Annotated in this window: 104 protein-coding genes and 1 pseudogene (2 of these 105 only partly in view); 62 read left to right on the top strand and 43 right to left on the bottom strand. The window is 69.2% G+C overall.

Annotated elements, in window-relative coordinates; translation table 11 throughout:
- Positions 1–390: the 5' portion of a FadR/GntR family transcriptional regulator gene (locus AC4FS1_RS10030; RefSeq protein ID WP_491154659.1), read on the bottom strand. It extends 264 nt beyond the left edge of the window; the window shows 390 of its 654 coding nt (coding positions 1–390); the start codon lies at positions 388–390; the stop codon falls past the left edge of the window.
- Between the two features lie 189 nt (positions 391–579).
- On the opposite strand from AC4FS1_RS10030, the gene treS reads away from it, so the two are divergent.
- Entirely contained in the window at positions 580–2,874 is a 2,295-nt protein-coding gene (treS, locus tag AC4FS1_RS10025; RefSeq protein WP_491154657.1) for a maltose alpha-D-glucosyltransferase, read from the top strand.
- A gap of 1 nt (position 2,875) precedes the next feature.
- Here the strand turns inward: treS and AC4FS1_RS10020 are convergent, their stop codons facing one another.
- Both AC4FS1_RS10020 and AC4FS1_RS10015 read right to left on the bottom strand, forming a co-directional pair.
- Positions 2,876–4,132, bottom strand: coding sequence for a phosphotransferase (locus tag AC4FS1_RS10020; protein WP_491154655.1), 1,257 nt, complete (start codon positions 4,130–4,132; stop codon positions 2,876–2,878).
- A gap of 71 nt (positions 4,133–4,203) precedes the next feature.
- Entirely contained in the window at positions 4,204–4,908 is a 705-nt protein-coding gene (locus AC4FS1_RS10015) for a spermidine synthase (protein ID WP_491154653.1), read from the bottom strand.
- 154 nt (positions 4,909–5,062) lie between these two features.
- On the opposite strand from AC4FS1_RS10015, the gene AC4FS1_RS10010 reads away from it, so the two are divergent.
- Positions 5,063–5,683: a histidine phosphatase family protein gene (locus tag AC4FS1_RS10010; protein WP_491154651.1), complete on the top strand. Its 621-nt coding sequence runs from the start codon at positions 5,063–5,065 to the stop codon at positions 5,681–5,683.
- Positions 5,684–5,809: 126 nt separating this feature from the next.
- On the top strand, positions 5,810–6,109 hold the full coding sequence (locus AC4FS1_RS10005; RefSeq protein WP_491154649.1) for a Dabb family protein: 300 nt from the start codon (positions 5,810–5,812) through the stop codon (positions 6,107–6,109).
- Positions 6,110–6,142: 33 nt separating this feature from the next.
- Here the strand turns inward: AC4FS1_RS10005 and AC4FS1_RS10000 are convergent, their stop codons facing one another.
- Positions 6,143–7,177 carry a DNA topoisomerase IB gene (locus tag AC4FS1_RS10000; RefSeq protein WP_491154647.1) on the bottom strand — a complete coding sequence of 345 codons (1,035 nt, stop codon included), beginning with the start codon at positions 7,175–7,177 and terminating at the stop codon, positions 6,143–6,145.
- 176 nt (positions 7,178–7,353) lie between these two features.
- On the opposite strand from AC4FS1_RS10000, the gene AC4FS1_RS09995 reads away from it, so the two are divergent.
- Positions 7,354–8,628 carry a glycosyltransferase gene (locus AC4FS1_RS09995; protein WP_491154645.1) on the top strand — a complete coding sequence of 425 codons (1,275 nt, stop codon included), beginning with the start codon at positions 7,354–7,356 and terminating at the stop codon, positions 8,626–8,628.
- A gap of 82 nt (positions 8,629–8,710) precedes the next feature.
- Here the strand turns inward: AC4FS1_RS09995 and AC4FS1_RS09990 are convergent, their stop codons facing one another.
- Together AC4FS1_RS09990 and AC4FS1_RS09985 are read right to left on the bottom strand one after the other, a co-directional pair.
- Entirely contained in the window at positions 8,711–9,244 is a 534-nt protein-coding gene (locus AC4FS1_RS09990; RefSeq protein WP_491154644.1) for a cupin domain-containing protein, read from the bottom strand.
- Between the two features lie 11 nt (positions 9,245–9,255).
- Positions 9,256–9,981: an alpha/beta fold hydrolase gene (locus tag AC4FS1_RS09985; RefSeq protein WP_491154642.1), complete on the bottom strand. Its 726-nt coding sequence runs from the start codon at positions 9,979–9,981 to the stop codon at positions 9,256–9,258.
- Positions 9,982–10,261: 280 nt separating this feature from the next.
- Between AC4FS1_RS09985 and AC4FS1_RS09980 the strand changes: the two genes are divergently transcribed.
- Together AC4FS1_RS09980 and AC4FS1_RS09975 are read left to right on the top strand one after the other, a co-directional pair.
- A complete protein-coding gene (locus AC4FS1_RS09980) occupies positions 10,262–10,570 on the top strand; it encodes a LysR substrate-binding domain-containing protein (protein WP_491154640.1) in 309 nt (102 codons plus the stop codon).
- 142 nt (positions 10,571–10,712) lie between these two features.
- The gene (locus AC4FS1_RS09975; RefSeq protein ID WP_491154638.1) at positions 10,713–11,462 is read left to right on the top strand and encodes an SDR family oxidoreductase; all 750 of its coding nucleotides are present in this window, start codon (positions 10,713–10,715) and stop codon (positions 11,460–11,462) included.
- A gap of 25 nt (positions 11,463–11,487) precedes the next feature.
- On the opposite strand, the gene AC4FS1_RS09970 is transcribed toward AC4FS1_RS09975, so the two are convergent.
- On the bottom strand, positions 11,488–12,399 hold the full coding sequence (locus tag AC4FS1_RS09970) for a helix-turn-helix domain-containing protein (RefSeq protein WP_491154636.1): 912 nt from the start codon (positions 12,397–12,399) through the stop codon (positions 11,488–11,490).
- Between the two features lie 163 nt (positions 12,400–12,562).
- Between AC4FS1_RS09970 and AC4FS1_RS09965 the strand changes: the two genes are divergently transcribed.
- From AC4FS1_RS09965 to AC4FS1_RS09930, 8 genes are all read left to right on the top strand, one after another.
- Positions 12,563–13,252 (top strand): TetR/AcrR family transcriptional regulator, encoded by a 690-nt coding sequence (locus AC4FS1_RS09965; protein WP_491154634.1) that lies wholly within the window; start codon positions 12,563–12,565, stop codon positions 13,250–13,252.
- A gap of 405 nt (positions 13,253–13,657) precedes the next feature.
- Positions 13,658–14,365: a GntR family transcriptional regulator gene (locus AC4FS1_RS09960; RefSeq protein ID WP_491154632.1), complete on the top strand. Its 708-nt coding sequence runs from the start codon at positions 13,658–13,660 to the stop codon at positions 14,363–14,365.
- A 76-nt stretch (positions 14,366–14,441) separates the two neighbouring features.
- Entirely contained in the window at positions 14,442–16,121 is a 1,680-nt protein-coding gene (locus AC4FS1_RS09955) for an amidohydrolase (protein ID WP_491154630.1), read from the top strand.
- A gap of 240 nt (positions 16,122–16,361) precedes the next feature.
- Positions 16,362–17,315 carry an ABC transporter substrate-binding protein gene (locus AC4FS1_RS09950; RefSeq protein ID WP_491154629.1) on the top strand — a complete coding sequence of 318 codons (954 nt, stop codon included), beginning with the start codon at positions 16,362–16,364 and terminating at the stop codon, positions 17,313–17,315.
- A 162-nt stretch (positions 17,316–17,477) separates the two neighbouring features.
- Positions 17,478–18,170, top strand: a complete 693-nt coding sequence (locus tag AC4FS1_RS09945) for an ABC transporter permease (protein WP_491154627.1) — start codon at positions 17,478–17,480, stop codon at positions 18,168–18,170.
- Between the two features lie 2 nt (positions 18,171–18,172).
- The gene (locus AC4FS1_RS09940) at positions 18,173–18,907 is read left to right on the top strand and encodes an ABC transporter ATP-binding protein (RefSeq protein WP_491155698.1); all 735 of its coding nucleotides are present in this window, start codon (positions 18,173–18,175) and stop codon (positions 18,905–18,907) included.
- A 143-nt stretch (positions 18,908–19,050) separates the two neighbouring features.
- The gene (locus tag AC4FS1_RS09935) at positions 19,051–20,826 is read left to right on the top strand and encodes a gamma-glutamyltransferase family protein (RefSeq protein WP_491154625.1); all 1,776 of its coding nucleotides are present in this window, start codon (positions 19,051–19,053) and stop codon (positions 20,824–20,826) included.
- Positions 20,827–20,962: 136 nt separating this feature from the next.
- The gene (locus AC4FS1_RS09930; RefSeq protein ID WP_491154623.1) at positions 20,963–22,165 is read left to right on the top strand and encodes an acyl-CoA dehydrogenase family protein; all 1,203 of its coding nucleotides are present in this window, start codon (positions 20,963–20,965) and stop codon (positions 22,163–22,165) included.
- Between the two features lie 112 nt (positions 22,166–22,277).
- On the opposite strand, the gene AC4FS1_RS09925 is transcribed toward AC4FS1_RS09930, so the two are convergent.
- Positions 22,278–22,730 (bottom strand): hypothetical protein, encoded by a 453-nt coding sequence (locus tag AC4FS1_RS09925; RefSeq protein ID WP_491154621.1) that lies wholly within the window; start codon positions 22,728–22,730, stop codon positions 22,278–22,280.
- Between the two features lie 144 nt (positions 22,731–22,874).
- Between AC4FS1_RS09925 and AC4FS1_RS09920 the strand changes: the two genes are divergently transcribed.
- Positions 22,875–23,279 (top strand): hypothetical protein, encoded by a 405-nt coding sequence (locus tag AC4FS1_RS09920; RefSeq protein WP_491154619.1) that lies wholly within the window; start codon positions 22,875–22,877, stop codon positions 23,277–23,279.
- Positions 23,280–23,299: 20 nt separating this feature from the next.
- On the opposite strand, the gene AC4FS1_RS09915 is transcribed toward AC4FS1_RS09920, so the two are convergent.
- Both AC4FS1_RS09915 and AC4FS1_RS09910 read right to left on the bottom strand, forming a co-directional pair.
- Positions 23,300–23,899, bottom strand: coding sequence for an alpha-amylase family glycosyl hydrolase (locus AC4FS1_RS09915; RefSeq protein ID WP_491155697.1), 600 nt, complete (start codon positions 23,897–23,899; stop codon positions 23,300–23,302).
- A 200-nt stretch (positions 23,900–24,099) separates the two neighbouring features.
- A pseudogene (locus AC4FS1_RS09910) lies at positions 24,100–24,594 on the bottom strand (alpha-amylase family glycosyl hydrolase); the annotation flags it as partial.
- Positions 24,595–24,870: 276 nt separating this feature from the next.
- Between AC4FS1_RS09910 and AC4FS1_RS09905 the strand changes: the two are divergent.
- Positions 24,871–25,821: a manganese catalase family protein gene (locus AC4FS1_RS09905; RefSeq protein ID WP_491154617.1), complete on the top strand. Its 951-nt coding sequence runs from the start codon at positions 24,871–24,873 to the stop codon at positions 25,819–25,821.
- Between the two features lie 45 nt (positions 25,822–25,866).
- Here the strand turns inward: AC4FS1_RS09905 and AC4FS1_RS09900 are convergent, their stop codons facing one another.
- Positions 25,867–26,424, bottom strand: coding sequence for a TetR/AcrR family transcriptional regulator (locus AC4FS1_RS09900; RefSeq protein WP_491154615.1), 558 nt, complete (start codon positions 26,422–26,424; stop codon positions 25,867–25,869).
- A gap of 48 nt (positions 26,425–26,472) precedes the next feature.
- Here AC4FS1_RS09900 and AC4FS1_RS09895 point away from each other — a divergent pair, with 48 nt between their 5' ends.
- Positions 26,473–27,405 carry an alpha/beta fold hydrolase gene (locus tag AC4FS1_RS09895; RefSeq protein ID WP_491154613.1) on the top strand — a complete coding sequence of 311 codons (933 nt, stop codon included), beginning with the start codon at positions 26,473–26,475 and terminating at the stop codon, positions 27,403–27,405.
- A gap of 101 nt (positions 27,406–27,506) precedes the next feature.
- On the opposite strand, the gene AC4FS1_RS09890 is transcribed toward AC4FS1_RS09895, so the two are convergent.
- The 13 genes from AC4FS1_RS09890 to AC4FS1_RS09830 all read right to left on the bottom strand — a co-directional run bounded on the left by AC4FS1_RS09890 (position 27,507) and on the right by AC4FS1_RS09830 (position 46,475).
- Positions 27,507–29,135, bottom strand: coding sequence for a PucR family transcriptional regulator (locus tag AC4FS1_RS09890; RefSeq protein WP_491154611.1), 1,629 nt, complete (start codon positions 29,133–29,135; stop codon positions 27,507–27,509).
- Between the two features lie 17 nt (positions 29,136–29,152).
- Positions 29,153–30,259, bottom strand: coding sequence for an o-succinylbenzoate synthase (gene menC, locus AC4FS1_RS09885; protein ID WP_491154609.1), 1,107 nt, complete (start codon positions 30,257–30,259; stop codon positions 29,153–29,155).
- Positions 30,256–31,086: a GNAT family N-acetyltransferase gene (locus AC4FS1_RS09880; RefSeq protein ID WP_491154607.1), complete on the bottom strand. Its 831-nt coding sequence runs from the start codon at positions 31,084–31,086 to the stop codon at positions 30,256–30,258. The genes menC and AC4FS1_RS09880 overlap by 4 nt, the downstream gene beginning before the upstream one ends.
- Positions 31,074–32,222 (bottom strand): M20/M25/M40 family metallo-hydrolase, encoded by a 1,149-nt coding sequence (locus AC4FS1_RS09875; protein ID WP_491154605.1) that lies wholly within the window; start codon positions 32,220–32,222, stop codon positions 31,074–31,076. The genes AC4FS1_RS09880 and AC4FS1_RS09875 overlap by 13 nt, the downstream gene beginning before the upstream one ends.
- Positions 32,222–35,581, bottom strand: a complete 3,360-nt coding sequence (locus tag AC4FS1_RS09870) for a serine hydrolase (protein ID WP_491154603.1) — start codon at positions 35,579–35,581, stop codon at positions 32,222–32,224. Before AC4FS1_RS09870 ends, AC4FS1_RS09875 begins: the two co-directional genes overlap by 1 nt.
- A 43-nt stretch (positions 35,582–35,624) precedes the next feature.
- Positions 35,625–36,374 carry an ABC transporter ATP-binding protein gene (locus AC4FS1_RS09865; RefSeq protein ID WP_491154601.1) on the bottom strand — a complete coding sequence of 250 codons (750 nt, stop codon included), beginning with the start codon at positions 36,372–36,374 and terminating at the stop codon, positions 35,625–35,627.
- Positions 36,371–38,185, bottom strand: coding sequence for a dipeptide/oligopeptide/nickel ABC transporter permease/ATP-binding protein (locus AC4FS1_RS09860; protein WP_491154600.1), 1,815 nt, complete (start codon positions 38,183–38,185; stop codon positions 36,371–36,373). Before AC4FS1_RS09860 ends, AC4FS1_RS09865 begins: the two co-directional genes overlap by 4 nt.
- Positions 38,185–39,180: an ABC transporter permease gene (locus AC4FS1_RS09855; RefSeq protein ID WP_491154598.1), complete on the bottom strand. Its 996-nt coding sequence runs from the start codon at positions 39,178–39,180 to the stop codon at positions 38,185–38,187. Before AC4FS1_RS09855 ends, AC4FS1_RS09860 begins: the two co-directional genes overlap by 1 nt.
- Positions 39,181–39,214: 34 nt before the next feature.
- Positions 39,215–40,801: an ABC transporter substrate-binding protein gene (locus AC4FS1_RS09850; protein ID WP_491154596.1), complete on the bottom strand. Its 1,587-nt coding sequence runs from the start codon at positions 40,799–40,801 to the stop codon at positions 39,215–39,217.
- Positions 40,798–42,237 (bottom strand): serine hydrolase domain-containing protein, encoded by a 1,440-nt coding sequence (locus tag AC4FS1_RS09845; protein WP_491154594.1) that lies wholly within the window; start codon positions 42,235–42,237, stop codon positions 40,798–40,800. The genes AC4FS1_RS09850 and AC4FS1_RS09845 overlap by 4 nt, the downstream gene beginning before the upstream one ends.
- Positions 42,238–42,643: 406 nt before the next feature.
- Positions 42,644–43,822, bottom strand: a complete 1,179-nt coding sequence (locus AC4FS1_RS09840; protein ID WP_491154592.1) for an ROK family transcriptional regulator — start codon at positions 43,820–43,822, stop codon at positions 42,644–42,646.
- 119 nt (positions 43,823–43,941) lie between these two features.
- The gene (locus tag AC4FS1_RS09835) at positions 43,942–45,003 is read right to left on the bottom strand and encodes an ABC transporter permease (protein WP_491154590.1); all 1,062 of its coding nucleotides are present in this window, start codon (positions 45,001–45,003) and stop codon (positions 43,942–43,944) included.
- Positions 45,000–46,475, bottom strand: a complete 1,476-nt coding sequence (locus AC4FS1_RS09830) for a sugar ABC transporter ATP-binding protein (protein WP_491154588.1) — start codon at positions 46,473–46,475, stop codon at positions 45,000–45,002. Before AC4FS1_RS09830 ends, AC4FS1_RS09835 begins: the two co-directional genes overlap by 4 nt.
- Before the next feature lie 322 nt (positions 46,476–46,797).
- On the opposite strand from AC4FS1_RS09830, the gene AC4FS1_RS09825 reads away from it, so the two are divergent.
- The 16 genes from AC4FS1_RS09825 (at position 46,798) to AC4FS1_RS09750 (ending at position 62,139) form a co-directional block, all read left to right on the top strand.
- Positions 46,798–47,844 carry a substrate-binding domain-containing protein gene (locus AC4FS1_RS09825; protein WP_491154587.1) on the top strand — a complete coding sequence of 349 codons (1,047 nt, stop codon included), beginning with the start codon at positions 46,798–46,800 and terminating at the stop codon, positions 47,842–47,844.
- A 96-nt stretch (positions 47,845–47,940) separates the two neighbouring features.
- On the top strand, positions 47,941–49,086 hold the full coding sequence (locus AC4FS1_RS09820) for a Gfo/Idh/MocA family protein (RefSeq protein WP_491155695.1): 1,146 nt from the start codon (positions 47,941–47,943) through the stop codon (positions 49,084–49,086).
- Between the two features lie 36 nt (positions 49,087–49,122).
- The gene (locus tag AC4FS1_RS09815; protein ID WP_491154586.1) at positions 49,123–50,124 is read left to right on the top strand and encodes a sugar phosphate isomerase/epimerase family protein; all 1,002 of its coding nucleotides are present in this window, start codon (positions 49,123–49,125) and stop codon (positions 50,122–50,124) included.
- Between the two features lie 388 nt (positions 50,125–50,512).
- A complete protein-coding gene (locus AC4FS1_RS09810) occupies positions 50,513–51,085 on the top strand; it encodes an alternate-type signal peptide domain-containing protein (protein WP_491154584.1) in 573 nt (190 codons plus the stop codon).
- A gap of 63 nt (positions 51,086–51,148) precedes the next feature.
- Positions 51,149–51,739 (top strand): hypothetical protein, encoded by a 591-nt coding sequence (locus AC4FS1_RS09805; protein WP_491154583.1) that lies wholly within the window; start codon positions 51,149–51,151, stop codon positions 51,737–51,739.
- Positions 51,736–52,665, top strand: a complete 930-nt coding sequence (locus tag AC4FS1_RS09800) for a hypothetical protein (RefSeq protein WP_491154581.1) — start codon at positions 51,736–51,738, stop codon at positions 52,663–52,665. Before AC4FS1_RS09805 ends, AC4FS1_RS09800 begins: the two co-directional genes overlap by 4 nt.
- Positions 52,662–53,279, top strand: a complete 618-nt coding sequence (locus AC4FS1_RS09795; RefSeq protein WP_491154580.1) for a signal peptidase I — start codon at positions 52,662–52,664, stop codon at positions 53,277–53,279. Before AC4FS1_RS09800 ends, AC4FS1_RS09795 begins: the two co-directional genes overlap by 4 nt.
- 46 nt (positions 53,280–53,325) lie before the next feature.
- Positions 53,326–54,330: a Gfo/Idh/MocA family protein gene (locus tag AC4FS1_RS09790; protein WP_491154578.1), complete on the top strand. Its 1,005-nt coding sequence runs from the start codon at positions 53,326–53,328 to the stop codon at positions 54,328–54,330.
- 144 nt (positions 54,331–54,474) lie between these two features.
- Positions 54,475–55,749, top strand: a complete 1,275-nt coding sequence (locus tag AC4FS1_RS09785; RefSeq protein WP_491154576.1) for an endo-1,4-beta-xylanase — start codon at positions 54,475–54,477, stop codon at positions 55,747–55,749.
- Positions 55,750–55,752: 3 nt separating this feature from the next.
- Positions 55,753–57,003, top strand: a complete 1,251-nt coding sequence (locus AC4FS1_RS09780; protein WP_491154574.1) for a D-arabinono-1,4-lactone oxidase — start codon at positions 55,753–55,755, stop codon at positions 57,001–57,003.
- A gap of 165 nt (positions 57,004–57,168) precedes the next feature.
- Entirely contained in the window at positions 57,169–57,381 is a 213-nt protein-coding gene (locus AC4FS1_RS09775; protein ID WP_491155694.1) for a DUF3072 domain-containing protein, read from the top strand.
- Entirely contained in the window at positions 57,378–58,265 is an 888-nt protein-coding gene (locus AC4FS1_RS09770) for an aminoglycoside phosphotransferase family protein (RefSeq protein ID WP_491154573.1), read from the top strand. The genes AC4FS1_RS09775 and AC4FS1_RS09770 overlap by 4 nt, the downstream gene beginning before the upstream one ends.
- 151 nt (positions 58,266–58,416) lie before the next feature.
- Positions 58,417–59,259, top strand: a complete 843-nt coding sequence (locus tag AC4FS1_RS09765; protein ID WP_491154571.1) for a MetQ/NlpA family ABC transporter substrate-binding protein — start codon at positions 58,417–58,419, stop codon at positions 59,257–59,259.
- Positions 59,247–60,287 carry a methionine ABC transporter ATP-binding protein gene (locus tag AC4FS1_RS09760; RefSeq protein WP_491154569.1) on the top strand — a complete coding sequence of 347 codons (1,041 nt, stop codon included), beginning with the start codon at positions 59,247–59,249 and terminating at the stop codon, positions 60,285–60,287. Before AC4FS1_RS09765 ends, AC4FS1_RS09760 begins: the two co-directional genes overlap by 13 nt.
- Positions 60,284–60,952: a methionine ABC transporter permease gene (locus AC4FS1_RS09755; protein WP_491154567.1), complete on the top strand. Its 669-nt coding sequence runs from the start codon at positions 60,284–60,286 to the stop codon at positions 60,950–60,952. The genes AC4FS1_RS09760 and AC4FS1_RS09755 overlap by 4 nt, the downstream gene beginning before the upstream one ends.
- 2 nt (positions 60,953–60,954) lie before the next feature.
- Positions 60,955–62,139, top strand: coding sequence for an aminotransferase class I/II-fold pyridoxal phosphate-dependent enzyme (locus tag AC4FS1_RS09750; protein WP_491154565.1), 1,185 nt, complete (start codon positions 60,955–60,957; stop codon positions 62,137–62,139).
- Between the two features lie 12 nt (positions 62,140–62,151).
- On the opposite strand, the gene AC4FS1_RS09745 is transcribed toward AC4FS1_RS09750, so the two are convergent.
- Positions 62,152–62,877: a DUF72 domain-containing protein gene (locus AC4FS1_RS09745; RefSeq protein WP_491154563.1), complete on the bottom strand. Its 726-nt coding sequence runs from the start codon at positions 62,875–62,877 to the stop codon at positions 62,152–62,154.
- A 100-nt stretch (positions 62,878–62,977) separates the two neighbouring features.
- Positions 62,978–63,472 carry a MarR family winged helix-turn-helix transcriptional regulator gene (locus AC4FS1_RS09740; protein WP_491154561.1) on the bottom strand — a complete coding sequence of 165 codons (495 nt, stop codon included), beginning with the start codon at positions 63,470–63,472 and terminating at the stop codon, positions 62,978–62,980.
- Positions 63,473–63,637: 165 nt separating this feature from the next.
- Here AC4FS1_RS09740 and AC4FS1_RS09735 point away from each other — a divergent pair, with 165 nt between their 5' ends.
- Together AC4FS1_RS09735 and AC4FS1_RS09730 are read left to right on the top strand one after the other, a co-directional pair.
- Positions 63,638–64,183: a MarR family winged helix-turn-helix transcriptional regulator gene (locus AC4FS1_RS09735; protein ID WP_491154560.1), complete on the top strand. Its 546-nt coding sequence runs from the start codon at positions 63,638–63,640 to the stop codon at positions 64,181–64,183.
- Between the two features lie 87 nt (positions 64,184–64,270).
- Positions 64,271–64,522: a hypothetical protein gene (locus AC4FS1_RS09730; protein WP_491154558.1), complete on the top strand. Its 252-nt coding sequence runs from the start codon at positions 64,271–64,273 to the stop codon at positions 64,520–64,522.
- Between the two features lies 1 nt (position 64,523).
- Here the strand turns inward: AC4FS1_RS09730 and AC4FS1_RS09725 are convergent, their stop codons facing one another.
- On the bottom strand, positions 64,524–64,838 hold the full coding sequence (locus AC4FS1_RS09725) for a DUF7882 family protein (RefSeq protein ID WP_491154556.1): 315 nt from the start codon (positions 64,836–64,838) through the stop codon (positions 64,524–64,526).
- Positions 64,839–64,955: 117 nt separating this feature from the next.
- Here AC4FS1_RS09725 and AC4FS1_RS09720 point away from each other — a divergent pair, with 117 nt between their 5' ends.
- A complete protein-coding gene (locus AC4FS1_RS09720) occupies positions 64,956–65,273 on the top strand; it encodes a DUF7882 family protein (RefSeq protein ID WP_491154554.1) in 318 nt (105 codons plus the stop codon).
- 6 nt (positions 65,274–65,279) lie between these two features.
- Here the strand turns inward: AC4FS1_RS09720 and AC4FS1_RS09715 are convergent, their stop codons facing one another.
- Positions 65,280–65,609 (bottom strand): DUF7882 family protein, encoded by a 330-nt coding sequence (locus AC4FS1_RS09715; protein ID WP_491154552.1) that lies wholly within the window; start codon positions 65,607–65,609, stop codon positions 65,280–65,282.
- A gap of 119 nt (positions 65,610–65,728) precedes the next feature.
- Between AC4FS1_RS09715 and AC4FS1_RS09710 the strand changes: the two genes are divergently transcribed.
- Complete coding sequence (locus AC4FS1_RS09710; protein WP_491154550.1) at positions 65,729–65,872, top strand: hypothetical protein; 144 nt, start codon at positions 65,729–65,731, stop codon at positions 65,870–65,872.
- A gap of 18 nt (positions 65,873–65,890) precedes the next feature.
- Here the strand turns inward: AC4FS1_RS09710 and AC4FS1_RS09705 are convergent, their stop codons facing one another.
- The 3 genes from AC4FS1_RS09705 to AC4FS1_RS09695 are packed head-to-tail and all read right to left on the bottom strand — an operon-like array spanning position 65,891 to position 68,779.
- Positions 65,891–67,291 carry an aspartate aminotransferase family protein gene (locus tag AC4FS1_RS09705; RefSeq protein WP_491154548.1) on the bottom strand — a complete coding sequence of 467 codons (1,401 nt, stop codon included), beginning with the start codon at positions 67,289–67,291 and terminating at the stop codon, positions 65,891–65,893.
- Positions 67,292–67,333: 42 nt separating this feature from the next.
- Positions 67,334–67,531, bottom strand: a complete 198-nt coding sequence (locus tag AC4FS1_RS09700) for a hypothetical protein (RefSeq protein ID WP_491154547.1) — start codon at positions 67,529–67,531, stop codon at positions 67,334–67,336.
- 48 nt (positions 67,532–67,579) lie between these two features.
- Complete coding sequence (locus AC4FS1_RS09695; protein ID WP_491154546.1) at positions 67,580–68,779, bottom strand: ROK family transcriptional regulator; 1,200 nt, start codon at positions 68,777–68,779, stop codon at positions 67,580–67,582.
- Between the two features lie 118 nt (positions 68,780–68,897).
- On the opposite strand from AC4FS1_RS09695, the gene xylA reads away from it, so the two are divergent.
- Genes xylA through AC4FS1_RS09675 form a run of 4 tightly spaced genes read left to right on the top strand, consistent with a single transcriptional unit; the run spans position 68,898 to position 73,310 of the window.
- Positions 68,898–70,088 (top strand): xylose isomerase, encoded by a 1,191-nt coding sequence (gene xylA, locus AC4FS1_RS09690; protein WP_491154544.1) that lies wholly within the window; start codon positions 68,898–68,900, stop codon positions 70,086–70,088.
- A complete protein-coding gene (xylB, locus tag AC4FS1_RS09685; RefSeq protein WP_491154542.1) occupies positions 70,088–71,485 on the top strand; it encodes a xylulokinase in 1,398 nt (465 codons plus the stop codon). The genes xylA and xylB overlap by 1 nt, the downstream gene beginning before the upstream one ends.
- Before the next feature lie 41 nt (positions 71,486–71,526).
- Positions 71,527–72,222: a ThuA domain-containing protein gene (locus tag AC4FS1_RS09680; protein ID WP_491154540.1), complete on the top strand. Its 696-nt coding sequence runs from the start codon at positions 71,527–71,529 to the stop codon at positions 72,220–72,222.
- Complete coding sequence (locus tag AC4FS1_RS09675; protein ID WP_491154539.1) at positions 72,201–73,310, top strand: Gfo/Idh/MocA family protein; 1,110 nt, start codon at positions 72,201–72,203, stop codon at positions 73,308–73,310. Before AC4FS1_RS09680 ends, AC4FS1_RS09675 begins: the two co-directional genes overlap by 22 nt.
- A gap of 12 nt (positions 73,311–73,322) precedes the next feature.
- Here AC4FS1_RS09675 and AC4FS1_RS09670 read toward each other — a convergent pair whose 3' ends face one another.
- Entirely contained in the window at positions 73,323–74,354 is a 1,032-nt protein-coding gene (locus AC4FS1_RS09670) for a LacI family DNA-binding transcriptional regulator (protein ID WP_491154538.1), read from the bottom strand.
- Positions 74,355–74,590: 236 nt separating this feature from the next.
- Between AC4FS1_RS09670 and AC4FS1_RS09665 the strand changes: the two genes are divergently transcribed.
- From AC4FS1_RS09665 to AC4FS1_RS09620, 10 genes are all read left to right on the top strand, one after another.
- On the top strand, positions 74,591–75,946 hold the full coding sequence (locus tag AC4FS1_RS09665) for an ABC transporter substrate-binding protein (RefSeq protein ID WP_491154537.1): 1,356 nt from the start codon (positions 74,591–74,593) through the stop codon (positions 75,944–75,946).
- 78 nt (positions 75,947–76,024) lie between these two features.
- Positions 76,025–76,966 carry a carbohydrate ABC transporter permease gene (locus AC4FS1_RS09660; protein WP_491154535.1) on the top strand — a complete coding sequence of 314 codons (942 nt, stop codon included), beginning with the start codon at positions 76,025–76,027 and terminating at the stop codon, positions 76,964–76,966.
- Entirely contained in the window at positions 76,963–77,847 is an 885-nt protein-coding gene (locus AC4FS1_RS09655; RefSeq protein ID WP_491154533.1) for a carbohydrate ABC transporter permease, read from the top strand. The genes AC4FS1_RS09660 and AC4FS1_RS09655 overlap by 4 nt, the downstream gene beginning before the upstream one ends.
- A 43-nt stretch (positions 77,848–77,890) precedes the next feature.
- Positions 77,891–79,402, top strand: coding sequence for an arabinosylfuranosidase ArfA (arfA, locus tag AC4FS1_RS09650; protein WP_491154531.1), 1,512 nt, complete (start codon positions 77,891–77,893; stop codon positions 79,400–79,402).
- A 16-nt stretch (positions 79,403–79,418) separates the two neighbouring features.
- The gene (locus AC4FS1_RS09645) at positions 79,419–81,767 is read left to right on the top strand and encodes a glycoside hydrolase family 3 N-terminal domain-containing protein (RefSeq protein ID WP_491154529.1); all 2,349 of its coding nucleotides are present in this window, start codon (positions 79,419–79,421) and stop codon (positions 81,765–81,767) included.
- Positions 81,764–82,729, top strand: coding sequence for a sugar phosphate isomerase/epimerase family protein (locus AC4FS1_RS09640; RefSeq protein WP_491154527.1), 966 nt, complete (start codon positions 81,764–81,766; stop codon positions 82,727–82,729). The genes AC4FS1_RS09645 and AC4FS1_RS09640 overlap by 4 nt, the downstream gene beginning before the upstream one ends.
- Before the next feature lie 40 nt (positions 82,730–82,769).
- Entirely contained in the window at positions 82,770–84,485 is a 1,716-nt protein-coding gene (locus AC4FS1_RS09635) for a dihydroxyacetone kinase family protein (protein WP_491154525.1), read from the top strand.
- The gene (locus AC4FS1_RS09630) at positions 84,482–84,970 is read left to right on the top strand and encodes a ribose-5-phosphate isomerase (protein ID WP_491154523.1); all 489 of its coding nucleotides are present in this window, start codon (positions 84,482–84,484) and stop codon (positions 84,968–84,970) included. Before AC4FS1_RS09635 ends, AC4FS1_RS09630 begins: the two co-directional genes overlap by 4 nt.
- On the top strand, positions 84,967–85,917 hold the full coding sequence (locus AC4FS1_RS09625; RefSeq protein ID WP_491154522.1) for a 3-hydroxyacyl-CoA dehydrogenase family protein: 951 nt from the start codon (positions 84,967–84,969) through the stop codon (positions 85,915–85,917). The genes AC4FS1_RS09630 and AC4FS1_RS09625 overlap by 4 nt, the downstream gene beginning before the upstream one ends.
- Before the next feature lie 385 nt (positions 85,918–86,302).
- The gene (locus AC4FS1_RS09620) at positions 86,303–89,059 is read left to right on the top strand and encodes an alpha/beta hydrolase (RefSeq protein ID WP_491154520.1); all 2,757 of its coding nucleotides are present in this window, start codon (positions 86,303–86,305) and stop codon (positions 89,057–89,059) included.
- A 58-nt stretch (positions 89,060–89,117) separates the two neighbouring features.
- Here AC4FS1_RS09620 and AC4FS1_RS09615 read toward each other — a convergent pair whose 3' ends face one another.
- The 4 genes from AC4FS1_RS09615 to AC4FS1_RS09600 are packed head-to-tail and all read right to left on the bottom strand — an operon-like array spanning position 89,118 to position 94,642.
- A complete protein-coding gene (locus tag AC4FS1_RS09615; RefSeq protein ID WP_491154518.1) occupies positions 89,118–91,454 on the bottom strand; it encodes a beta-xylosidase/alpha-l-arabinosidase in 2,337 nt (778 codons plus the stop codon).
- 1 nt (position 91,455) lies between these two features.
- Positions 91,456–92,322 carry a carbohydrate ABC transporter permease gene (locus AC4FS1_RS09610; RefSeq protein WP_491155692.1) on the bottom strand — a complete coding sequence of 289 codons (867 nt, stop codon included), beginning with the start codon at positions 92,320–92,322 and terminating at the stop codon, positions 91,456–91,458.
- Positions 92,323–92,327: 5 nt separating this feature from the next.
- Positions 92,328–93,347: a carbohydrate ABC transporter permease gene (locus AC4FS1_RS09605; RefSeq protein WP_491154516.1), complete on the bottom strand. Its 1,020-nt coding sequence runs from the start codon at positions 93,345–93,347 to the stop codon at positions 92,328–92,330.
- A gap of 2 nt (positions 93,348–93,349) precedes the next feature.
- Positions 93,350–94,642: an ABC transporter substrate-binding protein gene (locus AC4FS1_RS09600; protein ID WP_491154514.1), complete on the bottom strand. Its 1,293-nt coding sequence runs from the start codon at positions 94,640–94,642 to the stop codon at positions 93,350–93,352.
- 158 nt (positions 94,643–94,800) lie between these two features.
- Between AC4FS1_RS09600 and AC4FS1_RS09595 the strand changes: the two genes are divergently transcribed.
- On the top strand, positions 94,801–95,802 hold the full coding sequence (locus AC4FS1_RS09595) for a LacI family DNA-binding transcriptional regulator (protein WP_491154512.1): 1,002 nt from the start codon (positions 94,801–94,803) through the stop codon (positions 95,800–95,802).
- Between the two features lie 133 nt (positions 95,803–95,935).
- On the opposite strand, the gene AC4FS1_RS09590 is transcribed toward AC4FS1_RS09595, so the two are convergent.
- Complete coding sequence (locus tag AC4FS1_RS09590) at positions 95,936–96,508, bottom strand: TetR/AcrR family transcriptional regulator (protein WP_491154510.1); 573 nt, start codon at positions 96,506–96,508, stop codon at positions 95,936–95,938.
- Between the two features lie 104 nt (positions 96,509–96,612).
- Here AC4FS1_RS09590 and AC4FS1_RS09585 point away from each other — a divergent pair, with 104 nt between their 5' ends.
- From AC4FS1_RS09585 to treZ, 7 genes are all read left to right on the top strand, one after another.
- On the top strand, positions 96,613–99,186 hold the full coding sequence (locus tag AC4FS1_RS09585; RefSeq protein ID WP_491154508.1) for an MMPL family transporter: 2,574 nt from the start codon (positions 96,613–96,615) through the stop codon (positions 99,184–99,186).
- 57 nt (positions 99,187–99,243) lie between these two features.
- Positions 99,244–99,927, top strand: a complete 684-nt coding sequence (locus AC4FS1_RS09580; protein WP_491154507.1) for a GTP pyrophosphokinase — start codon at positions 99,244–99,246, stop codon at positions 99,925–99,927.
- Between the two features lie 163 nt (positions 99,928–100,090).
- Entirely contained in the window at positions 100,091–100,942 is an 852-nt protein-coding gene (locus tag AC4FS1_RS09575; RefSeq protein ID WP_491154506.1) for a transposase, read from the top strand.
- A gap of 100 nt (positions 100,943–101,042) precedes the next feature.
- Entirely contained in the window at positions 101,043–101,537 is a 495-nt protein-coding gene (locus AC4FS1_RS09570; protein ID WP_491154504.1) for a glutaminase, read from the top strand.
- 61 nt (positions 101,538–101,598) lie between these two features.
- Entirely contained in the window at positions 101,599–103,809 is a 2,211-nt protein-coding gene (gene glgX / locus AC4FS1_RS09565) for a glycogen debranching protein GlgX (RefSeq protein WP_491154503.1), read from the top strand.
- Positions 103,809–106,226, top strand: coding sequence for a malto-oligosyltrehalose synthase (treY, locus tag AC4FS1_RS09560; protein WP_491154501.1), 2,418 nt, complete (start codon positions 103,809–103,811; stop codon positions 106,224–106,226). The genes glgX and treY overlap by 1 nt, the downstream gene beginning before the upstream one ends.
- A 100-nt stretch (positions 106,227–106,326) precedes the next feature.
- The gene (treZ, locus tag AC4FS1_RS09555; protein WP_491154499.1) at positions 106,327–108,111 is read left to right on the top strand and encodes a malto-oligosyltrehalose trehalohydrolase; all 1,785 of its coding nucleotides are present in this window, start codon (positions 106,327–106,329) and stop codon (positions 108,109–108,111) included.
- Here treZ and AC4FS1_RS09550 read toward each other — a convergent pair.
- A complete protein-coding gene (locus tag AC4FS1_RS09550; RefSeq protein WP_491154497.1) occupies positions 108,108–108,317 on the bottom strand; it encodes a hypothetical protein in 210 nt (69 codons plus the stop codon). The two genes, treZ and AC4FS1_RS09550, sit on opposite strands and share 4 nt — an antisense overlap.
- Before the next feature lie 128 nt (positions 108,318–108,445).
- Here AC4FS1_RS09550 and AC4FS1_RS09545 point away from each other — a divergent pair, with 128 nt between their 5' ends.
- The gene (locus AC4FS1_RS09545; RefSeq protein ID WP_491154495.1) at positions 108,446–109,300 is read left to right on the top strand and encodes a TspO-related membrane protein; all 855 of its coding nucleotides are present in this window, start codon (positions 108,446–108,448) and stop codon (positions 109,298–109,300) included.
- An 8-nt stretch (positions 109,301–109,308) separates the two neighbouring features.
- Here the strand turns inward: AC4FS1_RS09545 and AC4FS1_RS09540 are convergent, their stop codons facing one another.
- Positions 109,309–110,046, bottom strand: a complete 738-nt coding sequence (locus tag AC4FS1_RS09540) for a glutamine amidotransferase-related protein (protein ID WP_491154493.1) — start codon at positions 110,044–110,046, stop codon at positions 109,309–109,311.
- A gap of 97 nt (positions 110,047–110,143) precedes the next feature.
- Here AC4FS1_RS09540 and AC4FS1_RS09535 point away from each other — a divergent pair, with 97 nt between their 5' ends.
- Positions 110,144–110,419 (top strand): hypothetical protein, encoded by a 276-nt coding sequence (locus AC4FS1_RS09535; RefSeq protein ID WP_491154491.1) that lies wholly within the window; start codon positions 110,144–110,146, stop codon positions 110,417–110,419.
- A gap of 1 nt (position 110,420) precedes the next feature.
- Here AC4FS1_RS09535 and AC4FS1_RS09530 read toward each other — a convergent pair whose 3' ends face one another.
- Complete coding sequence (locus AC4FS1_RS09530; protein ID WP_491154490.1) at positions 110,421–111,152, bottom strand: LysR family substrate-binding domain-containing protein; 732 nt, start codon at positions 111,150–111,152, stop codon at positions 110,421–110,423.
- Positions 111,153–111,186: 34 nt separating this feature from the next.
- On the opposite strand from AC4FS1_RS09530, the gene AC4FS1_RS09525 reads away from it, so the two are divergent.
- On the top strand, positions 111,187–111,585 hold the full coding sequence (locus AC4FS1_RS09525) for a DUF1304 domain-containing protein (RefSeq protein WP_491154488.1): 399 nt from the start codon (positions 111,187–111,189) through the stop codon (positions 111,583–111,585).
- A 1-nt stretch (position 111,586) separates the two neighbouring features.
- Here AC4FS1_RS09525 and AC4FS1_RS09520 read toward each other — a convergent pair whose 3' ends face one another.
- The 3 genes from AC4FS1_RS09520 to AC4FS1_RS09510 all read right to left on the bottom strand — a co-directional run.
- Positions 111,587–111,994 carry an LbetaH domain-containing protein gene (locus AC4FS1_RS09520; RefSeq protein WP_491154487.1) on the bottom strand — a complete coding sequence of 136 codons (408 nt, stop codon included), beginning with the start codon at positions 111,992–111,994 and terminating at the stop codon, positions 111,587–111,589.
- 182 nt (positions 111,995–112,176) lie between these two features.
- The gene (locus tag AC4FS1_RS09515) at positions 112,177–112,953 is read right to left on the bottom strand and encodes a DNA-formamidopyrimidine glycosylase family protein (RefSeq protein WP_491154485.1); all 777 of its coding nucleotides are present in this window, start codon (positions 112,951–112,953) and stop codon (positions 112,177–112,179) included.
- Positions 112,946–114,131, bottom strand: partial view of an ATP-dependent helicase gene (locus AC4FS1_RS09510; protein WP_491154484.1) — the 3' portion only. 3,524 nt of this gene lie beyond the right edge of the window; 1,186 of the gene's 4,710 nt are visible here — the last part of the coding sequence; its start codon lies beyond the right edge, outside the window — the gene reads right to left on this strand; its stop codon occupies positions 112,946–112,948. The genes AC4FS1_RS09515 and AC4FS1_RS09510 overlap by 8 nt, the downstream gene beginning before the upstream one ends.

Here is a 114,131-nt window from a genome sequence, read left to right as displayed (position 1 = left end):
GTCCCAGTTCTCGAACTCGTCGTAGGACTCAGCGGCGTTCCCACGTTTCATGAACGTCTCGATCCGTTCCAGATCACCCGGGGTCGCATTCTGGGCGGCGTGGAAGGCGATCTCCGGCTCCAGGATGATCCGGGTATCCATGATCTCGGCGGGGCTGGTCATGAGCGGCTGACCCGAGGACGGCAGTGAGTGGCCCGCGAGGAAGGTGCCGCGCCCGACGTGGCGGATGACGCGACCTTCCCGCTCGAGCTCGCCGAGTGAGCGTCGCACGGCGCTGCGCGGTAGGACGAGCGACTCCGCCAGTGCCCGCTCGGTGGGGAGTCGGTCGCCGGGGGAGAGCTGCCCGCCCGCTACCGCTCGCTCGATGTAGGCGATCACCGCGTCACTCATAGTTGCGCCCTCGCTTGACGACCAATTCGAACCAATCGTAGCAAATGGTCGACGCGCTCGTCCTTGGAGACGCGACGCGATGGTCGGCACCCGAGGCCGCGCGTCTCCGGTCGCGGAATTTCATAGTGCTTCGCGGAGAGACACGCCAGCCCTCGAGGCAGTGTTGTCGGATTCGAATAGCGTTGAGGGATGGCGCCCGACGAACACCGGCCGGAGGATCTCTACACCGGCCCCATCGACCTGCCCGGAACAGGCACGGTCGACGACGAAACCGATCCCGAGACGATCGAGATCACCTACGACGAGCAACGCTATCCGGCGCGGCCGCGGAGGCTGCGCCCGCGCGACCAGTTCCGCGGCGGAAGCGTACGTCGCATCAAGACCGACCCGCGCACGGCGAACGGTACGAACCCGTCGTACGTGGAATGGCTCGTGCGACAGTCGATGCTCAAGGATGCGGATGTCCTCGCCCGCCAACTCGCGGGACAGCCGGCGATGTGGCGCAATCCGTATGCGCGCCCCGACGCGCGGCGCGCCATCGCCACGAGCGACGTATGGTTCACGGCGTACCCGATCTCGTTCATCACCCGTCCGGGGCAGTCCTTCCTGGCGGCGCTCGGCGATGACGAGCTGTGGTCGACGTTCGAGCGTGTCGGGATCACCGCCATCCACACCGGCCCGGTGAAACGTGCGGGCGGCATCGCCGGATGGCGCGAGACCCCCAGCGTCGATGGGCACTTCGACCGCATCAGCACCGAGATCGACCCCGCGTTCGGCATGGAGGAGGAGTTCCGTGCCCTGTGCGACGTGGCGGAAAGCCACGGCGGCAGTGTCATCGACGACATCGTTCCGGGGCACACCGGCAAGGGCGCCGACTTCCGGCTCGCCGAGATGGGGTTCAAGGACTATCCGGGCATCTACCACATGGTCGAGATCCTGCCGGAGGATTGGGGCCTGCTCCCTGAGGTGCCCGATGGAGTCGACAGCGTCAATCTCGACCTCGCGACCGAGCAGGAGCTCCAAGGGCGCGGGTACATCATCGGCGCCCTCCAGCGCGTCATCTTCTACACCCCCGGCGTGAAAGAGACCAACTGGAGCGCGACGGCGCCCGTGATCGGCCCCGACGGCATCACGCGCCGATGGGTGTACCTCCACTATTTCAAGCAGGGTCAGCCCTCGATCAACTGGCTCGACCCGACCTTCGCGGGTATGCGTCTCGTCATCGGGGATGCTCTGCACTCACTCGGCGAGCTGGGCACGAGCGCTCTGCGCCTGGATGCCAACGGCTTCCTCGGCGTGGAGAAGAGCGCCGAGGGCCTTCCTGGGTGGTCGGAGGGACACCCGCTCTCCCACGCGGCGAACCACATCATCGCCGGAATGGTGCGGAAGGTCGGCGGCTTCACCTTCCAGGAGCTCAATCTCACGATCGAGGACATCCGCGACACGGGGGCCGTCGGAGCCGACCTCTCCTATGACTTCATCGGCCGTCCGGGCTACCACCACGCCCTCGCAACGGGTCAGACGGAGTTCCTCCGGCTCGCGCTGACGACGTCGCTCGAGCTCGGCGTCCAGCCGGTCCAGCTCGTGCACGGGATGCAGAACCACGACGAGCTCACCTACGAGCTCGTGCACTGGGCGACGCGGCGCGAGGATGAGCGTTTCCGCTTCCGAGGGGGCGAGATCTCCGGCAGTCAGCTCGCCGAGGTGGTGCGCGCCGAGCTCACCGAGAGCCTGACCGGCACAGCGGACTACAACCGCGTCTTCACCCAGAACGGCATCGCCTGCACGACGACCTCGCTCATCGCGGCGACGCGGGGGATCGCCCGGCTGGACGAGATCACCGATGCCGACGTCCCCGCCATCCGCGATGCGCACCTCCTCCTCTGTGCGTACAACGCCTGGCAGCCCGGCGTCTTCGCGCTTTCCGGTTGGGACCTGGTCGGCATGCTCACCGTGCCGTCCGACGAGGTCGCCGACCTGGTCGCGGCGGGCGACACCCGGTGGATCGAGCGCGGGGCGCACGACCTGCTCGACGTCGACCCGCAGGCGACGCGCTCCGCGGCAGGCATGCCCCGTGGGCGCGCGCTCTACGGCCCGTTGCCCGCACAGCTCGACGACCCGGACTCCTTCGCCTCACGTCTCGCCGGGATCCTCGACCTCCGGCGGGAGCACGGCATCGCAACGGCGACGCAGGTCGACATTCCCGAGGTCGCGCACCCCGGGATGCTCGTGCTCGTGCACCGCCTCGACAACGGAAACGCGGAGTCGAACGCCCCCATGCAGGTGACCGTGCTCAACTTCTCCGCCGAGGCGACCGAGGGCACCGTTCGGTCGGAGCAGCTCATTCCGCAGAGCGAAGTGGTGGACGCAGCCTCAGGCGACACGGTCGGACGCGTCGACGATCTCCAGAGCTTCCCCATCTCGTTGCCGGCGTACGGAGCGCTCTTCCTCGTGCTGAAGCCGGTGGAGCCCACCGCCGAGTGACTCAGCGGTGGGGCTCGGGGGTGAGAGCAGCGTCGATGCCGGCGAGCGGCACGGGCAGCCAGTCCGGGCGGTTGCGCGCCTCGTAGATCGACTCGTAGACCGCCTTGTCGAGCACGAGCGCCCGGAGCAGCATCGGGTCGAGAGCGACCGATCCGGCAGCACCGGCGTAGGCGTCGACGAACGCCGCGCGGCAGTCGGCGGCCCAGTCGCCCGCATCGGGACCGCCGGCCACCGCGCTGGCGTAGTCGAAGGATCGGAGCATCCCGGCGACGTCGCGGGGAGGAAGGTCGGGGATCGCGCGCTCCTCCATCGGGCGGAGGGGCTCTCCCTCGAAGTCGACGATCCGCCATCCGCCACCCGGCACCGCGAGCACCTGGCCGAGATGCAGGTCGCCGTGGATGCGCTGCAGCGGCGGCCACGGGCGGTCGAGCGCGGCCTGGTAGACGGCTTCGATTGCAGCCCGCCGGTCGGCGACGGCGGGCACCTCGGTCGCAGCGTCCGCGAGCCGCCGCCCCCACGCGGCCGCGGTGGCCGTCACGTCGTCCGGTTGGGCATCCACCGTCTCCAGCGCCGCGCCGAGAGCTCCGTGCACCCCGGCGACGGCGATACCCAGATCGCGCGCGGCCTCGGTGAAGTCCCGCCCCTCCCGCGCGGCCTCGAGCGCGACCGCCCAGCCGTCACGCACGTCACGGATGAAATCCTGCGCGAAACCCAGGGTGCCGCGCGCGATGCCGGACTCGCGCCCGACATCTGGCCACTCGGCCTCGAGGCTCCCCAGGAAGCGCGGCACGAACGGCGACCCCGCGTCGCTCAGCACGCGCTGGACGGTGACGTCAGGATTCTCGCCGTGGTGAAGGGTGCGGAAGAGCTTGAGGATGATCGTCGGCTGCCCGTCCTCTTCGAACACGATCGACGTGTTGGACTGCTCGCCCGTGAGCACCCGCGAGCCCGTCACTCGGGTGACATCGACCCCCATCTCTGCGAGCATCCCGGTGGCGAAGGCCGGATGCCGGGTCGCATCGACGAGATAGCCGTCGGCGTCGTGCCCGATGACGTCATCCGCTGCCGTGGGAGATGCCACGGCCGACAGGGGGACGTGGTAGAGCGCTGGCAGTGACCCGGCGTCATCCATGATCAGGTAGCGCGTGGCCGCAGGGGCAGGCTGGGCGTCGAGGATCCGGAACCGGGGTTCGTGGCTCTTGCCTGAGTACCATCGCTGCCGCGCCACCCAGGCGCCGAGGTCATCCGTGTATTGCACACTCCAGCATGATCCAGGACGCACCCAGGAGAAAGGGGTGGACGGGCGCGGCAGGCGCGTAGTACGTCGGCCTACGCCCGGGTCCCCACGTAGATCGTGTTCGACGACGTTCCGCCGGTGAGACGGTTGTCGAAGGCCACGACGTGGGCCTCGCAGTCATGGAGAACCGACGAGAGCGTCGCCATGAAGTCGGCGTCTGGGGGGTCGTCCGACCACAGGGCGAAGACGCCCCGGTCGGTGAGGTGCCGCGCGAGGGATTCGAGTCCTCCCGCGGTGTAGAGGTCGGCGTGACTCGGATCGAGGGTGTGCCGCGGAGAGTGATCGATATCGAGCAGGATGACGTCGTACCGGGCGTCTTCGGGCCCAGGCGTGCCGCGCACCACGGCGAAGAAATCGTCGTGGATCAGGGTCGCCCGGGGGTCTCTGACAAGCTGCGCAGACATCGGGAGCAGTTCGCGCTCGTGCCACCCGATCACCGCGGGGAGGGCCTCGATCACATCCAGCTTTCGTACGCGGCTGTCGTGCAGCGCGGTCACGGCCGTGTATCCGAGCCCCAGACCCCCCACGAGCACGTCGAGGTCAGTGCCTTCTGCGGCGGCGAGGCCCAGGGTCGCCAGCTCTTCCTCGGCGCGAGTGAACAGGCTCGACATGAGGTATTCGTCCTTCAACTTCACCTCGTAGATCAGTTCCCCGGTGGCCGGGTCTGCGCGGCGGCGGAGGCTGAGCTCGCCCATCCGCGTCTCCTGCCAGTCGAGTTCCTCAAATCGAGCGATCATGTGGGGCTCTCGTTCTGTAGCTGCGGGGCGAGGGGGGCGGACGAATGTCGTGTCGCCGCTTCATCCTCCCCGATCGGGCCGAATCTGCGAAGTGCGTCCCGGCACGAGCGGTCGTGTGGGCCGTTATCGGGTCGTCGCCCGGCAAGATGAGGGGATGATCGATACAGCGGGCGCCGAACCCGAGGGACGCATCGTGCTCGTGCGGCATGGCGAAACCGAGTGGAGCCGAAACGGGCGCCACACCGGGCTGACGGACATCCCCCTCACGGACACCGGCGCGTACAAGGCAGAGCTGGCGGGGACGCTTCTCGCTACGCGGCGCTTCGATCTGGTGCTCTCCAGCCCACTGCACAGAGCGGTCGAGACCGCCCGCCGCGCGGGGTACCCCGACGCGCACCAGGACGCGCGGCTCGTGGAGTGGGACTACGGGGCATACGAGGGCCTGACCACGCCCGAGATCGTGGAACAGCTCGGACGCCCCTGGACGGTCTGGGAGGCGGGGACACCGGCGGGCGACAGCCCGGGTGAGAACGTCGCACAGGTCACTGCTCGCGCCGAGTCGCTGCTGGAGTCCATCCGCCCTCGCCTTCTCCGTGGCGAGCAGGTGCTGCTGTTCTCGCATTCGCACTTCCTGCGCGCCCTGGCGGGCGTGTGGCTCGGCTTGACCGCGGCGGGTGGCCGCTACTTCGTCCTCGGCACGTCGGCGATCAGCGAGATCGGGTACGAACACGGCTCGGAGGTCATCGTGCAGTGGAACCACGTGCGCGGGCGGTGAGGGGCGCCTCCCATCGGGTCACCGCCGATGTGGGGCTGGCGCGACCGAGCCGTCGCGCCTTGTCGCGCAACACACGCACGACGCACAAACCGTTGCGTTACCCTGGGCCCACCTAGGGGGAGAGTGATGTTCAGGCACGTGGTGATGTGGCGGCTCGATTCGGACGACGTGGCGGAGCGAACGCGGATGCAGCAGCAGATCATCGACGCGATGGCGCCGCTGCCCGACGCCATCGCGGCCATCCGGAGCATGCGGCTGGACGCGAACGCGGTGCTGCACGACGAGAACGCCGATCTGGTGCTGACGATGGATTTCGACAGCCTCGAGGACTTCGAGGAGTACCGTCACCATGAGGCGCACGTGGCCGTCTCGCCCGTGATCGCCCGTCTGTACCGCACCCGGCTCGCGGTCGACTTCGAGGTCTAGCGGAATCCCCTTCCGCCCCCACGCTGATGCACGTCAGCCGACCCTGAACAGGCCGGCGAGGACCGCATGGTGGAGGTCCTCATCGTGGAGCAGATGCCGCACGTCGGTGGACTGCGAGCGGTCGGCTGCGGTGCGGACGGCGCGGCGCACCGCGGCGCTGCGACCGACACCCACCGCGGCGGGGTGTACGTACGAGGCGCGGGCGACGGCGGGGGTGTTGCCCAGCAGATAGGCCGCGCCGTGGAAGGGGCGCAGGTCGTCGCGGATGCGGAGGACGTCCAACGGGGGGAGCGCGGCTCCGGCCGTGAGCGCCGTCGCGGCCACGGTGGCCCCCCACGTGCGGAATGTCTTGGCCGAGGATCCGACCCCGGCATGCGTATGGATGTATGCGTTCACGGTCGCGCTGTCGACCCGGTGCACATGGGGCGGGTCGAATGTGGAGAAGATCCATTTCTGGGGGTCCGCATGGTCATCGAGGCGAGCCCGCAGCACCCTGGCCACCTGCGGATCACGGATGACCACGTGATGGCCGATGTGTTCCTTTCCGACGAAGTCGAACACCACCTCATCCCCCGTCACAGTCACGTGCGCGGTCGTCAGGGTGGTCAATCCGAAGGTGTGATTGTCCCGCGCGTACCGATCGTTCCCGACGCGGAACAGCCCGCGGTCCAGGAGGCGGACCGCAGCGGCGGTCACTGCCGTGACGCGGGGTGTGTCCGCGTCACGCAGGTCGGCGTCGACCCGCTGCCGCAGCGTCGGCAGAGCGCGAGCGAACTGCTGGAGGTGCGCGTACTTGTCCTCGCTCGCGCGGGCGATCGCGTCGGGGGAGTAGCGATACTGCGTTCTCCCGCGGGCGTCGATCCCCGTGGCCTGCAGCGGTGCCGACGCATCCGTTGTCACCCAGACGTGCGTCCAGGCGGGCGGGAGGTGCAGCCCCGTCAGTCGGGCGAGCGATTCGGGATCGGTGACCGGAACACCGTCATCGTCGACCCACCGCGACTCGCGGCCGCCGAGTCTGTGCAGGCCGGGCGGCCGAGGCACATGGCGCAGCGGAACCGTGTCGCTCATGCTCACACTCTGCCGCGTTCTTCCCGCGTTCACCCGACTGATTCGCGCGGACGGGATGACGCCTGCGCGGCGGCCCTGCGGGTACGCTCCGACGGGGTCGGCGCCGCACACGTCGCCGGCCGTCGCCCACCACCCCTGTGATCCAGCGGCCAAAGCGAGCACACTGTGGTCGGGGGGTGGCTGTGTCCCGATTCATGCTGACCGCCGTACCGTTCACCGGTCATGTCGCGCCGCTGTGCGCGGTGGCGACCGCGCTCGTCGCGCGCGGGCACGAGGTCCGCTTCTACAGCGGGTCGGCCTTTCGCGGACGGATCCAGGAGACCGGAGCGACATTCGTCCCGTGGAATACCCCGCCGGACTTCGACGAGAACGATCTGGCGTCGACCTTTCCTCGTCTCGTCGGCAAGAAGGGGGCGCGGCAGCTTCTCATCAACGTCGTCGATGTCTTCATCCGGACCGCCCCCGCCCAGGTCTCCGACTTGATGGCCGAGTGGGAACGTGCGCCCTGGGACGCGATCGTCGGCGACGAGGTGTCCGTCGGTGCCGTGTTCTTCGCGGAGAAGACGGGGTGCCCGTGGGGGACCTTCGCGGTGCTTCCCCTGAACATGGTGGGCCCGGGTGGCCCTCCCAGCGGTCTGGGCATCGCACCGGGCCGCAATGCCCTCACGAAGGCGCGGGATGCGGCGCTCCGTGCCGCTGTCCCTCTCCTCTCGCGACCCCTACGCAGGCCGCTCGCCGAGGCGCGGGCGGCGAGCGGACTTCCCCCGTCGCCCCTGACCTTCGACAGGGCGGTCTTCTCGCCGCGGCTCGTCGTCGCCAGCGGTTCGCCCCTGCTCGACTACGCGCGAGACGACCGGCCGGGCTCCGTCCACTTCGTGGGCGCCGCCCAGCAGCCGCCGGCCAGGCCGCCGTCGCTTCCCGACTGGTGGGGCGAGCTCGATGATCGCACGGTGGTGCATGTCACGCAGGGAACGCAGAACATCAACCCCGACGACCTCATCCGCCCCGCCCTCGAGGCGCTGAGCGGCAGGGACGTGCTCGTCGTGGTCGCTACGGGCATCCCCGACCGCGACGCGCTGCCGTTCACGGTCCCCTCGAACGCCCGCATCGCGGGGTTTCTCCCCTATGCCGAGCTTCTTCCCCACGTTGACGTCGTCGTGACCAACGGCGGGTGGGGAGGCGTGCTCGCGGCGCTGAGCCGCGGCATTCCTCTCGTGATCGGGGGTGGTGACCTGGACAAGCCCGAGATCGCAGCGCGCGTGGCGTGGTCGGGCGCCGGCGTCAACCTGCGGACCGGCACGCCCTCTGCAGCAGCCATCGGCCACGCCTTCGACCTGGTCATGGAGGACCCCACGTACCGGTACGCGGCGTCCCAGGTCGGTGCCGACCTGCGCAGCCGCGGCGGTGCGCCCCGCGCCGCCGAGCTGTTCGAGACGCTGCTCCCCGGCTGACGCGCTCGGAGGGAGCCGCTCGTCGAGGCCGCTCGCCGGCTCCTGGGTCAGCCCACGTCGTCGAACAGAGGACATTTCTCCTTCAGTCGCCTGTGCCGTCCGAGAGAATCTGCGTCCGAAAGCTGGCAGCCAGTTCGGCAGCTCGACGCCGGCCCTCGGAGATTTCGGCGTCAGACAGGTGCGGAGGTTGAGCGTCCGGACCGTCCAGCGCCACCCCGACTCGACGGAAGTACTCGTCTTGTCCAGCTGGCGCGCACACGCACAGCATCACGGCACCGGCGTCGGAGGTGTTCCGAAAGAAATGCGGGGCGTTCGCCGGGATGTTGACGCTCTGCCCGGCGCGTGCGGAGACCTCTTCGCCACGGAAGGTGAACGTGATCGTGCCTTCGAGGATCGTGAACAGCTCCTCGAAGTCGTGCCGGTGCGGCGGCGGGCCGCCCCCAGGGGGAACGCGCATTTCGATCAGGCAATACCCTCCGGCGGTCTGTTCACCCGTGATGATCAGACCGTAGACGTCGCCAGCGAGGAAGATCCAGTCCGTCTGCTCTTCGTTGGAGATGGTGAGCGCGCGACCTGGATCGTCGGGCGGGAGGGTCGGCGACGGCGGGTTCGGCATGGGACTCCTCGTCAGGCGGCGGCCTCGGAGCTGACTGCTCCCGCCGCGGTCTCGATGAGCTCTACGACTTCCGTCGGGTGGGTCAGCATCGCGAGATGCGGAGCCTCGACCTCGACGACCTGCGTCCCCGCGCGCTCGTACCCGAAACGCTCGACATCCGGGTTGATGGTCTTGTCGGCTGTCGCCAGGAGGCCCCAGCTCGGCTTCGTCTTCCACGCGGCGGCCGTGGCTTTCCCGGTGAGGGCGGCGTCGGCGAACGAGCGCTGGGATACGGCGAGCACCTCCGCCGTACGGGGGTCGAGTCCGGCGGCGAAAACCGGCAGGAACCATTCGGGATCGACGGAGAGGTCGACCCCGTCCTCTCGCCCGGGAACCGGGTTGGGGAGGGTGACGATGTGCTCCAGAAGCTCGGAATCGGGGTAGCGGGCACCCATGTCGGCGGCGCTCTCGCCCTCGTCCGGAGCGTAGCCGGCGATGTAGACGAGGCCGACGACGTTCTCGGCGGCTCCCGCAACCGTGATCACTGCGCCACCGTAGGAATGACCCACGAGGAGGACGGGGCCGTCAACGGCCTCCACGACCAGGCGGACGCTCGCGGCATCGCCGGCGAGCGTCCGCAGGTGGTTCGGGGGAACGACCACTCGGTAGCCGCGATCGAGGAGTTCCCGAGTGACGGGGGTCCAGCTCCCCGCGTCGGCGAAGGCTCCGTGGACCAGGACGATGGTGGGTCTGCTCATACGTTGTCTCCATATCGGTTGCGCGTTGCGGAGGATCGTCCGCGAATCCTCCGACTGTAGGAGTAGGTCTGCCGCGCACAAAGAGGCGGGTTCGCACAGCCGCTGTGCAGATCCGCACGGGGAATCGGGGGGTTCGCTGTGTTGCACAAGGTCGACGTCACGAGCGTTCGCGCGGATGATCTGCGCTACCTCGCGGCGGTGGCGCGCACCGGCCGGCTCGTTGCTGCAGGTCGGAGCCTCGCGGAGGAATGAAGAGGCGGTCGAGAGAGCCGCGCAATCTGTGGCCGGGGTCGCGGAGCGAGCCGTTACGGGCACTATTCGCATCACGGCTGCCGACGGCTTGGGGACGCGTTTCGTCACACCGGCTCTGACGAAGCTCCGGGCGAGGCATCCCGGTCTGAATGTCGAACTGGTCACAGGCGCTCAGCATCTGAATGTGCGTCAGGCGTACTTCGACCTCGCGGTCATCATCGGTGAACGGCCCAAGAGTCGGCTCTACGTAGAGACCTGTGCGCTTACGACTCGGCCTTCTATGCAACGGCCTCCTACCTGGAGGAGCAGGGCGACCCCGTCTCCGCCGAGGAGTTGAAGTGTCACCCGCTCATCTACTTGGTCGATTCCCTCGAGCGCGTGGGGCAGATCTAGCCCCAGGGCGACGGGAGCAATATTCCGACGGAATCCCCGCAAGAGCCGGGCGGTGTCGTGCGCGTCGTCTTTCGTATCGTTCCCCCATGAGCACACTTTCGGGCAAGACCGTCATCATCACCGGGGGCGCCAACAATCTGGGTGGCGCGATAGCCCGCCGGATCGGAGAGGAGGGAGCGAACGTCGTCGTCCACTACAACAGTGAGGCGACAGCCGGGGCCGCGGAAGAGACCGTGGCAGCCGTCGAAGCCTCGGGTGGTGCGGGGGTGGTCGCGCAAGCCGATCTAACGGATTCTGCGCAAGTCGATCGCGTCTTCGCCACCGCCCTTGATGCGTATGGAAGCCTCTACGGGGTGGTCAACACCGCCGGCCGTGCGGTGGGCACGAACATGACGTCGTTCGAGGAGAAGGACGCCGACGAGATGATCGCGGTCAACACCAAGGCCGCGTTTCTCGTGCTCCGAGCCGCGGCGCGGCAGGTCGAAGACGGCGGCAGGATCCTGAACACCGTGACTTCTCTCGTCGCCGGCTTCACGCCGCTCTACTCGGTGTACGCCGGAACCAAGGCATCCAACGAGCACTACGTCCGAGCGCTCGCGAAGGAATTGGCCGGCCGGAGGATCTCGGTCAACAACGTCGCGCCGGGGCCGATGGACACCTCCTTCTTCTGGAACGCCGCGCACGAGGGCGAAGCGGAACTGGTCAGCAGCATGGTGATGGAGGGCCGGCTCACACGCATCGAGGACATCGTTCCGTGGTTCTATTTCCTGTTGACCGATGGCCGGTGGGCCAGCGGCCAGACGTTCTTCGTGAACGGTGGTTTCACAACGCGGTGAGGGGCCCCACCGTCATCCTCGCCTCCTACCCGAGCGCGACGGGAAGCGGTGCGTCCGGATCGGCCGCAGGGGTTCTCCGGAACTCCCGTCGGAACGCGCTCGGCGTCACACCGTAGCGCCGGCGGAACGCGGCCGTGAAATGCGAGGGCGTGGCGAATCCTGCATCCACCGCGACGGCGGCGATGCTCTCGTCCGTCTGGTGCAACGCCGTGCGGGCAGCGGACAGGCGGCTGTCCAGCACGTACTGCCATGGCGTCTGCCCGACGGCACGACGGAACGCGCGGGAGAAGTGATAGACGCTGAGCCCGGCGATCTTCGCGAGGTCGCTGAGCGAGATCGGGGCGCCCGGTTCGGTCCTGATGTACTCGATCACAGCGCCGAAGTCGGAGGCGAGTGGTCCGGGCTCTTGCAGGCGCCGCGTGCTGTGGCGAGCGAGAATGTGGACAGCCATGAACCGGGCGGCCGACTCGGCGTACAAAGCGTCGGCCCCCTCTCGAGCGGCGCGTTCCAGTGCGCGGACACACGCCTCCAGGAGTGGGTCGTTCGTCGCGAGAAGATCGGGCAGCTCGTCAGCGGAGAACGCCGTGTCGCCTCCCAGCGGGTCCGCGAAAACGTCTTCCGGAAATTCGACGTGGATCGTACGGAGTCCGACGGGAACCGCCGACGTCCACCGCAGGTGGGGGGATCGGCCCGCGGGGGTCATGCCCAATCGTCCCGGGACGTAGAACGCGCGGCGAGGAAGTGGGGTCAGCGACTGGATGGACGCCTCTCCCTGGGTGACGAGGACGACCTTGAAGCGATCGGAAGCTTCGAGGTGCGCCTCCTCCACGTTCGGGGGATGAGCGAACTCCGCGACACGCACGTCGGGCCAAGAGGCGTGGCCGTCGCTCGTGAACAGCCGCGTCTCCCAATCGGCAGGGGTCTCGGGAGAGCGCAATGGGTGCCCTTCGCGTCGTCGCTGGGAGTGGACCTCGCGGACGTGTCGATGTCCGCATCTGATTCGTGACGTAACGCCGGTAGGATGGGGTAACGCCGATAACGATAAAGCGATACCGCCGGTACTGCAATCGTCGATAACAGTGAATCGTTAGCATTGGGTCATGCCGAAAGCCTCCGAGCACCGTCAGAACGTCATTGCGGCCGCTGCTCGCCTCCTCGCGGAGGGCGGTCTGGACGCGGTCACGACTCGGTCGGTGAGCGCGGCGGCGAACGTCCAGCCCCCGACCATCTATCGCCTCTTCGGCGACATGCGAGGCCTGCTGGATGACGTGGTCCGGGACGGGTTCGAGCGCTACTTCACTCAGAAGCGGGGCCTCGAGCGTACGGACGACCCCCTCGCCGACCTCGCCCACGGGTGGCAACTCCACGTCGGCTTCGGGCTCACGTACCCGGCTCACTACCGGCTGATGTACGGCATGGCGCCCTCCGCCAGGCTGGGCGATGTGCGAGCGGAGGCGGATGAGATCCTCCGAGGCCTCGTCGGTGCGGCGGCCAGGGCGGGACTGCTGATGATGGAGCCGGAGGAGGCAGCGCGGATGATCCACGCAGCGGGGGTCGGGGTGACCCTTCAGCTGATCGAGGATGGGGTGATCGACCCGTTGGCGCCGTTGTCCGTCCGCACCCGTGACGCGGCGTTCTCGGCGATCACAGCGCCGGAGCCGATCGCCGACTGCGACACCGCCCAGCTGGCGATCACCCTCCGTGCAACCCTGGGCGGCGACGGATCCGGGCTGTCGGCGGGGGAGGCGCTGCTACTCGACGAACTCCTCCTCCGGCTCTCGGGCGCCTGACGCCGCGGTCGCCGGTGCGTGCCGTCGCCCAGGTCTGGCGATGGCTTGCCTCAACCCCTTGGCAGCAGCTCCGGTCAGCTCGTGGCGGAGAACGCCCACGCCGGAGCTGTGAGCGACGACCCCGCCGTGTCGTCCTGACATTCGGCAATGACCCCTGACGACGAGGTGACATGCGATGTCCTGGATGCGCGCCGGCGCGCTGACGTGCGAGCGACCTTTGGCGCTCTTGTGCGGAGCGCGACTGTAACAAATTCGTATACACGCCACATCACTTGCGACGTGGATTGTTCCGCTGCGCTGGACACGAGCCTATTTCCGCCTGTGCGGCCAACCCGCTTCACCGGTCTCACAGGCAGGCCTACGGTGTCGTATACGATCGGGTCATCGCCAAGTGGAGGAAACATCGTGTCGGACACCCAGAAGTCAGAGTTGCGGGGTAGCGCGCTCGTCGATGCCATCCGCGATCAGATCATCACCGGTCGCCTGACGCCCGGGTCCCGGGTCACGGAGCCCGCCCTCGCTACGCAGTTCGGCGTTTCCCGCGTGCCAGTCCGTGAGGCGATACGTGCGCTTGCGGCGGAGGGCCTCATTGACCTGCGTCCCTACGGGTCCCCTACTGTGAAGGCGCTCACGGACCAGGTGGCGCGCGAGGTGCGTACCGCGCGCGCGATCCTCGAACCGCACACGGCCCGCTTCGCGGCGCTCCACCGCACCGATGCAGACTTGGCTCTCATCGAGGCCATCCTCGTTGCTGGAGAGGAAGCCATCGCGCGCGGCCAGATGGACAAGCTCCACCGCCTGAATACGCGCTTTCACGATGGTGTGGCCAGCGCTTGCGGCAATGAAGTCCTCGGCGGGTTTGTACATCAGCTCTCCTACCGCTCGGAATGGATCAATACCGCCACCATCCCCGCTGCCAACCGGTACTTCTGGCGAGATCACCGTGAGATCCACGACGCGATCGCTGCTGGGGACGCCGATCTGGCGGAGACGCTCATGGCGGCGCACGTTCACCGCGCCGCGGCGCAGCCGACGGCGATGGATGCCGTGGCCCGTGCGCGGAGCGAGGGGGGCTACGTTTCCCCGGTGCCTCCCAGCAACCTCTCGGCATGAGACGAGGCCGTACGTCAGCACGATCACGCTTCTCCCTGAGCGTGATTCGCAACCACTCCGTGAGAGGGTCCGCATCGTGATTCAGGACAGGTCAGCGCCCACGCCCGGCGCACCATCGACCCGCGCGCTCGTCGGGGGCCGTGTTCTCTCGTTCGACGACCGGTCTTCGGAGGCGACGGCGGTGGCGTGGCGGGGGGACACCATCATCGCGGTGGGCAGCGATCGAGCGGTCCTCGCGGAGGCCGGCCTCGATCAGGCAAGTGCCACGGAACTCGGCGGACGGGTAGTGATGCCTGGCCTCACCGATGGGCACGCACACCTCGATCGGTACAGCCTCGGTTCCGACCTGCCTGGCTTCGAAGACTGCAGGTCACGCGCCGACGTGCTTGCGGTTATTGCCGAAGCGGCTGCGTCCCGAGCCCCCGGTGAATGGATCGTTACCCGGCCGGTGGGAAGTCCGCCGTACTATGACGAGGCAACCCCCGGTGGTGACCGGCTCGTCCCTACCCGTACCGAACTCGATGCGGTAGCGCCGGACAACCCTGTGTATATCCGGCCGATCTGGGGCTACTGGAATCCCGACGCCCCGCTCGTCTCTGTTGCGAACACTGCCGCTCTCCGGGCAGCCGACCTCGATCCGGAGCGCATCGTGTCGCCTAGTTCGGCTGTGCAGCTCATGCGGGATGAGTCCGGCCGGTTCTCCGGGGTTTTCGTCGAGCACACGCGGAACCCGATCGTGGAGCACACCCTGCTCTCGCGAGCGCCCACATTCACCATCGAGCAGCGCGCCGCCGCAATTAGAGCAGGATGGTCGGCATACGCGTCATTCGGAACGACGGCCTATTTCGAGGGTCATGGACTGGCCGACGAGGTGCTGGATGCGTACGGGGAAAACGGGTCGGGCGAGCTGAGAGCAAGCCTGATCTGGAGCCCAGATTGGAACTGCCACGACCTGCGCGGTGTGGGGCGGCTCGTGGCGGAACGCCGAACGAAGCTCGGTGCTCTGCAGACAAGGCTCGAGCTGCAGGGCGTCTTCATCGAACTGGATGATGGCACTGGTGACGCCGCGCTGCGCGCCGGCCATCGGCCACATACGGGGTGGGCAGGCTTCAGCGCGGGAGCGGCGCTCTCACCCGACGCGGCGCGGAATCTGCTTCGATCCGCGGCGGAAGCAGGGATCCGCGTGGCGGGCATTGACGCTCGCCTCCTACCGCTCATCGACGAGATCGACCGCGACATCCCCGTGGCGCCACTCCGCTGGGTTCTCGGGCACGTCCCGATTCTGTCCGCCCCTCAGATCGAATTGATCGCGAAACTGGGACTGGTCGTCACCACCATCGCGCCCTACTTCCTTCACCGCACCGGCGACGCCCTCGCTCGGACCGCCGGAGCTCCGGGACAGATCCTGCCGCTGCCGCAACTCCGCGCGGCCGGTGTCACCGTTGCTTTCGGCAGCGACAACGTGCCGATTTCCCTGTGGGAGTCCGTATGGGCGGTCACAGAGCGTATGACCGCCGGCGGTGCAGCCATCGACCCTGACAACGCGCTCAGTCGGGAAGAGGCACTCCATGCCGCAGTGCGCGGTGGGGCCTTTCTGACTCGCGAGGAATCATGGCGGGGGGTGCTGCGGGCGGGGATGGCTGCCGATTTAGTGGTGCTCGGCGCCAATCCCCTCACATGCAGTGTGTCGGCTCTGCGATCCATGCAAGCCGAGGCCACCGTCGTTGCGGGCAAGGTCCTACACGGCCGCATCTAGCGGCCGATCCTTCTGTTGGTTGAGGAATCTCGCAACAACTGTATATAGTGGCCATAATCCCGGTTCGTATACGAACCACATCGCGAGACTTTCGGGTCGCCGTGGGTCCAGGGGAGGTGCAATGCCGAGAAGTCTGTTCGCCCTCGTTCGCCAGCGCTGGTCTGCGCACCTTCGACCAGCCGACCTATTGGAGGCCCCGTGCCCATCGATCGCCGACTCCGCCTCACCGCTCTCGCTGCCGTGGCTGCGGGCGCACTCGTTCTAACCGCGTGCGCTGGTCAGCCAGCATCCTCTGAGGGTGGGGACGCGGTGACTGCCCGGATCATCACCGTCGGGACGCCCGGGTCGAACGTTGGTTTCCTCTTCGATGACATTCCAACAGCGGTGGAGGCCGTCGGCGGAACCGCCGACGACGCCGGGTACTTCCCCTCGACAGAGCCTGCGCTGGAAGCCCTGAATAGCGGAGCAGCCGACTTCGCTACCGTTGTCACCTCTGGCGCTCTCACCGGACTGACGGGATCAGGCGACTACCTCTTCCTCGGTGTGAGCAAGCGTTCCGCGGGCTCGAGCTCATCGATCGTGGTCCCCGCCGACAGTGACATCGAGTCCATCGAGGACCTCGTGGGCCGCTCAGTCGCTGTCACTAAGGGCGCTGCGGGCGAGTACATCGTTGACCAAGCGATGCTCAATCGGGGCTTGCCGAGTGATTCGATTGAAAAGATCTACCTCGGTCCGGGCGACGCCGCTGGAGCATTCACTCAAGGATCCATCGACGCCTGGGCGGCCTTCGCGACCTTCATCCCGGCTGCGGTCAACAATATGAATGGCCGGATCCTGGTGATGGGCGACGACGAACTCACGGGCAAGCTCGACTACCCGGTGCTGGTCGTTCGCCGCGACTTCGCCGAGGCAAACCCTGAGGTGACGGCAGCGGTGCTGGAGGGGTACGCCGCAGGTGGCGCCCATGTTCTGGAGGATCCGGACGAGTATCTCGCGATCCAGAAGGCCGCGAACGACTTCAGCCCGGAACAGCTCGATTACCTGCTTGAAACGCTCTTCGTATACGAGGCGTACGACGAGGACACGCGCGCGGAGCTCCAGGAGAGCATCGACTCCTGGCACGAGACGGGTACTCTCACAAAGACATTCGAGGTCGAGGACATCATCTTCGACGGGTCGGCTGCGACGGACTAGTCGGTCGTCATGTCCTCTCCCAAACTGATTCCCGGAGCTGGCGCGGCTCCGACCGTCACTGCAACGCTCTCGGTACCGCGGCGCGCGACGTGGTGGTCGCGCATGCGGCCTCTCCGAACCGTCGGGCCGCTTGCGCTGCTCGTCATCTGGCAGATCGCGGCCATGACCGGGTTCATCCCCGTCACAGTCCTGCCCCCGCCCCTGGAGGTGGTGAGGACCGGATGGGAGTTGTGGTCCACCGGCGAGCTTCAAGTGCACTTGCTCGTCTCATTGCAGCGCATCGGTCTCGCGCTCATCCTTGGCGTCGGGGTAGGTCTTGTACTCGCGGTGCTGGCTGGCCTGTGGAAGGTCGGTGACGCGCTCATCGATCCGATCATGCAGATGATGCGTACGGTACCGGTGCTGGCTCTCGTGCCGTTGTTCATCCTCTGGTTCGGTATAGGCGAACCCTCGAAGGTGCTGATGATCGCCCTCGCGGTGGTATTCCCGGTCTATCTGAATACGTATGCCGGCATTCGCGGTGTCGACCGGAAACTGTTCGAAGTCGGGGTCATCGTTCGCTTGTCGCCCATGGCGCGCATCCGCCACATCGTCCTCCCCGGTGCGCTCCCTGGTTTCCTCACGGGACTCCGCATGTCGCTTGGTGTGGCGTGGCTCGTGCTGGTCATCAGCGAGCAGGTCAATGCCTCTGAGGGCGTCGGCTATCTCATGAACAACGCGCGCCTCTATCTGCGCACAGACGTGATCGTCTTGGGAATCCTCATCTATGCACTTGCGGGCTATCTGTCCGACCTGCTCGTCCGCGTAATCGAGAAGCGCGCCCTCGCCTGGCGCCAGGGATTGGAGTCGTCGTGACCATGCACGATGATCTGGCCACACCGTCGGCAAAGGGGTCCCGTGTCGTGTCCTTGCGCTCGGTGTCGCGCTCTTTCGGGGAGACCCAGGTGCTTTCCGACATCGACCTGGACATCGAGCGTGGCGAATTCGTTGCTCTCCTCGGGCGGTCCGGGACGGGTAAGAGCACCCTGCTGCGCATCGTCACCGGGCTCGATCAGGGCGCGACGGGCCAGGTCACCGTCACGGACCGCCTCGCCGTGGGGTTCCAAGAGCCGCGTCTACTGCCTTGGAAGAAGGTCTGGCGGAACGTCGCCCTCGGTCTGAAAGGGTCTCGTCTGCGCGATAGGGCAGAAGCGACGCTGCGCGAGGTGGGGCTCGACCACCGCAGCGATGCGTGGCCGCTGACTCTTTCCGGCGGTGAGGCCCAGCGCGCGTCTCTGGCGCGCGCACTTATCCGGGAGCCGCAACTGATGGTGCTCGACGAGCCCTTCGGGGCTCTCGATGCTCTGACGAAAATCCGAATGCACGCGCTGCTGCTGGAGCTTTATCGCGCCCATCGACCGGGCGTCCTGCTCGTCACCCACGACGTGGAAGAGGCGATCCTCCTCGCCGACCGCGTCCTCGTCATGGACGCGGGGCAGTTCATATCCGATACCGCGATCGATCTGCCGCATCCGCGCCAGAAGGCGGGGGATGAGTTCTTGCGTCTGCGGGCAGCGCTCCTCGCCGACCTTGGGGTTTGGGAAGTCGCTTGACTCGCGCCGGCGGGCCGCCGTTCGGCGCTCCGCCGGTCGGCCGCTCCATCTCGCCGTCAGCGGGCACACGCGCTGTGCACCTCTGAAGGCTCACCGCCGTCTAGGCGCCGGCCGCACATCCTCCCGTGAAAGGACACTCACCCATGCGTTTCACCACTCGTCCGGAACTTGCGGGAACCTTCGGCATGGTCGCCTCAACCCACTGGCTCGCATCGGCCGCAGGTATGGCCGTGCTGGAAGAAGGTGGCAACGCGTTCGACGCTGCCGCAGCCGCGGGTCTCGTGATGCACGTCGTGGAGCCGCACCTCAACGGCCTCGGAGGTGACGCCCCCATTCTGGGCTTCGATGTGGCGAGCGGAGAGCCGTGGGTCTTGTGCGGCCAAGGATCAGCGCCAGCCGCAGCTACCAGCTCGGCGTTCGAAGAACTCGGACTCGACGTCATCCCGGGCACCGGACACCTGGCCGCGGTCGTTCCAGGCGCCTTTGGCGCGTGGCTCAGCATGCTGGAGCGGCACGGCACTCTCCCGCTCGAACGAATCGCACGCTTCGCCATTGGTTACGCCCGGGACGGGTATCCGCTCCTGCCCGACGCGTCTATGGCGATCGGTTCTGTTGCCCAACTCTTCGCGTCGCACTGGGTGTCCTCCGCGGAGATATACGTGCCAGGCGGCAAGGTTCCCGCGGGTCGATCGCGCTTCAGCAACCCCGCACTAGCCGACACTCTCGAGCGAATCGTGCAGGCGGCACACGCGGGCGGCGGTACACGCGAGACGGTCATGGCCCGTGCACGGGACATCTTCTATCGGGGCTTCGTCGCGGATGCGGTCGACTCGTGGATGAGGCAGCCCGTCCGCGACACCACGGGTCAAGATCATGCCGGTCTGCTGACCGGCGCCGATCTGGCGGAATGGGAGCCCTCTTGGGAACGGCCCGCAACGGTCGAGTTCGCCGGCGTCACGGTCGCCAAGACCGACACTTGGGGACAGGGCCCCGTCCTCCTGCAACAACTCGCCATGCTGGCCCATCAGGACACCGGAGCGCCCGCCTCGGCGCAGATGGTGCACGCCGTTGCAGAGACTGCCAAGCTCGCTTTTGCAGACCGCGAGGCGTACTACGGCGATCCACGGTTCAGTGATGTGCCCCTCGAAATTCTCCTATCCGATGCCTACGCGCGCGAACGGGCCGCGCTCGTCGGGCCCGAGGCCTCGATGCAGCTGCGCCCGGGGGCACCGGGCGGGCGTACTCCCCGACTCTCTGAGGCGATCTTCACCCAGCGCGTCATCGACGGAGCGGCAGGAACAGGGGAGCCGACGCTCAGCGGTATGGGCGTGGTGCGCGGCGATACATGTCACCTCGATGTCGTTGACCGGTGGGGGAACATGGTCGCCGTCACCCCGAGTGGAGGGTGGCTACAGAGTTCTCCGGCGATCCCGGGCCTCGGGTTCTCGCTCCCGACGCGGGCACAGATGTTCTGGCTTGAGCAGGGTCTACCCAATTCGATCGCGCCTCGGAAGCGACCGCGGACGACACTGAGCCCCGGCATGCTGCTGCGCGACGGCGCGCCTTACCTTGCTTTCGGTACGCCGGGTGGAGACCAGCAGGATCAATGGACCGTGCCGTTCCTTCTTAACCTGCTCGTGCACGGAATGAACCTTCAGGAAGCCATCGATGCGGCGTCCTGGCACTCCACGCATCTGCCGTCTTCCTTCTTCCCACGAACCTTCGTCCCCGGAGGTCTGATTGTTGAAGATCGGGTGGGTGATGGGGTGATCGCCGAACTTCGCGCTCGTGGCCATGACGTTCAGGTCGCCGGGCCCTGGAGCCTCGGCCGGGTCAGCGCGGCCGGATTCAGGGACGACGGAATGCTTGTCGCTGCGGCCAACCCGCGTGGCATGCAGGGGTACGCGGCCGGTCGATGATCACCGCAACGAACCCGAGCGGTGAGGCCCGCCACCCCACGTCAGTCGACAGCGGGTCGTGACCAGATCCGTCGTGGCGGACCCGCCATCCATCATCCATTCACAAAACACCCATCATCCACATCAAGGAGTCCCCATGGCAGCCACCCCTCTTCGTCCTGAGATCGTTTCGATCGTGGAGCAGCTCGATGAGTTGCGTCCGACTTTGATCGCGAGTGGGCGGGAGGCGGATGCGGAGCGTCGTATCTCGCCGGAGGTGTTCGACGCGGTCGCCGCGACGGGTGCGTTCGGTATTTCCGCGCCGCCGGCTTTCGGGGGTCTGGGCGCGAACACGGCCGAGTGCCACGCGGTCGCGCGTGCGATCGGTCGGGGGGATGGCAGCATCGCGTGGGTGCACGGCATCCTGGATTCCGGTGCGTGGGTTGTCTCTCTGATGAGCGAGCAGGCGCAGCAGGACGTGTGGGGCACTGACAAGGGCGTGAACTCGTTCATCTCGATCGTGCTGGCCACGACCTCGGACACGCAGCGGGCCGACGGCGGCTACCGGGTCACGGGCAAGTGGGGCTACGGCACCGGCAGCATGAACGCGGACTGGTCGCTGCTGGGTGTGCCGTTGAAAAACGATGCCGGTGAGGTCGTGGATGCCGGTCTCGCCCTGATCCCCACCTCCGAACTCGGCGTCGAGGACAACTGGTATGTCGCGGGGATGAAATCCACCGCGAGTGTGATGCAGATCGCTGAGGACGTGTTCGTTCCCGAGCACCGCATCTTCCCCCTCACCGCCGCGGTCGAGGGTGGTTACCTCAGCAACTACGACGACCTCACGTACCAGACGGTGTTCGTGCCGTCGCTGTTCATGAAGCTCATCGGCCCGCACCTGGGAATGGGACGCGCCGCACTGGACTACGTCATCTCCAAAGCCGACAGCAAGGCGATCGCGTACACCGGGTACGCCAAGCAGTCCGACTCCGCGGTGTTCCAAAGCGCGATCGCGAAAGCATCCGTGCAGCTCAACGCCGCAGAACTCGTCGCCCGCGACGTCGCCGACACCATCTACCAGGGCGCCCAGGACGGCTACTACGCCCCGTACGCGGAACGCATCGAGATGCGCGCCAAAGCCGGCTGGGTCGTGGAGACCATCACCACGATGATCAACGACCTGATGACCGCGCACGGCTCCGCCGGGTTCGCCGAGTCCGCGTCCCTGCAGCGGGTCTGGCGCGACCAGGCCACCGCCAGCCGCCACGGCCACACCCTCGCCGCCAGCGGCTTCGAGGCCTACGGCAAGACGATCTTCGGCCGCGAAGACGAGGCCCGATTCGTCCTCCCCATCGTGTAACCCACCCAGCCGCGAGGGCCCGGGCGAAACCTGACGGCTGGGGCCGAATCTGCGGCTCGGCACCGGCGCTCACGCGGCGGGACCGCGGGATCCCGTGGAGCGCGGCACGCGGTCAGGACGACAGGAGGGCGATCAGCTCAGCCTTGGTGAAGCGGGAGAAGCCACTGTGGCCCGCGGCCCGGGCGCGGTCGCGCAGCTCCACGACCGTGAGTGACGCCAGGTCGGTCGTCGGCAGGGTGGCGCTCAGAGCTTCGTTCAGAAGGGCGGCAGGGGCCGCGGATTCGGTGGGAGCGGCTTCCGCGGCGCCCTTGGCTTCAGCCTTGTCCGCGGCCTTCTGGACGCGGGCAGTGGCCTCGGCCGCCTTCTTCTCGACCTTCCGGGGATGGCGCGCGATCTTCTTCTTCGATGCCTGCGAGGCCTTCTTCGCTTCGTCCGCCAGCGACCGCAGCTTCTTCGCGATTTTCTTCGGGAGGGTCTTGCTCAGGCGCTTGGCGTCCTTGGCGGCTGCGGCTGCGGCATCCAGCGCTGCGCCGGCCGCCTTCTCCGCTTTGCTGTTCTTGGCCATGGGGAACCTCTCTCAGTCCTCGGGATCGGGCCGCTCGCGAACGGCATGTCCTGGAGGGGTAACGCTACAGGCGGATCCGGCACTTCCGGCGGCGACGCTCGCTGCTGATCGACATCTCGAAGACCGCGAGGCTACGATCGCGGAATGAGACGCCTGACGACCTCACTGGTGGTGGTGGGGAGCCTGTTCCTCATCGGTGGGTGCAGTGCTCCTGGCGAGCTTCCGGAGTTCCAGCGGGATCGAACGACCGCGGATGAGATTCCTTTCGACGTCTCCGAAGCGCGCATGGACGCCGACAGCTCGCGGCTTGCCGGCGAAGATTCTGCCGGCACGATCTACTACCTCGTTCGGGCGAAGGACAGCAATGCTCCGTGCGTCGTCGTCGTCCCGGCCGATGAGCCCTCGTGGTCAGGCTGCGGCGGCGTCGGAATGAAGGCCAGGGGGCCGGACGGCAGCAGGGTGGAAATCGTCGACCCCGGTATGACCGCGAGCAACGACCCGGAAGCAGAGAAGATCAGCCAATCGCTCCTGGCATATCCGGCCGGCTGATCACACGGGGGCGTCCGCTGCTAGGCGAGGACTGCCCACCCGTGAGGCGGAAGGATGACCTGGCCGCCTCGGATCTCGCCTTGTCCCAGTTCCACGGTCATCGCGCCGGCGGCGCTGAAGCGGGCAGGTTCGTCGCCCAGGTTGAGTGCGGTGACGATCGCTTCGTCACCTGCGGCGGAACGTAGAACCAGGGTGGTGTTGGCGCGCTCGACGACGTCGGTGTGCGCGCGGTGGAGCCACGGGCGTCGGCGCCGTAGCGCGATGAGGGCTTCGGTCGTCTCCAGCACAGAGCGTTCCTGCGGCTCGAGATCCTCGCGTCGCGGAGGGTGGGCCGGGAACTGCGGGCGGATGGCGTCGTCCCCACCCGCGCGCTCCTCCTTGGTGCCGTGGTATCCGTATTCGTCCCCGGCGTACACCGACGGGGTCCCGGCAACGGTGAACAGCACGGCCAGCGCATGCGGGAGGTGCCGGTCGCCGACGGCCGTGGCGATCCTGGTGACGTCATGGTTGCCGACGAAGGTGCTCGGATGAAGGTCTTCAGGAGATCGTCGTGCCGTCCGATGGCGTGGGCGAGCTCGAACAGGTTGAGGTCGGCGATGCCGTGCCAGATGCCCTGCCACAGCTCGTACTGGGTCAGGGAGTCGATCGTTGACTCGGTGACGATCGCCACCTGGTCGCCGTGGATCACCTCGCCGGTGAACCACGCGTGCGGGAACCGTTCGCGCACGCGCGGGAGCACGCGACCCCAGAAGCGGGGTGCGACGGCGTACGCCGCATCCAGGCGCCACCCGTCGATGCCTCGTTCCAGCCAGTACTGCATCACCTCGACGACCAGATCCTCGACGGCCGGCGAGTTGTGGTCGAGCGCGACGAGATGCTCGTGACCTTCGAAAACATCCGCGTCCACCGGATCGCCGGGCGCCCAGCCGTCCCAGCGGACCGAGAACAGATTCGCGGTAGGGGCGTCCGGGCCATCCTGCTCGAGGAGGGCGAAGGCGGGATGCTCGCGGCCGACGTGATTGAACACACCGTCCAGCAGCACCCGAACGCCTTTCGCGTGCGCGGCGTCGATCAGCGCGACCAGGTCGGCTTCGTCGCCGAGCCGGGGATCCACCCGGAAGTAGTCGGTCGTGTCGTATCCGTGGGTGGTGGAGGCGAAGACCGGGCCGAGCTGCAGCCCGTTCAGACCCAGACCGATCAGATGATCCAGCCACGCCTCTATCCGGCTCAGGCGGTGTGAGAGCTCTCGATCGTCGTCGCCGCGGGGGTGTATGGATGCTCCGACGAATCCGAGTGGGTAGACGTGCCACCACATCACGTGCTCGACCCATTCCGCACGCGAAGACTGCATGACAGCAGGCTAGGCGACTGCGCTGCTTTCGCCGCTCACGTGCCTGGTTGATCCTGACGCAGCACCAGCAGCTTCGGGCGTCGCACGTCGGGGGATCGTCACAGCCGTCGAGGACACCGACAATCGAGACTCATCGCAGATGTAGGTCGGAGGGTACTCGGCACCCGGCGGAAAGGCGAGAGGGTCTCGGTTATGTGTCGATGCGACGAGGCTGAGAGGACCAACCGCTTCGGAGGCCTCATGTACTTTCACGTTCAGCAACTGATCAACGAAATCGAGCAGGACGAGCCGGATCCCGCGGCCGCAAACGCACTCCAGGAGGGCCTTGGCGGGCAGTTCGGTGAGATGCGCACGATGATGCAGTACCTCTTCCAGAGCATCAACTTCCGCGGCCCGTCCGCAAAGCCGTACAAGGACCTGATCCAGGGCATCGGCACCGAAGAGATCAGCCACGTCGAGCTCATCGGCACGACCATCTCGCGTCTGCTGGACGGGTCGCCGCGCTACAACGGCAAGCTCACCGACCCGCTCGACAAGCCGGGCGCGGGCGGCTCGATCCCGCTGGAGATCGCCAAGCACGAGAGCAACATCCACCACTACCTCGTGGGTGCTCAGGGTGCGCTGCCGGTGGATGCCGCCGGCAACCCATGGGTAGGCACCTATGTCTACAACTCGGGCAACCTGGTACTCGACCTGCTCTACAACCTGATGCTGGAGTCCACCGGGCGCCTGCAGAAGTGCCGCCTGTACGAGATGACCGACAACAAGACGGCCCGCAGCACGATCTCGTACCTCATCGTTCGCGATCAGGCGCACGAGAACGCGTACGCGAAGGCGCTGGAGACCCTCGGCGTCAACTGGCGTACGTCGCTTCCCATCCCCAAGACCAACGCGGAGAAGTTCCCCGAGGTGGCTCGCCTGCTGGAGATGGGACTGCAGAGCAAGCAGTTCTCCTTCGACCTGACGAACCTTTCCGAGGCGGGGAAGATCTTCCAGGGAATGTCGCCCTCGAACGACGGCACCAAGCTCGATGCGAGCGAGCAGGCGCCTGTCGGGGTGCCGATGACCATCGCCCCGGAGCGGTTCGAGGAGTTCTCTCCGGGAGCCGACACCGAGCTGCAGGAGCTCATCGAAGCCACCGCAGCCATGGAGATGGCGGACATCGACCGCACCTTCGGCGAAATGAGCTGAGCGCGTTCGGCAAGCGCCCGCCGCGCGAGCGGCGGGCGCTTCTGCTCAGCGGTGCAGGCCCGCCAGCAGCATGCGGGTGTACCGATCCGCGGCATCGAGCGGATCGCCGGGAGCGCCGGCGCGCACGGCGTGCGCGAGCCCACAGGCCAGGGGCACCACATCGCCGTAGGCGAGGTCATCCCGGATGTCCCCGGCGCGTTTGGCGCGGTCCAAAAGCTCAGCCCCCACCTCGCGCAGCCGTGCCTTGAGCTGCGTCGTCTCTTCGAGTTCGTCGTGCACAGCCGCATTCACGGGGGGCAACGACGCGTCGATGATCTGCGCGCGCACGATGGTGGACAAGAAACTCGAGAACGCCGACCCCGGCTCATCATCGTGAAGAGCTCGCTCGCCCGCTGCGATGAGTTCGGCGAGCCGGGGCTGCGCGACTGCTTCGAGCAGCGACGTGGGCGTGGGGAAGTTGCGGTAGGTCGTCCCGACTCCTACACCTGCCCGCTTGGCGACATCATTCAAGACCAGGGGTTGTCCGCCGTCGACCATCGCCCGCGCGGCGCGCAGGATCTGGTCGCGGTTGTGCGCCGCGTCGCGCCGAAGAGCCGTCACCATACCGAAAGCGTAACTGGACAAGTTATCCACTCGACCCATAAGTTCTATGTGGATAAAGATTCCACATACGGATCGGAGTACGACGTGACGTTCACGGTTGACCATGTGGGCAATCTGCCCGCCGGATTCGAGGAGACCTTCACCAGTCACACGCTGGACGTGGACGGCGTGAGCATCCACGCCGTTGTCGGCGGGCAGGGGCCCGCCCTGCTCCTTCTGCCGGCCTGGCCCCAGTTCTGGTACGGCTGGCGACTGATTATGCCCGCTCTCGCCGAGCACTACACCGTCGTGGCGGCAGACCTCCGCGGCGTCGGGGCCAGTGCCAAGCCGCGCGACGGTTACGACGGCGCCACGCTGGCGGAGGACATGGCGGGCCTCATGACGGCGCTCGGGCACGACACGTTCGCCGTCGCGGGCTACGACCTCGGCATGATCGTCGCGTATGTGCTGGCCGCTGCCCATCCGCATCGGGTGACGAAGCTGGTGCTGGCGGAGGCGATTCTGCCCGGGCTGAGTCCGTCGCCGCCGCTGTTCATGGACAAGCCCACCAACGAGTTCCTCTGGCACTTCGCCTTCAACCGCCTCGGCGACATCAACGAGCAGATGGTGCGGGGGCGGGAGGAGGTGTACTTCGGCCACCAGTTCGCGTCGAAGGCCGCCTCGCCCGATGCCATCGCCCCGCACGCGGTGGAGTTGTACGTGAACGCGCTGCGCGACCCGGCCGCTCTTCGGGCGAGCTTCGAGTTCTACCGATCGGACGCCACCTCGGAACAGATCATCGCGTGGCAGCAGCGCGGGCGACTCTCGATGCCGGTGCTCGCTGTGGGTGGGCAGTACGCGAGCGGAGCCTCGGTGGCGGAAGTGGCGAGCATCGTGGCGGCCGACGTCACGGAACTGGTCATCCCCGGGTCGGGTCACTTCGTGCCGGAGGAGGCGCCGGAGGCGTTCACCGCAGCGCTGCTCGGCTTCCTCGCGGCCTGATCGCGCTCGGCGCCGGGCGCTTCTGCTCCGGATCGATCACCGCACTCGACGACCCGACGATCACTCCAGCCGTCCCGGCGGTCCGAAGCGAGATCGCAGCATCAGTCGCGGCGGATGCGCAGCTGCAGCATCGCGGAGAACCGCACATCCGGATCGCTCAGGTCGATCTCGCCGACCTCCGCGACGCGGCGGAGCCGGTAGCGGAACGTGTTCGGGTGGATGAAGCTCGCCGCCGCCGCATCCGGAACATCCCCGAAGCTGTCGAGCCAGGCCGCCAGGGTGCTGACGAGCTGTGCACTGTTGCGCCGGTCGTACTCCGCGAGGCGCGCCAGGAATCCCGTTGTGGTGTCACCGCGTGCAGCCAGCAGGTCGCGTAGTTCGAGGACGAGCGACTCCGTCTCCACGTCCGCCATCCGAGCGACCCGCCCACCCCCGGGTCGCTCCGTCAGCACCCGGAGGACCCGGCGAGCCTGCGCCCGCGAGCGCGCGATCCCGGCGATGTCGTCGGCGGCGTGGCCGATCGCGATGACCGCCGGGATGCGGGTTCCCACGCGCTGCAGGAAGTCTTCCGCGAGTGCTGCCGACCGCTCCTCGGCGGCCGCATCGGTGACGGGAATGATGCCGTAGGCCGTGTCCGCGACGAAGGCCACCGCGGCACCCGGTTGCACCGCCGAGAGGTGCATGGCCAGAGCGTCGATGAGCCGCTCGCGGGACGCGATGAGCTCGCGGTCCGCCCGCACCGACCCGGTCTCGTTCTTGCCCGGCAGCGCGGCGGCTGCGATAACGCTCACCCGTTTTCCGGCGAGACCGAGTCGGCTGAGCGCGTCCCGCGCTGCGGGGCCGCCCTCGATCGCCCGGCTGACCAGTTCCGCTCGCAGCCGCCGTTCCGCATCCGCTCCCGCACGCACCCGCAGAAGGTGCAGGGCGACGAGCTTCTCCGCCTCACGGAGGGTCGCGGCGCGTTCGGGCGTCACCGGTCCGTCCATGGCTGCCCACACCGAGCCGAGCACCTCGTCACCGGCGCGGACGGCGATCGCGACGCGCTGCGTGGTGACCCCCTCGCCCAGACGCACGGGGTCGACCACGACGGGTTCGTGGCTGCGGTACAGGTCGCGGAACACCCCGAGATCGGCCAGTGCGTTGGCATAGCGATCGGGGACCTGTCGCCCGATGATCGTCTCGATGCGGGAGGCGTCTGCCTCGTCCTGCCGTCCCGAGAACGCCAGAACACGGGATGACCGGTCTTCGATCGTGATCGGCGCATCCAACAGCGCGGCTATCGCGTTGGCGACGGCGAAGAGGTCGCCGGCCGGTATCCCCTCGAGCGACTCCGACTGCGTGTGGCCGATGTCCTCCTCGGCGAGCACCGAGCGAAGCAGCGCGGCGAGCTGCGTCCAGGTGGCCCCGCGGGCGAGTCCGAGGATGGCGACCCCCGCCGTATCCGCCGCCGCGCGCACGTCGTCGTTCACCTCGACCGGCGACCGCACGATGAGCGCGATACCTCCCCGGAGTCCGACCGTCGTCAGCAACGGGGGCAGGTCCTCGGCGGTGTGCACGCCGATGCCCAGCACGATCGAGTTCTCCGGATAGACCGGCTCATCGACGGGGTCGTGGATGACGACGCCGCCCACGGGCCGGTCGGCCTCGATGCGCCCGTAGGCGACCTCCAAGAGCGTCACGCCCAGGTCGGTGAGGACGCGTCCCCAGGTGGATCGGGCTCCCGGACTCATATCCGGGAGCGTAGACCTCACACCGGCACCCATTCGACGGCGGTGGTCAGCTCGTCGAGGATTTCGGGGATCGGCGTGACGCCGAGCCCTGGTCCCTGCGGCACGGCGAGGTGCCCGTCGACCATGACGAAAGGCTCCGTGATGTCGGTGCGGTAGAACCGGTCGCTCGCCGATACGTCGCCGGGAAGGGCGAAGCCGGGGAGGGCGGCCAGCGCCACGTTCGCGGCGCGTCCGATGCCGGACTCGACCATGCCGCCGCACCAGACCGGCACGCCGTGCGCCGCGGCCAGGTCGTGGATGCGGCGTGCCTCCAGATAACCGCCGACGCGGCCCGGCTTGATGTTGATGATGCTCGTCGCCCCGAGTCGGATGGCGGCGGCCGCGGTCTGCGCCGAGGTGATCGACTCGTCCAGGCAAATGGGTGTCTTCACGACCCGGGCCAGCTCGGCATGGCCGAGCACGTCGTCCTCCTCGAGCGGCTGCTCGATGAGGAGAAGCCCGAACTCGTCCAGACGCGCCAGATGCTGCGCGTCGCGGAGGGTGTACGCCGTGTTGGCGTCGACCTGGAGCGGCACATCGTCTCCGAAGCGCTCGCGGACGGCGCGGACGACGTCGATGTCCCACCCCGGCTCGATCTTGAGCTTGATACGCACGTACCCCTCGTGGAGGTACTCGCCGACCGCATCCAGGAGCTGGGGGATCTCGTCCATGATCCCGACCGACACCCCGGACGGCACCCGATCGTGCACCGCGCCGAGCTCCCGCGCGAAGGAGCGTCCCTCGGCACGGAGCTCCGCATCCAGAACGGCCATCTCCAGTGCGGCCTTGGCCATCCGGTGTCCCTTGAAGGGGGCGAGGACCTCGTTCACCATGTGCGCGCCGGACAGCTCCGCCGCGCCCAGTGCCGGCAGGAAGAAGCGCTTCAGAACGTCGACGGCGGCTTCGGTGTACTCGGGGGAGTACACCGGCGTGGGGAGGGTGACGCACTCACCCCAGCCCTCCGCGGCATCCGTCACCGCCTTGATCAGCAGGATGTCGCGGGAGGTCTGAGTGCCGAACGACGTCCGGAACGGTGAAACGAGCGGCATGGCCACCCGCCGAAGCTCGAAGCCCTCGATCTTCACGATGTCTCTTTCTTTTCCTGGTCTCCGGCGTTCTTTTCCTGCAGGACGTACCCGAGGTTACGGTCGAACCCCGTCACCCGGGCGCCCGCATCCAGCAGCGCCGTCATCCGATCGCGCACGGTGGTCCGCCACCAGTGGGCGAGGGCGCGGTCCTCCCGCCGGATCTCCACGATGTCCGGTGGTACCGCCACCGACACGACCCCGGGCGCGGTGGGGTCGGGGCGACGCGGTGTGCCTGCCGCGGCGGCCGCCGTCTGCGCGCTGCGCAGCTGCCACCGCACGAGGAGCCGATCGGTCTCGTCGTCGGTATTCACCCCGTCGAGGATCTCGCCGTAGAAGTTGGGAAGGTACTCCACGGGGAGGGCGCCGAGCTTGACGATGTTGAAGTACGCGTTGCGGGCCACGAGCGGGTCGAATGTCCACTCGATGACCTCGATGCCGCGCTGCAGCGCCCACGCCCGTTGATGCAGCTTCAACGCGTAACCGACGGAACGCCCGGCGTGCGCCGGCGAGACTCCCGCGATGTGGCTGTGGAGCGCGTGCCGCTCCGGGGTTCCGTGGAACGCGATCGCGACCCCCACCAGCTCATCGTCGGCGTAGGCGCCGGCGATGTAGTTGCCGGCCTTACCCAAAGCGCGCAGCAGCTCGGTGGGGACCGGGGGGTTCTCCGCGCCGCGCCGCCAGATCTCCGACAGCAGCCGCACCGATGCGGCCTGGTCGGGGATGGAGGTGAGCTCCCGGACGGTGACGCCGGCTTCGTGCGCGGCGCGCTCGGCGTCGTGCACAGCGGAGGCGGCCAGGGCGTCGGCCTGGATCACCTGTTCCATGGTTCTTCCTTCCGTGAGATCCGCGCGATCAGCTCTCCGAGGAGCTGTGTGCGCGGAACGAGTTCGGCGACGAGGACATGCTCGTTCTCGGCGTGCGCGCCGCCGCCGACGGCGCCCAGACCGTCGAGGGTCGGCACGCCGATGCCGGCGGTGAAGTTGCCGTCGCTGGCGCCCCCGACCGCGATGCTTTCCCGCGGCGCGAAGCCGAGGCCGGCGGCGATCTCCGCGGCGGCGTCGAACAGTGCCGCCGACATCGCCGCTTCCAGCGGGGGGCGGTTGATCCCGCCGAGAATCCGGATGCTGGTGCCTGGGGTCACCGCGACGTATTCGCGGAGCGCCGTGTCGACTCGTTCCAGCTCGGCGGCTGTCCGAGCCCGGACGTCGATCGACAAGCGTGCGGCGGCGGGAACGGTGTTGCTCGTCGTGCCGGAGGCGGCCACGGTGGGGGTGACGGTCGTCCCTTTCGCGTCGTCCGCGAGGGCCGCCGCGGCGAGGGTCACGTGGGCGAGTTCGAGCGTCGCGTTCGCGCCGTTCTCGGGCTCCAGGCCGGCGTGCGCGGCGCGGCCGGCCAGAACCACGTCATACAGGGCGACGCCTTTGCGCTCGGTTTTCAATGCGCCGTCGGCGGAAGCCTCGAGCACGAGCGCGGCGCGCGCCCCGCGTGCTTCGGCCTCGATGAGCCCGCGAGAACTCGGTGAGCCGAGCTCCTCATCGCCGGTCACCAGGATCGCCACGCCATCCCGGTCTGTCAGGCCGGCCACCGCGTGCAGCGCCATCGCCAGGCCCGCCTTCATGTCGAAGGACCCGGGCCCGGTGAGCACGCCGTCGTGCACCGCGAACGGGAGCCGCTCCAGCGTCCCGATGGGCCACACGGTGTCGTGGTGGGCGAGGACGAGCACCGTCGTCTCACCTCCGAATCGCCAGAGGAGGTGCGATCGACCGTCTCGCAGAATCCGCTCCGGATGCGCGCCGAGGAGGTCGGAGCCGAGCCGCGCCACGAGGTCCGCGGACGCGGCGACGGCAGGAAGGTCGTTCGACGGCGACTCGCACTCCACGAGCTCACGGATGGTGGCGATGATCCCGTCCTCGGTGAGGACCGGAATGAGAGCCTCCGCGAGGGGCGACGAAGCGTCCATCAGGCGGGGCTCGGAACCTTCGGCGTCGCGCGGGCGCCGAAGTGCAGGTACTGTTCGCCGCTTTCCAGCGAGTAGAACGTCGCGGTCATCCAGGTCTGCGCGCCGGGCTCGCGGAGCGCGAAGACGCCTTCGCGAAGCGGGGTGAGCGGGTAGACGTCCACCGGGTCGGGCACCAGCTCCGCCAGCGGGCCGAGAACCGTGGTGCGAAGGATCGGGCCGTCGTCGCCGACGAACACCTCTTCACGCACGGATTCCCGCTCGTACACGCCGAGATAGGGGGTGATGTCGACATCCACCGGCTCGGCGGGCGGTTGGACGGGATGCTGCATCTCGATCCCGGCCAGTTCGGCGAAGATCTCTCGGTACAGGTCCTGGTAGAGGTCGCGCCCGTGCCCGCCGTTGGTCAGGAGCGTCACGGCGACGCCCGAATCCTGGTGGATGCGCAGGAAGGCCGCCTGCCCGATCGTGTTCCCGTCGTGGCCGTAGAGGCGTTCGCCGTTCCAATCGAACCGGATCCAGCCGAGACCCCACGAGTCCCCGAGCACCTGCTTGTCGGGAACTTCGACATGGAAGGCCCGCATGTCGGCGACGTCGTCCTCGCTCAGGAGGCGCTCGCCGTTCTCCGCGATCCCGCGGGCAAGGTGCAGACGCGCGAACGCCAGCACGTCGGCCGCGCGCGCCGTGATGAGCCCCGCAGGGCCGAGAGAGCGGGGGAGCGCCCAGGCGGGCGCCACCAGTTGAACACCGTCGTCATCGACGTGGCCGACGGCTGCGGCGTGGAGGATCGCCTCCTCAGGAAGGGTCACCGTGTGCGTGAGGCCCAGCGGAGCGAACAGGTGCTCCCGCATCGCGGCATCCCAGACGCTTCCCGTCACGACCTCGATGACGCGCCCCAGCAGAACGAATCCCGAGTTGCTGTACGACCACGTGGCACCGAGCGGGTGGTTCTGGGCCGCATCCGACAGCAGGGCGACGTACTTCTCCAGGCAGTCGTCCCCCCGACCGGTGTCGGTGAAGACGTCGCCGTCGATGCCACTCGTGTGCGTGAGCAGGTGGCGGATGGTGACGCCCTGGGTGAGCTCGTCGTTGACCAGCTGCAGGTCGGGGAGGATCTGCTTCACCGGTGTGTCCAGCGTGAAGTGACCCTGCTCGATGAGTCGCAGCGCGACGGTGGCGGTCCACACTTTCGAGATGGACCCGATTTGGAAGACCGAGTCCGCCGTCACACGGCCGGAACCCTCGGGAAGGTTCCGGTTGAGCGTGCCCGTGCCGAGGACCACGAGGTCATCCGCGCTATCGGGGCTGTGTCGCAGAATGCCCAGCTGGGCGCCGGGCACCCCGTGGCGCTCCGCGAGCACGTCCAGGCGCCGCTGCCAATGGCCGGCGTCGATGGCCGCGGGCCGCGGTCCGGAGGTCGAGCCGGCGTACCGCTCCACCCAGTCGACGACGCGGCGGGCATAGTCCACTCGGTGACTGGGCGTTCCCAGCAGCGGGAAGATGTGGCTGCCCCCGGGGTAGATCACGAGCTGTGTGGGCACCCCGCGCTCGCGCAGAGCGTAGTGCCATTGCTGCGCCTGCCCGACGGGGCAGCGGAGGTCCTTCTCGCCGTGGAGGACGAGGGTCGGCGTCGACACCTGATCGACCGCCGTGTACGGCGACATCTCGGCGAGCTGGTCGCGGTTGACGGAGTCCCAGGGCATCACGCCGATCTCGTGGAGATTGAGCAGGTGGGCGTCATCGCTCGAGCCGCCCATGCTCACCAGGTCGGAGACGATGCCGCCGGCGACGGCCGCCTTGAATCGCCCGTCGTGCCCCGTGAGGTACGCGGTCATGAAACCGCCGTAGCTGTATCCGGTGACCGCCAGCCGGTCGGCGTCGACGAGGCCCTCGGCGACGAGTTCGTCCACCGGTTCCAGGAAGTCCGTCGCGTCCGCGACGCCCCACCCGCGGTAGACGGCCTTCCAGAAGTCGGCCCCGTAGCCGTCGCTTCCGCGCGGGTTGATCATCAGGATCGTCCATCCGCGAGTCGCGAGCTCCTGATGGAACACGTGCATCTCGTCGACGGCGGCGTTCCACGCGTTGTGGGGGCCGCCGTGGATGTCCACGAGGAGGGGGGTGGGCCCGTCCACCGTGGGGTCGCGGACGATCCAGCCCTGGACGACGGTGCCGTCGCTGATGGTGAACTCCCGTGACTCGCGGACGAACAGCTCGGCCCCCTCGGGTGCGGAGCCGTGCGCGGTGAGGACCGTGGCATCCCCCGTCGTGAGGTCGAGGCGGACGATCTCGCCGAACGAGGTCGGTGTGCCGAGCGCGATCGCGGCGGTGTCGCCCGCCACGGACAGTCCGCTGACGACCTCACCCTCCGCGCCGTAGAGGTGGCGCGGCGACCCGCCCGACAGGGGAACGGCATAGAGGTGGGTGCATCCGCGGTCGCGGATCGCGAACAGCACGTCGCCGCCGGCGGTCACCTGGGGAACCGCACCGGGGTAGGCGGGGGCGCCGGGCATGACGTTGCGATCGAGGGATGCCGACAGCTCGGTCAGCTCGCCCGATGCCAGGTCGACGGCGAAGAGGCCGGCGAGGCCCTCCGGGTCGCCCGGCCAACCCACGACGAGCAGGCCTGTGCCGTCGGGCGTGAAGGACACCGTGCCGGCGTATCCGTCCGTGAACGCCAGGAGGCGCGGGGGAGCGGCAGGATCGGACGGGGTCAGCACATGCACGGCAGAGTGGTAGGTGAGGTCATCCAGCCCCTGCGGTCGCGTGGCATAGGCGACCGTGTCGCCGTCGGGCGACCAGGCCGGGCTCCCCGCATCCGCGTTCCCATCGGTGAGCTGGCTGACCTCGCCGGTGACGAGGTCGAGCAGGTGCAGCTGGGCACGGACACCGCGGACGAACCAGGCGCCGTCCACGAGGTAGTCGATGCCATCGGTGACGAGAGGGGAGCCGTTGCGCGCCGCACGGTCCTCGTCGCTTTCGTCCGTGCTCGCCGCCGGGTCGACAGGGGCCGTGAAGACGATCTGCGACCCGTCGGGGCGCCAGACCGCGGGTCCCGCCCCCAGGGGCAGGGAGGTGCGCTGCTGCGGTTCACCGCCGCTCAGCGGGAGGGTCCACAGTTGGCCGTCGCGGAGAAACGCCAGCGTCGAACCGTCCGGCGAGAAGGCCGGTGCCGCGTCGCTGCTGCCGCGCGTGAGGGGGCGAGTCGTTCCGCCCTCGGCGACCCACAGGGCGCTGGTCGCGTGATCCGCCGCAGCGTCGACGCCCCCGAGGACGTAGACCACGCGCTTCCCGTCGGGTGACAGGGCAGGCTGGCTCGGGATGGTGAGCGCGAGCGTGTCGTCGATGCGCATTCTGCGGGTCACAGGAGGCTCCTTTGGTCTCGATGAATTCGTGGGGCTCGATGAATCAGGGCGTAAACCGAATGGGACTGGGGATGGCCGCCAGAAGCTCGCGCGTGTACTCGTCGCGCGGATCGCCCAGCACCTCGGCCGTGGGGCCTTCCTCGACCAGGTGCCCGTCGTGCATGACGGCGACCCGGGATGCGACGTAGCGCACGACCGCCAGGTTGTGCGAGATGAACAGCATCGACAGGCCGAGTTCGGCCTGAAGCTCACGGATGAGGTTGAGGATCGCACCCTGGATGAGCACGTCCAGCGACGACGTGATCTCATCCGCGATGAGAACCCGGGGGCGTCCGGCCAGCGCTCGGGCGATCGCGACGCGCTGGCGCTGCCCGCCCGAGAGACGTGCGGGATAGGTGTCGGCGCGTTCGGGTTCGAGGTGCACGAGTCTCAGCAGACGCGCCGTCTCCGCCGCGCGCTCCTTGCGGCTCATCCCCGCCGGCATGATCTCGGCGATGCTGGCCCCGAGCGTCATGCGGGGGTCCAGCGAGGAGTACGGGTCCTGGAAGACCATCTGCAAGGGGCGCGGTCCGCGGGTGGGGACGGGCTGGCCGCCGACGGTGATGCTGCCCGCCTGCACCGGGACGAGGCCGACGGCGGCGCGGGCCAGGGTGGATTTCCCCGAGCCGGATTCGCCGACGACGCCCACGACGGAGCCTTCCGGCACGGTGAGGGAGACGTCCTCGACGGCGGTCGCGGCAGACCGTCCGATCCCGTAGCGCACGGTGACGTTGTCGAAACGGAGTTCGCTCATGTCGTGGTCACTCCCGCGTTCTCCCGAGTCGGGTCGTCGACCGCCGGGCGGGCGGGGGTCTCGATGGTGTCAGTGGTCGCCGCCTTGTCCGGGGTCGTGGCGAGGGGGCGATCCAGCGGAGTGCCCATGTGCGGCACCGCCGCGAGGAGCGCGCGCGTGTACGGGTGCGTCGCGCTCTCCAGGTCGGCGGCGGGAAGTTCCTCCACGATCTCGCCGTGGTACATCACGAGCACCCGGTCGCACAGTTCGGCGACGACCGAGATGTCATGGCTGATGAAGAGGATGGACGCGCCGTTCTCGTCGCGGATCAACCGCAGCAGATCCAGCACCTGGCGCTGCACGGTCACATCCAGCGCCGTGGTCGGCTCGTCTGCGACGATCAGTCGCGGAGTGACCATCAGGCCCATCCCGATCATGGCGCGCTGTCGCATGCCGCCGGAGAACTCGTACGGATACTGCCGGACGCGTCGTTCGGGGTCGGTGATGCGCACCGCGGCCATGCGATCGGCCGCGAGCCGGCGGGCGGCGCGCTTGCTCATTCCGGCGTGCTCCCGAGCGACCTCGGCGAGCTGATCGCCCATGCGCATCGTCGGGTTGAACGACGACATCGGGTCTTGGAAGACCATCGCGAGAGAGGTGCCCAGCAACCGTCGGAGTCGTCCCTTGGGTGTGGTGAGCAGGTCGGTGCCGAGGAAACGCAGGGTGGATGCCTCGACCCGGCACGGTTCGGGAACCAGCTGGGCGACCGCCAGGGCGGTCATCGTCTTGCCCGATCCCGACTCGCCGACGATGCCGACGATCTCGCCGGTGCCGATGGAGAAGGTCACGCCCCGCACAGCTTGCACCGGTTCGTTCGCGCCGGGCAGCGTCACCCGGAGGTCCTCCACCTCGAGCACCGCACCTTCGTGCTCGTCCGTGTGCCCGGTCGTCGGCGTCGTGGGGGAAGGGCGGAACTTCCGGCGCCGCCACGCATTCGGGCCGAGGAAGAGCTCGTCACCGACGCCGAGCGTGCGCGCGGCGGACTCGCCCGTGAGGTTGAACGCGAGCCCGGCGATCACGACCGCGGCCCCGGGCACGAGGGCGGCGAGCGGGTTGATGTAGATGCTGCGGACGCCGTCCATCATGAGCCGGCCCCAGTCGTACTCGGGAGGCTGGACGCCCAGGCCAAGGAACGACAGGCCCGCGAAGGCGAGGAGCGCGCCACCGGCGCCGATGGTCGCGTTGACGATGAGCGGTTCACCGATGTTGGGCAGGACGTGGCGGGTGAGCACCCGGAACCGGCCGATGCCGCCGACGCGGGCCGCAGCGACGAAGTCCCGCGCCTCGATGCCGGAGATGAGGTTCTGACAGAGCCGGGCGAAGGAGGGTGCGCCGGCCAGTCCGATCGCGAAGACGGCAGCGACGGAGTTGCTGCCGAAGATGGCGGCGAAGAAGAGCGCGAGCAGCAGGCCGGGGAAGGCAACGGCGATGCCGGTGAACCACGTGACCGGTCGACCGAGGACGCGACCGAGGAGCAGGGGAGCGACCCCGAGCACGAGCCCGGCGGTCACCGCGACGACGGTGGCGAGCAGGGCGAGAACGACCGAGAGCCGGGTGGCGACCAGCGTTCGCAACAGCAGATCGCGTCCGAGGTTGTCGGTTCCGACCCAGTGCTCGCCCGAAGGACCCGCCAGCAGATCGCCCGTGTCGGTGGTGTCGGCCTGGGCGCCCCAGACGAGGGGCGCGAAGACGGCGACGGCCAGCACGAGCGCGAGGAGCGCGAGCGCGGTCGCCCCGAGCGGGGTCCGCATCATCTTCCGGAGCGTGCGCATCAGCTCTCCGCCACTGTCGATTGCGGGTTCAGTACGGCCAGTGCCACATCGACCGCCGTGTTGACCAGCAGCACCCCGATGCCGTAAACGAGCACCGTGCCCTGCACGAGCGGGTAGTCCTTGGTCTGGATGGAACTGACGATCGTGGTGCCCAGCCCGGGCCACGCGAAGACGGTCTCCACCAGCACCGTCCCGGCCACGAGACCGCTCAGCAGCAGTCCGCCCAGCGTCAGTGTGGCGGTCACGGCGTTCGGGAGCACGTGCCGGAGGTTGACCCGCCAGGCGGGGAGACGTTTGGCGTGCGCGGTGCGGACGAAGTCCGTATCGAGCACGGCGAGGACTTCGACCCGCACGATCCGAGCCAGCACGGCGGCGGGCCCCAGCGCGAGGGCGAGCACCGGGAGGATGTAGGACGCCGGCCCCTCACGCCCCGCGACCGGCAGCCAGCCCAGTTGCACACCGAACACCGCCACGAGCGCCACGGCGAGAAGGAACTCCGGGATGCTGCCGAGGAAGACGCTCGTCGACGTGAAGCCCAGCTCCAGGCCACGCCCCCGGCCGCGCCGCGTCGCGATCGCGACGGCCACGCCGATCGGGATCGCGATCAGCATGGCAAGGACGAAGGCCAGGACAGCAAGCACAGCGGTGGCCGGCAACCGCTGCGCGATCGTCTGCGCGACCGGCAGCTGCGACCCGATCGACACCCCCAGATCGCCCCGGAACAACCCGCCGAGATAGTCGAGGTACTGCTGCCAGAGCGGGTTGTTCAGCCCGAGCGACTCCCGCCGTGCGGCCACGACCTCAGCGGAGGCGTTCGGGCCCATGGCCGCACGGATGGGGTCGCCGGGGACGAGGTGGATCATCAGGAACGCCGCGGTGATGAGGACCCACAGCGAGACCAGCAGGCGGCCCGTGCGCCGCACCGCGAACCGGACCCACCGGTGATCGGCGGTGTTGCGCGCAGATTCCGCCAGCCGGATCGTCGCCGTGGTCATCGCATCAGTCCTTCAGATCGCGGGCGCGCCCGGGTCAGCCGAGGAGTCGGATGGTCGTGGGCTGCGGCTCGCCGAACCACGTGAACTCGGCGCCGTTCCCGAACATCCGGATGGGGTTGTTGGCGAAGGGGACGACGTCGGCGGCCTGGAACAGCGCCGTCTCGGCCTCCTGCCACTTCGGGCAGCTGTCCGAACCCTGCAACTGGAGCGCCTCCGCGATCGCCGCCTGGTACTCGGCGTTGTCGATGCTCGCGAAGTTCGTTCCCTCGGGGGCGGGTGCTCCGGAGAGGAAGCCCATCAGCTGGTCGGGGTTGTTGACGTTGACCGAGACCCACGCCACGTCCCAGTCGCCGGTGCTGAAGAGGGCGTCGATCAGGACCGTGTCGTCCTGCTGCTTACCCTCGACCTCGACGCCGATCTCCTGCCAGGCGCTCATCACGAGCTCCGCCGCTGCCGCCGCCGAGGCGCCGAACGCGTTGTCGTAGAGGAACAGCAGACTCAGCCGCGTGCCGTCCTTGACGCGCACGCCGTCGGCCCCCGGCACCCAGCCCGCGGCGTCGAGTGCCGCTGCAGCGGCGTCCGCGTCGAAGGCCGGAAGAGATCCGCTCACGGAGTCGTAGGAGCATCCGCCCGGTTGCACCACGGCGAGGCTGGTGGCGGGGCTGCCGTTTCCGGCGGTCATGACCGAGGCCAGCTCCTCCAGGTCGATCGACTGGGTAAGAGCCATGCGCACCGCGGGGTCGCTCGTGGGGTGGCCTTCGGCCTGGTTGTACCACTGCTCGCCCGACAGCTCCACGGCGTCCTGTGAGAACAGGTCCTGAGCCAGGACGCGGTCGACGTCGGGTCCGACGATCTGGGCGGCGTTGACCTCGCCCGACAGCAGCAGGTTCGCGGCGGTGGTCTCGTCGGTGACGACGCGGACGTTCACCGTCGCGGGGATGCCCGGCTCATCGACGGTGGCGCCATCCGGGCCCCACGCGTACTCGTCGCGCACCTCGAAGGTGTAGTGGTCGTTGGGGACGGCCTCGGTCAGCTCGTAGGGGCCGGTGCCGAGGGTGGAATCGGCCAGCACGGTGCGGTCGGCGAGGCCCGCGTCGCACACCATCGGCAGACTCGCCAGACCCTGCAGGAGGAACGGGGCGGGATCGGTCAGGGTCATCGTGACGGTGTCACCGTCGGCGACCGAGGTGACGCCGAACGGGAGGAAGGCCCCGAGCAGGGCGCTCTGATTCTCCGGGTTGCCGATGAAGTTGAGGTTGTCGGCCGCGGTCTGTGCGGTGAAGTCGCTGCCGTCACTGCAGACGATCCCATCTTGGATCGTGAGGGTCGCGGTGAGCCCCTCGACGTTCCAGTCCGTGGCGAGCTGGCTGAGGATCTCGCCATCCGCGTCCACGCTCACGAGGGAGTCGTAGGCGAACTTGCTGAGCGCGAACAACGCGCTGCCGGCGGACATCTGCGGGTCGAGAGCGCCCGGGTCAGCCGGCAGGATCTGGGTGAACGTGCCGCCTTCCACGGGCGCGCCGTCGCCGGAGCCGCCACCTCCGCCGGTACATCCGGCGAGGGTGAGGCTGAGTATGCCCGCAGCGGCGACCGCTGCGATGGCAGTGCGAGTGGATGTCATTGCAATTCCTCCTGGGCGGCGATCGGGCGGGTGGTGCGCGGAACGTCGTTGTCGGTCGAGCGCGCAATGGCTCGGCCGTAATGCATGTACCTCGGGCGACCCTCGTCGTCGGGGTTGAGGAACGCGAACACCGGATGCATGCCGCTCATCTGCTCGCGCAGGATGAGGGAGTTCTCGCCGAAGGGCACCAGCTCGCTGCGGGATGCGGACTGCAGGGCGGCGAGCTCCCCCTTCGGGCGCTGCTCGAGCCACACGCGTCCGGCGTCGTCCTGCGAAACGACCATGTCGACGATGGTGTTGGAGTACACGCCGGCGAAGGGGCTCGCATCCACGTCCGCGCGGTCGGCCGGGGGCGTGGGGGAGTGCGGGAGTTCGACGCCGGCGAGGTCGCGCAGGAGCGGCTCGGCGAGGTCGTGGAACAGTCCCATGCCGTCTCCGCCGTTCGTCAACAGCGCGATCGCGACCCCGGCCTCCGGAACCAACCGCAGGAAGGACGCCTGTCCGATGGTGTTGCCGTCATGGCCGACCACTCGGGGGGCGCCCTCGGCGTAGATCTCCCAGCCGAGTCCCCACGCGACGCCCATTCCGGCGAGTGTGGGCAGCGTGACCTCGGTGCGCTGCATCGCCTGGACGGACTCGGGGGAGAGGACGGCGGCTCCGTCGCCCCCGACGGAGCCGCCGGTCAGGTGCATGAGCGCGAAACCGGCGAGGTCGCGCGCGGTCATGGCAAGCATTGATCCGGCCGGTCCGTTGGACCGGGCGAGCGCCCACATCGGCGCCGGGGTCTCCACGCCGTCCGCGTCGGGTCCCACGTGACCGACCGCGGCGCGGTGGAGGATCGCCTCATACGGACTGGGTGAGACGCGCTCGAGTCCGAGCGGCCCCGCGATGCGATCGAGGACCGCCTGTTCCCAGGTCGTCCCGCGCAGGTGCTCGACCAGGCGGCCCAACACGATGTAGCCCGCGTTGTTGTACGAGAAGAAGGCACCGGGAGGAAAGACCTGCGCCACGTCGACGAGCGTGGCGACATATGTCTGGATGGCGTCGTCTCCGCGGCCGGTGTCGGTGAGGATGTCGCCCTCGAACCCGGCACGGTGGCTCAGGAGCTGACGTACCGTGATGCCCGATGCGGCGGCGTCGTCGGAGAGGACGAACTCAGGCAGGTAGGTGCGCACGGGCTCGTCCAACTCGACAAGTCCCTCGTCGACGAGCTGCATCACCAGAGTGGCCGTCCACACCTTGGTGATCGACCCGATCTGGAAGACGGACTCGGGAGTCGCCTCCACCTGCGTCGCGGTGCTGAGCACCCCGGCGGCGGCATCGATGATCTGCCCATCGGCGACGACGGCGATCGCCGCGCCGGGGACCCCACGGTCCCGGGCGCGCGCGACAAGCTCGGTCTGCAGAAAGTCAGCGAGGCCTCCGAGGGTGGGCATGGCCTCACTCTAGGAAGGCTGCGACCCGGGCGTTCCGTCCAGCCCGACATAAATGGCGCACCCCGTTCGTCAGCCCGGACGAACGCAGTGCGATCCCCCGACGGCGGGGCTTGCACAGCGTCCGCGGGTGGCTCGCTGGGCTCGACGATCGCGGCGAAGTGGTCCCGAGGTGCCTTGCCGCCCCACGCCATTCGGGTTTGGGGCGAGATGCGTGCTTTGGGGCGCGCGGGGGCGCGCCCCAAAGCATGAAAAGCGCCCCAAACCCCGTCCTGCGCGCGCGCCGTGGTCGGCGCCGGCAGCTTCGGTACGGAGATCGGATTCCCCGAGCTCGACGCTGTCGAGGTGCTCATCGACGCCTGAGCGTCTGCGTCGCCGCGGGGCGGCAGTGAGGAGCGGGATGCTGTCGTCAGGCGCTGACCAGCGTTTCGAGTGTCTCCGGCGAGAGGACGTGCTCGATGGCCAGCATGCTCGCACCGAGGACGGCGGCGTTCTGCGCAGCCACCGACTGCACGATCGCCAGGTGCTCGGTGGCCAGCGGCGTCGAGCGGGTGTAGACGATCTCGCGGACACCGGCGATGAGGTGCTCTCCGACGCGCGCCATCGAGCCGCCGATCGCGATGACCGACGGGTTCATGAGGCTGACGCACGTGGTGAGGACCTCGCCGATGTCGCGTCCGGCCTGCCGCACGGCTTGGATGGCGTCGATATTGCCGCGCTTGACGAGAGCGATCACGTCGTTGCCGTTGTCGGCAGGAACCCCTTGCGCGGTCAGTGCGCGGGCGATGGCCGGTCCGGACGCCAGCGCTTCGAGGCATCCGCGGTTGCCGCAATGGCACGGCACGTCCGCGCCGCGCGCGACCTGTACGTGGCCGATGTCGCCCGCGATGCCCTGGGCGCCGCGCTGCAGGGTGCCGCCGGAGATCACGCCCGCGCCGATGCCGGTGGCGACCTTCACGAAGAGGAGGTGCTCGATCCCCGGCCAGGCCGCGGCGCACTCACCCAGGGCGGAGATGTTGACGTCGTTGTCCACGAGCACCGGCACGTCGAGATGCTGCCGCACCCAGCCGGGAACATCGAACCGATCCCATCCCGGCATGATCGGAGGATTGACCGGCTGCCCGGTGGAGTGCTCGACCGGGCCGGGGATGCCGACGCCGATGGCGGCGAGATCCTTCGTCGACCGCCCCAGCTGATCCAGGAGGGCCATGGCGTTCTCGACCAGCCAGGTGAGCACCGGGACCGGTCCCAGCGTCACGTCCAGGGGAGCGCTGTGCGCGGCGAGGGTGGAGCCGGCCAGGTCGGTGACTGCGACGGTCGCGTGCGAGGCTCCGATGTCGGCGGCAAGCACCAGGCGTGCGCTCGGGTTGAGCGCGAAGAGGGACGGAGGTCGACCACCCGTGGAGACGGTCTCCGCGATCGGCGTGACCAGGCCCATGCGCATCAGTTCGTCCACGCGGGCAGCGATGGTCGACCGGGCGAGTCCGGTGGACTTCGCCAGTTCCGCACGCGTGCGGGGCACGCCATCCCGCAGAAGTTGGAACAGTTGCGTGACGCCGGAGATCCCGCTGGAGGAATCGATGCTCATGCTCACCCTGCTTCGTTGGACTTCGGCGCTCGCCGGTACCGAAGTCACCGGCCTTTCAACGGGATGCCACGGCCCGGTGCCACTGATCGATCATAAGTCGGTGGCACCGAGCCGCCGGCTCACCCCCTCCCGGTGGGCCGGGCGAAGCGCTGCTGCAGCAGCACCGCGACGACGATGATGACGCCCTTGACGACGTTCTGCACCGACGATGACAGGTTGTTCTGGACGAAAACGTTGGTGAGAGTCTGGAAGATGAGGACACCGAAGACCGTACCGGTGATCGTGCCGCGCCCACCCGCGAGCAGCGTGCCGCCGACGACGACCGCCGCGATGACGTCGAGCTCGAGGAGCATGCCGTGCGTGGATGTGCCCGCGGTGGTGCGCCCCAGGATCATCACTCCGCCGATACCGGCGCACAGGCCGGAGATCGCGTACAGCCACATCGTGTGGCGCTTGACGGGGATGCCCGCGAGGCGCGCCGCCTCGCGGTTTCCGCCGATCGCGACCGTGCGACGGCCGAAGGTGGTGCGGTTGAGCACCACCCAGCCGAGCGCGGCGACGATCGCGAAGATCCAGATCAGCATGTCGACGCCGAGGATGTCGAGGTTCATGAAGGTGATGAAGTCGCGGTCTCCCACCTGCAGCGTGCGACGGTTGGCCAGGATCTCGGCCAAACCGCGTGCCGCGACGAGCATCGCGAGCGTCGCCATGAAGGCCACGACCTTGCCGTACGCGATGACGACCCCGTTGATCAGACCCGCCCCGAGGCCCACCGCCAGGGCGAGGAGCACCATGACGATCCAGTGGAGGCTTTCGGAGAGGTCCTGAATGACGGCGAGGGATGCCACGACCGAAGCCAGCCCGAGCACCGAGCCGACGGACAGATCGATGCCCCCCGCGATGATGACGAGGGTCATGCCGATCGCAACGACGCCGATGATCGAGGCTGCGCGCAGGATCGTGAGGATATTACTCACGCTCAGGAACGTGTCGGGCGCGGTGACGGCGCCGACGATCACGAGGACGAGCAGCGCCACGACGAGCCCGAGGTTGCGTCCGACCGAGCCGGAGAGGATGCGCCGCCAGGCGGGAACCGGCTCGGTCGCGGTGGTGCTCGTGGTGGGGGGCGGTTCGGTCGCCGTCTGCCCGGCTCCGGTCCCCGACGGGGTCTGCTCGCTCACGCGGCCGTTCCTTTCATGACGAGATCGAGCACACCGTGCTCATCGATCTGGGAGGCGGGAAGAGTGGTGAGGACGCGTCCATCCGCGATGACCAGGACGGTGTCGGCCAGCCCCAGCACCTCTTCGATCTCGCTGGAGACGATCACGAGCGCGTTGCCCTCCGCGGCGAGGCGGCGGATGAGCTGATAGATCTCCGAGCGCGCGCCGACGTCGACGCCCCGGGTGGGCTCGTCCAGCAGCAGCACGCGCGTTCCGTGCACGAGCCATCGGGCGAGGAGGATCTTCTGCTGATTGCCGCCCGACAGCGTGGAGGCGGGCCGGTCGGGGTCGGCGGGTCGCAGTTCGAGCGCCTCGATCTGCTCGCGCGCGACCTGACGCTCGGCGCGCTCGTCGAGGAAGCCGGCCTTCGCGAACCGGGACACCGACGACAGCGTCACGTTGACGAAGATGGGCTCATCGAGGACGAGGCCCTGACTCTTGCGCTCCTCGGGCGAGAGCCCGATGCCGGCGTTGACGGCCGCGACGACCGAGCCGCGCCGGAGCACTTCGCCGCCCACGCGGACGGAGCCGGCGGTGGACTTCCGGGCGCCGTAGACGGTCTCGAGGATCTCGGAGCGGCCCGAGCCGACCAGTCCGGCCAGCCCCACGATCTCGCCCCCGCGCACGGTGAAGGACACATCCGCGAAAACGCCCGCCAGGCCGAGGTCCGCGACGTCGAGGACGACAGGCGCATCGGCGGCGATGGGCGTCGCAGGCGGGAAGACGTTGGCCACCTCGCGGCCGGTCATGAGACGGATGAGTTCGGTTGTCGGGGTGTCCGCGACCGGGAGGCCCGTTGCTGTCGTCCGGCCGTCCTTGAGGACGGTGATCCGGTCGCCGATCTGGCGGATCTCCTCGAGGCGGTGGGTGATGTACACCACTGCGATGCCGGCCGCCGTCAGTTCCCGCACCACTCCGAACAGGTTCTTGACCTCTTCGGAGTCGAGCACGGCCGACGGCTCGTCCATGATCATGAGTTTGATGTCGTGCGACAGTGCCCGAGCCATGCTCACGATCTGCTTGTTGGCCGCACTGAGCGAGCCGACCTCGGTGTTCGGCGCGAGGTTGCTGTGACCGAGGCGCCCCAGCAGAGCGCGGCTCTGCTTCGCCGCCTCCGCCCGCCTTGTGAACCCGCCGCTGGCCACCTCGTGGCCGAGGAAGATGTTCTCCGCGATGGTCAGGCCGTCCACGACGTCCAGCTCCTGGTACATCGTGGCGATGCCCATTTCGATCGCCGACTCGGGAGTGGGGATGTCCACCGGCTCCCCGCGCCAGCGGATCTCTCCCTCATCCGGGCGGTGGACACCGGCGAGAGTCTTGATGAGCGTCGACTTCCCCGCGCCGTTCTGGCCCAGCACGCAGTGCACCTCGCCCGCGGCGACCTCGAGGTCTACCCCCCGGAGCGCGCGTACCCCGGCGAACGACTTCGTCACACCCCGAACGGAGAGTAATGCCGATGAATGGTCATCTTTGATCACGCAGTGAACATAACACGCCGGGGAGCGGGATGACGAGGGTCCGATCCGGCGCACTCAGCGGCGTGCACGGGACGTCTCTGCACCGGCACGCGTCGGTGCTCGCCCCGATACCGCGGTCATCGGCACTTCTGACGGCGGAAAAACAAAAGATGCCTCTTCGTGATCTCCTTCTGTTACGGTGAGTCGCGTCAGCGTGGACTCCATGAGTGCGGGCAGCTCCCCTCAGGTTCCGTTCCACCTGTCGCAAGAAGCTGCATCACATTCAAGGAGGAACAACATGCGCTCATATCTGAAGGCGCGCACGCGACTGGTGCTCACCGGCACCGCGATCGTCGCTGCCGCCGGACTTCTCGCAGGCTGTACCGGTGGAGGTGCGGACGAGGAATCCGTCGTCGACCAGGGCACCTCGTCCGAAGAGAACGCGGAGGCGGGCGACACCGTCGTCATCGGGTTCTCCGGACCCGCGGCCGACCATGGCTGGCTGGGCGCGATCAACTCCGGTGCCATCGCGGCGGGCGACAGCTTCGACGACGTCGATCTGCGGGTCGCCGAAGGCACCAACGACCCGATCGCCCAGATCGCGGCCGTCGAGACCTTCATCAACGAGGGTGTCGACGCCATCGTGCTGCTTCCGACCGACGGCGCCGCGCTGACCGAGATCGCCATCGAGGCGATGGAGGCCGGCATCCCGGTCATCAACGTCGACCGGGAGTTCTCGAGTCCGTTCGCCGCGCGCACGACGGTGCTCGGCGACAACTACGGCATGGGCGTCAGCGCCGGCACCTATGTCTGCGAGGAGCTGGGCGAGAATGCCGACGCCGTCGTCGCGGAGATCGCCGGCATCGACTCGCTGCCGCTGACACAGGATCGCTCCCAAGGGTTCGCAGATGCCCTGGAGGACTGCGGCCTCGAGGTGTCGGCCCGCGTGGCCGCCGACTTCACCGTCGCCGGCGGCGAGACCGCCGCCTCGCAGCTGCTCTCGGCCAACCCGCAGATCGACGCCATCTGGAACCACGATGACGACCAGGGGGTCGGCGTTCTCGCGGCCATCGACGCTGCCGGGCGTGACGAGTTCTTCATGATGGGCGGCGCCGGTAGCCGCAGTGCCATGGAGGCCATCGAAGCCGACGACTCCGTGCTGAAGGCGACGGTCATCTACCCGTCGACCCAGGCCGCCGACGGCGTGGCGCTGGCGCGTCTCATCGCCCAGGGCAAGACGATGGGTGACATCGTGACACCCAGCGTCGCGAACCGCATCGTGCTCGACGCCCCCGTCGTCACGAAGGAGAACGTCGCCGACTTCATCGACCTGTCGTTCGAGTAGACCGCACCTCGCGTGGGGCGTCCGTCGATCACTCGGCGGGCGCCCCATATCCACCTCCGGAAGGACTCTGCGTTGACCAACACGCTTCGCGTCGCCATGATCGGCCACGGCTTCATGGGTGCCGCGCACTCACAAGGGTGGCGCGTCGCTCCCCGGTTCTTCGACCTTCCGCTGGACCCCGAGATGTCGGTGGTCGTCGGCCGCAACACGTCAGCTGTCGAAGCATCCGCCCGGAAGTGGGGCTGGGCGGAAGCGGCGACCGACTGGCGGGAGGTCATCACGCGCGATGACATCGACCTCGTCGACATCGTCACGCCCGGCGACACGCACGCCGAGATCGCGATCGCCGCACTCGAGGCCGGCAAGCACGTGCTGTGCGAGAAGCCGCTCGCCAACTCGGTCGCCGAGGCCGAGCGCATGGCAGCCGCCGCCGAGCGCGCGGCCGCCACCGGGGTGCGCTCCATGGTCGGCTTCACCTACCGGCGGGTGCCGGCGACCACTTTCGCCCGCGACCTCGTGGCGGCGGGGCGGATCGGCGAGATCCGTCAGGTGCGCGCGGAGTATCTGCAGGACTGGCTGTTCGACGCCGAGGCGCCCCTCACCTGGCGGCTGGACAAGGATCTGGCCGGCTCCGGAGCGCTCGGCGACATCGGCGCGCACGCGATCGATCTGACCGAGTTCATCACCGGCCAGAAGGTGACGACCGTGTCGGGCATCCTCGAGACGCTCGTGACCGAGCGTCCGCTTCTGGGTGAAGGTGTGGGGCTGTCGGGCACCGCCTCCACCGAGCGCGGCGCCGTCACCGTGGACGACCTCGCCCTCTTCACCGGGCGGCTGGATTCAGGTGCGCTCGCCTCGTTCGAGGCGACCCGCTTTCGGACGGGCCGGAAGAACGCCCTGCGACTGGAGATCTCCGGCTCGCTCGGTGCGATCGCCTTCGACCTCGAACGCCTCAACGAGCTGGAGTTCTACGACGCGACGCTCCCCGCCACGGAGCAGGGGTTCCGGCGCATCCTCGTCACCGAGCCCGGCCACCCGTACGCCGCAGCCTGGTGGCCGACCGGTCACATGCTCGGCTACGAGCACGGCTTCACCCATCAGGTGTACGACCTCGTCACGTCGATCCACGACGGGGTGCAGCCGCATCCCTCGTTCGAGGACGGTCTGCATGTGCAGCGCGTCCTCGATGCCGTCGAACGGAGCTCCGACGCCGGCAGCGCCTGGACTCCCGTCGACCACTGACGCCCCATCCCTCGCTTCCCTGGAAGGAAAATCGCCATGACGCGACCCATCACTCTCTTCACCGGCCAGTGGGCCGACCTGCCGTTCGAGGAGGTCGCCCGCCTCGCATCCGAATGGGGCTACGACGGCCTTGAGATCGCCTGCTGGGGAGACCACCTCGATCCCTGGCGCTGGGATGACGCGGAGTATGTCCAGGGCAAGCTCGACCTTTTGCAGCGGTACGGACTGAAGGTGTGGGCGATCTCGAACCACCTGAAGGGCCAGGCGGTGTGCGACGACCCGATCGACCAGCGCCACCGCGACATCCTGAGCGACCGGGTCTGGGGCGACGGGAACCCGGAGGGTGTTCGCCAGCGGGCTGCCGAGGAGATGAAGAACACCGCGCGTCTCGCGGCCAAGCTCGGCGTGAAAACCGTCGTCGGCTTCACCGGGTCGTCGATCTGGAAGTACGTCGCCATGTTCCCGCCGGTCTCGCAGGAGGCCGTCGACGCCGGTTACCAGGACTTCGCCGACCGCTGGAACCCGATCCTCGACGTCTTCGACGAGGTGGGGGTGCGGTTTGCCCACGAGGTGCACCCCAGCGAGATCGCCTATGACTACTGGACCACGGTCCGCACACTGGAGGCCATCGGCCACCGTGAAGCGTTCGGCCTGAACTGGGATCCCTCCCACTTCGTCTGGCAGCAGCTGAATCCCGTCGATTTCATCCTCGAGTTCCGCGACCGGATCTATCACGTGGACTGCAAGGACGTGAAGATGAACATCGGCAACGGACGCAATGGTCGGCTCGGGTCGCACCTGGCGTGGGCGGACCTCCGGCGCGGGTGGGATTTCGTCTCGACCGGCCGCGGTGATGTGCCGTGGGAGGCCGCCTTCCGCGCACTGAACAGCATCGGGTACGACGGTCCGATCTCGGTCGAGTGGGAGGACGCCGGCATGGACCGGCTCGTCGGTGCCCCCGAGGCGCTGGCTTTCGTGAAGAGCAACGCGTTCGAGGCGCCCACCGCGGCGTTCGACGCGGCCTTCAGCACGCGCTGATCCCGCGGTCCTCCGCGACTGCACGGCTTCGTGCCGAGTGCACGGCCTGATGGCGCTGCAAGGCCGTGCGCTCGGCAGGAGGTCGTGCACTCGCGCGAGCACATTGCGCAGGGGTGGGAAGCGAGGACGTGCAATGCGCGACGATTCGGGCTCATGGGAGCGCTCCTATGCGGAACCTGCGGTCACGTTGCGCTTGCGTTGAGGTTGGCCCGTTTCGGCCGGGAAGGGCTTGCGGTAACGCTGTGCAGGCCCTGGTCCTTCGTGGGCCGGTACGTTGCGGCGGGGGGCGGAGACTGATGTTTGTCGCCAGGGAAACGGTCCGAACCGGATCGGGAAAGCCCACGACACTCACCCCGACCAGCGGCCGCTGCCGCGAAAGGACACTCTCATGAAGAACTTCCTCAAGGCCTCGATCGCCACCGCCGCCGGTGTGACCCTCCTCCTCGGTGGAGCCGGAACATTCGCCAGCTGGAACGCCTCCGCCACGACGCAGGGCGCGACCATCGCCGCCGGCAACATGGTCGTCGCAGACTCCGGTGTCGCCGGCACCTGGACCGCGAACGGCTCGACCATCGCCCTCGACGGCTACTCCATCGCCCCGGGCGACACCCTCACCTACACCAAGACGATGGATGTCAGCGCCGAGGGCGACAGCATCCAGGCCACGCTCGGTCTCACCGGCGGCTCGATCGTCGCCGCCGACGTCACGGACGCCGCCGACCAGGCGCTCGCCGGTTACCTGCTCTCCAACGCGACCCTCACCGCCAGCGGCACCGGCATCACCGGCACCGGCCCGACCTTCACCGTGGCCCCCGGAACCGGCGTCGTCGACGAGACCGTCACCGTGTCGGTCACGATCTCCTTCCCCGCCGGTGACACCGCCGGTGGAAACAACGACGCCATGAACGGCGCCGTCAACCTCAGCGACCTCACCGTCACGCTGACCCAGGCCACCGCGTAATCCACGACAGCCACCACCGCCGTCGGGTGGGCGACACGCCCACCCCGCCGAACGAGGATCACAATGAACTCCCACCCCACCCGCGCCTCGCGTCGCGCAGAGCAGAAGCGCCGGGCCTTCGCGCCCACGCGGATGCTGCTGGCAGCGCTCGGTACGGCAGGGGCGATCGTGATCGGCGTCCTGGCCGGCGGCGGCACCTTCGCGGTGTGGGCCACCAGCGCCTCTGCCGCTTCGACCTCCACGGTCACCGCCGGGTCGGCTGCGTTGTCGCTCACGCCGCTCTCCCTCACCGCCACCGATCTGTATCCGGGAAAGACGGTGTGGGGCACGACCACGGTGCGCAACGACGGAACGACGCCGCTCACGCTCTCGCTGCAGGGCATCAGCGGCTCCACCGTGGCCACCGCCTTCACCTCGGCCCTCGTCGTGTCGGCCGGCACCGGGTCGCCGGCGAACTGCACGGCGGGTAAAGTGGCGCCGACGGCGGCCGCCCCCCTCGGAGCCGCCGCGAACCTCGGCACGACGCTCGCTCCGGGAGCAACGGTCACCCTCTGCATCGGCGTGGGCCTGCCCGCCCAAGCTCCCGCAGGAGCGGCCGGCGCCGCATCCACCGCCCTCTCCCTTACCGTCACCGGAACCCAGGTCCACCCATGAGCCGCCGTCGCCTCCTGGCCCCCATCGCCGCCATCGCGACCTTCGTCGCGCTGGCCAGCGGCGGGGCTGCGGCCGCTGTGTGGATCGCCAACGCGTCGGTCTCGGCCAGCGCCTCCTCCGCCACCGTGGCCACGACGGTCACTCAGGCCGGGGCGCTCGCCACGAACTACCGGTATGCAGGAAACACCTCATCCACCGTGGGCGGCACCCTCACCATCGCGAACACGGGTCGCGTGCCCCTGACCTATGCGTTGGCCACCTCGGTGACCGGCAATGCCACCCTCGCGCAGAAGACGGCGCTCATGCTGTGGACCGGCACCTGTTCGGCAACGCCGCCGGCGACCGGCGTCATCACGACCACCCTCGCCGACCCTGCGCCGGCTCTTCCCGCCGCCGCGCGGACGATCGCGCCCGGAACCACCGTCGCCGTCTGCGTCGCCACCCGCATCACGGGCGACGCCACCGCGTCCAATGCCGCACTCCAAGGCCAGAGCGTGACGGCGGCCTTCACCGTCACGGGTCGGGTCGGAACGAACTGGACGGCGACGGCGACGGCCCCTCCGATCACTCAGAGCGTCTGGCGCGTCGCCGCACCGGGCGCCGTGAGCTGCAGCAGCAACTGGTGGAACCGCAGCGTCACCCTGAGCTGGCCGGCTCCCGCGAACCGGGTCGCCGGCTCTGCCGTGGCCTACCGCGTGTACGACTCCGCCACCGGCCTGGAGGTCGCCGCCGTGAGCGTCGACGGCACCTCGGCCTCGGTGAGCTTCGACGGCTACAAGTTCTCGCAGAACGGCACGTACGCGCTGCTGGTCGAGGCGAAGGACAAGTTCACCGGGACCTCCTCGGTCACGGCCGCGCCCATCTCCATCACCCGCACCACGCCCTGGAACCTCGGCGTGCTCTTCCCCACCCTGCAATGCCCATGACCGACGCAACCCCGACCTCCCGTCGTGCGCGACGCGCGGCCGAACGCACGGATGCGCGACAGCACAGTCTCGTGCACTATCTGGCCGTGTCGCTGAGCGCATCGGTTCTCGTGCTGCTGCTGGCGGTGGCGGCAGCCGTCATCGGCGTGCCCGCCCTCGTCGGCGGAACAGCCATGACCGTGCTCACCCAGTCCATGGAGCCCGGTCTGCCCCCCGGCACGCTCGTGGTGATCCGCCCGACGCCGGTCGACGACATCCGTGTCGGCGACGTCATCACGTACCAGATCCGCTCCGGAGACGCGGCCGTCGTCAGCCACCGCGTCGTGTCGAAGACCTACGTGGACGGCGAACTGACGTTCATCACGAAGGGCGACAACAACGACGCGAACGACCCGGAGCCGGTACGGACCGTGCAGATCCGCGGAGCCCTCTGGTACAGCATCCCGATGCTCGGCTGGGTCAACAACGTGTTGCACGGGCCGAACCGCGTGGTGGTGGTCGCCGTCGTGGCGGGCGGGCTGTTCGTCTATGCGATCGCCACGACCGTCGCGGCCGCCCGGGCGAAGCGTCGCCGCGCACGCACCTCAGCCTCTGTGGTCGCGCCGACCGCGTGACGGTGCCGCTCCGCGACCGGCCGGCCGGCCGGGTACCATCGGCCGGGTGACCAGCAAGACTCCGCAGCGCACGCGATGGGCCATCCTCGGACCGGGGGCGATCAGCCGCGACTTCTTGGCCGGGCTCCGAGCGTCCCGGCACGGGATGCTGGCAGCCGTGGGCAGCTCGGATCCCCAGCGCGCCGCGCGCTTCGCCGCCGAGGCGGGGGCTGAGTTCTCGGGAACATACGACGACGTGCTCGCCCGCCCCGACATCGACGCGGTGTACGTGGGCACGGTGCACACCACGCATGCCGACCTCGCGGTCCGGGCTCTGGAAGCCGGGAAAGCGGTGCTGTGCGAGAAGCCGGCGGCACCGACCGCCGCGGAGGTCGCGCGCATGCTCGCGGCCGCGGAACGGGCTGATCGCCCGTTCGTCGAGGCCTTCAAGAACCGGTTCGGGCCGTGGGCCGATGCCCTCCGCGGCGTCCTCGCCGACGGTGCGGTCGGCCGCCCCGTGGGCGTGGAGGCGGCGTTCGGCTTCGCTGCCGGAACGCGATCGGGGCGCCTGTTCGACCCTGCCCTCGCGGGCGGGGCGATCCTCGACGTCGGTTGCTATCCCGTGTCGCTGGCCGTCGAGGTGGCCTTCGCCACGGGCGCCGTCGCCGACGACGACATCGCGGTTCGCCAGGTCGAGGGGCGGATCGAGGCGGGCGTGGATGCGGACAGCGTCGCGCAGATCCGGTTCGGTCGCTGCGAGGGAACACTCGCGACCTCGATCGTCCGCGACCTGCCCTCCGGTGCGGTCATCCACTGCTCCGGGGGCGCCATCGAGCTCCCGGACGCGTGGGGAGGTCGGGCCGAGAGTGCGACCACGATCATCGTCCGCCCGGCCGAGGGGGAGCCCACGGTGATCGAGGTGCCCTCGATCCAGCCGATGGCCGCCGAGGCGGATGCTGTCAGCCTCGCCCTTGCCGAAGGCCGCCGGGAAGCGCCGGAGATGCCGTGGGCGCACACGCGTGCCGTTGCCACCGCGGTGACGGCCTGGCGGGCTGCCGTGATGGCGGGCTGAGCGGACGCTCCCTCCCGTCCGCGGTCACGCGCGAGATCGCGACCGACCCACGGCAGGAACGCCACGACGATCCCCTCCGGCGGCGCGGCTACGCTGAGAAAGCCGCTCCCCCGGGCGGCAGGGGCCGATCGAAGGAGACCGCGCATGTCCGACCTGCGATCGCGGACGGCCGACGCCCGGCTCCGGCTGACCGACGAGCGCGGTGCGCCCCTTTCCCGAGTGCCCGTCACGGTCGAGCAGACACGGCACGCCTTCGGATTCGGCAACATCGGGTTCGACCTCATCGAGTGGCTCGGCGGGCCGCCGCCGGGCGACGAGGTGGGGTCCGCGCAGGTGTTCGGCGGCGCATCCACGGTCGGTCCCGAACTCCTCGCGGAGGCCTATCTCGGCCTCTTCAACGCGGTGACGCTGCCGTTCTACTGGCGCGGATACGAGCCAAAGCGGGGGCATACCGACGTCGAGCGGCTGCGGCGCACCGCGCAGTGGTTCGCCGACCGCGGGGTGACCGTCAAGGGGCATCCGCTCGTGTGGCACACCCTCGCCCCGGCATGGCTGCTCGATCTCGACGATCGCCAGGTGGAGGACGCCATCCGCGAGCGGATCCGCACGGTCGTGACCGGGTTCGCGGGGACCATCGACCTGTGGGACGCGATCAACGAAGCGGTCATCCTCCCCGTCTTCACGGCAGAGGAGAACGCCGTCACCCGGCTCGCGCAGCGCAAAGGCCGCCTCGGCATGGTGCAGATGGCGTTCGATGAGGCGCGCGCGGCGAACCCGGATGCGCGACTCGTTCTGAACGACTTCGACTGGTCCGCCGATTACGAGCGCCTCATCTCGGAAAGCCTCGAAGCCGGTGTTTCCCTCGACGCGATCGGCGTGCAGACGCACATGCACCAGGGCTACCGCGGCGACGAGAAGATCAGCGAAGTGCTGCGGCGCTTCTCGCGGTTCGGACTTCCGGTGCAGGTGACCGAGACGACGCTCCTCTCCGGCGCGCTGATGCCGAAAGACATCGAGGACCTCAATGACTACGCCGTGGAGGACTGGCCGTCAACGCCCGAGGGCGAGGCGCGCCAGGCCGAGGAGATCGTCCGCCACTACCGCAACGTCCTTGCCCATCCCGCGGTCGAATCCCTCACCTACTGGGGTGTGACCGACGCCGGCGCGTGGCTCGGGGCGCCGGCGGGCCTCCTGCGGGCCGATGGCTCACGCAAGCCGTCGTATGACGCCTTGCACGCCCTCATCCGCGGAGAATGGTGGACCCCGCCCACGCCGACGCAATCCGACGACAATGGGATGGTCGCGGTGTCAGGGTTCGCCGGCTCGTATCGGGTGACGACGGATGCGGCGGAGGCCGAGGTCGAGCTGCCGGCCGGCGACTCGGTGGCCGACGTGGTTCTTCTGGGTGCAGGGAGGTAGACGATGGGCACCAACTGGGCAGGCAATCTGACCTATTCAGCCGCTGAGACGGCATCGCCGACCTCGATCGCCGGTGTTGTCTCCGCTGTGCGGGGGGCGGCGAAGCTCAAGCCGCTGGGAAGCCGGCACAGCTTCAACACGATCGCCGACACCGACGGGCTGGCGATCTCGGTGGCATCGCTTCCCCGCGAGGTGTCGATCGACAGCGATCGCCGAGTGGTGCGGGCGGCGGCGGGCCTGCGGTACGGCGACCTCGCCGGCGAGCTCGAACGGGCCGGCTGGGCGCTGGGCAATCTCGCGTCGCTGCCGCATATCTCCCTCGCCGGCGCGGTGGCGACCGGAACCCATGGGTCGGGCGACCAGGTCGGCTCGCTTGCGTCCGCGGTCGCGGCGGTGGACCTCGTCCTCGCCGACGGCGAGACGCGCACCTTCCGGCGCGGCGAGGCGGACTTCGCCGGCACCGTCGTCTCCCTCGGAGCCCTGGGCGTCGCCACCGCGGTGGAGCTGGACATCGTTCCGAGCTATGACATCGCGCAGACCGTGTACGAGCGCCTGCCGCTGGAGGCGGCGCTGGAACACTATGACGCGATCACGGCGCTCGGCTACAGCGTGTCCCTGTTCACGACCTGGCGCGACCCCGACACCGTCGACCAGATATGGCTGAAGCGGCGGGCGGATGCGGCGGCCCCGGCCCCCGACGAGATCTTCGGTGCCCGCCCCGCCCCGGGCAAACGGCATCCGCTCCCGGGCGTCGACCCCGAGCACTGCACGGAACAGCTCGGGGTCCCCGGTCCGTGGCTGGCGCGCCTGCCGCACTTCAAGCTCGAGTTCACGCCGTCCAACGGCGACGAGTTGCAGAGCGAGTATCTGGTGCCGCGGGCACACGCCGCTGGTGCGCTGCGCGCCATCCGGTCGCTCGCAGGAGCGATCGCGCCGCTCCTGCTGGTGTGCGAGGTGCGCACGGTCGCCGGGGATGACCTGTGGCTCTCACCCGCGGAGGGCGGCGACGTCGTCGGCCTGCACTTCACCTGGCTGTCGCGGCAGCCCGAGGTGGAAGCGCTGTTGCCGCGGATCGAGACGGCTCTCGAGCCCTTCGCCGCTCGCCCGCACTGGGGCAAGGTCTTCGACGTGGACGCCGCGCGCGAGCGCCTTCCGCGGCTGTATCCGCGCTGGGAGGACTTCCGGCAGCTGCGTGCCTCCCTCGATCCCGAGCGCCGCTTCGTCAATTCCTTCCTCGAACGCCTCGGGGCGTAGCCGGCCGTGCCGGGGGCCCGGTCGCATGCCGAGCCCCGGTGCGTTCGTCAACCCCCGCGGTCCCATCCGGGCGTGCCGCCTAGCATCGAACGCATGTCCGAATCGAACGACTCCGTCCCGAACGACTCCGTCCCGAACGACTCCGTCCCGAACGATGACCGGGAGATGCTCGGCGCCACCGGAAGCGCCGACACCTCAGCGGAGAAGGACCCCTCCGACTGGGTCACCGGCGATGAGCCGATGACCGCCCCGCAGCGCAGCTACCTCGACACTCTCGCGCGGGAGGCCGGCGAGGAGATCCCCGCCGACATCACCAAGGCCGAGGCGTCCGAGCACATCGACCGCCTCCAGCAGAAGACCGGTCGCGGCGCCGAGTGAGCCCCGGTTCGCGCGGCGTCGACGCCCGTCGTATCGACTCCGCTCTCGTCCGGGAGCTGCTCGTCGAGCAGTTCCCGGACTGGGCGGACCTCCCGGTGCGTCCGGTGGCGGTGGGCGGCAACGACCACCGCATGTTCCACCTGGGCGATGACCACAGCGTGCGCCTGCCCAGCGCTGCGGGCTATGTCCCGCAGGTGGAGAAGGAGCAGAAGTGGCTGCCCGTGCTGGCGGATGCGGCTCCGCTGCCCATCCCGGCGGTCCACGGGCGCGGGAAGCCCTCGGATCGCTTCCCCGCGCCGTGGTCGGTCTACGGGTGGCTGCCGGGTACCCCCGCATCCCAGGCGCAGGTCGATGATGAGGTTCGTTTCGCGCACGACCTCGCCGCGTTTCTCGTCGCGGTCCGATCTGCGGACACGACCGAGGCTCCGGGGCCGGGCGCGCACAGCGCGTATCGCGGCGGACCCGTGAGCCGCTGGGACGACGAGATGCACGACCTGGTTCTCCGCGTCGCCGGCCGCGAGCGCGACCTTGCTGCCGGGCTGTGGCGTGACGCGCTGGGCGCGGAGATGACCGGCGCCGCCGTCTGGGTGCATGGTGACGTCGCGGGCGGGAATCTCCTCGTCCGGGATGGCCGCCTCGCCGCCGTGCTGGATTTCGGATGCAGCGCCGTGGGCGACCCGGCCTGCGACGTCGTGCCGCTGTGGACGATGTTCGGTGATGACGCGCGCAGCGAGTTCCGCCGCACCCTCGACCTCGACGACGCCACCGAGGCGCGCGGCCGGGGCTGGGCGCTGTGGAAGGGGCTCCTCATGATCGCGAACGAGCCCCCGGGGCAAGCCGCGTTGGGCCGCCGCGTGCTGGATGTGCTCTTCTCGGGCGTGTGAAGCGCCCGCACCACGCACGGATTGTTGCACCGTATGACGACCCGAATCGGGGGATGAGGGCAAGCGTTCTAGCGTGGCGGAGCGGCAGTGGCGCGCGAACCCGACGCGCCGCGCAGCGGTCGCACCCCTTGCACGGCGAAAGAGGACTCCCATGCGCATTCCCCGCACCCTGTTGGCCGGAACTGCGGCTCTCGCTCTTGCGCTGACCGGATGCGCGGGCGCATCGGCGCCGGCCTCCGATGGTTCCGAGGCCGCCGACAAGACCACGATCAAGGTCGGGTTCAACCCCGGGCCGTACCTGGAGATGTTCCAGGACGGCATCGTGCCGATCCTCGAGGAGGACGGCTACGACGTCGAGACGGTCGACTTCACCGACGGCATCGTCGTGAACGTGGCGGTCGACTCCGGCGAGATCGACGCCAACATCATGCAGCACCCGGTGTTCCTGGAGTTCGTCAACGCCCAGGAGGGCATCGACAACGCCGCCCTGGTACAGATCCCCACCCCGCGGATGGGCCTGTTCGGCGGCAAGCAGACGTCGCTCGAGGACGTCCCCGACGGCGCGACCGTCACCGTGCCCAATGCGCCCTCGAACCTGTACCGCGGGCTGCTGATCCTCCGCGATGTGGGATGGATCGACTTCGAGGACGTCGAGGACCCGAACACCGCCGACCTGTCGATCATCACCGACAACCCGCACAACCTGAACATCACTCCGATCGAGAACGCCCAGCAGGTCCCCGCCCTGCAGGATGTGGACTACGCGGCCATCCAGGGCAACTTCATCATCTCCGGTGGTCTCGACTACGACGACGCCCTCGCCGTGGAAGACCAGCCGCTCGAGTTCTCCAACGTCGTGGCCGTGCGAGGAGCAGATGTGGACTCCGAGTGGGCCCAGGCGCTCAAGGCCGCCTACGAGTCCCCGGAGTTCATCGAGTACATCACCTCGTCTTCGCAGTACGACGGTTACAACCTCCCCGCATGGTTCGAATGAGCTCTGCGGGCTCGGGGACGATCGTCTTCGACGACGTCTCCAAGACGTTCCCGCGAAGGGCCGCCGACACGGCGGCCCTTCGCGGCGTCTCCCTCGAGGTGACCGAGGGAACCATCTTCGGCGTCATCGGTTACAGCGGCGCCGGCAAGTCCACCCTCATCCGCATGGTGAACGGGCTGGAGCGGCCCACCTCCGGCCGCGTCGCCGTGGACGGGGTGGACATGGGGGCGCTGCGCGGCCGCGACCTCCGGGACGCCCAGAAACACACGGGCATGATCTTCCAGCAGTTCAACCTGCTGGAAACCGTCCGGGTCCGTGACAACGTCGCCCTGCCGCTCCGCCTGGACGGGGCAGGCAAGGCCGACGCCCGCGCCCGCGCCGAGGAGGTGCTCGACTTCGTCGGCCTGAGCGGAAAGGCCGACAGCTTCGCAGGGGAACTCTCCGGCGGGCAGAAGCAGCGGGTCGGCATCGCTCGCGCGCTCGTGCGCAATCCGCGCATCCTGCTCTCGGATGAGGCCACCAGCGCGCTGGATCCGACCACCACGGTGCAGATCATCGACCTGCTGCGCGACATCAACCGGGAGTACGGCACCACCATCCTCGTCGTGACGCACGAGATGGACGTCATCAAGGATCTCGCGCACGAAGTCGCGGTGATGGCGGATGGCCGCGTCGTGGAGCAGGGGAGCGTGTTGGACACATTCCTCCGCCCGCGCGAAGAGATCACGCGGGACTTCGTCTCCACCGTCGTGCCGCAGGGGCTGCCCCGCCGGGTCGTGGACCACCTCGGGAACGCCGGACTGTGGCGCCTGCTGCTGCTGGACGAGGAGGTCACCCAGCCACTCGTGTCGGACCTCATTCGCAACCTGGACGTGTCGGTGAACATGCTGCATGCCGACATGACCGAGATCCAAGACCACACGGTCGGGCAGATGATCGTGCAGGTCACCGGCGCACCGGACCGCGTACGGGCGGCACGGGCCTACCTGGCCGAGCGCGTCGTCGACCTGAAGGACGTGATCGCGTGACCGGCGACCGCTGGACCCTCATCACTCCCGACATCTATCTGAAGGCGCTCGGCGAGACGCTGCAGATGCTCGGGGTGGCCCTCGCGCTGGGCTCGATCCTCGGAATCACCATCGGCACCGTGCTGGCGATCACCCGACCCGGCGGTGTGCTGCCCCACCGGCCGCTGAACCTCCTGCTGGGGATCGTGGTCAACATCGTCCGCTCGTTGCCGTTCATCATCCTGCTGGTCGCCATCCTCCCGTTCACCCGCTTCATCGTCGGCACGAGCATCGGGGTGTGGGCGGCCATCGTCCCGCTGACGGTGATGATCGCCCCCTACATCGGGCGGCTCGTGGAGAACTCGCTGCTGGAGGTTCCGAGCGGGGTGATCGAGGCCGCCCGGGCGATGGGTGCGTCACCGCTGCAGATCTTCTGGCGTTTCCTTCTCCCCGAAGCGCGCGGCTCGCTCATCCTCGCGGTGACCATCGCGACGGTCGGGCTGATCGATGCCACCGCGATGGCGGGCACGGTCGGCGCGGGCGGCATCGGTGATCTGGCGCTTTCGTACGGATACCAGCGTTATGACGGCTTCGCGATGGTGATCACCGTCATCACGCTGATCGTCCTGGTCCAGGGCATCCAGATGGTCGGCTCCTCGATCGCCCGGCGATTCCGGCGGAGGTGAGCGTGGTCTCCTTCCAGCCCGCGGCGCGGGTGAGGGCGCTTGCGCCGAACTTCTGGGGCGGCATGGACCGCGAGATCGCCCGGCTTTCCGCCCAGCCGGGGCCGGTGATGATCGACGTGTCCAAGGGCAACCCGGATGTCCCCACGCCCGAGCACATCGTCGCGGCGATGCAGCGGGAAGTGGCCGATCCGGTCAACCACCGTTATCCGTCGTACGCCGGCCGGCCGTCGCTGCGTCACGCGATCGCCCGCCGGTACCGGGAGGATCACGGTGTGGAGGTCGACCCCGACGCCGAGGTGGCGGTCTCCCACGGCTCGCACGAGGCGCTCCTGGCCGCCGTCATGGCGCTCGCCGATCCCGGGACGAACGTCGTCCTGCCCGACCCGGGTTACCCCCTCTACACGTCGGCGACCAGCCTGGCCGGTGCGCGGCTCGTGCCGCTCCCTCTCCCCGCGCCGGCCTACCAGCCCGACTTCGCCGCCTTGGCGGACCTCAGCGACGCGTCGCTGCTGCTGCTGAACTATCCGAACAATCCCACGGGCGCGCTGGCGGTTCCGCAGACCTTCGAGGGAGCCGTCGCCTTCGCCCACCGGACGGGCGCGGCCTTCGTGCACGATTTCGCGTACTCCTCCCTCGGGTTCGACGGTCACCAGCCGTTGTCGGCGCTGGCCATCGATCGTGCACACGAGGTGACGCTCGAGGTGCAGACCCTGTCGAAGAGCTACAGCATGGCCGGATGGCGCGTGGGGTACGCGGCGGGCAACGCGTCGATCATCGCGGCCATATCGCGCTACCAGGCGCACGCGTTCAGCACCCTCTTCGGCGCCGCACAGGAGGCTGCCGCCGCGGCGCTGGTCGGGGACCAATCGGCGGTCGCCGACCTGGTGGCGATGTACGAGCGTCGCCGGAACGTCGTCGTGGCGGGCCTGCGCCGCATCGGGTGGGAAGTCACCGCGCCTGACGGGAGCTTCTTCGTCTGGGTCCGCGTGCCCGGCGGCGGGGATGCGGTGGCCTTCGCCGGCCGCCTCCGCGAGGAGCAGCGGGTCGCCGTCGCCCCCGGAGACGGGTTCGGGCCGGGCGGACGCGGCTACATCCGCATCGGCCTCGTGCGAGACGAAGAAACGCTCGCCGAACTGATCGAGCGGCTTCATTCCTTCACCGCGCCCGACGGGACGACCATCCCGTGACAGCGACCCGTGTCACGCCAGCGCGTCGCGCAGCGCCCGGGCGTCGCGGACGGCGTTGCCGCCCAGATCGTTGTTGAAGTAGGCGTACACGTCGAGGCCCTGCGCCAGCCACTCGCGGATGCGGTCGGTCCACCACGCGATCGCGTCCGGGCTGTACGACCCGTTGTAGAGCGTGTCGTCGGGGCCGTGAAGGCGCAGGTAGACGAAGGATGCGGTGGCCCGCAGGACGCACGGCAGACCGGCACCGCTCATCACGCAGTACGCGGCCCCATGCCGTTCGAGCAGCTGGAAGACCTCTTCATCCACCCAGGACGGATGCCGGAGCTCGACCACCGGCCGGGAGTCCGCGGGGAGCCCCTCGAGGAAGGCTGCGAGGCGCGCGTCATCGCGCTCAGCCTTCGGGGGGAGCTGGGCCAGGAACGGACCGCGCCGATCGCCCACCGCCGCCAGGCCGACCGCGATCCTCTCCTGCCATTCCGGTGTCAGCGTGAGGCTGCGCGCGTGCGTGACCCCGCGGGGAGCCTTGACGGCCAACTGGAACCCCGCCGGAAGCCGGTCACGCCAGGCGGCCAGGCGCTCGGGGCGCGGCCAGCGGTAGAAGCTGGTGTTGAGCTCGACGGTGTCGAACTCTTGGACGTACCGGGCGAGCTGGTCGCGGGTGCCGGGCTCGTAGAGAACCCCCCGCCAGTGCGGGTAGCTCCACCCCGACGTCCCGATCCACGCGCGCGGTGTGTGCATGCAGGTCCTCCCGCATCGACCATTCCCGATCGACGCCGCGGATGCAGCGGGTTGACCCGGGGGCGTTTCCCGCGCTACCGCGTTCCGCTACTGCGTCACGCTACTGCGAGGGCTGCGCATCCGATCCGACGGTCGCGTTCACCGCGTCGAGGTAATGCTCCTCCGCGCGATGCAGGTCGTCGAGGAACTCCACGACCGTGCGCCGCTCCTGAGCGGCCAGCCGTGCGGCGGCGACGGACACGGCCACACGGCGGACGGCGAGCAGCCGGCGTGCGGGGGATCCGGCCGGGACGGTGGCCCGGACGATGATGCTTCGCCGATCCTGCGGGTGAGGTTCCCGCTCGACCCACTCGGCCTGAACGAGGCGATCGATCAGCGCCGTGGTCGCGGCGGAAGAGATGCCGAGCATCGCGGACAGGCTGCGCGGGGTCGCCTCCTCGCCGCTGGCCTCCAGCTCGATGAGGTGGCGGAGCACGCGAGCGTCGTTCGGGCCGATACCCAGTGCGGAAAGGGTCGCGCGATCGACGGACTTCTCCACGCTGGACAGGTCGTCCAGAGCTTTTACGACGTCATCCGCCGACGCGGTATGCCTCACAACACCTCCTCGGGGCACCACCTAGCAGAACGAGATACTTAAGAGCTAAGCAAGTAGCTTGATGATGCAAAACATCGTACTCGCTGGTCCGCGGCCTGCGCACCGCTGTCAGCAAAGTCGCCCGGACTGGACGGGCCCCACCGGCGCTGGCATAGGATGCCGCACGTGGAAGAAACGCCGGCCGAGCCGTCGCGCTATTGGTACGGCGCGACCGATGAGGACCGCAAGCGCCGAGCGGTCGAGGTGCTGCAAGCCTTCCGCGTGTACCGCGCAGCCGAGCTCGCCATGCGGCGTCGCACCCGCGAATCCATGTCGATGGGGGAGAACGAGCTGCTGGTTCTCCGCTACCTCTTGCGGGCGTCGGGGGAGGGTCGCTCGGTGTCGCCGAGCGAGCTCACGCGTTACCTGGGCGTGTCCACCGCCTCCACGACCGCCATCATCGACCGCCTCGAGAAGTCGGGGCACGTGACGCGCGTTCCACACCCCTCCGATCGCCGCAGCATCCTGGTCGTGGCCACGCAGAAGTCCGACGCCGAGGTGCGTGCGACTCTGGGGAAGATGCACGAGCGGATGATGTCGGCCGTGGTGGACATGACGCCGGAGGAGAGCGCCATCGTGGTGGCCACCCTTGCCCGTCTGCAGGATGCCGTCGACCAGGTCGACGCGCACGAGGATGACTCGCAGCATCCCGATGCAGAAGTCGCGAGCTGACGAGCACGCTGCACCGCCCGCCAGGCCGATAGTCCCGCGGGCAGCGGAGTATTCGCGTTTGCCTGACCGGCGTGGAACGATGTGGACATGGACGATAAGGGGAGGGACGGCAGTGCGGCCGGGAGCCCCGCGGACGGAGCCGTACTGGAGATCGAAGGGGTCGAAGTGACCTCGTTCAGCGCGGTCGTGAAACGCCTGTGCGTGGCCTATCCGGCTGTCCCCTCCACCCGCGTCGAGACGATCCTGCTCCGCGAGTGGGAGGCCTTCACGGCGGGTCGACCGCTCGTGGTCCCCACGGCCGTCGAGGAGGGCGTGCGCGAGATCCTCGATCAGCTCTGAATCAGGACGGGCGCCCCTCGGGCGGTTCGGCGATGAGCATCAGCCCGCCCGAAGAATTGGCCGAACCGGCCAGCGCCTCGATCCATGTCCGGCTGAGCATGGCCGGCTCCGGGTCGTCGAACACGAAGCGCATCGGAATGGACGGATGCAGCCACACGGTGCTGCGACCGGGTTCCTCGTCGTCCGAATGCGCCCACGAGAGGGTGAAACTCTCCCCCCGCCGCAGTTTCGTCGCGATGACCACTTTCAGGTGAGCCAGTGCCCGGTCCTCGATCTCGATCGGGGTGGCGGAGTCGCCGTAGAAGATCGTTCCCACGCCCCTACGGTACGTGTCGCCCCTGATGTCCTCGAAGGGCTTGCGCTCCGACCCGGCCGCCCGTATCCGGGCCCCATCCTTACGGGTGTGTTCGCTGCGGAGCGCTAGGCTCGGCGCATGGGCAGATTCATCTACGACACGATGCCGAACTCGGTCGACATCGACGATCGCACGCTGGCGCATCTTCGCATCGTCGTGATGAACAAGCTCCGACGCTCCGAGTCGTTCATGTTCGACGTCGAGGTCGGCGACGGCAGCGGTCGGCGGAGCTATTGGATGCACCCCGCCGTGCCGATCCAGTTCCACTTCTTCGGAAGCCGCACCCCTCGCATCAACCGCGCATGGGTGGAAGAGCTCATGCTCGTCGCGAGCGGCCCGAACGGTCTCACGATCGTGCCCGAGCCCTCCGAGGACTCGTTCGTCGAAGAGGGCTGACGCCCCTCAGGACTGTCCGCTGTGCTGGGCGGGAACGTCGAAATGCTCCGCCACGAGCATGATGCCACCTGACGAGTTCGCCGAGTCCGCCAGCTCCTCGATCCACTGACGACTCAACGTCGCCGGCTCCGGGTCGTCGAAGACGAATCGGAGCGGAATCGAGGGGTGGAGCCACAGCGTGCTGCGGCCGTGCGGTTGGTCTTCGGGATGGCGCCACGACACCGTGAAGCTCTCGCCACGACGCAGCTTCGTGGCGATGACGACCTTCAGGTGTGCGAGGGCGCGATCCTCGATGTGGACCGGCGTGCCCGACCCGCCGTAATAGATGGTGCCCATGGTGCCCACCCTAGCCCGCGCGCCGCATCGGGCGGATACGCCTCGCGGCGCGGGCCTGTCAAGGGGATGCGCGGGATGAGCGCCCTTGCGACGCTGGATGTGTCGGAAGGACGAGGACCGTGACCTCACGCCAGATTCCGGGGGCCCCCGGAGACGAAGAACCCGTCGAGGGCACCGCCACGGCCGACGACGCCTTCGCGGGTCTGACAGCGATCGACGTGGTCGAAGGGGAGCTCATTCCCCGCGGCCGCCGCCTCGGCTGAGCCGCACGTCGCCGGGCCTCAGAGCCGTGTCCAGGCCTCTGACAGCACACCCCGGAGGATCTGCTCGATCTCATCGAACTCGGCCGGACCGGTCGTGAGGGGCGGGGCCAGCTGGATGACCGGGTCGCCGCGGTCATCCGCCCGGCAGTACAGCCCCGCATCCAGCAGAGCGCCGGAGAGGAACCCGCGCAGGAGCCGCTCGGACTCGTCGGAGGTGAAGGTCTCACGCGTCTGCTTGTCCTTGACCAGCTCGATCCCGAAGAAGTACCCGTCCCCGCGCACATCGCCCACGATCGGCAGGTCGTTCAGCTTCTCCAGGGTCGCGCGGAAGAGGGGCGAGAACTCACGGACGCGTCCGTTGAGGTCTTCCTCCTCGAAGATGTCGAGGTTCTCCAGCGCGACGGCGGCCGAGACCGGGTGGCCGGCGAATGTGTAGCCGTGCGGAAAGCTCACCGTTCCGGTCGCGAACGGCTCGTGGATGCGGTCGCTGATGATCGTGGCTCCGATGGGCGAGTAGCCGCTCGTCATCGCCTTGGCGCACGTGATCATGTCGGGGACGTACCCGTACGCGTCGCACGCGAACCACTCGCCGATCCGCCCGAACGCGCAGATCACCTCGTCGCTGACGAGGAGTACGTCATGCCGGTCGCAGATCTCGCGTACCCGGGCGAAGTAACCGGGCGGAGGCGGGAAGCATCCGCCGGAATTCTGCACGGGTTCCAGGAACACCGCCGCGACCGTCTCGGGCCCCTCGAAGAGGATCATCTCCTCGATGCGGTCGGCCGCCCAGACGCCGAACTCCTCGAGCGATCCCGGGAAGCCCATGTCGCGGGCGCGGTAGTAGTTCGTGTTCGGCACCCGGAACCCGCCCGGGGTCACCGGCTCGAACATCTCCTTCATCGCCGGGAGGCCGGTGATGGCCAGCGCACCGTGGGGCGTGCCGTGGTAGGCGACGGCGCGCGAGATGACCTTGTGCTTGGTGGGGCGCCCGCGCAGCTTCCAGTACTGCTTGGCCAGCTTGAACGCCGTCTCCACGGCCTCGCCGCCGCCGGTGGAGAAGAAGACGCGATTGAGGTCGCCCGGGGCATAGTGCGCGAGACGCTCGGCGAGTTCGATCGCCGCGGGATGCGCGTACGACCAGATCGGGAAGAACGCCAGCTCCTCGGCCTGCCGGGCGGCGGCCTCGGCCAAACGGCGCCGCCCATGCCCGGCGTTCACGACGAACAGCCCCGACAGTCCGTCGATGAAGCGCCGGCCGGACACATCCCAGATGTGGTGGCCCTCGCCGCGGGCGATGATCGGGACGCCCGGGCCTTCGGTCATCACCGATTGCCGGGCGAAATGCATCCAGAGGTGGTCTCGGGCGGCTGCCTGGAGGTCGTGCTCCGTGCGCGGCTGGTTTCCGGTCGTCGTGGACATGCCTCCCCCTTCGGCGTTGTCGGCGACGTTACCGCGCCGCGGCTACGCGGCGATACGGTTCGGGCCGTCCGGGAGCGGGAGGGTGGGTTCCGCGGGCGAGGGAGCCAGGGGCTCGTCGGGGTAGGGGGCCAGGGGCTCGTCAGGGTACGGGGCGAGCGGCTCGGCCGGACCGTCGGGGGCGGGGATGCCTGGCGAGGCCGGAACGTCGGGCGGCAAGGAGGGAAGGCTCGGATCGCTCATTCCTCCAGCCTGGCGCGGGGCATGCCGCGGGCGAAGGGCTTGCCGGGCTCAGCCGCGGGGTGTAGCGGCGGCGACGCGCCACGCTGCGGCCGCGGGATCTTCCAGGAGCGGTTCGAACGCCGCCTCGGCCGCTCCGATGAGAAGGCGATCGGCCGCGAGGGAGGCGACGCGGATGTCGAGGCCCTCGGCGTTGGCGGGCATGGCCAGTGCCGCAGCCGCCCGGGTGAGGGCGGGGAAGTCCAGCTCGGCGATCGTTGCCAGGAACCCGCCCAGCACGATCACCGACGGGTTGAGGACATTGACGGCATTGGCGAGCGCAGTGGCGAGGATGCGGCGCTGGCGCGAGACCTCGTCCGCGACGGCCGGCACCGTGGATGCGGCGAGCACAGCGCCGAGCGTGGGCTCATCCGCGGCGGCCAGCCCCACCGCATCCAGGAGGCGGGCGCGACTCACCTCGTCCTCCAGCACGCCCGCAGGCGCCCGGCGGTCGGCGTCGGAGACGATGCCGGGGCGATTCTGCCCGAATTCGCCCGCGTATCCGCCTGCGCCGGACACGGCGATCCCCTGCACGATCAGACCGCCGCCGATGCCGCTGGCACCACCGTTGAGGTAGACGACGTCGGCGATCCCGTACGCCGCCCCGAACCGGTGCTCGGCGAGAACCCCCAGACTCGCGTCGTTGCCCACCACCGCGGGGAGACCGGTCGCCTCGGAGACCATGGAGCGCAGCGGCGCATCCGTCCACCCCAGGTGGGGGGCGGTGCGCACGACGCCGTCCGCCTCACGGACGAGCCCCGGTACGGCGACTCCCACCGCGCTCACCGTGGCGCCGGCCAGCGGACCGGACAGCCATCGCTCGATGTGCGCGCGCACCAGGCTCGCGGTCTCCTCGGGGGAGAGGAGGTGGTCCATCTCCACGCGCTCGCGCACCGGGATGGAGCGATCCAGCCGCACGGCGGCGATTTCCAGCGCGTCCACTTCCGGGTTCACCGCGACCGCGACGACATCGGGATGCGTCTCGACGACGGGGGACGGGCGTCCGACGCGGCGTTCGGGTGAGGGAGCGCCCTCGCGGACGAGGCCGAGTTCGACCAGTTCGCCCACGAGGTCGGCGATGGTCGAGCGGTTGAGGCCCAGTTCCGCGGTGAGGGTGGCCCGCGAAGCGGGGCCGCTCACGTGCACGCGCCGCAGGAGGCGACCGAGATTGCCGGCACGAACCTGCTCGATCCCGGTCCGCGGCGTGGTCATCGCACCAGAGTAGTTTGTTGCCGCGCCGGTAAAAGGGGGCGCGCGAGGTGTGTTGACGGGTCGAGGATGCGGCGATAGGTTGTGTACGGCAACATTTTTCGACGACGAAAGCGACACCATGGCCAGCCCCACCCCCGCGGACAAGTTCTCCTTCGGTCTCTGGACCGTCGGCTACAACGGCACCGATCCCTTCGGCGGCCCCACGCGCCCTCCCCTCGACGTCGTCCACGCCGTGGAGAAGCTCGCTGAGCTGGGCGCCTACGGATTGACCTTCCACGATGACGACCTCTTCGCTTTCGGCTCCACGGATGCGGAGCGTCAGACCGAGATCGATCGCCTCAAGGGTGCGCTGTCCGACACCGGACTGATCGTGCCGATGGTTACCACGAACCTCTTCAGTGCTCCGGTCTTCAAGGACGGCGGCTTCACCGCCAACGACCGGCAGGTCCGCCGGTTCGCCCTCCGCAAGGTGTTCCGCCAGCTCGATCTCGCTGCCGAGCTGGGTGCGAAGACGTTCGTCATGTGGGGCGGACGCGAGGGCGCTGAGTACGACTCGTCCAAGGACATCCGTCAGGCCCTCGAGCGCTACCGCGAAGCGGTCAACCTCCTCGGCGACTACGTCACCGACAAGGGCTACGACATCCGCTTCGCTATCGAGCCGAAGCCGAACGAGCCGCGCGGCGACATCCTGCTGCCGACGCTGGGCCACGCGATCGCCTTCATCGACTCGCTCGAGCGCCCGGAGCTGGTGGGCGTGAACCCCGAGGTCGGTCACGAGCAGATGGCAGGCCTGAACTTCGCCGCCGGCATCGCCCAGGCGCTGTACCACGGCAAGCTCTTCCACATCGACCTGAACGGGCAGCGCGGCATCAAGTACGACCAGGACCTGGTGTTCGGCCACGGCGATCTGCACAACGCGTTCGCGCTCGTGGACCTCCTCGAAAACGGCGGTCCCGGCGGCGTGCCCGCGTACGACGGACCCCGTCACTTCGACTACAAGCCCTCCCGCACCGAGGACGAGAAGGGCGTGTGGGAGTCGGCCTCGGCCAACATGCGCACCTACCTCCTCCTCAAGGAGCGTGCCGCCGCTTTCCGTGCCGATCCCGAGGTGCAGGAGGCGCTCGCCGCCGCCAAGGTCGACGAGCTGTCGACGCCGACCCTCAACGAGGGCGAGAGCTACGACGACTTCCTCGCCGACCGCTCCGCCTATGAGGACTTCGACGCGTCGGTGTACTTCGGTGGCAAGGGCGGCGGGTTCGTGCGCCTGCAGCAGCTCGCGACCGAGCACCTCCTCGGCGCTCGGGGCTGATGCCCCTCGTCGCGGGCGTCGACTCCTCGACGCAGTCGTGCAAGGTCGTCATCCTCGATGCCGACACGGGGGTGCTCGTCCGTGAAGGGCGAGCAGCACACCCCGACGGCACCGAAGTCGATCCGGAAGCGTGGTGGACCGCCCTCCAGACCGCGATCGCGGACGCGGGCGGATTCGACGACGTCGCGGCGGTGTCGGTCGCCGGGCAGCAGCACGGGATGGTGGCGCTCGACGCGGCGGGGCGCGTCATCCGGCCCGCTCTGCTGTGGAATGACACGCGCTCCGCGCAGGCCGCCGCCGACCTCGTGGCCGAGGTGGGTCCGGATGCCTATGCGGCGCGCACGGGCATCGTGCCCGTGGCATCCTTCACGGCGACGAAGCTCCGGTGGCTGCGGGATGCGGAGCCGGACAACGCCGCGCGTGTGGCCGCGGTCGCGTTGCCTCATGACTGGCTCACGTGGCGCCTGCGCGGGTTCGGGCCGGAGAATCCGCGGCTCGACGCCCTGACGACCGACCGCTCCGACGCCTCGGGCACGGCGTATTGGGGCGCGGACGGGTACGACCGTGAGCTGCTCGCCATCGCCCTCGGACACGATGCCGTCCTGCCGACGGTGCTCGAGCCCGGCGAGAACGCCGGAACGACGCCGGGCGGGGTGCTCGTCGGCCCCGGTGCCGGTGACAACGCCGGAGCGGCGCTCGGGCTGGATGCGGCGCCCGGCGACGTGGGCGTCTCGATCGGCACCTCCGGCACGGTCTTCGCCGTCACCGATCGCGCGGTGGCCGATCCGACCGGCACGGTCGCCGGCTTCGCGGACGCCGCCGGCGGATACCTGCCCCTGGTTGCGACGCTGAACGCCGCGCGCGTGCTCGACGTCACCGCTCGCCTCCTCGGTGTGTCGCACGAGGAGCTCGCCGCCCTCGCCCTGCAGGCCGAACCCGGTGCCGGCGGCGTCGTGCTCGTCCCCTGGTTCGAGGGGGAACGAACCCCGAACCTGCCGAATGCGCGCGCATCGCTGTCGGGTCTGTCGCTCGGCAACACCACACGCGAGAACCTGGCCCGTGCCGCTGTCGAGGGGATGCTGGCCGGCCTCGCGACCGGGCTGGACGCGATTCGCGGGCTCGGCGTCACCGCCGAGCGTGTGCTCCTCGTGGGGGGCGCGGCCCGCAGCGAAGCGGTCGCCCGTATCGCTGCGCAGGTCTTCGATGTTCCCGTCGCCGTACCGGCTCCCGGGGAGTATGTCGCCCTGGGAGCGGCGCGTCAGGCGGCGTGGACGTTGACGGGCACCCGGCCCTCGTGGCCGGTCGTCCTCGAGCGCGACGCCGCATCCGATCCTCGTCCCGAAGTCCGCGCGGCCTACGATGCGGTCGCCGCGGCACGCGCGGCCGACGCGCGCTGAAGGCGGCCGCACCGGGGACGGCCCCGCGGAGGAGGAATGACATGAGAAACGCCCTGGTCGTCCGAGGTGGATGGGACGGGCACCATCCCCGCGAGGCCACCGACCTCTTCCTCCCCTTCCTCGAGGAGTCGGGCTTCCAGGTGCGCGTGGAGGAGGGCAACGAGGTCTACGCCGATGCGGAGGCGATGGCCGACACCGATCTCGTCGTGCAGTGCGTGACGATGTCATCCATCTCCGATGAGGCCTTCCGGGGGCTCCGCGCCGCGGTCGAGAACGGGACAGGCCTCGCCGGCTGGCACGGCGGAATCGCCGACTCCTACCGGGCCACCACCGACTACCTCCACCTGATCGGCGGCCAGTTCGCCACCCATCCGGGGCGACGGCCGGACGAACGGCCGGGGGACGAGCGCGACAATTTCCTGCCGCACCGGGTGGAGATCACCCCGGCGGGTCGCGCGCACGAGATCACCGCAGGGCTCGACGATTTCGCGCTCGACACCGAGCAGTACTGGGTGCTGCACGATGATCTGATCGACGTGCTCGCGACCACGACGCATCCGGTGCGCCCCTATCACCCGTGGCATCGTCCCGTCGTGAGTCCCGCGGTCTGGACGCGCGAGTGGGGCGCCGGCCGCATCTTCGTCGCCACACCCGGTCACAGCCTCGATGTGCTCCGCGACCCGAACGTGCGCACCATCATCGAACGGGGGATGCTGTGGGCAGCCCGCACCGCGTAGGCATCGTCGGGCTCGGAGTGATCTCGCGGCAGTACCTCGAGACCCTCACCGGAAGCGGCGCCGTGCGGATCGCTGCCGTGGCGGACCTGGACCCCGCCCGCGCGCAGGAGGTCGCCGCGGCCGTCGCCGGCGCCGAGGCCCTCTCGGTCGGGGACCTCATGGCCGACGAGTCGGTGCAGACCGTGCTCAACCTCACGATCCCCGCCGCGCACGCCGACATCGCCCTCCAGGCGATCGCTGCCGGCAAGGACGTGTACGGGGAGAAGCCGCTCGCGGTGGATGTCGCGCAGGCCCGCACCATGGTGGATGCCGCCGCACGCGCGGGACGCCGGCTCGGCAGCGCCCCCGACACCGTTCTCGGCACGGGCGTGCAGACGGCCCGGGAGGCCGTCGACTCCGGGACGATCGGCCGCCCTGTGGCGGCCTCGGCCACCTGGGTGGCGCCCGGGCACGAGCACTGGCATCCGGCGCCCGACTTCTACTACGCGCCCGGCGGTGGCCCGCTCCTGGACATGGGTCCGTACTACCTCACGAGCCTGGTGCACCTGCTCGGGCCGGTGAGCACGGTCACGGGCGCCGCGAGCCGCACGCGCGCCGAGCGGACGATCCGCACCGGTTCCCGTGCCGGTGAGACCATCCCCGTCGCGGTGGACACACACGTGACCGGCATCCTCCAGCACACCGGCGGAGCGGTCTCCACGGTCGTGATGAGCTTCGACGGCGGCGGCACCGCGGCCCCGCCGATCGAGGTGCACGGCGAGCAGGGATCGATCCAGGTTCCCGACCCCAATCTGTTCGACGGCGTGGTCCGTCTGCGTCGCGTCGGCGACGCGGACTGGAGTGACGTGGCACCATCCGCCGGGTACGCCGAGGCCGGGCGTGGGGTCGGCCTCATCGACTTCGTCACGACGGAGACCCCCCGGGCAGACGGCGCCATGGCGATGCACGTCCTCGAGGTGATGGAGGGCCTTCTCCGCTCGGCGGCATCCGGCGAACGGATCGCCATCGCCTCCACCGTCCGTCGGCCGGCTCTCGTTCCGCTCACCCCGCGGGACCGATGGCGGGGCGTGTCGGCGGTTCCCGCCTAGGAGCGGCGCCGTTCAGGCGTCGACGCTCGGAAAGCCCGTCGACTCGCGCGCCACGACGGTGTACTCCGGCTGCACGGTGCGTGGCGATTGCCGCGGTCCCTTCTCGGCGATGCGTTCGAGCAGCAGATCCACGGCGATCTCCGCGATGCGTTCCTTCCCCGCATCCACGCTCGAGAGGGACGGCACCGAGAAGCGGGCTTCATCGATGTTGTCGAATCCCAAGACCGCCACGTCATCGGGGACGGACAGATTCTCGCCCGCGAGCGCGCGCAATGCACCGAGTCCGAGGGTGTCGTTGAGGGCGAAGACGGCGTCGAACGCCACGCCGTCGGCGATCATCTGGTGCACGGCTTCGGCACCGGCGGCCCGGGTCCAGTGCAGGACGGGCCGGATCAGTGCGGGATCCTCCGCGACTCCCGCGGAGCTGAGAGCCTCGCGGTATCCGCGGAGACGCAGGCTCGCCGAGCTGGGCTCCCCGTCCGCGTCCTCGCTGCCGCCCAGGAGGGCGATGCGACGCCGGCCGATCGACAGCAGGTGTTCCACGCCCGCCCGCGCGGCCTCCGTGTTGTGAATGGCGACGTGGTCGGTCGGACCTCCGAAGATGCGATCGCCGAGGAGCACGAGCGGGTAGCCGACGTCCAGCACGGCTGCATCGCCCTGGCCCAGGCGCACCGGGCTGAGCAGCAGGCCGTCGGTGAACCGGCGCCGCCCCCCGGACACCGCCAGCAGCTCCGCCTCGCGGTCGCCGTTCGTCTGCTCCACCACGACGCCGAGGCCTCGCGCTTCGGCGGCGCGGATGATGAAATCGGATAGCTCCGCGAAATAGTTCTCGCGGAGCGCTGGCACGGCGAGGCCGATGATCCCCGTCCGTCCGGAGCGCAGGCCCTGGGCGGAGGCGTTCGGCCGGTATGCCAACTGCTCGATGGCTGCCTCCACGCGGCTGCGGGTGGCGGGCCGGACGTGCGGGTAGTCGTTGATGACGTTCGACACCGTCTTGATGGACACCCCCGCGAGGCGGGCGACGTCATGCATCGTCGACCCCATCGATCCCCCTCACGCCCTGTAGATCCCCACTCTATGGGTTGCGGTGACGGCCCCCGATCACCGTCCGGCCGCCGGTGCGCGGCCGATGCGAGCGGGCTCTTGACACTGGCGAGCGGCGCGCCATAGTGTTCCTACAACGTTGCTTACAACGTTGTATATGTCCGGTATTCCGGACGCCGTTCGCGCACGAGCGTTCCTGCTTGACAAAGAGGTCTTAGCATCCGAAAGGAAATCCCGTGAAGACAAAGCCGGTCTTTGCTGCCAGCTTCACCGTCCTGCTCGCGGCCGCCCTCGTCTCCTGCACCGGTGGCGGAGACGGCGACACCGCCGGCGGCAACGACGCCACCAACTGCACCAACACGATCCCGAAAGAGGATCTGCCCGTCGTCACGATGTGGGCCTGGTACCCGAACATGGAGCTCGTCGTCGACAACTTCAACGAGCAGAACGACGAGGTGCAGGTCTGCTGGACCAACGTCGGTCAGGGCGGCGACGAGTACGACAAGTTCCAGACCGCGATCACGGCCGAGACGGGGGCCCCGGACGTCATCATGATCGAGGCGGATCGCATCCCGACCTTCCAGATCCAGGAAGCGATCGTCGACATCAGCGACTACGGCTACGAGGACGTCAAGGACGACTACAGCGAGGGGGCCTGGAAGGACGTCTCCGTCGGTGACGGGGTCTACGGCGTTCCCGTCGACGGCGGTCCGATGGGCATGATCTACCGCGCCGACGTCTTCGATCAGTACGGGATCACCCCGCCCACCACGTGGGCCGAGTACGAAGCCGCCGCGCAGACCCTCAAGGATGCCGGAGGACCGTTGTTCGGCGACCTGGGTGCCAACGTCCCGGCTTCGTTCATGGCGCTGCAGTACCAGGCCGGAGCCCAGCCCTTCACCTACGACTCGGATTCGCCCGAGACCATCGGCATCACCCTCAACGACGACGCGTCGAAGAAGGTGCTCGACTACTGGGCCGGGCTGGTGGAGAAGGGCCTCGTCGGCACGCAGGACCAGTTCACCCCCGAGTACATCTCCGGTGTCATCGGCGGCGACTACGCCACCTACATCTCGGCGGCCTGGGCGCCGGGATACCTCACCGGCGCGGGTGTCGGCGAGGGGCAGGACGCGGGGGTCTGGAAGACCGCCCCGCTGCCGCAGTGGGACACCAGCAATCCCGTGTCGGTCAACTGGGGTGGATCGGCCTTCTCGGTCACCAGCCAGGCCAGCAACCCCGAGCTGGCGGCGAAGGCCGCCTTCGGCCTCTACGCCGACGAGGCGTCCCTCACCGACGGATGGCAGAACCAGGTCATCTTCCCGCTGAACCTCAACGCGCTCAACTCCCCCGAGTTCGTGGACTACGAGGTGCCGTTCTTCGGGGGCCAGCAGGCGAACAGGGAGGTGTATGTGCCGGCGGCGAACGCCTACGAGGGCATGACCTACACGCCGTTCGGTCAGTACTACTTCGACGCCTTCACCGAGCAGTTGGCGGCCATCAACGAGGGCTCGGTGTCGGGTTCGGAGGCCGCCGACCAACTGCAGGAGGATGTCGTCGCCTACGCCGAGGAACAGGGCTTCACCGTCGAGTGAGTCGCTCCGCGTGGGCTGGTCCGCACACCGGGCCCGCCCACGCGGCGTCGCGTCCATCCGCTTCCCCGGAGGAACCCCATGACCGTTGATCTGGCGCAGAGCGCCACCAGTGCCGATCCCGCGCCCGCCCGGCGTCCCCGACGCCGAGGCCGGCAGTCGCTCGTCGGCTGGAGCTTCGTCGGACCGTTCGCGATCGTCTTCCTCGCGTTCCTCGTCGCGCCCCTGCTTTTCGCGCTGTACCTGAGCCTGTTCCAGAACCAGCTCATCGGGGGCACCCGGTTCGTGCTGTTCGGCAACTACGTCAAGGCGTTCACGGACGCCAGCTTCCTGGGCGGGATCTGGTTCGTCCTGCGCTTCTCGCTCGTGCTGATCCCCCTGCAGATGGCCATCTCGCTGGCCGTCGCGCTCATCCTCGACATCGTGACCGGACGGTTCGCGCGGTTCTCCCGGCTCATGGTGTTTCTCCCCTACGCGATCCCCGCCGTGATCGGTGCGCTGATGTGGGGCTTCCTCTATAGCAAGAGCTTCGGTCCCCTGGCGGAGCTGTTCGGGATGTTCGGGCTCCCTGGTCCCGATTTCCTCAGCCGCGACCTGATCTTCTTCGGGCTGCTGAACATCGTCATCTGGCAGTGGGCCGGTTATTACATGATCATCCTCTACGCCGCGCTCCAAGGGATCGACCCCACTCTGTACGAGGCGGCGCGCATCGACGGGGCCAGCCAGTGGCAGATCGTGCTGCGCATCAAGATCCCCCTCATCGCGCCGGCGCTGGTGCTCATCCTGGTGTTCGCGCTCATCGGAACGTTGCAGTTCTTCAATGAACCACAGATCCTCCGCTACCTGGCGGCGGGAGCCATCTCCGCCGACTTCACCCCCAACATGTACGCGTATCAGCAGGCTTTCGCCCTGGCGAACTACAACTACGGTTCGGCGATCTCGTTCGCGCTGGGCGCCGTGGTGTTCGTATGCGTGTACCTCTTCATGTTCATCACGCGTAAGCGGGGGAGCTTTCTCTCATGACCACGGCAGTCGACCGATCACGCCGCTCGGCCACGCGCCGGCAATTCCTTCCGCTGCAGATCCTGCTCGGCTTCCTCGTGGTCTACTTCCTCATCCCGTTCTGGTGGGTGATCGTCAACAGCTCCAAGACTGCGGCCGGCCTGTTCGGCGGGGGGAGCGCGCTGTGGTTCGACGACGTCATCGACTACGCCGGGAACATCTCCCAGCTGTTCACGTTCCAGGACGGCATCTACCTGCGGTGGCTCGCGAACTCGGCCCTCTACGCCTTCGCCGGCGGTCTCGGCGCCACCGTGCTGGCCGTGGCCGCCGGATACGGATTCGCGAAGTACCGCTTCGCCGGCCGGCGGGTGAGCTTCGCGATTCTCCTCGGGTCGGTGATGGTGCCCACGACCGCGCTGGTCATCCCGACCTTCATCATGTTCTCCGAGCTCGGGCTCACCAACACCATCTGGGCCGTCATCCTGCCCACCCTGCTGAACCCGTTCGGGGTATACCTCATGAACGTGTACGCCCGCGATGCCGTGCCGGATGAGCTGTTGGACGCCGGCCGGGTCGATGGGGCGAGCGAGTTCCGGATCTTCGTCCAGGTCGCTCTGCCGATGCTGCGCCCGGCGATGGTCACGGTGCTGCTGCTGTCGATCGTGGCCTCGTGGAACAACTACTTCCTGCCCCTGGCGATGCTCTCAGACAATCGGCTCTTCCCCGTCACGGTCGGAATCGGTCTGTGGCAGGGGATAGCTTCGGCCAACAACTCCGGGGGAACCTCGCTGTGGAGCATCATCATCCTCGGCTCGCTGGTCTCCGTCATCCCGCTGGTCATCGCCTTCCTCACCCTGCAGCGCTACTGGCAGGGAGGGTTGTCGATCGGCAGCCTCAAGTGACCCACACCGCGTCACCCGCCACCCCTCTTCCGGAAAGAAAAGCATGACCTCTGCACGCGTGACCATCGACCCGCACTTCGTCGTGGGAGCCGTCGACCGGCGGCTGTTCGGATCGTTCGTCGAGCATCTGGGCCGTTGTGTCTACGACGGGATCTTCGAACCCTCCCACCCCTCGGCGGACGCGGAGGGCTTCCGTTCGGATGTTCTCGCCCTGGTTCGCGAGCTCGGGGTGTCGACGGTCCGCTACCCCGGTGGGAACTTCGTGTCGGGATACCGGTGGGAGGACGGGGTGGGTCCTCGCGAGGAGCGACCGCGACGTCTGGACCTCGCGTGGCACTCGACCGAGACGAACGAGATCGGATTGGACGAATTCGCGCGGTGGTCAGCCAAAGCGGGCAGTGACGTCATGTACGCCGTGAACCTCGGCACCCGTGGCGTGCTGGAGGCCCTCGACGTGCTCGAGTACGCCAATCTCCGATCCGGGACGTTCTGGTCGGACAAGCGGGTCGAGAACGGAAATCCCGAGCCGCACGACATCCGCATGTGGTGCCTCGGCAACGAGATGGACGGTCCGTGGCAGCTCGGCCACAGCACCGCCGAGGAATACGCGAGCCTCGCCGCGAAGACCGCGAGTGCCATGCGCCAGGTGGATCCGAACCTGCAGCTGGTGGTCTGCGGCAGCTCTGGCGCGCAGATGCCCACGTTCGGTGAGTGGGAGCGCGTCGTGCTGGAGCGGACCTACGACGACGTCGACTTCATTTCCTGCCACGCGTACTACGAGCCGAAGAACGGCGACTATGCGAGCTTCCTCGCCTCGGCCATCGACATGGATCGTTTCATCGACACCGTCGTGGCCACGGCCGATCACGTCAAGGCGGTGCGCGGCAGCGAGAAGACGATCGATATCTCTTTCGACGAGTGGAACGTCTGGTATCAGTCCCGGTACAACGACGTGGAGAAGATCACCGACGTCGAACAGTGGCCGGTGGCCCCTCGGCTGCTCGAAGACGCCTATTCGGTGGCCGACGCCGTCGTGGTCGGCAGTCTCCTGATCTCCCTTCTCCGCCACGCCGACCGCGTGAAGTCCGCGAGCCTCGCCCAGCTCGTCAACGTCATCGCCCCGATCATGACCGAGCCCGGCGGCCCGGCCTGGCGCCAGACGACCTTCTTCCCCTTTGCGCACACAGCGAGGCTCGCGCGGGGGAACGCGTTGGAAGTGCGCCTGGAGGCGCCCGAGTACGACACGGCCCTGTACGGCACGGTCCCCGTCATCGACGCGGTGGCCACCCATGACCCCGACAGCGGAGAGACGACGCTCTTCGCGGTCAATCGCAGCCTCGAGGAGGAGATCACGCTGGATGTCGACGTGACGATGCTCGGCGCGGTCGAGGTGCGCAGCGCCGTCGGCATGCACGACACCGATATGCACGCGGCGAACACCCTCGAGGACCGTGAGCGCGTCGGCCTCCAGGACATCGCCACCCGGCGGGTCGACGACCGCACGGTGGCGCTCACGCTTCCGCCCGTGTCCTGGGTCGCCGTGACCCTGCGCTGACGGCGGGGGCGACACGATGGCGGATTCGCAGACCGACGACCGAACGACGGCGGTGCCTCGGTGGCGGGATGCCGCGGCCGACCCCGACGCCCGGGTGGAGGCCCTCTTGGCGTCGATGACCCGGGCGGAGAAGGTCGCACAACTCGGGAGCCACTGGGAGGACACGCGCGACGCCTCCCAGATCATCGCTCCGATGCAGGACGTCCTGGCCCGGGGCCGACAGCCGTTCGAGGTCGCCGCCGCCTCCGGAATCGGCCACCTGACGCGCGTCTTCGGCACGACCCCCGTGCCGCCGCGCGAAGGCATGCAGAAGGTCCGCGCGGCGCAGGACTTCCTCCGCAACCGGACGCGGCTGGGCATTCCCGCCATCGTTCACGAGGAGTGTCTCACCGGCTTCACGACCCTCGGGGCGACGGTGTATCCCACCCCCCTGGCGTGGGCGGCCACCTTCGACCGAGAGCTGGTGGCCGAGATGGCACGAGCGATCGGCGATGACCTCCACGCGGTCGGGGTGCATCAGGGGCTCTCTCCCGTGCTCGACGTCGTGACGGACTATCGCTGGGGCCGTGTGGAGGAGACACTGGGCGAAGACCCCTTCGTCGTGGCGACCCTCGCGACCGCCTACGTGCAGGGCCTCCAGGGAAGTGGGGTGGTCGCGACGCTCAAGCACTTCGCCGGTCACGCGTCTTCTCGCGGCGGGCGCAACCACGCGCCGGTCTCCATGGGCGAGCGCGAACTGCGCGACCTCGTGCTCCCGCCCTTCGAGATGGCGGTACGGACCGGCGCCGTCGGCAGTGTCATGAACTCCTACACCGAGACCGACCGCGTCCCTGCGGCGGCTGACCGCTGGCTCCTCACGGATGTCCTCCGGGGCGAGTGGGGATTCCGGGGAACCGTCGTGTCGGACTACTGGGCGATCGCCTTTCTCACGTCCAAGCATCGGGTGGCGGCATCGATGGCTGATGCCGGCCGGCTGGCCCTCCACGCCGGCATGGATGTCGAGCTGCCCGACACGTCGGCGTATACCCAGCTCGGCACCGACGACCCGGATCCCGGCCGGACCGAGACGGAGATAGACATCGCCGTACGGAGGGTCCTTCGGCAGAAGCTGGATCTGGGGCTCCTCGACGAGGGATGGGTGCCGGCTGAACCGCAGCCGCACGACCTCGACAGCCCCCGGAACCGGAGCGTGGCGCGACGCCTCGCGGAGGAATCGGTCATCCTTCTGGACAATCCCGAACGTGTCCTGCCACTGTCCCCGTCCACGGGCCGCGTGGCGGTCGTCGGACCCGGCGCGCGCGACCCCCGCGTTCTCCTCGGCGCGTACTCGTACCCGATCCATGTGCTGCCGCGCCATCCCGAGTTCGGGCTCGGCATCGCCGCGCAGACCATCGCGGAAGCGGTGGCCGACGCCCTCCCCGACGCGGAGGTGGTCGCCGAGGGCGGGACGCCGCTCGTCGACGCGCCGGGCGACGGAGACCTCGCACGGGCCGTGTCGGTCGCTCGCAATGCCGATGTCGCGCTGGTGGTGGTGGGAGACCGGGCCGGGATGTTCGGCCGGGGCACGTCGGGCGAGGGATCGGACGCGCCGGATCTTGAGCTTCCCGGTCACCAGACGCGCCTGGTCGAGGAGGTGCTCGCCACCGGTACGCCGGTCGTTCTCGTCGTGGTGTCCGGCCGGCCCTACGCCCTCGGGCGGTTCGTCGGACGCGCCGCAGCGATCGTGCAGGCGTTCTTCCCCGGGGTGGAGGGGGCGGGGGCCATCGCGCGCGTGCTCGCGGGACAGGTCAACCCGTCCGGGCACCTCCCGGTTCAGGTTCCGCACACCGCCGGGGCCATCCCGCACACCTACCTGGCCCCGCCGCTGGGACAGGACGGCGACCGCATCAGCAATCTGTCGATCGCCCCGGCCTTCCCGTTCGGTCATGGCCTCTCCTATACCGAGTTCAGCCTGGGCGACCTCGCGGTCGACGCCGCGGAGGTGGATGTGGCAGGCGCCGTGCACGCGATCGTCGATCTGGTCAACACCGGCGATCGCGACGGCGCCGTCGTGGTGCAGCTGTACGCGGGCGACCCCGTCGCCCAGGTCACGCGGCCGGTGGCGCAGCTGGTCGGCTACGCGCGTGTGGCGCTGGCCGCCGGCGAGCCCGCGAGGGTGACCTTCACCCTCTCCGCTGATCGCTTCTCGTTCACGGGGCTCGACCGGCGCCGCATCGTCGAGCACGGCGCGATCGACCTCTTCGCCGGGCTCTCGCTCGCGCGGACGACGGAGCCGGTGCGGATCACGCTGACCGGCGGCGTCCGCGTCGTCGGGGATCCGATCCTGGACACCCCTGTTCGCATCGAGAGGAAGACCGACGGATGACCGCATGGACGGCTGAGACGTGGCCTATCGCCGCAGCTGCGCTTCCTTTTCCTGGGACGCTGCGCGACGGCACGGCCGTGACGGATGCCGATGCCGAGGTCTGGGCGGCAGATCTGACCGAGATCGCCGATGCCGGGTTCGACATGCTCGATGTCACGGACTCGTGGGTGAGGCTGGCCGACCTCTCGCCGGGCCGGCTTTCGGAGTTCGTCGCCACCGCGACCGCGTGCGGCGTCGAACCCGTCTCGCTCTCCGCGATCCGGCGGAGCGTGATCGACCCGGCCCATGGCGTGGAGAACCTGGCGTACAGCCATCGGGTGATCGAGGCCGCCGCATCCGCGGGCATCCGCACGGTGTCCTTCGGGTTGCATCGCCCGCTGACGCCGGCGCAGTCGGCACAGCTGTGGTTCTGGACGGTGGAGGGACCGCACGACGACCCCGCGGATTGGAACCTCGCGGTGGCGCGACTGCGGGAGCTCGGCGCCCACGCCGAGGAAGCCGGCATCCTGATGTCCCTCGAAATGTACGAAGACACCTTCCTCGGCTCGGGAGATCTGGCCGTGCGCCTGGTCGAGGAGATCGGCCTGGACAACGTCGGGCTCAACCCCGACATCGGCAACCTCATTCGCCTCCATCGCCCGGTCGAGCGATGGGAGGAGCTGGTGGAGAAGACCCTGCCGTATGCGAACTTCTGGCACGTGAAGAACTACGTCCGCGACGAGGACGTCGCCGGCGACTTCTACTTCGCGGCCCCGTCCCCGCTGTCGTCGGGGGTCATCGACTATCGGTGGGCCTTCCGATATGCCCTCGAGCAGGGGTTCCAGGGCGTCATCTGCCTGGAGAACTACGGCGGTGACGGCCTCAGTGTCTGCGCCGAGAACCGCGATTACCTGCGCAGGTACGTGCTGCCCCGCCGCGAGGGCCATGCGCGCGGCACCAGTCGCGTCCGCCAACTGCAGTGACACCCAGGCGAGAGACAGGGCCAATGCGAGGGAGACACCCATGACGCGTATCGCCAACCACCCCGACGACTTCGTCTCGGAGGCGCTCGAAGGATTCGTGGCCGCGAACGCCGGCGTCGTCCGCGCCGTCGACGGCGGAGTCGTCCGCGCGGTGCCCCCCGAGGAGGGGTCGGTGGCCGTGGTCGTCGGCGGCGGCTCCGGGCACTACCCGGCGTTCGCCGGTGTCGTCGGGCCGGGGATGGCAGCGGGCGCGGTGTGCGGGAACATCTTCACGTCGCCCTCCGCCGGTCAGGCGTATCGCGTCGGCCGGGCAGCAGACGCCGGCGGGGGAGTGCTGTTCTCCTTCGGCAACTACGCCGGCGACGTCCTGAACTTCGGCGAGGCGCAGGATCGTCTGCGCAGCGAAGGGATCGACACCCGCACGGTGCTCGTCACCGACGACATCGCGAGCGCCCCGATCGAGGAATGGACGGCGCGTCGCGGTATCGCGGGCGACTTCGTGGTCTTCAAGGTCGCGGGAGCCGCGGCCGAACGCGGCGACGACCTCGACGAGGTCGAACGGCTCGCACAGCTCGCGAACTACCGCACGCGGTCGCTGGGTGTCGCATTCGGCGGCTGCACGTTCCCCGGCGCCGAGGCGCCGCTGTTCACCGTGCCCGACGGCATGATGTCGATCGGTCTGGGCATCCACGGCGAACCCGGCATCCGGGACGTCCCGCGGACAGGGTCGCGCGATCTCGCCCGGCAGTTGGTCGAGCAACTTCTCCCAGATGCTCCGGACAACCGCGGCGACCGTGTCGCGGTGCTCGTCAACGGGCTCGGCACGGTCAAGTACGAGGAACTCTTCGTCCTGTTCCGCGACGTCGCCGCGGTCCTCGAGGGCGCCGGCCTCACGATCGTTCAACCCGAAGTGGGCGAACTCGTCACGAGCCTGGACATGGCCGGCGCGTCGGTGACTCTGGTCTGGCTGGACCACGAGCTCGAGCCGCTGTGGGCGGCGCCGGCGGAATCCGCGGCCTACCGGAAAGGCGCGGTGGCCTCCGGGCGCGTGGTCGCCGGCGCCCCCGCCCGGGCAACCGCGGAGGATCCGGCCGAGGTCGTGGCCGAGGCATCCCCCGCTTCGCAGGCCGCGGCCGCGGTGGCGGCGCGTCTGCTGGGCGTCGCCCGCGACGTGGTCGCGGCTCACGCCGAGGAACTGGGTCGTCTGGATGCTTTCGCCGGCGACGGCGACCACGGCGTCGGGATGCGGACGGGGACCGAGGCTGCCTTCACGGCCGCCGACCCCCGTCGCGGTATCTCGCGGATGCTGTCGGACGCCGGCGACGCGTGGAGCGAGAAGGCCGGGGGTACCTCGGGGGCGCTGTGGGGCGCGATGCTCCGCGCGGTGGGAGCGGCCTTCGCGGCCGATGACGTCGACGCTCGCGACACGATCGCCACGGCGGCCACCGCAGCCCTGCGGGTGGTGCGAGCTCGGGGAGGCGCGCAGGTGGGAGACAAGACGATGGTCGACGCGATCGACCCGTACGTCCGGGTGCTCGGCGAGCGGCTCCGAGACGGCGCGGCGATCACCGATGCCCTGGCGGCCGCCGCCGAGGCGGCCACCTCCGCCGCGGAGGGGACGGCCCCGATGCGGCCGGCCCTCGGCCGGGCCAGACCCCTGGCGGAGAGGAGCGTCGGTCACCCGGACCCGGGTGCGACATCGTTCGCGCTGATCGTCACGGCGATCGCACATGACGGAAAGGACGGATCGCGATGAACGAACCTCTGCGCATCGTCGTCGGAAGCGACGATGCCGGATACGAGTACAAGACAGCGCTCAAGGCGCTCCTGGAACAGGACGACCGGGTGTCGGAGGTGATCGACGTCGGCGTCGGCAGCGACCAGGACACCGCGTACCCGCATGTCGCGGTGGCCGCGGCCCGGCGCGTCGCGGCGGGCGAGGCCGACCGGGCGGTCCTCGTCTGCGGCACGGGTCTCGGGGTCGCCATCTCGGCGAACAAGGTCCCCGGCATCCGGGCGGTCACGGCGCACGACTCGTACTCGGTGGAGCGCAGCGTGCTCAGCAACGATGCCCAGGTGCTCACGATGGGACAGCGGGTGATCGGCCTGGAGCTTGCCAAGCGCCTCGTCTCGGAATGGCTCGGATACCGCTTCGACCCGACGTCCGCGTCCGCGGCGAAGGTGGCCGCGATCGAGGAGTACGACTCCTCCGGCGGCGACGCGACCGGAGAAACCGCATGAGCCGCGTGGCGATCATCGGAAGCGGGTACATGGGCGGCGGCATCGCGCAGGTGTGCGCGATCGCCGGCCACACCGTCACGATCACGGACGCGACCGCCGAGATCGCCGAGGCGAACCTCGCCCGTCTCGTCGCCGAGGCCACCGACTTCGAGGGGCAGGGGCTCTTTCCCGCCGGCGCATCCGCCCTCGTGGCCGCGAACGTCACAGCTGCGCCCGACATCGAGTCCGCCGTGGCGGAGGCCGACTTCGTGGAGGAGGCGGTCCCCGAGCGCCTGGAACTCAAGCACGAGACCCTGGCGCGCATCTCCCGCGCGACGGCCACGGCCGTGATCGGCAGCAACACGTCGACGATCTCGATCAACCGTCTGGCGACGGCGGTGGAGCGGCCCGAACGCTTCGTCGGGGTGCATTTCTCGAACCCCGCGCCCTTCATCCCGGGGGTGGAGATCATTCCGCACGACACCACCGGCGACGAGGCGATCCGCCTTGCGATGGAGATCGTCCGCAGCACCGGCAAGACGCCGGCACGCGTGCGCGATGCCACGGGGTTCGTCCTCAATCGCCTGCAGTACGCCCTGTTCCACGAGGCGACGCAGCTGGTGGAGGAAGGAGTGGCCTCGGTGGAGGACATCGACGCGATCGTGCGGTCGACCTTCGGCTTCCGGATGCCGTTCTTCGGTCCTTTCGCGATCGCCGACATGGCGGGTCTCGATGTGTACGCGTTCTGCTACCGGTCGCTGCAGGAGGATTTCCCCGAGCGTTTCGCCACCCCGCAGATCCTCCAGGACAACGTCGATCACGGCCGCTTGGGTACGAAGAGCGGCGGCGGATTCCGCGAGCTCGACGCCGACCGCATCGCGGAGCTGATCGCCTATCGCAACCGTGCCTACGTGCGGATGTCGGAGCTCCTCGCCGAGCTCGGCCCCTCCCCGTTCGACCGGGACTGAGCCGCGCTCCGCCGCGTGTCCCGACCGGTTTGCGGGGATCCCCGCCCGGTCGGGTGTGCGGCGCAAAGAGCTTTGGGGCGCGCAAAGTGCTTTGGGGCGCGCCGCGACGCGCCCCAAAGCACGAAATCTGCCCCGAAACCGACGCGCCCTGCGCCCCATCCTGCGAAGGGCGGCCGGGTGCGCCCCCGCTGTCTTCACAACGTTGCAGATTGCCTCTTGACCGCGCCCGGCGGCCCTGCGAGAGTGTCGGCGTACGGCATTTACGACGTTGTAAATCCTCCCGTAGGACGCCGGCGTCGTCGATTCCGTTCCCCCCAACCGGCTCGCGCGAGCTCTCTTCGTGGTGCCCGCACCGGGCCGGGCACGTCACAGAGATGAGGAATCGATGGAGATCACATCCGAGAGCCGGGATTCGCGCCGGACCCCGAGAGCGCGGCGGGCGGTGGCGCTGCTCACGGCGGCGGTCGTCGCCCTGGCGGGCCTTGCCGCGTCGGCCCCCGCAGCCGCGGCCGAGCCGTGGATCGCCGTGCAGGATGACGGCTACCTTCGCATCGCCGTGCCCAATGCCGCGGTGGAGGAGGCCGTCGGCCCGGTGTCGCAGGTGGTCGTGGAGGGCAACTTCGGCCCCTCGCACAACTGGGCGCAGATCGGTCTGCAGCGCAGCGGCGCGAACTGGACGGCGACCTACGGCCCGTTCGAACCGGGCCTGTACTACTACCAGGTCACCGGCGACGACAGCAAAGTCCTGAAGGACACCAGCAACCCCACGTCCGTCGCATCCGAGCCGGAATGGAGCACGTTCTTCATTCCGGGCGAGTCAGCTGCGCTCCTCGCCGATGCGCCGGAGGAGGCCGGTACCATCCAGACCCTGAACTACGACAGCTCGGTGGCCGATGAGGAGCGCGAGGCTCTCGTCTGGGTGCCGCCGACGTACCAGCCCAAGGGGAAGAAGTTCCCGGTGCTCTACCTCCAGCACGGCGGCGGTCAGAGCTACCGCGATTGGGTGGAAGTCGGGCGTGCCGAGCAGATCCTCGACAACCTGTGGCTCTCCGGCCGGCTGGCGGACATGCTCGTCGTGATGGGGAACGGCAACGTTCCCGACTTCTCGGCGGAGCTCCTCGACAACATCGTTCCCGCGGTGGAGGACACGTACAACGTGGCCCCCGGAAAGAAGAAGCGGGCCCTCGCCGGCCTGTCGATGGGCGGCGGGCAGACCTTCGAGGTCTTCAGCGAGCACCCGGGTGAATTCGGCGCGATCGGCACCTTCGGCGCCGGCCGCTTCGGCGATCTGGACGACATCCCCGTCAAGAAGATGAACAACCGCACCGACCTGTTCCGCGTCTATGTGGGGAACAAGACCGACGTCGCCTACAACGACGTCTTCGACTCGTTCCAGAAGTTCGACGCGCTCGGTCTCGAGTACCAGTTCGACGGGGTGAACCCGGATGCCGGGCACAACTGGAACGCGTGGCAGGAGAACCTCATCGACTTCGCCCCGCGCCTGTTCACCGCGACCCCCGGCGATCCCGGCATGAGCGAGGGACACCTTCCGCTCACCGAGCGCTTCGAGCCCCCGGCCCCTGGCACCACGCCGACGCCGTGGGTCACCGATGACGGCTACGTCACGTTCGAGACGACGACCGAGTTCGCCGACGCCGAGTACGTCTCGGTCTGGGCGAACTGGGCACCGGGTGGGAGCTGGCTGCGCGTGGAGATGACCAAGGTCGGTGACCGCTGGCGCGCCACGGTCGGTCCGCTGGAGCAGAAGTTCTACCACTACCGTTTCATCGTCGACCGCCAGGCCGTCAAGGACACCTCGAACCCGACCTCCGTGACGTCGGAGCCCGCGTGGAGCACCTTCCTCGTCCCGGGTGAAGGGTCACGCCTCCTTTCGGACGTGCCGGCCGGTTCCGGCGGCGATCTCGACGTCATGTCGTACCAGAGCAGCGTCGCCGGCCAGGAGCGCAGCGCCTACGTCTGGACGCCTCCGGGCTACGACGCCGACCGCGCCGAGCCCTATCCGCTGTTCGTGCTCAACCACGGCGGCGGACAGAGCTGGACGGACTGGGTGGAGGTCGGGCGCGCGCGCCAGATCCTCGACAACCTGTCCCTCGACGGCAGCATCCAGCCCATGGTCGTCGTCATGCCCAATGGCAACGTCAACGACTATCCGAGGGAGTTGCTCGAGAACGTCCTACCGGTGACCGAGGAGCGCTACAACGTCAGCCAGAACCCCGTCAAGCGCGCCCTCGCCGGACTGTCAGCCGGTGGGGCGCGGACGGTGTCGGTGCTGAAGGCGCACCCGGGTGAGTTCGCCTACATCGGAACCTTCGCGGCCGGTTTCGGCGGCACCGCCGGTGTCGACGCAGAGGCGATCAACGCCGGCACCGAGCTCTACCGCCTGTACACCGGAGACATCACCGATTTCACCTACGGCTCGGTGATGAGCTCGCTGCCGGTTCTCGACCAGCTCGGGATCGACTACGAGTTCGCCGGTGTCACCGTCGGCCCGCACGGATGGGATGTGTGGCAGAAGAACCTCATCGACTTCGCGCCGCGTCTGTTCCAGAACGCACCGGCTGACACCGTCCGACCCGAGGCGACGCTCACCGCGCCCACGACGGCTGGGCCGTTCGGTGCCGTGGATCTGCGCGTGGAGGCGTCGGATCTCGGTGGTCTGGAGCGCATCGTGGCGAACGTCTATCAGGGCAGCACGCTCGTCAAGAGCACGCAGTCCGCGATGAACGGCGCCGAGAGTGGGACGCATTCGGCGACGGTGACGCTGGCGTCGGGTGCGTACACGGTGCGGTACAACGCGCAGGACCGGGCAGGCAACATCTCCCGGACCGGCACCTTCGCGTTCACCGTCGACGTGGACGCGCCCGCCGCGACCGTGAAGGATGGCGCGGAATTCACCGTTCCCACCGGAGCGACCTACGACGTCCTCAGCTACAAGCTGCACGACGCCGGCGGTGTGGACAAGGTCGTCATCAACGGGCAGACCAAGGACCTCACGAACAATGCGTGGTCGGATGTCAACTTCCTGCGTCCCGGCACCTTCGGTGCGGTGCAGGGGGAGAACACGATGGTCGTCTTCGACGTGGTGGGCAACACCACGACGTACACGTTCGTCCTGAATTGACCCACACGCCGATGCCCTCCCCCGCAGCCGGCGGGGGAGGGCATCGGCGTGTCAGGCCTCAGACGGTCCCTGCGGCGATCGGCACGTCGTTCGACTGGCCGATGCTCGCCGCGACCGGCCGGAGAGTCGCCGTGGCGAGCCGCGCGTCAGCGGCGGTCACGGGGTACACGCTTCCGGTGATCTCCAGGGATGCTTCGACATCGCGCTCTGCGCAGGACGGTCCCACCCACAGCTCGACGCGGCCGGGCTCGACGATGCGGCGCCCCGTGCGGTCTGTGAAGGCCAGTCGCGCCGTCGGCACCCGGAAGGTCACCCGGGTGGAGGCGCCCGGTTCCAGCGTGACCCGTTCATAGGCGAGCAGCTGCGCGACGGGCCGCGTCATGCTGCCGATCACGTCATGACCGTAGAGCTGCACGACGTCGGCCCCGGCCACCGAGCCGCTGTTGCGCACCGTCACCGCGACGGTGACGTCGTCCCCGGCAGCCACCTCGGCATCGGCGGCGAGGTCGGAGCGTTCGAAGGTCGTGTAGCTCAGCCCATGGCCGAAGGGCAGGACCGGTGTGGGATCGGCACTGGTCACGCCGCTGCGGCCACCGAGCGGCGGATGCAGGTAGGTGTAGGGCTGTGCGCCGGCCGACCGGGGGAGCGAGACGGGAAGCCGGCCCGAGGGGTTCACCCGGCCCGACAGCACCGCCGCGACCGCGTCGGCCCCCGCTTCACCGGGGAAGAACGTCTGGAGCACCGCGGCGGCGGCGTGCGGGCCCGACAGTGCCCATCCGATGGCGTACGGGCGCCCGGAGAGGACCACGAGCACGACGGGCGTGCCGGTCTCCACGACCGCCTCCACGAGTTCCCGTTGGAGCCCGGGCAGCTCGAGATCGTCGACGTCGTTCCCTTCGCCGACCGTGCCACGGCCGAACAGCCCGGCGCGGTCCCCGACCACGACGACGGCGACGTCGGCCTCGCGCGCGGCGTCCACCGCCGCGGTGATTCCCGAACGATCCGACCCCTCCACCTCGCACCCCGGAGCCGAGTCCACAGCGGCACCCGGGAACTCGCGGCGTACGGCCTCGAGAATCGTCGGGATCTCGATGCCGAGCGGAACCCCGGGGTGGTGCGCGAGCACGTGGTTCGCGAACGAATAGCAGCCCATCAGCGCTTCGGACGAGTCGGCGTTGGGCCCCAGGACGGCGATGCGGGGCGCCGCCGCGGTCAGCGGAAGGGTCTCGTCGTTGGCGAGGAGGATGACCGACTCCGCCGCGAGGCGGCCCGCGATGTCGCGATGCCGCGGAGAGTCGAGGTCGACCGAAGCCGGCGGCTCGGCGAAGGATTCGTCGAGGAGTCCGAGCCGCTCCTTCTGCTCCAGGACCCGGAGGACCGCGCGGTCGAGGAGGTCCTCGTCCATACGGCCGTCGCGGATGCGCGCGAGCATCGGCTCGGCGAACGCATCGGCGGTGGGCAGCTCCACGTCGATACCCGCCTTCAGGGCGAGCTCTGCTGCTTCCCCCAGATCACCGGCGACGGCATGGGTGGAGTGCAGGAACGCCACGGAGAAGTAGTCCGAGACCACCACTCCCTCGAATCCGAGGTCGTCGCGCAGGAGCTCGTCCAGGTAGGCGGGGCTCGCGGCCACGGGCTCGCCGTCGATCTCGGCGTACGAGTTCATGACCGACCGGGCGCCTCCGTCGCGCAGAGCCATCTCGAACGGCGGCAGCAGCACGTCGGCGATCTCGCGGGGTCCGGCGTGCACCGGCGCGTGATTGCGCGCCGCCTGAGAGGCGGAGTAACCCAGGAAGTGCTTGAGCGTGGCATCCACGCCGGCCTCCTGCAGCCCGCGGACGTAGGCGGTCCCGATCGTCCCGACGACGTACGGGTCCTCGGCGATGCACTCGTCGACACGGCCCCATCGCGGGTCGCGGATCACGTCGAGCACGGGGGCCAGACCCTGGTGGATGCCGAGCTCCCGCATGGATCCGCCGATCACCTCGGCCATCTCCGTCACGAGCGCCGGGTGGAAGGAGGCCCCCCACGCGAGGGGAGTCGGGAAGGTCGCGGCCTTCCACGCGGCGAGCCCGGTGAGGCACTCCTCGTGGACGATCGCGGGAATTCCCAGACGGGTTTCCGCGACCAGCCGGCGCTGCTCCTTCCACAGCCAGCCCGCTCGCTCGACGGGGTCGACCGGCCGGGTCCCGTATACGCGGGTGAGGTGCCCGAGGCCGTGCGTGGTGGCATCGGCGTACTTGGTCGAGGTGACCATCTCGTCCGCCAGCGGCGCCACGACCTCGCCGCCCTGGTCGACCCAGTAGCCGACCAGCTGAGCCGCCTTCTCCTCGACGGTCATCCGCGCCAGCAGCGCGCGCACGCGCGCCGAGGACTCCGTACCTGACGGTGACATGTCAGCCTTTCACTGCGCCGGTGAGTCCGCCCACGATGCGCCGCTCGAACAGGCTGAAGAACAGCAGAGCGGGAAGCATGGACAGCGACGTGAACGCCAAGACGCGAGCGGTGTCCACGGAGTATTGCGAGGAGAACGCCTGCACACCCAGGGGCAGGGTGAACGCGGCCTCGTCGTTGAGGATGAACAACGGGAGCAGGTAGGCGTTCCAGCTGTTGACGAAGGCGAGGATGCCGACCGTGATGACGCCGGGCACGGCCAGGGGCAGCACCATGCGCCAGAAGAACCCGAGGCGACCGCATCCGTCGATGTAGGCGGCCTCCTGGATCTCGTCCGGGATGGCCCGCAGGAACGGCACCAGGACGATCACGGTCACCGGCAGGGCGAACGCGATCTGCGGCAGGATGATGCCGGGCAGGGTGTTCATGAGCCCGAGGCTGCGCACCACGATGTACAGCGGCGTGATCGCGACGGTGATGGGGAACATGAGACCCGACGCGAAGAGGGCGTACAAGCCGCCCCGGCCCCGGAACCTGTACCGGGCGATGACGTAGCTGGCCATGAGGCCGAGCCCGACCGCGCCGACGGTCGTGGCCAGTGCCACGATCGTCGAGTTGCCCACCTGCGTCCAGAACTGGCCGCTGGTGATGACGGTGACGTAGTTCTCCAGGTTCCACGGGCTGGGGAACCCGGCGGGGTCGACGGTGATCTGCGAGTTGGTGCGGAAACCGCCGATGATGATGTAGATCACCGGCCCGAGCATCACGGCGATGACGACCAGGGCGACGAAGTAAACGACCGGGTTTCCCCACGGCAGGCTCTGCCGGGTGCGGGACGACGGCTTCGCGCGGCCCGTGGTGATGGCCATGGTGGTCATTGGGGGGCGCCCTTTTCTGTGATCGCTCCGTCGGTATCGCGGCGGAGCACGAAGCGCTGGTAGAACAGCGCCACGACGAGGGAGATGACGAAGATCACGACGGCCACGGCGTTGCCGTACCCGAAGTTGCCGGAGTTGCGGCCCGTGGCCACCATGTAGATCGCCATCGTGTTCGTCCCCGCGACGGAGGACACGTACTGCCCCCAGATGATGTAGACGAGGTCGAACAACTGCAGGGCGCCGATGATGGACAGGAACGCCCAGATGCGGAGCGTAGGCGCCAGCAGGGGGAGCGTGATGCGGCGCTGGATCTGCCAGTAAGAGGCGCCGTCGATCGCAGCCGCTTCGTTCAGCTCGTCCGGGATTCCCTGGAGACCGGCGAGGAAGAGGATGACGGCGAAGCCGATGTACTTCCACGTCAGGATCGCCATCAGCGTCCAGATCGCAATCGACGGATCAGCGAGCCAGTCGGCCCGGAGGAATCCGAGCCCGAGGTTCTCGAGCGCGCCATTGGCGGCACCGTTCGTGGCCAGCAGCAGGCTGAAGCCGGTGCCGACGACGACCTCGGCGATGACATACGGGACGAAGATCAGCACGCGGATGATCGACTGGCCCTTCATGCGCCGGTTCAGCAGCAGCGCCAGCAGGATCGCGAGCGGACCCTGCAGCACCAGCGACATGACGACGATGAAACCGTTGTGCAGGAGGGCCTGCTGGAAGTTGGGGTCACTGAAGATGACGATGTAGTTCTGCAGGCCGACGAAGTCGGTGGCGGGGCCGAAACCCGCCCAGCGGAAGAAGCCGTAATAGGCGGCCATGATCACCGGGAGGATGACGAAGCCGACGAAGAAGATCACGGCGGGGCCGGCCATGAGGAGCACCTCGAGGCGCCCTGACCAGCCCAGCCCACGTGGGCGCCGGCGGTCTCGCGGCACGGACGGGGGCGGCGTGCCGCCGCCCCCGTCGTGCTGCGCGAGATCGGAATCGTCCGTTGAGGACATCTCGCGGATGGACATACTCAGCCCTGCGCACCCGCCGTGTTGACCGTCTGGATGAACTCGTCCGGCGAGCTGTTGCCCGCGAGCATGTCGACGACCGCCACGTTGAGTGCGTTGCCGACGTTCTGGCCCAGGACCGTGTCGAGCCACTGCGAGACGAACGGGGCCTCGTTGTAGGCCGCGAGGATCCCCTGCAGGTAGGGCTCGGTGACGGCCTCCTGTGCGACCGAGTTCACGGGCGGCGACTGGAATGCCTGGTAGTACTTCGTCTGCTGGTCGGCGCTGGCGACGAAGTTGAGGAAGTCGGCGCATTCCTCAGGCGCCTGCGCGGAGCACGAGTATCCGTCGAGGCCGCCCATCAGCGAACCGGGCGCACCCTCGCCACCGTCAACCTCGGGGAACGGGAACCAAGCCAGGTCGGGGAGCGGCTTCTCATCCGGGGTCAGCGAGGCGATCACGCCCGGGTCCCAGGCGCCCATGAGCTCCATCGCGGCCTGACGGTTCGCGATGAGGCCGGCCGAGCTGCCCGCGCCCTGCTGGGGCTCGGTGGTGAGGAATCCCTCGTTGAAGGGGTCGATCGCAGCGAAGTCTTCCAGGTCTTCGGCGGCGCGCATCCAGCACTCATCGCTGAAGTCCTTCGTATCGCCGGTCTCTTCGATGACCTCCTGGCTGCACTCGCGCAGCGCGAAGAAGTAGTACCAGTGCGCGGCGGGCCATGCGGCCTTCGCGCCGAGGGCGATCGGGGAGATGCCGGTCGTCTTGAGTTCCTCCACGGCCGTCTTCAGCTCGTCGACCGTGGTCGGGTTCTCGGCGATCCCCGCCGCGTCGAACGCATCCTGGCTGTAGAAGAACCCGCCGGGCAGCACCGACAGCGGCATCGCCCAGACCTTGTCCTCGTAGGTCTCGGCGTCGAAGGCCACCTCGGAGATCTCGTCGTGCAGGTTCTCGTCGATGAGATCGGTCAGGTCCATCAGCTGGCCGGCGTCGACCATGGCCTCCATTTTGCCGCCACCACGCTGGAGGAAGATGTCGGGCGGGTCGCCCGCGTTCAGGGCCGTCTGCAGCTTGCCGTCCAGGTCCTCGTTCTGGACCGACTGCATCTTGATCGTGACGCCCGGGTTGTCCTCCTGGAACGCTTCGATCGCGTCCGCCCAGAACTGCTTACCCGGTCCGGTCGTCGAGTTCTGCCAGAGCGTCATCTCGACGTCGCCGTCGCCGCCTCCGCTCGACGATCCGCCCCCTGAACACGCGCTCAGAAGGAGCGCTCCCGCTGCCAGAGCCGCGGCCCCCGCAACTAGCTTTGTGGACCTCATGTGATCACCTGTCTCTTCATTGAGTGGCGCCCCCGATCGTCGAGGTACGGCCATTTCTCCGCGCGTGTGGATCGCCCGGTGCGATGCCAGTGTCCGATTCCCACGCCGTTTCGTCAAACGTTTTCGAAAATGGTTTCCGTGGCCCTACGATGACGGTCATGCGGCGAAGGGTGACGATTCACGATGTGGCGGCCGCCGCCGGTGTTTCCGTCGCCACCGTGTCCAAGGCGGTCAACGGCCGCTACGGCGTCGCGGATGACACCGTGCAGCGGGTTCTCGCCGCGGTGAGCGAGCTGGGGTACGAGTCGAGCCTCGTCGCCAGCAGCATGCGCGCCCGGCGGACGGGGGTCATCGGGGTCTTCGTCGCCGGGTTCGAGCCGTTCTCTGCGGAGGTGCTCAAGGGCGTCGGTGCGGCCCTGCGGGACTCGCGGCTGGATCTGCTCGCGTACAGCGGCTCGTCCCAGTCTTCGTCAGAGGGATGGGAGCGCCGATCGCTGAGCCGCTTGAGCGGGACACTCGTCGACGGGGTGATCATGGTGACCCCGTCCGTCGTCAACGCCGCCGCCGAGGTACCCGTGGTGGCCATCGATCCCCACACCGGCCCGGCCGACATGCCCACGGTCGAATCGGACAGCTTCACCGGCGCACGCCAGGCCGTCGACTACTTGATCTCGCTGGGGCACCGCCGCATCGGCTTCGTCGCCGGCCGCCCCGACCTCCGGTCGTCGATGTTCCGCGAGGGTGGCTACCGGCGCGCCCTCGACGACGCGCGCATCCCGTTCGACCGGAGCCTGGTGGGAGTCGGACGGTACGCGGAGGATTCGGCGCGCGAGGCGGCGACCCAGCTCCTGTCGCGGAGTGACCGGCCCACGGCGATCTTCGCCGCCAACGACATCTCCGCCATCACGGTCCTCCGGGTGGCCGGCGCGATGGGGCTCTCGGTCCCGCGAGACCTGTCCGTCGTCGGATTCGACGACATCCCCGACGCCTCTCAGGTGTCGCCGGCCCTCACCACGGTGCGCCAGCCGATGCAGCGTCTCGGGTCTGAGGCAGTGACCATGCTCCTCGGACTGATGGGCGGAACACCTCCACCCGAGACGCATGTGCGGCTGCCCACGATGCTCATCCCCCGGGCGACGACCGCCCCGCCCACCCCCTGACCTCGGCGGCCCACGTCGCATCCGCGAGCGCACGGGTTGCTGCCGAGCGCACGGCATAATCGCGCGGGAAGGCCGTGCGCTGGGCACGATGTCGTGCACTCGCCGGACGCGGGAGGCGCGGGAGGCGCGGGGGTCAGCGGCCGAGGACCGCGTCGAGGAGGCGCTCGGCGTCGCCCTTCCCGATCGGCTCACGGCTGAGGGCACGCAGGATGACCGCGCCGATCAGGGCCTCCGCGATCTCCTCCACGGGCGCCCCGGGTGCGAGGTTGGGCGTCGTGCCGATCGCGGCCCGGAGGCGCCCGACGAGCGACTCCGAGCCGGTGAGGCTGTCGCGGAGCCGGCGCCCGGCATCCGCGTTCTCGGCTGCGGCCGCTACGAGCGAGCGCAGCAGCGTCTCGCCGTGCGGTTCGGCGAGCACCGTGAACACCGCCTGCAGCCAGTCTCCGAGGTCGCGGCGGATGTCGCCGGTGTCGGGGAACAGCAGCCGTCCGGGGAGGATCTTCCCCTCGAGGAGGCACTCGGCGATCACTGCACCCTTGGAGGGCCACCACCGGTAGATCGTCTGCTTGCCCACGCGGGCGCGTGTGGCGATGCCTTCGATCGACAGGGCGTCGTAGCCGCGTTCGACCAGAAGATCGGCCGCGGCCTGCAGGATCGCCTGGCGTGCGGCCTCACTGCGGACAGGGCCGCTCCGAGGATGGGGCATCGGGCTCGCAATCGGGAAGACGAGACGGTCCGTGTTATCTTAGCTGCTGCTTGTCGGAGTCGAGGGCGCCCTCGACAGGCGGCCTCGCGAGTCGGAGGAACCGCATGGCCGAGCTGCTGCACCGCCTGGGAACGTTCGCCGCGCGCCGCGCCTGGACGGTGGTTCTCGCGTGGGTCGCGCTGCTCGCCATCGCCGGCGGTGGCTTCGCGCTGGGCTTCAAGGGGCTCAGTTCGAGCTTCGACATCCCCGGCACCGCCTCGGGCGCCGTCATCGAAGAGCTCGAGGAGTCGTTGCCCGACTTCAGCGGAGCATCCGGCACCGTCGTCTTCGCCACGGAGGACGGCAGCGCGCTCACCGACGATCAGCGTGCCGCGATCGCCGCCCTCGTCGAATCCGCGGGCGATCTTCCCGACGTCGCCGACGTGGTGGACCCGTTCGCCACCGAGCAGGAACTCGCCGCCTCCCGCCAGCAGATCGAGGACGGGCGGGCGCAGCTCGACGCCGGCCGTGCGCAGGCCGAGGCGGGACAGCAGCAGATCGATGCGGGTCGCGTGCAGCTGGACGCGGCGCAGGCGCAGTTGGACGCCGGCCGTGCGCAGCTCGACGCCGCCCGTGCGCGCGCCGAGGCCGCCGACCTGCCGACGACGCAGCTGGACCAGCAGCAGGCGCAGCTGGACGGGCAGCAGGCGCAGTTGGACGCCGGCCGTGCCGAGTTGGATGCGCAGCAGCAGCAGCTGACCGACAGCCTCGCGGCCCTCCCCGAGCAGGAGGCGCAGCTCGAGCGCGGCGCGGAGCTGTTGTCGTTCGCCGACGAGATCCGTCTCGTCTCCGAGGATGGCGCGACCGCCCTCGTCAATGTCTCGTTCACGGAGCCGCGCTTGGAGCTCCCGGAAAGCTCCAAGCAGGCGGTGATGGCCCACTTCACCTCCGAGCCGATCGACGGCGTGGAGGTGGCATTCTCGACCGACATCTCGCAGGGCGTTCCGCAGATCCTCGGTGTCGGCGAGGCGGTGGGTGTCGTCATCGCCGGCATCGTGCTCGTCGTCGTGCTCGGCTCGCTGCTGGCCGCCGCGTTCCCCATCCTCACCGCGCTCACCGGCGTCGGCATCGGTGCGATGGCGACGCTGTCGTTCTCCGGCGTCGTGCAGATGGCGTCGGTCACCCCCATCCTCGGGGTGATGCTGGGGCTGGCCGTCGGCATCGACTACTCGCTGTTCATCCTGTACCGCCACCGCCGGCAGCTCCTGCAGGGGGCCGAGGTGGTCGAATCCATCGGCCTGGCCAACGGCACCGCCGGCAACGCCGTCGTGTTCGCCGGGACCACGGTCATCGTGGCGCTCCTCGCGCTCAACGTCACGGGAATTCCGTTCCTCGGCCTCATGGGCACGGCGGGCGCCGCGAGCGTCGCGATCGCGGTGCTCATCGCCATCTCGCTCACCCCCGCCCTCCTGGGTCTTGCCGGGATGCGGGTACTCGGCCGCCGGGCTCGCGCCCGGCTGGCGGCGACGTCGACCGCATCGGCGGAGGGGGGCGAGACCCGCCGTCGCGTGCGGGGCCGCGCCGTGGAGCCCATGTCGACCGTCCGCGCCGTGGTGACGGGACTCCTGGCCGTGGTGCTCCTCCTGGTGGTGGCGATCCCGGCGCTCTCGATGCGCCTCGGGCTGCCGGACGGCGGCTCGGAGGCGGCGGATTCTCCGGCCTACCGCGCCTACACCGCCACCGAGGAGGCGTTCGGCGAGGGGGTCAACGGACCGCTCCTGGTCACCGCATCCCTCCCCGAGGGCCTCGACGACACCGCCGTGCAGGACGCGCAGCTCGCCGTGGCGCGCGAACTCGCCGGCCAGGAAGATGTGGTCGCCGTGGCACCGGTCGCGATCGCGGAGGACAACTCCCTCGCGGCCTTCCAGGTCGTGCCGGCCGAAGGACCCAACAGCGCCTCCACCGAGCGGCTCGTCCGCGACCTGCGGGCGCTCCCTCCCGTGGACGGCGACATCGAGCTCGGCGTGGCCGGGCAGGCCGCGATCAACATCGACATCTCCGAAGGCCTCGCCGACGTGCTGCCGCTGTACCTCGCGGTGGTGGTGGGGCTGTCGTTCCTCATCATGGTGATGGTCTTCCGCTCGATCCTCGTGCCGCTCCTGGCCACCGGCGGGTTCGTCCTGTCGCTGTTCGCGACGTTCGGCGCGGTGACGGCGGTCTTCCAGTGGGGTTGGCTCGGCGACCTGTTCGGCGTCCACAACCCGGGCCCGATCCTCAGCTTCCTCCCGGTGATCCTCGTCGGCATCCTGTTCGGCCTCGCGATGGACTACCAGCTGTTCCTGGCGACGGGGATGCGGGAGGCCTACGTGCACGGAGCACCCGCGCGGCTGGCGGTGGCGCAGGGCTTCCGCGCCGGGCGCACGGTCGTCATCGCCGCCGCGCTCATCATGATCTCCGTGTTCGGTGGGTTCGTCACGAGTGAGTCGGTGATCATCAAGTCGATGGGCTTCGGCCTCGCCCTCGGCGTGCTCCTCGACGCGATCGTCGTCCGGATGCTGCTGGTGCCCGCGGTCATGCACCTCCTCGGGCGCTCGGCGTGGTGGCTCCCACGGTGGCTGGACCGCGTCATCCCGAACGTCGACGTGGAGGGCGCGGCCCTCGAGCGGCGTCACCCCCCGCACGCCCCCGCGGCCGCCTGACCGCGGAGTCTCCGGCTTCACAGGACCCTCGTAGCTCTCGCCCGTAGCGTGCGGGACATGGCCGGTTCGCTCGACGAGCAGCAGATCACCGTTTCCGGCGCCGCCCTTCGGGCGATGCGCGACGAGTTCCAGCGGTTCCTCATGGAGTACCGCTTCGGACTGGCGGAGGTCGAGACGAAGATCTCGATCCTGCGCGAGGAATTCCAGGAGGTGCACGCCTACAACCCGATCGAGCACGTCTCGAGCCGGGTGAAATCGCCGGACAGCCTCGTCGAGAAGGTCCAGCGCAAAGGGATCGACCCCGGCTTCCCCTCGGTGCGGGCCGCGGTCACCGACATCGCCGGCATCCGCATCACCTGCAGTTTCGTGGGCGACGCCTACCGGCTGTTCGACCTGCTCACCCAGCAGGACGACATCACGCTGCTGAGCGTGAAGGACTACATCGCCGAGCCGAAGCCGAACGGCTACAAGAGCCTGCACGCGATTGTCGAGGTGCCGGTCTTCCTCTCCACCGGCCGGGTCGCCGTGCCGGTGGAAGTGCAGTTCCGCACCATCGCGATGGACTTCTGGGCGAGCCTGGAGCACAAGATCTACTACAAGTACGACCGGCAGGTGCCCGACGAGCTGCTCGCGAGCCTGAAAGAGGCCGCCGACACCGCAGCCGAACTCGATGGCCGGATGGAGGGGCTGCACCGGGAGGTCCACGGTGCCGCGGCAGCTGCGGGCGCGGTCTCGCTCTGACCCCTCCGGCGCGACGGGCACCCACCTCGCCCCCGGCACAACCGCGGATCGCAGGCGCGACACGCCGGCGGCGGACGCTCGGTCGCGGCGTGTCGGCCACGATCTCCGCGGTTGTGCGGGCGGAACGGCGAGCCTGGCGGCGGCCGCGAGCCAGAATGGGGCCATGGCGGATGCAGCGGCCGAGGAGCTCGACGAGGTAGCCGCCGCCCTCTATGCCCTTCCGCCGGCCGAGTTCACGGTCGCCCGGAATCAGCGGGCGGCCGCTGCGACCGGCATCCTCGCCAAGAACATCAAGGCTCTTCGCAAGCCCTCGGTCGCGGCCTGGGCGGTGAACCTGCTGGTCCGAGACGGACAGCTCGCCGAGGCCGTCGAACTGTCGCAGGCGCTGCACGACGCGCAGGACGATCTCGACGCGCCCGAGCTGGCGAAGCTCGGACGACAGCGCCGCGCCCTCGTCGGCGGGCTCGCGCGCCGCGCCGCCGCCCTCGCCGAGGAGGCGGGGACCACTCTCAGCCGCGCCGTGCTCGAGGAGGTCGAAGTCACCGTCAACGCCGCGATCGTGGATGCGGCGGCCGGGGCGGCGATCCTCACCGGGCGGCTCGTCCGAACCGTGCACGCCGACGGCACCGATGCGGCCGACCTCGCCGACGCGGTGGCGGGGTCGGTCCCCGGAGTGCCCGACCGCCCAGCGCCGGCGCGGGACGACCTCGCCGCACGCCGTGCGCGGAAGGCCGCCGAAGCGGCCGCGCGTGACGCCGACCGGGCCGCATCCGAAGCCGAACGCGAAGCGACGCGCATCGAGGGGAAGCTCACCAAGGCGCGGGAGCGCGCTGACCTGCTGCACGAGCGGGTCGACGATCTGCGGGCGGAGCTGGCACGCATCGAACGCGACGCGGATGCCGCGGACGAGAAGGTCGCGGGGATGGAGGAGGAGCGCGCAGGGGCGCGCGAGCGGGCCCAGGCCGCCGAACGTGCTGCCGAGCGGGCTCGGGCGGCCCTCGAACCGGACGAGTGAGGGCGGCACCGGGACCATCGTGGACCGTCCCCGTAGCATCGGGGCATGGACTTCTCATCTCCAGCTCCCTGGCGCCGGGCGGGGCGCGGGTAGGCATGCCATGACGGATGCTGCCGCCGAGGTGGAGACGCTGCTCGCCCGCGCTCGCAGCCGCCTCAGAGACGCTCCCCGTGAGGCGCTCGGCGAGCTGCGGACGCCCCGCCGCATCCTCGGCATCGCCCGCTCCCCGCGCATCGAGCGGGTGGGGGAGGCGTGGCACCTCGGCGTGCTTCTTCTCACCGACGACGCCGTGCTGGCCACAGGCGAGATCGTCCGTGCGCGCGCCGAGGCCGTCCGCGGCTTCACGGCGGAATCGCAGCGGGCGCGGGCGGCCCTCGCGGCTGCGGCGAGCCGAGGCGGGTTCGCTGAGGGGGAGTCGGTCCACGTGGGATGGGTGCGCCTGGACCTCCCGCTGGTCTCGGAGGCCACCTCGCCGCTGGCCGTACGCGACGGGGTGGCCGCCGTCCGGTGGAGCGCCGCCGCCGGGCTCGTACCCCTCGCCTCCTATCTGGACGAACGCGTCGAGCTCCTGCGTCATCCGCCCGCCCGCGCATAGTCGGCGGGGCGCCTCCGGTCAACGGTCGGGACGCGTATTTCTGCTGCCGTATCGTTGGGCCGTGCAGGTATGGCCAGGATCCAGTTATCCCCTCGGTGCGACGTTCGACGGCAACGGAACGAACTTCGCCATCTTCAGCGAAGGAGCAGAGCGCATCGAGCTCTGCCTCTTCGGCGAGCGCGGGAAGGAGACGCGCGTCGACCTCGTCGACGTTGACGCGTACGTGTGGCACGCCTACCTCCCGAACGTCCAGCCCGGGCAGCGCTACGGGTACCGGGTGCACGGACCGGATGATCCCGAGAACGGGCGGCGGTTCAACCCGAACAAGCTCCTCCTCGACCCGTACGCGAAGGCCGTCGACGGCCAGGTGACGTGGGGGCAGTCGGTCTTCGGCTACAACTTCGGCGACCCCGACTCCCGCAACGACGAGGACTCCGCCGCCGCGATGATGAAGGGCGTCGTCGTCAGCCCCTTCTTCGACTGGAGTGGCGACCGTCAGCCCAAGACGCCGTACGCCGAATCGTTCATCTACGAGGCGCACGTGAAGGGGCTCACCGAGCTGCACCCCGCCGTGCCCGAAGAACTGCGCGGCACCTACAGCGGCGTCGCCCACCCCGCGGTCATCGAGCACCTTCAGAAGCTCGGCGTCACCGCGATCGAACTCATGCCGGTGCACCAGTTCGTCAACGACTCCACGCTGCAGGACAAGGGGCTGTCGAACTACTGGGGCTACAACACCATCGCGTTCTTCGCCCCGCAGAACACCTACACCTCCAGCGGCGGCCACGGCCAGCAGGTGCAGGAGTTCAAGGCGATGGTCAAGGCGCTGCACGCCGCGGGTATCGAGGTCATCCTCGACGTGGTCTACAACCACACCGCCGAGGGCAACCACCTGGGCCCCACCCTGTCGATGCGCGGCATCGACAACGAGGCGTACTACCGCCTCGAGCAGGACGACAAACGCTATTACACGGACTACACCGGCACCGGCAACAGCATGAACGTCGGCAACCCGCACACGCTGCAGCTCATCATGGATTCGCTGCGGTACTGGGTGCTCGAGATGCACGTCGACGGCTTCCGGTTCGATCTGGCCTCGACCCTCGCGCGGGAGTTCTACGAGGTCGACCGCCTCGCGACCTTCTTCGAGCTCGTGCAACAGGATCCGGTGGTCTCGCAGGTCAAGCTCATCGCCGAGCCGTGGGACGTCGGTCCCGGCGGTTACCAGGTCGGAAACTTCCCGCCGCAGTGGACGGAGTGGAACGGCAAGTACCGCGACACCGTCCGCGACTTCTGGCGCGGCGAGCCGCAGGCCCTCGGCGAGTTCGCCTCCCGGCTGACGGGCTCGGCCGACCTGTACGAGCACTCCGGGCGTCGCCCCGTGGCATCCATCAACTTCGTCACCGCCCACGACGGGTTCACTCTGCGCGACCTCGTGTCGTACAACGAGAAGCACAACCAGGCCAACGGTGAAGACAACAACGACGGCGAATCGCACAACCGCTCCGACAACATGGGGGTGGAAGGTCCCACCGACGACCCGGCGATCCTCGGCGCGCGCGCCCGTCAGCAGCGGAACTTCATCGCGACGCTGCTCCTGAGCCAGGGCGTGCCGATGCTCCTGCACGGCGACGAGATGGGTCGCACGCAAGGCGGCAACAACAACGGCTATGCGCAGGACAACGAGATCACGTGGGTCGACTGGGAGAGCGCCGATCAGCCGCTCATCGAGTTCACCGCCGCGCTGTCGCGCCTGCGGAAGGACCACCCGACGTTCCGCCGGGGGCGCTTCTTCAACGGCCGCCCGGTCAAGATGGAGGAGGGCGCGCCGATGCCCGACGTCGTCTGGCTGCGGCCGGATGGGTCGGTGATGCAGCCGGAGGACTGGGACTCGGGATTCGGGCGCGCGATCGGTGTCTTCCTCAACGGGCAGGGCATCCGCGAGCGCGACCGCCGCGGCGAGGAGATCCTCGACCGGCACTTCATCGTGCTCTTCAACGCCGGCGACGAGGCGGTGGAGTTCCACGTTCCGGATGTGAAGTTCAGCCCCAAGTGGGACGTGCTCGTCGACACGGCGGGTGAGCTCGCCAACACCGAGCCGGTCAAGCCGGGTGCCGCCGTGATGCTCGAGGGGAAGTCACTCGTGGTGCTGTGCGAACACGATCTCCCCGAGCCCGAGGTCGACCACTCCGTCGCCGCGTCGCTGACTGCGCAGGTGGCGGCGTCGACCGGAGACGACTTCCCCGGGCACGCCCCCAAGCCGGAACTGTGATGACGCGCAGCCCGCTCTCCACCTACCGCCTGCAGATCCGCCGTTCTTTCGACCTGGATGCGGCCGCCGCCGTCACCCGGTACCTTCGCGATCTCGGTGTGTCCTGGGCGTACCTCTCGCCGCTGCTGCGCGCCACGCCCGGCTCGGATCACGGCTATGACGTGGTCGACGTCACCGTGGTCGACCCGGAACGCGGCGGGGCGGACGGGCTCGCGCGGTTCGCCGCATCCGCCCGCGAGCAGGGCCTGGGCATCCTCGTCGACATCGTTCCCAACCACATGGGGATCTCCGCCCCCCGGGAGAATGCGTGGTGGTGGGATGTGCTGCGGCTCGGACGCGAATCCGTCCACGCCGGCGCGTTCGACATCGACTGGGAATACGGCGGCGGGCGGGTCCTCGTGCCGGTTCTCGGTGGATCCGTCGATGAGATCATCGCCGCCGGCGACTTCGTGATCGATCCCACGCCGGCCGACGATGCCCCCTCGGGTCTCCTGCGGTACTTCGACCACGCCTTCCCGCTCGCCCCGGGTTCGATCGACGACGCCGGCCCTGCCACGGCGACCGGGGCATCGTGGACCGATCCCGATCTTGTCCGAGCTGTGCTGGACCGTCAGAACTACGAGCTGCGTTTCTGGCGCGACGAGGCCGCGGAGCTGAACTACCGCCGCTTCTTCGCCGTGACGACCCTCGCGGGGGTGCGGGTCGAGCTGCCGGAGGTGTTCGACGCCACCCACGGCGAGATCCTCCGCTGGGTGCGCGAAGGTCTGGCCGACGGCCTGCGGGTCGATCACCCCGACGGCCTCCTCGACCCGGGCGGCTACCTCGAGCAGCTCGCCGCCGCGAGCGGCGACGTGTACGTCCTGGTCGAGAAGATCCTCGAGCACGGTGAGGCCCTGCCCGGCTGGTGGCACACCGACGGGACCACCGGGTACGACGCGCTCGCCGAAGTCGGCCGCGTCCTGATCGACCCCGTCGGCGAGCAGGGCCTGGATGCTCTGGATGCGCGGCTGCGCACGCAGACCGGGCTCCCCGCCGCATCCAGCTGGCACGATCTCATCCATGACACGAAGCGGATGATCGCCGACACCATCCAGGTCGCCGAGATCCGCCGCCTCATCCGAGGGCTTCCCGCGGCGGTGCGCGATCGCGAGGCCGCCGTCCTGCAGGATGCGCTCGCCGAGCTCCTCGCGTGCTTCCCCGTGTACCGCTCCTACCTGCCGGCGGGCCGCGAACACCTGGATGCCGCCGCCGCCGAGGCATCCGGACGCCGCCCCGACCTCACCGAGGTCATCGCAGAGCTTGTTCCCGTGCTCGCCGATCCGTCGCTGGAGGTGGCTCGCCGCTTCCAGCAGACGACCGGACCCGTCATGGCCAAGGGCGTGGAAGACACCGCCTTCTACCGGTACACCCGGCTCGGCCCGCTGACCGAGGTCGGGGGCGACCCGTCGGAGTTCTCCCTGTCGATCGCCGACTTCCACGCAGCTCAGGCCGCGCGGCAGGCATCGTGGCCGCAGGCGATGACGACGCTGTCGACGCACGACACCAAACGCGGCGAGGATGTCCGCGCGCGCCTCGCGGTGCTGTCGGAGATGCCCGAGCGCTGGGCGCGCGTGCTGGAGGAGTTCCGCGAGGTCGCCACCACCGGACACGGACCCTTCGACGCGCTGCTGTGGCAGGCGATCGTCGGAGCGTGGCCCGCATCCCGAGGACCGGAGTTCGCCGAGCGGCTGCACGCGTACGCCGAGAAGGCGGCGCGCGAAGCGGCCGAGGCGACCGGCTGGTGGGACCCGGTGGAGTCCTTCGAGTCGGCGATGCACGCGGTCGTGGATGCGGCGACCGGGCACGCGGCGGAACTGGTCGAGGGGTTCGTCGACGAGATCGCCGCGGCGGGGTGGGCGAACGGGCTCTCCCAGAAACTCCTGCAGCTCGCCGGTCCCGGCGTGCCCGACGTGTATCAAGGGTCGGAACTGTGGGAGATGTCGCTCGTCGACCCCGACAACCGTCGTCCCGTCGATTTCGCCGAGCGCTCGGCCCTGCTCGCCGGGCTCGACGAGGGTTTCGGGCGGGGCGAGCTGCCGGCCGTCGACGCGGGTGGGGCGGCCAAGCTCCTCGTCACCTCGCGCACGCTGCGCCTTCGCCGTGACCGGCCCGAGCTGTTCACCCGGTACACCTCCATGACGGTCGTGGGCGAAGCATCCACTCACGCGGTCGCGTTCGACCGCGGCGGGGCGCTCGCCGTGGCCACCCGGTTGCCGGTCGGGCTGTCCCGGCGTGGAGGCTGGGGCGACACGCAGCTGCTGCGGCATGCCGGACCGGCCGTCGACGCTTTCACCGGCCGGCGTTACGAGGGATCGACGGTGCCTCTGGCCGAGCTGCTGTCTGTCTACCCCGTGGCTTTGCTGGTCCCGGATGCCTGACATGGCATCGAGCGCACGACATCGTGTCGAGCGCACGATCTGACAGCGTTGATACGACGTGCACTGGGTAGCAACCCGTGCACTCGCGGAAGGAGGAGCGATGAGCATCGAGGTGTGGGCACCGCGGGCGGAGCGGGTCCGGATGCGGCGGCTGGACGCCGATGGCACGACCGTCGTCGATGAGGTCGCGCTCCGGCGCGGAACGTCCGGACCGCTTCCCGGCCCGGGCTGGTGGTTCGCCGACGTCGACCTCCGCGACGGCGAGCGGTACGGCTTCGTCATCGACGACAGCGACGACCTCCGTCCTGACCCGCGTTCACGGCGGCAGCCCGACGGCGTGCACGCCGCGTCGGCGTGGTTCGACCCCACGGGGTACGCCTGGACCGACGCGTCCTGGACCGGCCGGCAGCTCGCCGGTGGCCTGATCTACGAACTCCACCTCGGCACCTTCACCCCCGAGGGGACGCTGGACGCGGCGATCGGCAAGCTCGGTTACCTCGTCGACCTCGGCGTGACGCACGTCGAGCTGCTGCCCGTCAACGGGTTCAACGGCGTCTGGAACTGGGGCTACGACGGCGTGCTCTGGTACACGGTGCACGAGGCCTACGGCGGCCCCGAGGCCTACCAGCGCTTCGTGGATGCCGCGCACGCGGCGGGGCTCGCCGTCATCCAGGACGTCGTCTACAACCACCTCGGACCCAGCGGCAACTACCTGCCCGAGTTCGGTCCGTACCTGCGCAGCGGCAGCCGCAACACCTGGGGCGACTCCGTGAACCTCGACGAAGACGCGGTGCGCTCGTACATCGTCGACAACACCCTGATGTGGATGCGGGATTACCACGTGGACGGCCTGCGGCTGGACGCCGTGCACGCGCTGCACGACGAGCGGTCCAGGCACATCCTGCGTGAGATCGCCGAGGGTGCCGACGCGCTCTCCGCGCACCTCGGGCGGCCGCTGACCACGATCGCCGAATCGGACATGAACGACCCGAAGCTCATCCTCCCGCGCGAGGCGGGTGGGTACGGCCTGACGGCGCAGTGGAGCGACGACTGGCACCACACGGTGCACGTCGCCGTCTCCGGCGAGACGGTCGGGTATTACGAGGACTTCGCCGATCCGGAGGCCTTCCCCAAGGTCACCGCCGGCGGTTTCTTCCACGACGGCACGTACTCCTCGTTCCGCGGGCGCAACCACGGCTTCCCGGTTCCTGCCGAGGTACCCGCGTGGCGCCTGGTGACCTTCGCGCAGGACCATGACCAGATCGGCAACCGGGCCACCGGCGATCGGTTGTCGCAGAACCTGCCCTACGGGCGCCTGGCCGTGGCGGCCGTGCTGACGCTCACCACCCCGGGCACGCCCATGCTGTTCATGGGCGAGGAATGGGGCGCGTCCACGCCGTGGCAGTTCTTCACGTCGCACCCCGAGCCCGAGCTCGGCGAAGCGACGGCCCAGGGTCGCATCGCGGAGTTCGCGGAGATGGGCTGGGACGAGTCGGTCGTCCCCGATCCGCAGGACCCGGAAACGTTCACCCGGTCCAAGCTCGACTGGGACGAGGCATCCCATGGCGATCATCGGCGGCTGCTGGAGCTGTACCGCGACCTCGCCCGCCTGCGGCGCGAGCGGCCCGAACTGACCGACCCGGCGTGGGGTGCGCGTTCGGCCATCGTCGGTGACGCGCAGAACGGGCGCACCTACACGCTCACGAGCGGCCGCCTCACCGTGTTCGCCAACCTCACCGACACCCCGGCGGACTGCGCGGTGCTCCCGGATGCCGTCGTGCTGCTCGCGACGGACGGCGCCACCCTCACCGGGGTCGGCGGTTCGGACGGGCGGACCGTGACGATCCCTCCGGATTCGGCCGTGGTGGTGGGCCCGGCGCTCTAGAACTCGTCCTCGTCGTCGTCCTCGGCATCGAGGCGCACCCGGCGGTCGTCATCCAGCGGCGACTCGTCGGCGAGGTCGGAAGGGTCGAGGGGGCGCTCGTCGTCGGGCACGGGGCCGAGGTCGGTCTCGTCGGGATCGGCGGGCCGGTCCTCATCGACCGGCTCGTGGTCCGGCGAAGAGTCGGGGGCGGAAAAGCCGTTCGACATGACTGCTCCTTGCTCGAGGGACGGGGGATGCCCCGACCCTAACGCGGGGCCGACGTGGTGCATAGCTCCGTGCGCCAGGGCGGTGTCAACCCGGCGCCGACGCGTCGCGCGGCCCGTACCGTCGGGGTATGGCCATCGATTCTCAGCCTCCCGGCTCGGCGCGCGTGGACCCGCCACGCACCGACGCGACATCTCGCGATGTGGTCCGGCAGGTCGTGGTGCCGTCGGCGACGTCGTTCATGCTCATCGCCGCGATGCTCGGAACGGGGCTCCTCGGCGGAACGCCCGTTCAAGACGTGCAGAACGGTGCCCTCGACTCGGATGCGTCGTATCTGGCTCCTGCGGGGTCGGCCTTCTCGATCTGGTCGGTCATCTATCTCGGCCTCGTCGCCTACGCGGTGTGGCAGGCGCTCCCTGCGCAGCGGGCAGATCCGCGTCAGCGGACCCTCGGCTGGTTCGTCGCGGTCACCGCCGTCCTCAATGGTCTGTGGCTCCTGGCTGCGCAGTACGGCACCCTCCCGCTGACAGTGGTCGTGATCGTGCTGCTGCTGGTGGCGTTGGGGATCACCTTCCGCCAGGCGGTCCTGACCCGCACCCCGAGTGACGGGGCATGGGATGCGGTTCTCCTGGACGGGGTCACGGGCCTCCACCTCGGCTGGGTGAGCCTTGCGACGGTGGCCAACGCGTCGGCGTGGCTCACGCAGATCGTCCCCGCCCAGTGGGGCGAGTACGCGCCCGCGTTCGGCATCCCTGTGCTCGTCGTCGTGGGCATCATCGGCCTCGCCATGGCGTGGGCCAGCGGATGGCGCGTGACCCCCGGTCTCGCCGTCGCGTGGGGCGCGACGTGGATCGCGGTGGGCCGCCTGACGGGCGAGCCGCACAGCACGCCCATCGGAGTCACCGCGATCGTGGTCGGCGCGGTGGTGGGACTCGTCCCGGTCGCCGTGGCGGGGCTGCGCTTCCTCCGCCCGCAGGGAGACTGACGCCGGGTTCAGCCGCCCGCGATCTGCGCGAACCGCGCGAGCAGTCGCGCCGGTTCTGTGACGGATGCCGCGAGCACCCGCGCGGAGAGCCTGTCGAAATCCTCGGCGGGGAAGTAGCCGTCGCGACGATAGATCGCCATCCGCTCGGTGAACGCCTTCGGCGTCGGCTCCGGGTGGAACTGTGTGGCGTACAGCCGGTCGCCGACGCGATACGCCTGCACGGGGCAGGCGTCGTTCTCGGCCAGCAGCACCGCGCCCGGCGGCGCCGCCGCGGTGCCCTCCTTGTGCGCGGTGAGCGCCGTGAACGGCGCTGCCAGGTTCCCGAACAGCGCGTCGGCGCGCCCCTCGCTCGTCAGGCGGATGGCGGCCGGTCCGGTGTCTTCGGGGAAGTCCCTCGACACCACGCCTCCCAGCATCCGGGTCACCACCCCGATGCCGTAGCAGGTGAACAGCGCTGTGGTGCGGGATGCTGCGGCCTCCGCCGCGATGCGCTCGAGCCCTGACTCGACGCGGCGTTGTTCGTCCGACTTGCGCGACGCCGGATCGGTGAGGTTGAACGGGCTGCCGCCGACGACGAACCCCCCGAAACGCTCGAAGACGTCGGAGGGGAGGTCGTCGCGGACGAGGTCGTGCGCTCCGAGCGCGTCCGCGTCGAGCTGCATCCCCTCGCGGAACGACGCGTATTCTGCGTCGGCGGCGGCCCGTTGCGGACGCGCGGAGACGTAGAGCAGCGGGAGAGTCACCACGCGAGTCTAGGTGCCTCCGCGCCAGGCGGATGTCGGGGTGTCTTCCCGGTGGCGAAGCGGCGAGAATGGCGGCATGGCGGCGGGGAGGGATCGATACGTGCGTGACTGGGTGCTGGCGGCGGATGCCGGCGCCGCCGCCGCCGTGGGCGCCGTCGCCGACCGCCTCGGCTGGGAAACCCGGACCGAAGCGTTGACCGGCGGACCGCCACCTGTTCGGCCCGCACCGCCGGAGGGTCTGCGCCTCGCCGATCCGCTCCGGGTGCGCCTCACCGCGCGCGAGGGCGCTCGTCCGCCCGATGCCGCCGACATCGTGCGGGCGCTGGCCGGCCGCGCCGACGTCTGGCTGGATGACGGCCGCACGCTCGACGACTGAGTCAGCGGGACGAGTTCGCGGTGCGGCCGCGCACGATCCCGATGAAGGTCTGAACGTCGTCGGTGTCCGCATCCCGCGGCCACGCCAGCGCAACGGTCGATGGGGGGCCGTCCCGCAGCGGCCGGTGAGTGACATCGCGGCGCGCGTGCAGGCGCGCGAGCGACAGGGGCACGATCACGGCGCCGACGCCCGCGGCAACCATCGCGATCGCGTCCTCCGTCGTTGCGGGACGGCCGAAGGACGGCGGGACGGCACCGGGCACGACGGTGCCGAGCACATCGTCCCGCGGCACCAGGATGACCTCGCCGGCGAGGTCGGCCAGTTCGAGCTCGTCGACCGCGGTGAGGTGCGAATCTTCGGCGACCACCACGACGGGCACTTCGGTGTACAGCGGGATCACGGAAAGGTGGTCGTCGTCGAGGGGAAGACGCACCAGCGCGGCGTCGACGGCGGCGCCGGTGACGGCTGCGTGCTGATCGGACACCGACACCGGCACCAGCTCGAGCGGAACCTCCGGCATCCGCTCCGCCCACAGGGAGATCCACTTGCCGGGTGTCGCGCCGGGGATGGCGCCCAGTCGGAATGTCCGCGGCTCCTGCGGCTCCTGCGGAGCCGGGGCCTGCCTCTGTGCGGTGTCGCGTGATCGTTGACGCCCCGTCGGCGCGGCGCGGCGCGGAACAGGTCTCCCCCCGCGCGGACTCCGGGGCGCGCGCGAACCGCCGCTTTTGGCCATCACGTCAGCGTAGTCGCCGCGCTAGTGTTCGCTCATGGTGGCGATCCTCGCAACGGTGCTCGGTGCGTTGGCGGCTCTGCTGCACGTGTACATCTTCGTGCTGGAAAGCGTCCGATGGCGGAAACCCCGCGTGTGGCGGCGCTTCGGGGTGCCGGATCAGGAAGCGGCCGAGACGACGCGCCCCCTGGCGTACAACCAGGGTTTCTACAACCTGTTCCTCGCCGTCGGCGCGACCCTCGGGCTCGTGCTGTTCTGGGCCGGCGGTCCCGACTCGGCCGCCGACGTCGCCGGGCGCGCCCTTGCGCTCTTCAGTCTCGGCAGCATGGCGGGCGCCGCCCTCGTGCTGGTCACGACCGGCCGACGCTATCTCGCCGCGGCCGCCCTGCAGGGGCTCGTGCCCCTGCTCGCGTTCGTCCTCTTCGTGTTCGCCTGAGTCAGGCCGCCAGGCGTAGCCCGCGCTGGTCGGTCGCGACGGTCTCGCCGTCGGGGACGCTCTCATCGTCACGGATGAGGGACCCCACGGCCACGCGTGCCTGCGTGCCGATGTGGGCACGGACACCGATCGTCGCACCCGCGCCGACCGCCGCGCCCGAGCCGATGTGCGCGTGGGGCGCGATGCGCGCTTGAGGTCCGATGACCGCGTCGGCCTCGACCCATGCGCCGCGGCCTATCTGCGCTCCCTCGGCGACTTGGGCGCCAGGCTCGATATAGGCCCCTGCTTCGACGAGCGCGCTCGGATGGACCTTCGCGCCGTGCGCGATCAGGCCCCGACCGTTGACGTGCTTGCGATAACGCAGCGTCTCGCCCCGGTCGTTCTCGATGTCGATGTAGTTCTTACCCACGTTCTCCTCCGGCAGCGCCACTCGGCGCTAACACAAAAAGCCAACGAGTCGCTGCCGTGTTTCATTCCCACGCGTGATGCTCGGATGCAACGATCCACCGGCACCTGACATGCGACGATCTCTCCTGCGCCGGGGTTCCGTTACCGTCTTGACATCCGCCGCCCCGCGTGTGTCGGGCGGGATCAGTCCGCCTGGCAGACGGGACACCAGAAGACGTTGCGTTCACTCGTCGCGGTCGCTCCGAGCGATCCGGCGCGGATCGGGGTGCCGCACCGCCGACATGGCTTGCCGTCCCGCCGATACACCCACGTGCGCCGTCCCGGGCGACTGTCGCCCGTGAATGTGCGCTGCGGGCGGGGCAGATTCGCGCGGATCATCCGCACGCCCACGTCCAGGAGGCCGGCCGCGTCGATGTCGGTCGCCGGTCGGTCGGGCGGGATACCGCGGACGAAGAGCATCTCGTTGACGTACTCGTTGCCGAATCCGGCGACGTTGCGCTGGTCCAGGAGCGCTACATGGGCCGCACGGGGGTCGCTTCCCAGCCGACGGGCCGCTTCCGCGGCATCCCAGTCCTCGGCGAGCGGATCGGGTCCGAGATGCCCGACGATGCGTTCCTCCTCGGACGTGGGCAGCACTTCCACCAGCGCGAGGTCGAATCCGACGGTCTCCGCTCGTGCCGTTCCGATGATCGCGCGGGCCGAATGCGCCGGGCGCCGCCACCGTTCGCCGGGACGGTAGACATCCCACCGGCCCTCCATCTTCAGATGCGAGTGCAACGTCCACGCCCCGATGCGTTCGAGCAGGTGCTTGCCGCGCGGGACGATCGACTCCACCCGTTCCCCGCGGAGGTCGGCCGTCGCGCTGCGCGGCACCCGCACGTCGAAACGTGTCACCTCCGAACCCACGAGCGCCTCGGCCAGGCGCTCGGCCGTGCGGTGGACGGTGTCGCCCTCAGGCACGCGACGCCTCGCGCAGCGCATCGCCGGCGGTGAGCCGGCGGAGGGTCAGTCCGCGCGGCGACTCGACGAAACCGGCCTCGCGCAGCGCCCGGCCGACGGCGGTGCCGTACACGAACGCGCCGTTGACCTGCTCGATCGTGAGGGTGTCGAGCCGGCGCGATCGAGCGGTGCCCGCGAGGTCGCGCGCGGCCGCGGCCAGCCGGTCCTCGTCATCGGTGAAGGCGAGTGCCGTGCGGCCGCCGCGCTCCAGGTACAACGTCAGCGCGCCATCCACCAGCACGACGAGACCGCCCGCCTTCCGCCCAGGACGGTGGTTCACGCCCTCGATCCCCGGCCACGCCAGCGCGGCACCGTAGGGATTCGCGGGATCGGTGGCGGCGAGGGTCACCGCGCGCAGCGGCGCGGGATCGGGCAGCCCGGCGAACTCGCGCAGCCGGTCGACGGTCGTGGATGCGGCGAATTGTGCCGCTCCCAGCTTTTCGATGACGTACCCCCGCCGGCAGTGCCCGGCCTCTTCGAAGCCGGAGAGGATCCGGTACACCTGAGCGAACCCGCCGGGGACACCCTCGGATTGCACGGCGCCGCGGGTGACCACCCCGTAGCGATCCAGCAGCAGGCTCGCTGTCGCCGTGGCGCGCAGCGCCGGATCGGGCTCGGGGAGAGGAAGCACCGACCAGCGCCCGCCGATCGCCGGTGGCCGAGGCGGGGTGGAGGTGCGGGGGAGCGTGGCCGAGCGGTACATCCGCGCGCGCGGGGCCTTACGCGCGACCCGGTGCGACTGGCCGCCGCCGCTCACGAGCGTGCGGACGGGCGCGAACGTGTCGTTGGTCACCCGCCCCGACCACGTCAGAGACCACAGTGCCTCGATCACCGACTGCTCGTTGTCGGCGTTCGTGAGCGCGCGAAGTTGAGCCGCGAAGTAGGCGCCGCCGGCAGCGAGCGCCTCCAGCAGCCGAGCCTCCAGGCTGTCTGCGGCGATCTCGTCCTCGGGCTCCGCGAGGGTGAGCGGGGCAGCATCCGCCGGATGCAGTGCGATCCAGCCGTCCCGACCGGGAAGGGTGCCATGCCCGGACCAGACGACCTCGCCGGTCGCGGTGAGCTCGTCCAGCATCGCCGGGGCGTACCCGGACACTCGCGCGGGCAGGATGAGCGACTCCCACGCGCTCGCCGGAATGGGC

Source organism: Microbacterium sp. Z12_35, assembly GCF_058310475.1.
This window is presented reverse-complemented; position numbering and strand designations above follow the sequence as displayed.

What these genes read in the sequence shown, in the direction of transcription:
- treS (WP_491154657.1), top strand. Translation starts at nt 580, where the DNA reads ATGGCGCCCGACGAACACCGGCCGGAGGATCTCTACACCGGCCCCATC.
- AC4FS1_RS10015 (WP_491154653.1), bottom strand. Translation starts at nt 4,908, where the DNA reads ATGATCGCTCGATTTGAGGAACTCGACTGGCAGGAGACGCGGATGGGC.
- AC4FS1_RS10010 (WP_491154651.1), top strand. Translation starts at nt 5,063, where the DNA reads ATGATCGATACAGCGGGCGCCGAACCCGAGGGACGCATCGTGCTCGTG.
- AC4FS1_RS10005 (WP_491154649.1), top strand. Translation starts at nt 5,810, where the DNA reads ATGTTCAGGCACGTGGTGATGTGGCGGCTCGATTCGGACGACGTGGCG.
- AC4FS1_RS10000 (WP_491154647.1), bottom strand. Translation starts at nt 7,177, where the DNA reads ATGAGCGACACGGTTCCGCTGCGCCATGTGCCTCGGCCGCCCGGCCTG.
- AC4FS1_RS09990 (WP_491154644.1), bottom strand. Translation starts at nt 9,244, where the DNA reads ATGCCGAACCCGCCGTCGCCGACCCTCCCGCCCGACGATCCAGGTCGC.
- AC4FS1_RS09985 (WP_491154642.1), bottom strand. Translation starts at nt 9,981, where the DNA reads ATGAGCAGACCCACCATCGTCCTGGTCCACGGAGCCTTCGCCGACGCG.
- AC4FS1_RS09975 (WP_491154638.1), top strand. Translation starts at nt 10,713, where the DNA reads ATGAGCACACTTTCGGGCAAGACCGTCATCATCACCGGGGGCGCCAAC.
- AC4FS1_RS09965 (WP_491154634.1), top strand. Translation starts at nt 12,563, where the DNA reads ATGCCGAAAGCCTCCGAGCACCGTCAGAACGTCATTGCGGCCGCTGCT.
- AC4FS1_RS09945 (WP_491154627.1), top strand. Translation starts at nt 17,478, where the DNA reads ATGACCGGGTTCATCCCCGTCACAGTCCTGCCCCCGCCCCTGGAGGTG.
- AC4FS1_RS09940 (WP_491155698.1), top strand. Translation starts at nt 18,173, where the DNA reads ATGCACGATGATCTGGCCACACCGTCGGCAAAGGGGTCCCGTGTCGTG.
- AC4FS1_RS09935 (WP_491154625.1), top strand. Translation starts at nt 19,051, where the DNA reads ATGCGTTTCACCACTCGTCCGGAACTTGCGGGAACCTTCGGCATGGTC.
- AC4FS1_RS09930 (WP_491154623.1), top strand. Translation starts at nt 20,963, where the DNA reads ATGGCAGCCACCCCTCTTCGTCCTGAGATCGTTTCGATCGTGGAGCAG.
- AC4FS1_RS09925 (WP_491154621.1), bottom strand. Translation starts at nt 22,730, where the DNA reads ATGGCCAAGAACAGCAAAGCGGAGAAGGCGGCCGGCGCAGCGCTGGAT.
- AC4FS1_RS09920 (WP_491154619.1), top strand. Translation starts at nt 22,875, where the DNA reads ATGAGACGCCTGACGACCTCACTGGTGGTGGTGGGGAGCCTGTTCCTC.
- AC4FS1_RS09905 (WP_491154617.1), top strand. Translation starts at nt 24,871, where the DNA reads ATGTACTTTCACGTTCAGCAACTGATCAACGAAATCGAGCAGGACGAG.
- AC4FS1_RS09900 (WP_491154615.1), bottom strand. Translation starts at nt 26,424, where the DNA reads ATGGTGACGGCTCTTCGGCGCGACGCGGCGCACAACCGCGACCAGATC.
- AC4FS1_RS09890 (WP_491154611.1), bottom strand. Translation starts at nt 29,135, where the DNA reads ATGAGTCCGGGAGCCCGATCCACCTGGGGACGCGTCCTCACCGACCTG.
- AC4FS1_RS09880 (WP_491154607.1), bottom strand. Translation starts at nt 31,086, where the DNA reads ATGGAACAGGTGATCCAGGCCGACGCCCTGGCCGCCTCCGCTGTGCAC.
- AC4FS1_RS09875 (WP_491154605.1), bottom strand. Translation starts at nt 32,222, where the DNA reads ATGGACGCTTCGTCGCCCCTCGCGGAGGCTCTCATTCCGGTCCTCACC.
- AC4FS1_RS09865 (WP_491154601.1), bottom strand. Translation starts at nt 36,374, where the DNA reads ATGAGCGAACTCCGTTTCGACAACGTCACCGTGCGCTACGGGATCGGA.
- AC4FS1_RS09860 (WP_491154600.1), bottom strand. Translation starts at nt 38,185, where the DNA reads ATGCGCACGCTCCGGAAGATGATGCGGACCCCGCTCGGGGCGACCGCG.
- AC4FS1_RS09855 (WP_491154598.1), bottom strand. Translation starts at nt 39,180, where the DNA reads ATGACCACGGCGACGATCCGGCTGGCGGAATCTGCGCGCAACACCGCC.
- AC4FS1_RS09850 (WP_491154596.1), bottom strand. Translation starts at nt 40,801, where the DNA reads ATGACATCCACTCGCACTGCCATCGCAGCGGTCGCCGCTGCGGGCATA.
- AC4FS1_RS09845 (WP_491154594.1), bottom strand. Translation starts at nt 42,237, where the DNA reads ATGCCCACCCTCGGAGGCCTCGCTGACTTTCTGCAGACCGAGCTTGTC.
- AC4FS1_RS09840 (WP_491154592.1), bottom strand. Translation starts at nt 43,822, where the DNA reads ATGAGCATCGATTCCTCCAGCGGGATCTCCGGCGTCACGCAACTGTTC.
- AC4FS1_RS09825 (WP_491154587.1), top strand. Translation starts at nt 46,798, where the DNA reads ATGCGCTCATATCTGAAGGCGCGCACGCGACTGGTGCTCACCGGCACC.
- AC4FS1_RS09820 (WP_491155695.1), top strand. Translation starts at nt 47,941, where the DNA reads ATGATCGGCCACGGCTTCATGGGTGCCGCGCACTCACAAGGGTGGCGC.
- AC4FS1_RS09815 (WP_491154586.1), top strand. Translation starts at nt 49,123, where the DNA reads ATGACGCGACCCATCACTCTCTTCACCGGCCAGTGGGCCGACCTGCCG.
- AC4FS1_RS09810 (WP_491154584.1), top strand. Translation starts at nt 50,513, where the DNA reads ATGAAGAACTTCCTCAAGGCCTCGATCGCCACCGCCGCCGGTGTGACC.
- AC4FS1_RS09805 (WP_491154583.1), top strand. Translation starts at nt 51,149, where the DNA reads ATGAACTCCCACCCCACCCGCGCCTCGCGTCGCGCAGAGCAGAAGCGC.
- AC4FS1_RS09800 (WP_491154581.1), top strand. Translation starts at nt 51,736, where the DNA reads ATGAGCCGCCGTCGCCTCCTGGCCCCCATCGCCGCCATCGCGACCTTC.
- AC4FS1_RS09795 (WP_491154580.1), top strand. Translation starts at nt 52,662, where the DNA reads ATGACCGACGCAACCCCGACCTCCCGTCGTGCGCGACGCGCGGCCGAA.
- AC4FS1_RS09785 (WP_491154576.1), top strand. Translation starts at nt 54,475, where the DNA reads ATGTCCGACCTGCGATCGCGGACGGCCGACGCCCGGCTCCGGCTGACC.
- AC4FS1_RS09780 (WP_491154574.1), top strand. Translation starts at nt 55,753, where the DNA reads ATGGGCACCAACTGGGCAGGCAATCTGACCTATTCAGCCGCTGAGACG.
- AC4FS1_RS09775 (WP_491155694.1), top strand. Translation starts at nt 57,169, where the DNA reads ATGCTCGGCGCCACCGGAAGCGCCGACACCTCAGCGGAGAAGGACCCC.
- AC4FS1_RS09765 (WP_491154571.1), top strand. Translation starts at nt 58,417, where the DNA reads ATGCGCATTCCCCGCACCCTGTTGGCCGGAACTGCGGCTCTCGCTCTT.
- AC4FS1_RS09760 (WP_491154569.1), top strand. Translation starts at nt 59,247, where the DNA reads ATGGTTCGAATGAGCTCTGCGGGCTCGGGGACGATCGTCTTCGACGAC.
- AC4FS1_RS09745 (WP_491154563.1), bottom strand. Translation starts at nt 62,877, where the DNA reads ATGCACACACCGCGCGCGTGGATCGGGACGTCGGGGTGGAGCTACCCG.
- AC4FS1_RS09730 (WP_491154558.1), top strand. Translation starts at nt 64,271, where the DNA reads ATGGACGATAAGGGGAGGGACGGCAGTGCGGCCGGGAGCCCCGCGGAC.
- AC4FS1_RS09720 (WP_491154554.1), top strand. Translation starts at nt 64,956, where the DNA reads ATGGGCAGATTCATCTACGACACGATGCCGAACTCGGTCGACATCGAC.
- AC4FS1_RS09715 (WP_491154552.1), bottom strand. Translation starts at nt 65,609, where the DNA reads ATGGGCACCATCTATTACGGCGGGTCGGGCACGCCGGTCCACATCGAG.
- AC4FS1_RS09705 (WP_491154548.1), bottom strand. Translation starts at nt 67,291, where the DNA reads ATGTCCACGACGACCGGAAACCAGCCGCGCACGGAGCACGACCTCCAG.
- AC4FS1_RS09700 (WP_491154547.1), bottom strand. Translation starts at nt 67,531, where the DNA reads ATGAGCGATCCGAGCCTTCCCTCCTTGCCGCCCGACGTTCCGGCCTCG.
- AC4FS1_RS09695 (WP_491154546.1), bottom strand. Translation starts at nt 68,779, where the DNA reads ATGACCACGCCGCGGACCGGGATCGAGCAGGTTCGTGCCGGCAATCTC.
- xylA (WP_491154544.1), top strand. Translation starts at nt 68,898, where the DNA reads ATGGCCAGCCCCACCCCCGCGGACAAGTTCTCCTTCGGTCTCTGGACC.
- xylB (WP_491154542.1), top strand. Translation starts at nt 70,088, where the DNA reads ATGCCCCTCGTCGCGGGCGTCGACTCCTCGACGCAGTCGTGCAAGGTC.
- AC4FS1_RS09680 (WP_491154540.1), top strand. Translation starts at nt 71,527, where the DNA reads ATGAGAAACGCCCTGGTCGTCCGAGGTGGATGGGACGGGCACCATCCC.
- AC4FS1_RS09670 (WP_491154538.1), bottom strand. Translation starts at nt 74,354, where the DNA reads ATGGGGTCGACGATGCATGACGTCGCCCGCCTCGCGGGGGTGTCCATC.
- AC4FS1_RS09660 (WP_491154535.1), top strand. Translation starts at nt 76,025, where the DNA reads ATGACCGTTGATCTGGCGCAGAGCGCCACCAGTGCCGATCCCGCGCCC.
- AC4FS1_RS09655 (WP_491154533.1), top strand. Translation starts at nt 76,963, where the DNA reads ATGACCACGGCAGTCGACCGATCACGCCGCTCGGCCACGCGCCGGCAA.
- arfA (WP_491154531.1), top strand. Translation starts at nt 77,891, where the DNA reads ATGACCTCTGCACGCGTGACCATCGACCCGCACTTCGTCGTGGGAGCC.
- AC4FS1_RS09645 (WP_491154529.1), top strand. Translation starts at nt 79,419, where the DNA reads ATGGCGGATTCGCAGACCGACGACCGAACGACGGCGGTGCCTCGGTGG.
- AC4FS1_RS09640 (WP_491154527.1), top strand. Translation starts at nt 81,764, where the DNA reads ATGACCGCATGGACGGCTGAGACGTGGCCTATCGCCGCAGCTGCGCTT.
- AC4FS1_RS09635 (WP_491154525.1), top strand. Translation starts at nt 82,770, where the DNA reads ATGACGCGTATCGCCAACCACCCCGACGACTTCGTCTCGGAGGCGCTC.
- AC4FS1_RS09630 (WP_491154523.1), top strand. Translation starts at nt 84,482, where the DNA reads ATGAACGAACCTCTGCGCATCGTCGTCGGAAGCGACGATGCCGGATAC.
- AC4FS1_RS09625 (WP_491154522.1), top strand. Translation starts at nt 84,967, where the DNA reads ATGAGCCGCGTGGCGATCATCGGAAGCGGGTACATGGGCGGCGGCATC.
- AC4FS1_RS09620 (WP_491154520.1), top strand. Translation starts at nt 86,303, where the DNA reads ATGGAGATCACATCCGAGAGCCGGGATTCGCGCCGGACCCCGAGAGCG.
- AC4FS1_RS09615 (WP_491154518.1), bottom strand. Translation starts at nt 91,454, where the DNA reads ATGTCACCGTCAGGTACGGAGTCCTCGGCGCGCGTGCGCGCGCTGCTG.
- AC4FS1_RS09610 (WP_491155692.1), bottom strand. Translation starts at nt 92,322, where the DNA reads ATGGCCATCACCACGGGCCGCGCGAAGCCGTCGTCCCGCACCCGGCAG.
- AC4FS1_RS09605 (WP_491154516.1), bottom strand. Translation starts at nt 93,347, where the DNA reads ATGTCCATCCGCGAGATGTCCTCAACGGACGATTCCGATCTCGCGCAG.
- AC4FS1_RS09600 (WP_491154514.1), bottom strand. Translation starts at nt 94,642, where the DNA reads ATGAGGTCCACAAAGCTAGTTGCGGGGGCCGCGGCTCTGGCAGCGGGA.
- AC4FS1_RS09595 (WP_491154512.1), top strand. Translation starts at nt 94,801, where the DNA reads ATGCGGCGAAGGGTGACGATTCACGATGTGGCGGCCGCCGCCGGTGTT.
- AC4FS1_RS09590 (WP_491154510.1), bottom strand. Translation starts at nt 96,508, where the DNA reads ATGCCCCATCCTCGGAGCGGCCCTGTCCGCAGTGAGGCCGCACGCCAG.
- AC4FS1_RS09585 (WP_491154508.1), top strand. Translation starts at nt 96,613, where the DNA reads ATGGCCGAGCTGCTGCACCGCCTGGGAACGTTCGCCGCGCGCCGCGCC.
- AC4FS1_RS09580 (WP_491154507.1), top strand. Translation starts at nt 99,244, where the DNA reads ATGGCCGGTTCGCTCGACGAGCAGCAGATCACCGTTTCCGGCGCCGCC.
- AC4FS1_RS09575 (WP_491154506.1), top strand. Translation starts at nt 100,091, where the DNA reads ATGGCGGATGCAGCGGCCGAGGAGCTCGACGAGGTAGCCGCCGCCCTC.
- AC4FS1_RS09570 (WP_491154504.1), top strand. Translation starts at nt 101,043, where the DNA reads ATGACGGATGCTGCCGCCGAGGTGGAGACGCTGCTCGCCCGCGCTCGC.
- treY (WP_491154501.1), top strand. Translation starts at nt 103,809, where the DNA reads ATGACGCGCAGCCCGCTCTCCACCTACCGCCTGCAGATCCGCCGTTCT.
- treZ (WP_491154499.1), top strand. Translation starts at nt 106,327, where the DNA reads ATGAGCATCGAGGTGTGGGCACCGCGGGCGGAGCGGGTCCGGATGCGG.
- AC4FS1_RS09550 (WP_491154497.1), bottom strand. Translation starts at nt 108,317, where the DNA reads ATGTCGAACGGCTTTTCCGCCCCCGACTCTTCGCCGGACCACGAGCCG.
- AC4FS1_RS09545 (WP_491154495.1), top strand. Translation starts at nt 108,446, where the DNA reads ATGGCCATCGATTCTCAGCCTCCCGGCTCGGCGCGCGTGGACCCGCCA.
- AC4FS1_RS09530 (WP_491154490.1), bottom strand. Translation starts at nt 111,152, where the DNA reads ATGGCCAAAAGCGGCGGTTCGCGCGCGCCCCGGAGTCCGCGCGGGGGG.
- AC4FS1_RS09525 (WP_491154488.1), top strand. Translation starts at nt 111,187, where the DNA reads ATGGTGGCGATCCTCGCAACGGTGCTCGGTGCGTTGGCGGCTCTGCTG.